The sequence below is a fragment of the Mycobacterium sp. genome (genome assembly GCF_965229265.1).
In the GTDB taxonomy this organism is placed as follows: Bacteria; Actinomycetota; Actinomycetes; order Mycobacteriales; family Mycobacteriaceae; genus Mycobacterium.
The window spans coordinates 111,768-226,749 of record NZ_CBDDIY010000013.1 but is presented as its reverse complement, the minus strand read 5'-3'; the positions used below and the strand labels follow the sequence as shown (position 1 = coordinate 226,749).

The 114,982-nt window shown below is 66.9% G+C and carries 105 protein-coding genes, 2 tRNA genes and 4 pseudogenes (2 of these 111 only partly in view); 58 read left to right on the top strand and 53 right to left on the bottom strand.

Features of this window, described 5'->3' with window-relative positions:
* Positions 1-4, bottom strand: partial view of an MCE family protein gene (locus ADBZ9K_RS23180; protein WP_526624607.1) — the 5' portion only. It extends 1,256 nt beyond the left edge of the window; only the first 4 of its 1,260 coding nucleotides appear in the window; it begins with the start codon at positions 2-4; its stop codon lies beyond the left edge, outside the window.
* On the bottom strand, positions 1-1,281 hold the full coding sequence (locus ADBZ9K_RS23175) for an MCE family protein (protein ID WP_526624606.1): 1,281 nt from the start codon (positions 1,279-1,281) through the stop codon (positions 1-3). The genes ADBZ9K_RS23180 and ADBZ9K_RS23175 overlap by 4 nt, the downstream gene beginning before the upstream one ends.
* Positions 1,278-2,306, bottom strand: coding sequence for an MCE family protein (locus ADBZ9K_RS23170; RefSeq protein WP_526624605.1), 1,029 nt, complete (start codon positions 2,304-2,306; stop codon positions 1,278-1,280). The genes ADBZ9K_RS23175 and ADBZ9K_RS23170 overlap by 4 nt, the downstream gene beginning before the upstream one ends.
* Positions 2,307-2,317: 11 nt before the next feature.
* Positions 2,318-3,769 (bottom strand): MCE family protein, encoded by a 1,452-nt coding sequence (locus ADBZ9K_RS23165; RefSeq protein WP_526624604.1) that lies wholly within the window; start codon positions 3,767-3,769, stop codon positions 2,318-2,320.
* Positions 3,770-3,775: 6 nt separating this feature from the next.
* A complete protein-coding gene (locus ADBZ9K_RS23160) occupies positions 3,776-4,624 on the bottom strand; it encodes an MlaE family ABC transporter permease (protein ID WP_526624603.1) in 849 nt (282 codons plus the stop codon).
* On the bottom strand, positions 4,621-5,427 hold the full coding sequence (locus ADBZ9K_RS23155) for an MlaE family ABC transporter permease (RefSeq protein WP_526624602.1): 807 nt from the start codon (positions 5,425-5,427) through the stop codon (positions 4,621-4,623). The genes ADBZ9K_RS23160 and ADBZ9K_RS23155 overlap by 4 nt, the downstream gene beginning before the upstream one ends.
* A gap of 87 nt (positions 5,428-5,514) precedes the next feature.
* A tRNA-Ala gene (locus tag ADBZ9K_RS23150) sits at positions 5,515-5,587 on the bottom strand.
* A gap of 133 nt (positions 5,588-5,720) precedes the next feature.
* Positions 5,721-5,794, bottom strand: a tRNA-Ile gene (locus ADBZ9K_RS23145).
* A 224-nt stretch (positions 5,795-6,018) separates the two neighbouring features.
* Complete coding sequence (locus tag ADBZ9K_RS23140; RefSeq protein ID WP_526624601.1) at positions 6,019-6,930, bottom strand: DUF3566 domain-containing protein; 912 nt, start codon at positions 6,928-6,930, stop codon at positions 6,019-6,021.
* A 29-nt stretch (positions 6,931-6,959) separates the two neighbouring features.
* Positions 6,960-9,479 carry a DNA gyrase subunit A gene (gene gyrA, locus ADBZ9K_RS23135; protein ID WP_526624600.1) on the bottom strand — a complete coding sequence of 840 codons (2,520 nt, stop codon included), beginning with the start codon at positions 9,477-9,479 and terminating at the stop codon, positions 6,960-6,962.
* Positions 9,480-9,517: 38 nt separating this feature from the next.
* Positions 9,518-11,527 carry a DNA topoisomerase (ATP-hydrolyzing) subunit B gene (gyrB, locus tag ADBZ9K_RS23130; RefSeq protein ID WP_526624599.1) on the bottom strand — a complete coding sequence of 670 codons (2,010 nt, stop codon included), beginning with the start codon at positions 11,525-11,527 and terminating at the stop codon, positions 9,518-9,520.
* A gap of 223 nt (positions 11,528-11,750) precedes the next feature.
* Positions 11,751-12,314: a DUF721 family protein gene (locus ADBZ9K_RS23125; protein WP_526624598.1), complete on the bottom strand. Its 564-nt coding sequence runs from the start codon at positions 12,312-12,314 to the stop codon at positions 11,751-11,753.
* On the bottom strand, positions 12,311-13,459 hold the full coding sequence (gene recF / locus ADBZ9K_RS23120; protein ID WP_526624597.1) for a DNA replication/repair protein RecF: 1,149 nt from the start codon (positions 13,457-13,459) through the stop codon (positions 12,311-12,313). The genes ADBZ9K_RS23125 and recF overlap by 4 nt, the downstream gene beginning before the upstream one ends.
* Positions 13,460-13,468: 9 nt before the next feature.
* Positions 13,469-14,362, bottom strand: a complete 894-nt coding sequence (gene gnd, locus ADBZ9K_RS23115; protein ID WP_526624596.1) for a phosphogluconate dehydrogenase (NAD(+)-dependent, decarboxylating) — start codon at positions 14,360-14,362, stop codon at positions 13,469-13,471.
* A 27-nt stretch (positions 14,363-14,389) separates the two neighbouring features.
* Positions 14,390-15,583 (bottom strand): DNA polymerase III subunit beta, encoded by a 1,194-nt coding sequence (gene dnaN / locus ADBZ9K_RS23110; protein ID WP_526624595.1) that lies wholly within the window; start codon positions 15,581-15,583, stop codon positions 14,390-14,392.
* 519 nt (positions 15,584-16,102) lie between these two features.
* Entirely contained in the window at positions 16,103-17,605 is a 1,503-nt protein-coding gene (gene dnaA, locus ADBZ9K_RS23105) for a chromosomal replication initiator protein DnaA (protein WP_526624594.1), read from the bottom strand.
* Positions 17,606-18,161: 556 nt separating this feature from the next.
* Between dnaA and rpmH the strand changes: the two genes are divergently transcribed.
* The 9 genes from rpmH (at position 18,162) to ADBZ9K_RS23060 (ending at position 24,245) form a co-directional block, all read left to right on the top strand.
* A complete protein-coding gene (rpmH, locus tag ADBZ9K_RS23100; protein WP_005142265.1) occupies positions 18,162-18,305 on the top strand; it encodes a 50S ribosomal protein L34 in 144 nt (47 codons plus the stop codon).
* 18 nt (positions 18,306-18,323) lie between these two features.
* Positions 18,324-18,674 (top strand): ribonuclease P protein component, encoded by a 351-nt coding sequence (gene rnpA, locus ADBZ9K_RS23095; RefSeq protein WP_526624593.1) that lies wholly within the window; start codon positions 18,324-18,326, stop codon positions 18,672-18,674.
* Positions 18,671-18,967 (top strand): membrane protein insertion efficiency factor YidD, encoded by a 297-nt coding sequence (yidD, locus tag ADBZ9K_RS23090; protein ID WP_526624592.1) that lies wholly within the window; start codon positions 18,671-18,673, stop codon positions 18,965-18,967. The genes rnpA and yidD overlap by 4 nt, the downstream gene beginning before the upstream one ends.
* Positions 18,968-19,010: 43 nt before the next feature.
* Entirely contained in the window at positions 19,011-20,030 is a 1,020-nt protein-coding gene (yidC, locus tag ADBZ9K_RS23085) for a membrane protein insertase YidC (protein WP_526625593.1), read from the top strand.
* A gap of 34 nt (positions 20,031-20,064) precedes the next feature.
* Complete coding sequence (locus ADBZ9K_RS23080; protein ID WP_526624591.1) at positions 20,065-20,592, top strand: Jag family protein; 528 nt, start codon at positions 20,065-20,067, stop codon at positions 20,590-20,592.
* Between the two features lie 46 nt (positions 20,593-20,638).
* Entirely contained in the window at positions 20,639-21,343 is a 705-nt protein-coding gene (rsmG, locus tag ADBZ9K_RS23075; RefSeq protein WP_526624590.1) for a 16S rRNA (guanine(527)-N(7))-methyltransferase RsmG, read from the top strand.
* The gene (locus ADBZ9K_RS23070; RefSeq protein ID WP_526624589.1) at positions 21,340-22,317 is read left to right on the top strand and encodes a ParA family protein; all 978 of its coding nucleotides are present in this window, start codon (positions 21,340-21,342) and stop codon (positions 22,315-22,317) included. The genes rsmG and ADBZ9K_RS23070 overlap by 4 nt, the downstream gene beginning before the upstream one ends.
* The gene (locus ADBZ9K_RS23065; protein WP_526624588.1) at positions 22,314-23,285 is read left to right on the top strand and encodes a ParB/RepB/Spo0J family partition protein; all 972 of its coding nucleotides are present in this window, start codon (positions 22,314-22,316) and stop codon (positions 23,283-23,285) included. The genes ADBZ9K_RS23070 and ADBZ9K_RS23065 overlap by 4 nt, the downstream gene beginning before the upstream one ends.
* A 228-nt stretch (positions 23,286-23,513) precedes the next feature.
* Positions 23,514-24,245: an acetyltransferase gene (locus ADBZ9K_RS23060; protein WP_526624587.1), complete on the top strand. Its 732-nt coding sequence runs from the start codon at positions 23,514-23,516 to the stop codon at positions 24,243-24,245.
* A 4-nt stretch (positions 24,246-24,249) separates the two neighbouring features.
* On the opposite strand, the gene ADBZ9K_RS23055 is transcribed toward ADBZ9K_RS23060, so the two are convergent.
* The 4 genes from ADBZ9K_RS23055 to ADBZ9K_RS23040 form a co-directional block, all read right to left on the bottom strand.
* Positions 24,250-25,497 (bottom strand): N-acetylmuramoyl-L-alanine amidase, encoded by a 1,248-nt coding sequence (locus ADBZ9K_RS23055; protein WP_526624586.1) that lies wholly within the window; start codon positions 25,495-25,497, stop codon positions 24,250-24,252.
* Positions 25,498-25,658: 161 nt separating this feature from the next.
* Positions 25,659-25,991, bottom strand: coding sequence for a thioredoxin (gene trxA / locus ADBZ9K_RS23050; protein ID WP_526624585.1), 333 nt, complete (start codon positions 25,989-25,991; stop codon positions 25,659-25,661).
* Positions 25,988-26,965, bottom strand: a complete 978-nt coding sequence (gene trxB / locus ADBZ9K_RS23045; protein ID WP_526624584.1) for a thioredoxin-disulfide reductase — start codon at positions 26,963-26,965, stop codon at positions 25,988-25,990. The genes trxA and trxB overlap by 4 nt, the downstream gene beginning before the upstream one ends.
* A 109-nt stretch (positions 26,966-27,074) precedes the next feature.
* A complete protein-coding gene (locus ADBZ9K_RS23040; protein ID WP_526624583.1) occupies positions 27,075-27,587 on the bottom strand; it encodes an RsmA family anti-sigma factor in 513 nt (170 codons plus the stop codon).
* A gap of 71 nt (positions 27,588-27,658) precedes the next feature.
* On the opposite strand from ADBZ9K_RS23040, the gene ADBZ9K_RS23035 reads away from it, so the two are divergent.
* On the top strand, positions 27,659-28,267 hold the full coding sequence (locus ADBZ9K_RS23035; protein WP_526624582.1) for a TetR/AcrR family transcriptional regulator: 609 nt from the start codon (positions 27,659-27,661) through the stop codon (positions 28,265-28,267).
* Positions 28,268-28,307: 40 nt separating this feature from the next.
* Here the strand turns inward: ADBZ9K_RS23035 and ADBZ9K_RS23030 are convergent, their stop codons facing one another.
* The 5 genes and pseudogenes from ADBZ9K_RS23030 to ADBZ9K_RS23010 form a co-directional block, all read right to left on the bottom strand.
* Positions 28,308-29,045: an SDR family NAD(P)-dependent oxidoreductase gene (locus ADBZ9K_RS23030; RefSeq protein ID WP_526624581.1), complete on the bottom strand. Its 738-nt coding sequence runs from the start codon at positions 29,043-29,045 to the stop codon at positions 28,308-28,310.
* A 92-nt stretch (positions 29,046-29,137) separates the two neighbouring features.
* Positions 29,138-29,656 (bottom strand): annotated as a pseudogene (sigM, locus tag ADBZ9K_RS23025) (RNA polymerase sigma factor SigM); the annotation flags it as partial.
* Between the two features lie 56 nt (positions 29,657-29,712).
* Positions 29,713-33,189, bottom strand: a complete 3,477-nt coding sequence (gene murJ / locus ADBZ9K_RS23020) for a murein biosynthesis integral membrane protein MurJ (protein ID WP_526624580.1) — start codon at positions 33,187-33,189, stop codon at positions 29,713-29,715.
* Positions 33,186-35,528, bottom strand: a complete 2,343-nt coding sequence (locus ADBZ9K_RS23015; RefSeq protein WP_526624579.1) for a hypothetical protein — start codon at positions 35,526-35,528, stop codon at positions 33,186-33,188. The genes murJ and ADBZ9K_RS23015 overlap by 4 nt, the downstream gene beginning before the upstream one ends.
* Positions 35,525-36,328, bottom strand: a complete 804-nt coding sequence (locus ADBZ9K_RS23010; RefSeq protein ID WP_526624578.1) for an NUDIX hydrolase — start codon at positions 36,326-36,328, stop codon at positions 35,525-35,527. The genes ADBZ9K_RS23015 and ADBZ9K_RS23010 overlap by 4 nt, the downstream gene beginning before the upstream one ends.
* 74 nt (positions 36,329-36,402) lie before the next feature.
* Between ADBZ9K_RS23010 and ADBZ9K_RS23005 the strand changes: the two genes are divergently transcribed.
* Positions 36,403-37,854: a CCA tRNA nucleotidyltransferase gene (locus ADBZ9K_RS23005; RefSeq protein WP_526624577.1), complete on the top strand. Its 1,452-nt coding sequence runs from the start codon at positions 36,403-36,405 to the stop codon at positions 37,852-37,854.
* A 6-nt stretch (positions 37,855-37,860) separates the two neighbouring features.
* Positions 37,861-38,376 (top strand): pullulanase, encoded by a 516-nt coding sequence (locus ADBZ9K_RS23000; protein ID WP_526624576.1) that lies wholly within the window; start codon positions 37,861-37,863, stop codon positions 38,374-38,376.
* 12 nt (positions 38,377-38,388) lie between these two features.
* Here ADBZ9K_RS23000 and ADBZ9K_RS22995 read toward each other — a convergent pair whose 3' ends face one another.
* The 3 genes and pseudogenes from ADBZ9K_RS22995 to ADBZ9K_RS22985 all read right to left on the bottom strand — a co-directional run bounded on the left by ADBZ9K_RS22995 (position 38,389) and on the right by ADBZ9K_RS22985 (position 40,456).
* A complete protein-coding gene (locus ADBZ9K_RS22995) occupies positions 38,389-38,598 on the bottom strand; it encodes a hypothetical protein (RefSeq protein WP_526625591.1) in 210 nt (69 codons plus the stop codon).
* Positions 38,599-38,641: 43 nt separating this feature from the next.
* Positions 38,642-39,163, bottom strand: a pseudogene (locus ADBZ9K_RS22990) (maleylpyruvate isomerase family mycothiol-dependent enzyme); the annotation flags it as partial.
* 9 nt (positions 39,164-39,172) lie between these two features.
* Positions 39,173-40,456, bottom strand: a complete 1,284-nt coding sequence (locus ADBZ9K_RS22985; protein ID WP_526624575.1) for an MFS transporter — start codon at positions 40,454-40,456, stop codon at positions 39,173-39,175.
* Between the two features lie 72 nt (positions 40,457-40,528).
* On the opposite strand from ADBZ9K_RS22985, the gene ADBZ9K_RS22980 reads away from it, so the two are divergent.
* The gene (locus tag ADBZ9K_RS22980) at positions 40,529-41,134 is read left to right on the top strand and encodes a YqgE/AlgH family protein (RefSeq protein WP_526624574.1); all 606 of its coding nucleotides are present in this window, start codon (positions 40,529-40,531) and stop codon (positions 41,132-41,134) included.
* On the opposite strand, the gene ADBZ9K_RS22975 is transcribed toward ADBZ9K_RS22980, so the two are convergent.
* The 3 genes from ADBZ9K_RS22975 to ADBZ9K_RS22965 are packed head-to-tail and all read right to left on the bottom strand — an operon-like array spanning position 41,131 to position 43,395.
* Positions 41,131-42,099, bottom strand: a complete 969-nt coding sequence (locus tag ADBZ9K_RS22975; RefSeq protein ID WP_526624573.1) for a bile acid:sodium symporter family protein — start codon at positions 42,097-42,099, stop codon at positions 41,131-41,133. The genes ADBZ9K_RS22980 and ADBZ9K_RS22975 overlap by 4 nt on opposite strands.
* Before the next feature lie 16 nt (positions 42,100-42,115).
* The gene (locus ADBZ9K_RS22970) at positions 42,116-42,454 is read right to left on the bottom strand and encodes a hypothetical protein (protein ID WP_526624572.1); all 339 of its coding nucleotides are present in this window, start codon (positions 42,452-42,454) and stop codon (positions 42,116-42,118) included.
* 23 nt (positions 42,455-42,477) lie between these two features.
* Entirely contained in the window at positions 42,478-43,395 is a 918-nt protein-coding gene (locus ADBZ9K_RS22965) for an LpqN/LpqT family lipoprotein (protein WP_526624571.1), read from the bottom strand.
* Positions 43,396-43,660: 265 nt separating this feature from the next.
* Between ADBZ9K_RS22965 and leuS the strand changes: the two genes are divergently transcribed.
* Positions 43,661-46,534, top strand: coding sequence for a leucine--tRNA ligase (gene leuS / locus ADBZ9K_RS22960; protein ID WP_526624570.1), 2,874 nt, complete (start codon positions 43,661-43,663; stop codon positions 46,532-46,534).
* A 58-nt stretch (positions 46,535-46,592) separates the two neighbouring features.
* Here the strand turns inward: leuS and ADBZ9K_RS22955 are convergent, their stop codons facing one another.
* Positions 46,593-47,258, bottom strand: coding sequence for an SDR family oxidoreductase (locus ADBZ9K_RS22955; protein WP_526625590.1), 666 nt, complete (start codon positions 47,256-47,258; stop codon positions 46,593-46,595).
* 77 nt (positions 47,259-47,335) lie between these two features.
* Here ADBZ9K_RS22955 and ggh point away from each other — a divergent pair, with 77 nt between their 5' ends.
* The gene (ggh, locus tag ADBZ9K_RS22950; protein ID WP_526624569.1) at positions 47,336-48,676 is read left to right on the top strand and encodes a glucosylglycerate hydrolase; all 1,341 of its coding nucleotides are present in this window, start codon (positions 47,336-47,338) and stop codon (positions 48,674-48,676) included.
* On the opposite strand, the gene ADBZ9K_RS22945 is transcribed toward ggh, so the two are convergent.
* The 4 genes from ADBZ9K_RS22945 to ADBZ9K_RS22930 form a co-directional block, all read right to left on the bottom strand.
* Positions 48,677-49,135 (bottom strand): MarR family winged helix-turn-helix transcriptional regulator, encoded by a 459-nt coding sequence (locus ADBZ9K_RS22945; protein ID WP_526624568.1) that lies wholly within the window; start codon positions 49,133-49,135, stop codon positions 48,677-48,679.
* A gap of 68 nt (positions 49,136-49,203) precedes the next feature.
* Complete coding sequence (locus tag ADBZ9K_RS22940; protein ID WP_526624567.1) at positions 49,204-49,950, bottom strand: amino acid ABC transporter ATP-binding protein; 747 nt, start codon at positions 49,948-49,950, stop codon at positions 49,204-49,206.
* A complete protein-coding gene (locus ADBZ9K_RS22935) occupies positions 49,950-51,737 on the bottom strand; it encodes an ABC transporter substrate-binding protein/permease (RefSeq protein ID WP_526624566.1) in 1,788 nt (595 codons plus the stop codon). Before ADBZ9K_RS22935 ends, ADBZ9K_RS22940 begins: the two co-directional genes overlap by 1 nt.
* Positions 51,738-51,779: 42 nt before the next feature.
* Positions 51,780-52,445, bottom strand: coding sequence for a GntR family transcriptional regulator (locus tag ADBZ9K_RS22930; protein ID WP_526624565.1), 666 nt, complete (start codon positions 52,443-52,445; stop codon positions 51,780-51,782).
* A 394-nt stretch (positions 52,446-52,839) separates the two neighbouring features.
* Here ADBZ9K_RS22930 and ADBZ9K_RS22925 point away from each other — a divergent pair, with 394 nt between their 5' ends.
* Both ADBZ9K_RS22925 and ADBZ9K_RS22920 read left to right on the top strand, forming a co-directional pair.
* On the top strand, positions 52,840-53,745 hold the full coding sequence (locus ADBZ9K_RS22925) for a DUF4344 domain-containing metallopeptidase (RefSeq protein ID WP_526624564.1): 906 nt from the start codon (positions 52,840-52,842) through the stop codon (positions 53,743-53,745).
* A gap of 155 nt (positions 53,746-53,900) precedes the next feature.
* A complete protein-coding gene (locus ADBZ9K_RS22920; protein WP_526624563.1) occupies positions 53,901-54,818 on the top strand; it encodes a DUF4344 domain-containing metallopeptidase in 918 nt (305 codons plus the stop codon).
* A gap of 6 nt (positions 54,819-54,824) precedes the next feature.
* On the opposite strand, the gene ADBZ9K_RS22915 is transcribed toward ADBZ9K_RS22920, so the two are convergent.
* The 3 genes from ADBZ9K_RS22915 to ADBZ9K_RS22905 form a co-directional block, all read right to left on the bottom strand.
* Positions 54,825-55,610, bottom strand: coding sequence for an LLM class F420-dependent oxidoreductase (locus ADBZ9K_RS22915; protein WP_526624562.1), 786 nt, complete (start codon positions 55,608-55,610; stop codon positions 54,825-54,827).
* A 138-nt stretch (positions 55,611-55,748) separates the two neighbouring features.
* Complete coding sequence (locus tag ADBZ9K_RS22910; protein WP_526624561.1) at positions 55,749-57,821, bottom strand: PhoX family protein; 2,073 nt, start codon at positions 57,819-57,821, stop codon at positions 55,749-55,751.
* A gap of 76 nt (positions 57,822-57,897) precedes the next feature.
* The gene (locus ADBZ9K_RS22905) at positions 57,898-58,800 is read right to left on the bottom strand and encodes an Rv0045c family esterase (RefSeq protein ID WP_526624560.1); all 903 of its coding nucleotides are present in this window, start codon (positions 58,798-58,800) and stop codon (positions 57,898-57,900) included.
* Positions 58,801-58,934: 134 nt separating this feature from the next.
* Between ADBZ9K_RS22905 and ADBZ9K_RS22900 the strand changes: the two genes are divergently transcribed.
* A complete protein-coding gene (locus tag ADBZ9K_RS22900) occupies positions 58,935-60,128 on the top strand; it encodes an IS481 family transposase (RefSeq protein ID WP_526623202.1) in 1,194 nt (397 codons plus the stop codon).
* A gap of 92 nt (positions 60,129-60,220) precedes the next feature.
* Here the strand turns inward: ADBZ9K_RS22900 and ADBZ9K_RS22895 are convergent, their stop codons facing one another.
* The 3 genes from ADBZ9K_RS22895 to ADBZ9K_RS22885 form a co-directional block, all read right to left on the bottom strand.
* Positions 60,221-61,330: an inositol-3-phosphate synthase gene (locus ADBZ9K_RS22895; protein WP_526624559.1), complete on the bottom strand. Its 1,110-nt coding sequence runs from the start codon at positions 61,328-61,330 to the stop codon at positions 60,221-60,223.
* A 57-nt stretch (positions 61,331-61,387) separates the two neighbouring features.
* Positions 61,388-61,933, bottom strand: coding sequence for a PadR family transcriptional regulator (locus ADBZ9K_RS22890; protein WP_526624558.1), 546 nt, complete (start codon positions 61,931-61,933; stop codon positions 61,388-61,390).
* Positions 61,934-62,084: 151 nt separating this feature from the next.
* On the bottom strand, positions 62,085-62,945 hold the full coding sequence (locus ADBZ9K_RS22885; RefSeq protein ID WP_526625589.1) for a DUF1707 domain-containing protein: 861 nt from the start codon (positions 62,943-62,945) through the stop codon (positions 62,085-62,087).
* Between the two features lie 117 nt (positions 62,946-63,062).
* Here ADBZ9K_RS22885 and ADBZ9K_RS22880 point away from each other — a divergent pair, with 117 nt between their 5' ends.
* The 8 genes from ADBZ9K_RS22880 to dnaB all read left to right on the top strand — a co-directional run bounded on the left by ADBZ9K_RS22880 (position 63,063) and on the right by dnaB (position 71,808).
* Positions 63,063-63,497, top strand: coding sequence for a DUF5318 family protein (locus tag ADBZ9K_RS22880; protein ID WP_526624557.1), 435 nt, complete (start codon positions 63,063-63,065; stop codon positions 63,495-63,497).
* A complete protein-coding gene (locus ADBZ9K_RS22875) occupies positions 63,490-65,988 on the top strand; it encodes a transglycosylase domain-containing protein (RefSeq protein ID WP_526624556.1) in 2,499 nt (832 codons plus the stop codon). Before ADBZ9K_RS22880 ends, ADBZ9K_RS22875 begins: the two co-directional genes overlap by 8 nt.
* Positions 65,989-66,140: 152 nt before the next feature.
* A complete protein-coding gene (locus tag ADBZ9K_RS22870) occupies positions 66,141-67,703 on the top strand; it encodes a glycosyltransferase family 87 protein (protein WP_526625588.1) in 1,563 nt (520 codons plus the stop codon).
* A gap of 130 nt (positions 67,704-67,833) precedes the next feature.
* Complete coding sequence (gene rpsF, locus ADBZ9K_RS22865; RefSeq protein ID WP_135427673.1) at positions 67,834-68,124, top strand: 30S ribosomal protein S6; 291 nt, start codon at positions 67,834-67,836, stop codon at positions 68,122-68,124.
* 85 nt (positions 68,125-68,209) lie between these two features.
* Complete coding sequence (locus ADBZ9K_RS22860) at positions 68,210-68,719, top strand: single-stranded DNA-binding protein (RefSeq protein WP_526624555.1); 510 nt, start codon at positions 68,210-68,212, stop codon at positions 68,717-68,719.
* Between the two features lie 65 nt (positions 68,720-68,784).
* A complete protein-coding gene (rpsR, locus tag ADBZ9K_RS22855; RefSeq protein WP_526624554.1) occupies positions 68,785-69,042 on the top strand; it encodes a 30S ribosomal protein S18 in 258 nt (85 codons plus the stop codon).
* 22 nt (positions 69,043-69,064) lie between these two features.
* Positions 69,065-69,523, top strand: a complete 459-nt coding sequence (gene rplI / locus ADBZ9K_RS22850) for a 50S ribosomal protein L9 (protein ID WP_526624553.1) — start codon at positions 69,065-69,067, stop codon at positions 69,521-69,523.
* A gap of 482 nt (positions 69,524-70,005) precedes the next feature.
* The gene (dnaB, locus tag ADBZ9K_RS22845; RefSeq protein WP_526624552.1) at positions 70,006-71,808 is read left to right on the top strand and encodes a replicative DNA helicase; all 1,803 of its coding nucleotides are present in this window, start codon (positions 70,006-70,008) and stop codon (positions 71,806-71,808) included.
* A gap of 211 nt (positions 71,809-72,019) precedes the next feature.
* Here dnaB and ADBZ9K_RS22840 read toward each other — a convergent pair whose 3' ends face one another.
* Positions 72,020-72,292, bottom strand: a complete 273-nt coding sequence (locus ADBZ9K_RS22840) for a hypothetical protein (RefSeq protein ID WP_526624551.1) — start codon at positions 72,290-72,292, stop codon at positions 72,020-72,022.
* 171 nt (positions 72,293-72,463) lie between these two features.
* Here ADBZ9K_RS22840 and ADBZ9K_RS22835 point away from each other — a divergent pair.
* The 8 genes and pseudogenes from ADBZ9K_RS22835 to ADBZ9K_RS22800 form a co-directional block, all read left to right on the top strand.
* A pseudogene (locus tag ADBZ9K_RS22835) lies at positions 72,464-72,775 on the top strand (GyrI-like domain-containing protein); the annotation flags it as partial.
* A gap of 117 nt (positions 72,776-72,892) precedes the next feature.
* Positions 72,893-73,750, top strand: a complete 858-nt coding sequence (locus ADBZ9K_RS22830) for a helix-turn-helix domain-containing protein (RefSeq protein ID WP_526624550.1) — start codon at positions 72,893-72,895, stop codon at positions 73,748-73,750.
* A 97-nt stretch (positions 73,751-73,847) separates the two neighbouring features.
* On the top strand, positions 73,848-74,234 hold the full coding sequence (locus ADBZ9K_RS22825) for an SDR family oxidoreductase (protein WP_526624549.1): 387 nt from the start codon (positions 73,848-73,850) through the stop codon (positions 74,232-74,234).
* The gene (locus tag ADBZ9K_RS22820; RefSeq protein ID WP_526624548.1) at positions 74,227-74,637 is read left to right on the top strand and encodes a VOC family protein; all 411 of its coding nucleotides are present in this window, start codon (positions 74,227-74,229) and stop codon (positions 74,635-74,637) included. The genes ADBZ9K_RS22825 and ADBZ9K_RS22820 overlap by 8 nt, the downstream gene beginning before the upstream one ends.
* Positions 74,630-74,893 carry a hypothetical protein gene (locus ADBZ9K_RS22815; protein WP_526624547.1) on the top strand — a complete coding sequence of 88 codons (264 nt, stop codon included), beginning with the start codon at positions 74,630-74,632 and terminating at the stop codon, positions 74,891-74,893. Before ADBZ9K_RS22820 ends, ADBZ9K_RS22815 begins: the two co-directional genes overlap by 8 nt.
* Complete coding sequence (locus tag ADBZ9K_RS22810; protein WP_526624546.1) at positions 74,883-75,251, top strand: VOC family protein; 369 nt, start codon at positions 74,883-74,885, stop codon at positions 75,249-75,251. The genes ADBZ9K_RS22815 and ADBZ9K_RS22810 overlap by 11 nt, the downstream gene beginning before the upstream one ends.
* 234 nt (positions 75,252-75,485) lie before the next feature.
* Positions 75,486-76,001 carry a DUF4262 domain-containing protein gene (locus ADBZ9K_RS22805; protein WP_526624545.1) on the top strand — a complete coding sequence of 172 codons (516 nt, stop codon included), beginning with the start codon at positions 75,486-75,488 and terminating at the stop codon, positions 75,999-76,001.
* Between the two features lie 80 nt (positions 76,002-76,081).
* Positions 76,082-77,695 (top strand): arylsulfatase, encoded by a 1,614-nt coding sequence (locus tag ADBZ9K_RS22800; RefSeq protein WP_526624544.1) that lies wholly within the window; start codon positions 76,082-76,084, stop codon positions 77,693-77,695.
* A gap of 415 nt (positions 77,696-78,110) precedes the next feature.
* Here the strand turns inward: ADBZ9K_RS22800 and ADBZ9K_RS22795 are convergent, their stop codons facing one another.
* Positions 78,111-78,683 carry a TetR/AcrR family transcriptional regulator gene (locus ADBZ9K_RS22795; protein ID WP_526624543.1) on the bottom strand — a complete coding sequence of 191 codons (573 nt, stop codon included), beginning with the start codon at positions 78,681-78,683 and terminating at the stop codon, positions 78,111-78,113.
* Positions 78,684-78,789: 106 nt separating this feature from the next.
* Between ADBZ9K_RS22795 and ADBZ9K_RS22790 the strand changes: the two genes are divergently transcribed.
* From ADBZ9K_RS22790 to ADBZ9K_RS22770, 5 genes and pseudogenes are all read left to right on the top strand, one after another.
* Positions 78,790-79,722 carry an MBL fold metallo-hydrolase gene (locus tag ADBZ9K_RS22790; RefSeq protein WP_526624542.1) on the top strand — a complete coding sequence of 311 codons (933 nt, stop codon included), beginning with the start codon at positions 78,790-78,792 and terminating at the stop codon, positions 79,720-79,722.
* A 20-nt stretch (positions 79,723-79,742) separates the two neighbouring features.
* Positions 79,743-80,681: an alpha/beta hydrolase gene (locus ADBZ9K_RS22785; protein ID WP_526624541.1), complete on the top strand. Its 939-nt coding sequence runs from the start codon at positions 79,743-79,745 to the stop codon at positions 80,679-80,681.
* Entirely contained in the window at positions 80,678-81,334 is a 657-nt protein-coding gene (locus ADBZ9K_RS22780) for a DUF3159 domain-containing protein (protein ID WP_526624540.1), read from the top strand. The genes ADBZ9K_RS22785 and ADBZ9K_RS22780 overlap by 4 nt, the downstream gene beginning before the upstream one ends.
* 550 nt (positions 81,335-81,884) lie before the next feature.
* Positions 81,885-83,273 (top strand): oxygenase MpaB family protein, encoded by a 1,389-nt coding sequence (locus ADBZ9K_RS22775; protein ID WP_526624539.1) that lies wholly within the window; start codon positions 81,885-81,887, stop codon positions 83,271-83,273.
* A gap of 34 nt (positions 83,274-83,307) precedes the next feature.
* A pseudogene (locus tag ADBZ9K_RS22770) lies at positions 83,308-83,553 on the top strand (GyrI-like domain-containing protein); the annotation flags it as partial.
* A gap of 85 nt (positions 83,554-83,638) precedes the next feature.
* Here the strand turns inward: ADBZ9K_RS22770 and ADBZ9K_RS22765 are convergent.
* Both ADBZ9K_RS22765 and ADBZ9K_RS22760 read right to left on the bottom strand, forming a co-directional pair.
* Complete coding sequence (locus tag ADBZ9K_RS22765; protein WP_526624538.1) at positions 83,639-83,860, bottom strand: hypothetical protein; 222 nt, start codon at positions 83,858-83,860, stop codon at positions 83,639-83,641.
* A 65-nt stretch (positions 83,861-83,925) separates the two neighbouring features.
* Positions 83,926-84,522, bottom strand: a complete 597-nt coding sequence (locus tag ADBZ9K_RS22760) for a hypothetical protein (protein ID WP_526624537.1) — start codon at positions 84,520-84,522, stop codon at positions 83,926-83,928.
* Between the two features lie 624 nt (positions 84,523-85,146).
* Here ADBZ9K_RS22760 and ADBZ9K_RS22755 point away from each other — a divergent pair.
* The 6 genes from ADBZ9K_RS22755 (at position 85,147) to ADBZ9K_RS22730 (ending at position 91,165) form a co-directional block, all read left to right on the top strand.
* Complete coding sequence (locus tag ADBZ9K_RS22755; protein WP_526624536.1) at positions 85,147-85,476, top strand: WXG100 family type VII secretion target; 330 nt, start codon at positions 85,147-85,149, stop codon at positions 85,474-85,476.
* 4 nt (positions 85,477-85,480) lie between these two features.
* Complete coding sequence (locus ADBZ9K_RS22750; protein ID WP_526624535.1) at positions 85,481-87,334, top strand: alpha/beta hydrolase; 1,854 nt, start codon at positions 85,481-85,483, stop codon at positions 87,332-87,334.
* A gap of 88 nt (positions 87,335-87,422) precedes the next feature.
* Complete coding sequence (locus ADBZ9K_RS22745) at positions 87,423-87,896, top strand: LppA family lipoprotein (RefSeq protein WP_526624534.1); 474 nt, start codon at positions 87,423-87,425, stop codon at positions 87,894-87,896.
* Positions 87,897-87,978: 82 nt separating this feature from the next.
* Positions 87,979-89,172, top strand: a complete 1,194-nt coding sequence (locus ADBZ9K_RS22740) for a lycopene cyclase family protein (protein WP_526624533.1) — start codon at positions 87,979-87,981, stop codon at positions 89,170-89,172.
* Positions 89,173-89,349: 177 nt separating this feature from the next.
* A complete protein-coding gene (locus tag ADBZ9K_RS22735) occupies positions 89,350-90,774 on the top strand; it encodes an aspartate aminotransferase family protein (RefSeq protein ID WP_526624532.1) in 1,425 nt (474 codons plus the stop codon).
* A gap of 55 nt (positions 90,775-90,829) precedes the next feature.
* Entirely contained in the window at positions 90,830-91,165 is a 336-nt protein-coding gene (locus ADBZ9K_RS22730; RefSeq protein ID WP_526624531.1) for a hypothetical protein, read from the top strand.
* Positions 91,166-91,223: 58 nt separating this feature from the next.
* On the opposite strand, the gene mmuM is transcribed toward ADBZ9K_RS22730, so the two are convergent.
* Positions 91,224-92,132, bottom strand: a complete 909-nt coding sequence (mmuM, locus tag ADBZ9K_RS22725; RefSeq protein WP_526624530.1) for a homocysteine S-methyltransferase — start codon at positions 92,130-92,132, stop codon at positions 91,224-91,226.
* Between the two features lie 43 nt (positions 92,133-92,175).
* Here mmuM and ADBZ9K_RS22720 point away from each other — a divergent pair, with 43 nt between their 5' ends.
* From ADBZ9K_RS22720 to ADBZ9K_RS22705, 4 genes are all read left to right on the top strand, one after another.
* Positions 92,176-93,057: a universal stress protein gene (locus ADBZ9K_RS22720; RefSeq protein WP_526624529.1), complete on the top strand. Its 882-nt coding sequence runs from the start codon at positions 92,176-92,178 to the stop codon at positions 93,055-93,057.
* A gap of 168 nt (positions 93,058-93,225) precedes the next feature.
* On the top strand, positions 93,226-94,134 hold the full coding sequence (locus tag ADBZ9K_RS22715) for a coiled-coil domain-containing protein (RefSeq protein WP_526624528.1): 909 nt from the start codon (positions 93,226-93,228) through the stop codon (positions 94,132-94,134).
* Between the two features lie 125 nt (positions 94,135-94,259).
* On the top strand, positions 94,260-94,664 hold the full coding sequence (locus ADBZ9K_RS22710; RefSeq protein WP_526624526.1) for a N,N-dimethylformamidase alpha subunit family protein: 405 nt from the start codon (positions 94,260-94,262) through the stop codon (positions 94,662-94,664).
* Positions 94,658-96,820 (top strand): N,N-dimethylformamidase beta subunit family domain-containing protein, encoded by a 2,163-nt coding sequence (locus tag ADBZ9K_RS22705; protein ID WP_526624525.1) that lies wholly within the window; start codon positions 94,658-94,660, stop codon positions 96,818-96,820. The genes ADBZ9K_RS22710 and ADBZ9K_RS22705 overlap by 7 nt, the downstream gene beginning before the upstream one ends.
* Here the strand turns inward: ADBZ9K_RS22705 and ADBZ9K_RS22700 are convergent.
* Positions 96,771-97,439 carry a TetR/AcrR family transcriptional regulator gene (locus ADBZ9K_RS22700; RefSeq protein ID WP_526624523.1) on the bottom strand — a complete coding sequence of 223 codons (669 nt, stop codon included), beginning with the start codon at positions 97,437-97,439 and terminating at the stop codon, positions 96,771-96,773. The genes ADBZ9K_RS22705 and ADBZ9K_RS22700 overlap by 50 nt on opposite strands.
* 42 nt (positions 97,440-97,481) lie before the next feature.
* Here ADBZ9K_RS22700 and ADBZ9K_RS22695 point away from each other — a divergent pair, with 42 nt between their 5' ends.
* The 3 genes from ADBZ9K_RS22695 to ADBZ9K_RS22685 are packed head-to-tail and all read left to right on the top strand — an operon-like array spanning position 97,482 to position 101,974.
* Entirely contained in the window at positions 97,482-98,609 is a 1,128-nt protein-coding gene (locus tag ADBZ9K_RS22695) for an Rv3169 family protein (RefSeq protein WP_526624521.1), read from the top strand.
* On the top strand, positions 98,606-99,583 hold the full coding sequence (locus tag ADBZ9K_RS22690; protein WP_526624519.1) for a TIGR03617 family F420-dependent LLM class oxidoreductase: 978 nt from the start codon (positions 98,606-98,608) through the stop codon (positions 99,581-99,583). Before ADBZ9K_RS22695 ends, ADBZ9K_RS22690 begins: the two co-directional genes overlap by 4 nt.
* A 3-nt stretch (positions 99,584-99,586) precedes the next feature.
* Positions 99,587-101,974 (top strand): PEP/pyruvate-binding domain-containing protein, encoded by a 2,388-nt coding sequence (locus tag ADBZ9K_RS22685; RefSeq protein ID WP_526624517.1) that lies wholly within the window; start codon positions 99,587-99,589, stop codon positions 101,972-101,974.
* Positions 101,975-102,008: 34 nt separating this feature from the next.
* Here ADBZ9K_RS22685 and ADBZ9K_RS22680 read toward each other — a convergent pair whose 3' ends face one another.
* Entirely contained in the window at positions 102,009-103,382 is a 1,374-nt protein-coding gene (locus ADBZ9K_RS22680) for an amino acid permease (protein WP_526624516.1), read from the bottom strand.
* Between the two features lie 170 nt (positions 103,383-103,552).
* Here ADBZ9K_RS22680 and ADBZ9K_RS22675 point away from each other — a divergent pair, with 170 nt between their 5' ends.
* Positions 103,553-104,428: a universal stress protein gene (locus ADBZ9K_RS22675; protein ID WP_526624514.1), complete on the top strand. Its 876-nt coding sequence runs from the start codon at positions 103,553-103,555 to the stop codon at positions 104,426-104,428.
* A 114-nt stretch (positions 104,429-104,542) separates the two neighbouring features.
* On the opposite strand, the gene ADBZ9K_RS22670 is transcribed toward ADBZ9K_RS22675, so the two are convergent.
* Positions 104,543-106,678, bottom strand: a complete 2,136-nt coding sequence (locus ADBZ9K_RS22670; protein WP_526624512.1) for an EAL domain-containing protein — start codon at positions 106,676-106,678, stop codon at positions 104,543-104,545.
* 72 nt (positions 106,679-106,750) lie between these two features.
* Positions 106,751-107,782 (bottom strand): fused (3R)-hydroxyacyl-ACP dehydratase subunits HadA/HadB, encoded by a 1,032-nt coding sequence (locus tag ADBZ9K_RS22665; RefSeq protein WP_526624510.1) that lies wholly within the window; start codon positions 107,780-107,782, stop codon positions 106,751-106,753.
* 151 nt (positions 107,783-107,933) lie between these two features.
* Between ADBZ9K_RS22665 and ADBZ9K_RS22660 the strand changes: the two genes are divergently transcribed.
* Positions 107,934-108,713, top strand: a complete 780-nt coding sequence (locus ADBZ9K_RS22660) for an ion channel (RefSeq protein ID WP_526624508.1) — start codon at positions 107,934-107,936, stop codon at positions 108,711-108,713.
* Between the two features lie 7 nt (positions 108,714-108,720).
* A complete protein-coding gene (locus ADBZ9K_RS22655; protein WP_526624506.1) occupies positions 108,721-109,638 on the top strand; it encodes a DUF732 domain-containing protein in 918 nt (305 codons plus the stop codon).
* A 17-nt stretch (positions 109,639-109,655) separates the two neighbouring features.
* Here the strand turns inward: ADBZ9K_RS22655 and ADBZ9K_RS22650 are convergent, their stop codons facing one another.
* Positions 109,656-110,390 (bottom strand): DsbA family protein, encoded by a 735-nt coding sequence (locus ADBZ9K_RS22650; RefSeq protein WP_526624505.1) that lies wholly within the window; start codon positions 110,388-110,390, stop codon positions 109,656-109,658.
* A 174-nt stretch (positions 110,391-110,564) separates the two neighbouring features.
* Between ADBZ9K_RS22650 and ADBZ9K_RS22645 the strand changes: the two genes are divergently transcribed.
* From ADBZ9K_RS22645 to ADBZ9K_RS22635, 3 genes are all read left to right on the top strand, one after another.
* The gene (locus ADBZ9K_RS22645; RefSeq protein ID WP_526624504.1) at positions 110,565-111,260 is read left to right on the top strand and encodes an SDR family oxidoreductase; all 696 of its coding nucleotides are present in this window, start codon (positions 110,565-110,567) and stop codon (positions 111,258-111,260) included.
* A gap of 89 nt (positions 111,261-111,349) precedes the next feature.
* Entirely contained in the window at positions 111,350-112,351 is a 1,002-nt protein-coding gene (locus tag ADBZ9K_RS22640) for a glycoside hydrolase family 6 protein (RefSeq protein ID WP_526624502.1), read from the top strand.
* A gap of 123 nt (positions 112,352-112,474) precedes the next feature.
* On the top strand, positions 112,475-114,202 hold the full coding sequence (locus tag ADBZ9K_RS22635; protein WP_526624500.1) for an amidohydrolase: 1,728 nt from the start codon (positions 112,475-112,477) through the stop codon (positions 114,200-114,202).
* A gap of 10 nt (positions 114,203-114,212) precedes the next feature.
* Here ADBZ9K_RS22635 and ADBZ9K_RS22630 read toward each other — a convergent pair whose 3' ends face one another.
* Positions 114,213-114,982 carry the 3' portion of an alpha/beta fold hydrolase gene (locus ADBZ9K_RS22630; protein ID WP_526624498.1) on the bottom strand. The gene runs 55 nt beyond the window's last position, so the window shows 770 of its 825 coding nt (coding positions 56-825); the start codon falls outside the window, past its right edge; it ends in the stop codon at positions 114,213-114,215.

The window sequence follows — 114,982 nt, the reverse complement described above, 5'->3', positions numbered from 1 at the left end:
TCATCGGCCCTCCCCATCGAGTGGCGGTGCCGGCACCAGTACCGGCGTCGGCGTGACGGCGGGTGCGGCATCAGCGGGCGGTCCGGGGGGCGGACCGCCGGGCGGTGGCGCCGGCGCCGGCTCGCGGTAGGGGTAGCGGGGATCACCGGGCGTTCCGGTGATCGCTTCGGGGACAGTCGATCTGGGCTCGCCGCCTTGTCCGGTGCGCGGGAATGGCAGCGGCAGCGGTGGAGTGCCGGGCTGGCCGGTCTGCGGGTCGGTCAACTGGGCGGGCGTCAGGACGCTCGGGTCCAGGCCCAGATCGGAGAACGCGGCGTCGACGAACGGCTGGATGAACTGCCCGGGCAGCAGGTTGGCGATGTAGAACTTGAAGAACGGCCCGGCCGACATCGATTCACCCAGTGACATGGCGTACTGGTTGAAGCCCTTGATCGCCAGCTGGATCCGATCTTTGCGGTCATCGAGGATCGTCAGGATCTGGTTGAGCTTGTCCAGCGCCGGAGTCAGGGTCTGCCGGTTGTCGGTGATCACCTCCTTGATGTGGTGACTCACTGCGGCGATGTTCCCGCAGATGTCGTCCAGGGCGCGGCGTTGGCTCAACAGATCGGACAGCAGGGCGTTGCTGTTTGCGAGCATCGTCACGATCGCGTCGCTGCGCTCAGCCAGTACGGTCGTCACCTTGTTGGCATCGACGAGCAGGGCGCGCAACTGGGTGTCGCGGTCATTCAGGGTCTGCGCGAACCGCGCAATACCCTGTACCGCGACTCGCAGTGCCGTTGGGGTTTCGGAGAGCTCGCCGGCCAGCACCTGCCACGAGTCCGACAGTCGAGCGGTGTCCAGCTGGCTGATCGCGGCGGACAGGTCGCCCAGGGCGTCGGGCAGTTGGTAGGGCGAGGTGGTGCGCTCCAGCGGAATGGGCCCCGATTGCCTGCCGTCACCCCTGGGGGTCAGTTCGAGGATCTTGGCACCGAGGATGCTCTTCGTCTTGATCGCCGCTTCGGTGCGATCGCCGATCCTGATGTTCTTGTCGACTTCGAAGGCGACCAGCACCCGCGGCCCGTCCAGGTCGATGCCGGTGACCTTGCCCGCCTTGAAGCCAGATACCTGCACCGCGGCACCAGTCAGCAACCCACCCGCCTCGGCGAAGTATGCCGAGTAGTGCCGGTTGGTATTGATGAACGGCAGCTTGCCGTAGTTGAGGGCGCCCAGCACCACGGCGAGGGTGACCGCGACGCCAGCCAGGCCGACGGCGATGGGGTTGCGTTCGGCAAAGGTCTTCATCGCGGCGTACACCTTCCCGTGTCCTGGCCGACGACCTTGACGTAAACCGGTTGTCCGCCTTTACCGTTCAGCTTCAAGACGAGATCACACAGATAGAAGCTGAAGAAGTCGCCGTAGAGTCCCTGGCGGTTCAGCATCCGGTAGACGTCGGGCAGGGTGTTGAGCAGATGGTCGAAGTACTCACGGTCGGCCAAGGCAGTGCTCGCGACCCGATCTGTTTCGTGGACAACCTTTTCCAACGGCGTCCTGCCTTGTGCGAGGAGATCCGCGATCGATGCGATCGCCTCGTTGCCGTAGGCCAGTCCGTTGCGCAGGTCCGCTCTCCGGTCGGCCATCGTCGTCAGCGACGCCGAGAGCGCGTCCACGGCAGTAGCGAAGTGTGCGTGGTGGTCGCCCAACGACCCGACTACGGTCTTGAGGTTGGTGATGACCTCGGCGATGAGCCGATCGCGGTCGGCCAGCGTGTTGGTCAGCGTTGCGGCCTGCGTGAGGAAGGCCGCGACTGTGGTGCCTTCGCCCTGCAGGGCCTCGATCAACTGGCCGGACAACGCATTGACCTGATCGGGGTCCAGCGCCCGAAACAGTGGGCGAAAGCCGCCGAGCAGCGCGTCGAGATCCAGCGCGGGGGCGGTGTGCGACAACGGGATCGTGGCGCCGGGCTGCAGGGCGCGGGTACCTCCCACTCCTTCCTCGAGCGCCAGGTATCGCTCACCGATCAGGTTTCGGTACCGGATCACCGCCCTACTGCCCTCGGTCAGGACCACCGAAGGATCGGTCCCGAAGTCGACCAGCGCGGTTCCATCGTCCCGAATCCTGATGTTCTTGACCTTGCCGACCTCGACTCCGGCGATGCGCACGAAGTTGCCGTTCTCCAGACCCGAGACCGTCCGGAACTCCGCGGTGTACGACTTCTCGGACTCGAACCGCAGCTGGGCGAAGATCGCAAGCATGGCCAGCAGGCCCAGAACACACGCCGCCGAGAACACGGCGACGCGCCAGATTGCGCCGCCGACGTCCTGCCGCATGCCGGTCCTCCTCATGGTGAGGGTGCCGCCGTCTCGGGCAGCGGCGGTGTCGGCGTCGGCTGCAGTTGGGCGGGGGCGGGCACGACGAACGGTTCCGCCCCGGGTGGCGGCGGGCCCGGCTCGCGGGCGGCGCCCGGTGGTGGCGCCGGCGGCAGCCCGGGCCACAGCGGCGTTCCGTCGGGGCCATACAGCGGTGCCCCGTACGGTGGGGCGCCCGGGTAGGGGGTGGGCCCCGGCGCGGGGCCGCCCGGGTAGCGGACGCTGGGTGGTTCGGGCACGGCCCGGGTGACGGGGAAGTAGTCGGCAAAGCCGGGGAAGCCGATACCCGGATTCGGCCGGATGTCCAGCCCTGTGCCCCAGCCGGTGTTGGTAATCAGCTGGCGCACCGGCCAATTCGCGGCTACATCTGGCAGCGAGCCGCAGCCCGGCGTTCCGCCGGGTCCGCCCTTGGCCCCGATGATCGGCAGGTTCTGCGGATACCGGTAGGCGTCGGGCCCGAACAACAGCGCGCTGTCGAGGATCAGGGACTTGCGATTGGCGGCGCCGGTCGCGTCCAGGTAGCCGGTGTCCAGCGCTGTCTTGGCGCCGACCAGTGTGCAGGTGAAGGTCGGGTTGTACTTCAGCAACAGGCGCGCGGTGGAGGCGAAGTCGGTCACCGCTTTGGTCAGGTTCGCTCGGCTCGAACCCATCACATCGATCCCGCCGCGGGCCAACCCGACGACGTCGGTGAGCAACGCATCCAACATCTGCGCATGGTCGGTGACGGTGGTGCTGGTGGTCCCGGCGGCGTCGAGTGCGGTCAGGATGTGTTGAGCCGCAAGGCTGTAGGTGTCGCTGATCTGGTGGACGGCCTGTCGGTCGGCCCGAATGGTGTCGGCTCGGGCATTGAGTTCCTTGAGCACCTGGTCGGTGTTGGTGATCGTCTGGCCGATCAGTTCGCCGTGTCCGCGCAGACCGTCGGCAAGCGCGGACAGCACGGCCTGGAGTTTCGCCGGGTCGATGTGGTTGAGGATGTCGGCGACGTCGTGGAACATCGTGTTGATTTCGGTGCTGACGTGGTCGGAGTTGATCACCGCACCGGCGGCCAGCCGCTGCGGGCTGGGGTCATCGGGATAGACGAGTTCGACGAACTTGCCACTGAACATCGTTCCGGAGCGGATGCGTGCTCCGACGTTGGCGGGGATGAATTTCAGTTCACCGGGGTCGATCTCGAGGTCGAGGCGCACCTGGTTCGCACCGCCGGTCACCCGGGCGACCCGACCGATCTGCACGCCGCGCAGCGTGACCTTCGCGCCTCGGTCCATGACCAGGCCGGCCCGATCCGACGACAGCGTCACCGGCACGGATTGGCGCAGCGAGCCGGAGAACAGCACAGTGGTCGCGGTGATCGCCGCGGCGGCGGCGATGACGAAGATGAGGGTCCACCAACCGGGTGCCATCCCTTCAGAGCGCGGGTCGGACATCGTGGGCTATCCGGAGAGGTGGAAGTTGCCGGATTGCCCGTAGATGGACATGGCGACCGCCAGCAGCAGCAGGGTCAGCACGATCAACGAGGTGCGCACCGAATGGCCCACCGCCTCGCCGACTCCGGCAGGCCCGCCGGTGGCGGTATAGCCGTAGTAGGTGTGCACCAGCATGACGGCGATCCCCATGAGCACCACGGTGAAGAAGGACCACAGCAGGTCGGTCGAGTTGAGGAAGGTGTTGAAGTAGTGGTCGTAGACGCCGGTGGACTGGCCGTAGAACCCGGTGGTGCCGAATCGTGCGGCCAGGAACGCGCACACCATGGCCACGCAGTAGAGCGGAATGACCACCACCACGCCGGCGACCACCCGGGTGGATACCAGGTAGGCGACCGAGCGCACGGCCATCACTTCGAGCGCGTCGATCTCGTCGGCGATGCGCATCGCACCCAGCTGCGCGGTGGCGCCGGCTCCGATGGTGGCCGCCAGGCCGATTCCTGCCACGGCGGGAGAGATGATGCGGACGTTGACGTATGCCGAGATGAATCCCGTCATCGCCTCCACACCGATTCCCGAGAGCTCGTTGTAGCCCTGCACGGCGATGACGGCACCGGTGGTCAGCGTCAGGAATCCGACGACGACCACGGTACCCCCGATGAGCGCCAATGCGCCCGTGCCCAGGCTCATTTGAGCGATGAGGCGCAGTATCTCGGTGCGGTAGCGCGCGAGCGCGATCCCAATCTCCCGGATCGACTGGGCGTTGAACTTGATCTGCGTGCCCACCCGGTTCCAGCCGTCCGCCGCCCAGTGCGCGGCGTCGGCGGTCCATCCGGAATGCTCTTGTACGGCGGTCATTTCGCGCTCGTGTAGTAGACGGCGGTCGCCACGATATTGATGACGAACAGCGCGATGAACGAGTACACGACGGTTTCGTTGACGGCGTTACCGACACCCTGCGGTCCTCGGCGCACCGACATGCCCTTGTAGCAGGCGATCAGCGCGGCCGACATGCCGAACAGCGCACCCTTGATCAGGCCGAGAATGATGTCGGGCAGCCCGGTGAACAAGGTCAGGCCGGCCGCGAATGCGCCTGGGGTGACGTGCTGGATGAAGACAGCGAAGCTGAACGAACCGACCAGCCCGACGAAGGTGACCAGCGACACCAGCGAGACGGCGACGATGGTGGCGGCCAGCACCCGGGGGACCACCAGGCGGTGTACCGGGTCGACCCCCATCACCCGCAACGCGTCGAGTTCGTCGCGGATGGTGCGGGCACCGAGGTCGGCGCACATAGCGGTCGCGCCGGTCCCGGCGACGACCAGGACGGTCACGATCGGCCCGATCTCGGTGACCGCGGCGCTGGCGGCACCGGTGCCGGAGAAGTCGGCCGCGCCGAACTCGGTCAGCAGGACGTTGAGGGTGAAGACGACCAGCACGGTGAACGGGATCGCCAGCAGCAAGGTCGGCAGGACGGCCACCCGCGCCACGAACCAGGTCTGCAGGAAGAACTCCCGCCAGGCGAACGGTGGCTTGAACATGGCGACGAGGGCGTCCAGCGCCATCGCGTAGAAGTCCCCGACCGACCGGATGGGCTTCAGGACGTTCTCGGACGACACCACGGCGTGACCCCCTGCCTGGGTGCCGACGTTCTGCGGCATCTCAGGGGTTTCACGCTATGCAGCCACCGGCGGCGCGGAAGGGGTCGAAGGTCACTTCGTCAAAGGCAGAAGGCTATCGATGAGGAGTGGAGCCTAGGAGATTCGAACTCCTGACATCTGCCTTGCAAAGGCAGCGCTCTACCAACTGAGCTAAGGCCCCGTCCGAGTGCCTCGGTCGTCGAGAGTGTGCCACATTTCACCGCGGCGGTTGCGGATCAGCACCGCGGCCACGGCAAGCACCGCCACCAGCAGCGCGATCCTCACGGGCGCCCTTCCCGTCGACCAGGACATCGTGGGCCTAGGAGGACTCGAACCTCCGACCTCTTCGTTATCAGCGAAGCGCTCTAACCGCCTGAGCTATAGGCCCGTAATCGCATTACGACCGAGCGACGAGATTACCCCACCCACGCCACCGAACCCAAACCGCGCCAGCCGCCGCCGGTTATCGGCGGTCAGCGGCGAGCAGACCGATGTCGGGGGTGCCCGGCTCGCAGCGACAACAACGCTCGGCGCCCCGCTGTTGTCGCGCTGAGGCGGGCAACAACCCCCTACCTTCCGGCGGGGACGGACGGGGCGGGGGACCGCCGGACGCTAGTCCCGGTCGGCCAGGGTGACTTCGATGCCGCCGACGATGTCGGTGCTCAGGTTGTAGATGAACGCACCAAGGGTGGCCATCGCGGTCAGCAGCACGATGTTCACCAGACCGATGAGGGCCGCGCCGCCGAAGATCGTGCCGCTGGACACCAGCTCGCCGCCACCGCCGCTGGTGGCGGTCAGCAGATCGCCGACGTTGCTGTTGAGCTTGCTCCACACACCCATGCCGCCGAGCACCAGATAGAGGAACGCCACCGCGATCATCCACACGAAGAACAGCGCCACCGACAGCAGCAGCGACACCTTCAGCGCGCTCCACGGATCGATGTGGCGGATCTGCAGGTTGGCCCGCACCGGTCCGCGGGACCGGCTGGCCGCCACCTGAATGCGGGCCGCGGCTCCGGCCGCCCGGCTGGGCTGTTCGGCGGGCCGCTCGGGTGCCGGTTTGCGCTGGGGTGTGGCCGGCTTAGGCGGCGTCGGTCCCGACAGATCGGGCAGTTCGCTGGAGTAGGCCTCCGGGCGAGCGACCTCGGTGCGCTCTGGCCGGGGCTCCGGACGATTCGTCGGCGCGTCGGGCTCGGGCCGCGGCGGGGGCGGTGGCGGTGGCGGTGGCGGTGGCGGTCCACCCATCCCGGACAGGTCCGGGGCGGCAGAGCCGGTGATGAACCGGTTGACCCGCGCCTCGATGTTGGGCGGGGGCCCCGCCGGCCGAACCGGGGCGTCACCGGCAGGTCGTTGTGGCGCGCCACCCTGCCGGGCTCGCGCGGCACCCCGCTGCCACGGTGGGACGTCACTGGATCCGCCGTTGGCAGCGGGTCCAGGTCGGGCACCGGCCCGCTCGGCCGAGCCATTCCCGTTGCCGGGGCCGTCACCCGGTCCGGGTTGGCCCGGCTCGTTCGGTGCGCTCACCGCCACTCCTAACCTGTCGCCCTGCCGCGCTACGTCGCGTCGGCTTCAGGATCCAGCTCGGCCACGTCGTCCGTGCTGTCCTGTTCCTCGGCATTGCGAGCGATGGCTAACAGTGTGTCGCCCTCACCCAGGTTCATCAAGCGAACGCCCTTGGTCTGGCGCCCGGCCTTGCGGACCTGGCGTGCGGCGGTGCGAATCACACCCCCGCCCGAGGTGATGGCGTACAACTCACTGTCTTCATCGACCACCAATGCGCCCACCAGACTGCCACGCCTGCGGTCGTATTGAATGGTCAGGATGCCTTTTCCGCCGCGGCCCTGAGGCGTGTACTCCTCGATGGCGGTCCGCTTGGCGTAGCCACCGGAGGTCGCCACCAGCAGATACGTTCCCTCGCGGACGACGTTGAGCGACAGCAGCTGGTCATCGGCGTTGAACCGCATGCCCTGCACACCCGAGGTCGCCCGGCCCATCGGACGCAGTGCGTCGTCGGTGGCCGAGAAACGGATCGACTGACCGTTGGCGCTGACCAGCAGCAGGTCGTCCTCCGCGGAACACAGCACCGCACCGACCAGCTCGTCGCCATCGCGCAGGTTCACCGCCACGATGCCGCCGGAACGGTTGGAGTCGAAGTCGGTCAACTTGGACTTCTTCACCAGCCCGTTGCGGGTGGCGAGCACCAGATACGGGGCGTCGTCGTAGCTCTTGATCTGGATGACCTGGGCGATGCGCTCCTCGGGCTGGAACGCCAGCAGGTTGGCCACGTGCTGTCCGCGGGCGGTACGCAATGCCTCGGGCAGCTCGTAGGCCTTGGCCCGATACACGCGGCCCTGGGTGGTGAAGAACAGAATCCAGTCGTGCGTGGAGCACACGAAGAAGTGCCGCACGATGTCGTCCTGCTTGAGACCCGCGCCCTGCACACCCTTGCCGCCACGCTTCTGGCTGCGGTACAGATCGGTCTTGGTGCGCTTGGCGTACCCGGTCTCGGTGATGGTGACCACGACGTCCTCGCGGGCGATCAGGTCCTCGTCGGAGACATCGCCGTCGGCGGCGATGATCCGGGTGCGCCGGTCGTCGCCGTGCTTCTCGGCGATCTCTGCGAGCTCATCGCGCACGATGGCGCGCTGCCGCTCCGGCTTGGCCAGGATGTCTTCCAGGTCGGCGATCTCGGCCTCGATCTTGGCCAGGTCGTCGACGATGCGCTGCCGCTCGAGGGCGGCCAGGCGGCGCAGTTGCATGTCGAGGATGGCCTGGGCCTGGATCTCGTCGACATCGAGCAGTTCCATCAAGCCAACCCGGGCCACGTCGGCGCTCTCGGAGGCCCGGATCAGGGCGATGACCTCATCGAGGGCGTCCAGCGCCTTGACCAGACCGCGCAGGATGTGGGCCCGCTCGTTGGCCTTGCGCAGCCGGTAGGTGGTGCGCCGGATGATCACGTCGAGTTGGTGGGCGACGTAGTACCGGATCATCTGATCGATGCGCAGTGTCCGGGGCACGCCGTCGACGATCGACAGCATGTTGGCCCCGAAGCTGGTCTGCAGCTGGGTGTGCTTGTAGAGGTTGTTGAGCACCACCTTGGCCACGGCGTCGCGCTTGATCTCCACGACGATGCGCAGACCGACCCGGTCACTGGACTGGTCTTCGATATTGGAGATGCCGGCCAGCTTGCCGTCGCGGACCTGCTCGGCGATCGAGGTGATGAAGTTGTCGTGGTTGACCTGATACGGCAACTCGGTGATCACGATCGAGGTGCGGCCGCGCGAGTCTTCCTCGATCTCCACCACGCCGCGCATCCGGATCGAGCCGCGGCCGGTGGTGTAGGCGTCGTGGATGCCCTGCGACCCGACGATCAGGCCGTGGGTGGGGAAGTCCGGTCCCTTGACCCGCTCGCAGACGGCGGCCAGGGTGGCCTCTTCGTCGGCTTCGTGGTTCTCCAGGCACCAGTAGACGGCCTCGGCCAGCTCGCGCAGGTTGTGCGGCGGGATATTGGTGGCCATACCCACCGCGATGCCGCCCGAGCCGTTGGCCAGCAGGTTGGGGAACCGGCTCGGCAGAACCGTCGGCTCCTGCACTCGGCCGTCGTAGTTCGGGATGAAATCGACTGTCTCCTCGTCGATTTCACGCAGCATCTCCATCGCCAGCGGCGTCAGCCGAGCCTCGGTGTAGCGCATCGCGGCGGCCGGGTCATTACCCGGTGACCCGAAGTTGCCCTGGCCGTCGACCAGCGGGTAGCGCAGCGACCACGGCTGGGCCATGCGCACCAGGGTGTCGTAGATCGAGGCGTCGCCGTGGGGGTGGTAATTGCCCATCGTCTCGGCCACCGAGCGCGCGGACTTGGCGTGGCTGCGGTCGGGGCGGAAGCCCGAGTCATACATGGCGTAGAGCACGCGGCGGTGCACCGGCTTGAGGCCGTCGCGCACCTCGGGCAGCGCACGTCCGACGATGACGCTCATCGCATAGTCGATGTAGCTGCGCTGCATCTCCTGCTGGATGTCGACCGGCTCGATGCGGTCTCCGGTGGCGTCGCCCGGCGGCAACGTGGTGTCAGTCATGTGAGTCCTCTTTTGTCCCTATGACGGGGTGAACTTCGCTAAACATCCAGGAAGCGAACGTCTTTGGCGTTGCGGGTGATGAAACTGCGCCGCGCCTCGACGTCCTCGCCCATCAGGATGGAGAACAATTCGTCGGCCGCGGCGGCGTCGTCGAGGGTGACCTGGCGCAGCACCCGGACCGACGGATCCATGGTGGTCTCCCACAGTTCCTTGGCGTCCATCTCGCCCAGACCCTTGTAGCGCTGGATACCGTCGTCGGTGTTGATCCGCTTGCCGGCCGCCTTACCCGCTTCCAGCAGCCCGTCACGTTCACGGTCGGAGTAGGCGAACTCCGGCTCGGAACGCTGCCACTTGAGTTTGTACAGCGGCGGCTGCGCCAGGAAGATGTGCCCGTTCTCCACCAGCGGCTTCATGAACCGGAACAGCAACGTCAGCAGCAACGTCGAAATGTGTTGTCCGTCAACGTCGGCATCGGCCATCAGCACGATCTTGTGGTAGCGCAACTTAGACAGGTCGAACTCGTCGTGGATGCCGGTACCCAGGGCGGTGATGATGGCCTGGACTTCGGTGTTCTTCAGCACCCGGTCGATGCGGGCCTTCTCGACGTTGATGATCTTGCCGCGCAGCGGCAGGATGGCCTGGAACATCGAGTCGCGGCCGCTCTTGGCCGAGCCGCCGGCCGAGTCGCCCTCCACCACATACAGTTCCGACTTGCTCGGGTCGGTGGAGCGGCAGTCGGCCAGCTTGCCGGGCAGGCCGCCGATGTCGGTCGCGCTCTTGCGGCGCACCAACTCCCGCGCCTTACGAGCGGCCATGCGTGCTTGCGCCGACGAGACCGCCTTGTTCACAACGGTTTTAGCCTCGGTCGGGTTGGCCTCGAACCAGTGCGTCAGCTGCTCGTTGCAGATCTTTTGCACAAACGACTTCACCTCGGTATTACCGAGCTTGGTCTTGGTCTGGCCTTCGAACTGCGGCTGCGAAACCTTCACCGAGATCACCGCGGCCAAGCCCTCGCGGATGTCGTCCCCGGTGAGGTTGGGATCCTTGTCCTTGAGCAGCTTCTTGTCCTTGGCGTACTTGTTCACCACGGTGGTCAGCGCAGCACGGAAGCCCTCTTCGTGGGTACCACCTTCGTGGGTGTTGATGGTGTTGGCGAAGGTGTGCACCGACTCCGAATAGCCGGCGTTCCACTGCATCGCGATCTCGACCTCGTGACCCGGGCCCTTGCCGTCGAAGTCGATGATGCTGGGCTGGATCGAGTTCTTGGTGCGGTTGATGTGCTTGACGAAGTCCACCAGGCCACCCGGGTAGTGAAACACCCGGTGCTTGACCTTGTGCTGCGTGGCGGCTTCGGCCTTCTCCTCGGCCGACTTCGGCGCCTCGGCGGTATCGCTGACCACCTCGTCGACAACCTGCTCGGCGGTAACGCGCTCGTCGGTGAGCTCGATGGTCAGGCCCTTGTTCAGGAAGGCCATCTCCTGCAGCCGGCGAGCAATGGTCTCGAAGTCGTAGGTGGTGGTCTCGAAGATGTCCGGATCGGCCCAGAAGCGGATGGTGGTGCCGGTCTTGGTGGTCTTCTCACCCTGGCGCAGGGTGCCGGGCACCGAGTGGTCGTAGGTCTGGAACCACTCACTGCCGCCGGTGCGGACGTCGGCTTCCAATCGGGTGGACAACGCGTTCACCACCGAGACACCCACACCGTGCAGACCGCCCGACACCTGGTAGGCGCCCTCTTCGAACTTGCCGCCGGCGTGCAGCACCGTCATGACGACGTCGATGGTGGGGATACCGGTGGAGTGCATGGCCACCGGGATACCGCGGCCGTCGTCGGTGACCTGGACGCCGCCGTCCTCGAGGAGGCGCACGTCGACCTTGGTCGCAAAGCCGGCCATCGCCTCGTCGACGGCGTTGTCCACAACCTCCCAGACGAGATGGTGCAGCCCTCGCTCACCGGTCGAGCCGATGTACATGCCGGGGCGTTTGCGGACCGCCTCCAAGCCTTCGAGAACTTTGATCGAGTCGGCACCGTACTGTTCTTTGGCAGCCACTAGCGGGACGCTCTCCTTGGGGGTCGCAAGCGCACGATTCACCGACCGCGCGCGGTTCGTGCACCAGTCTAGCGGTTAGCCCGCTTCGGACTGATTCTGTGGCGGCGTTTCTGCATACCTAGTTGAGCCGTGCACGGAATTTCTCGGATCGGCATACGTCTTGAGGCTTGACATCCAAGTCGACGACGTTCTGGTGGCTGTCAGCCGACCGTGGTAGCCGGCTTCAGCCGTAGGTGTCGCGGGGCCCCCGCCCGGAGATGTGCAGCCGGCCCTTGCGCCAGGACGGCGCGACCGGTCCGGTGATCTTCAGCGACGTCACCACACCGTCCCCGACGGCGGCCGCGATCTTGGCGAGCAGCTGCGCTTGGACCATCCTCAGCTGGGTGGCCCACGCCGTTGACTCCGCCGCCACACTGAGCACGCCGTCGCGCAGCGTCGTCGGCTGGGCGTGCTCGGCGATCTGTTCGCCCACCACCGTCGCCCACTGCGCAAATACCGTCCCCTCCGCGACCCGTGGGGTCCAACCTCGGGTTTTCGCCAGCTCGTCGGCGACGGCCCCCAACGGCTGGGGGTCGCGGCGGTCCGGGCCGGGGCCCGACCAAGCCCGCCCTCCTCGGGGTGTAGTGCGTCGCACCCCTGGCGAGCGCCGACCTCGGCCGACCTCTTTGCCCTGGCTACGGGCGGCGCCGCGGGCTTCCTCTAGGGCGCGCCGCACCAAATCCATGCCCGGCACATTGCTGAGGTGCTCGGGCGGAGTGGCGACCGAGTCGTCGTCGGCGTCGGTCACGGCACCACCTCCGACATCCGGCCACGGTCGTCGTCGCGCAACGTAATCCCGATCCGGGTGGCGTCCCAGTCAGTCGGAATGTCCTCACCGACCGCGGCGGTGATCAGTACCTGCTCGGCGGCGGCGGCCACACCGGCCAACGCACGACGGCGGGCATTGTCGAGCTCGGCGAACACGTCATCGAGGATCAGCACCGGCTCGCTGCCCTCGGTGCGCAGCAGCTCGTAGGACGCCAGGCGCAGAGCCAGCGCCATCGACCAGGACTCACCGTGGCTGGCGAAGCCCTTGGCCGGCTGGTCACCGAGGCGCAGTTCCAGATCATCGCGGTGCGGACCGACCAAGCACACCCCGCGCTCGAGCTCGGCGTCGCGTCGCCGGGCTAACCCGGCCAGCAACGCTGCCTCGAGAAATTCAACGTCCTCGCCGCCGTCGGCACCGTCCAGCACGCTGCTGCGATAGCTGATGGCCGCCGGTCGCGACGCCGGCGCCAACAGCTGATAGGCCTTCTCCACTTCCGGAGCCAGGAGGTTGGTCAACGCGATGCGGGCGGCCATCAGCTCGGCGCCGTGCGCAGCCAGGTGACCGTCCCATACCTCGAGAGTGTCCAACACGCTGCGATCGCCCCGAAACCGCGCTCCCGCAGCGGATTTCAACAATGCGGTGCGTTGTTTGAGTACCTTCTCGTAGTCGGCCCGGATAGCGGCGATCCGCGGGCGACGCACGGTGGCCAGTTCGTCGAGGTAACGGCGGCGTTCCCCGGGATCGCCACGGACCAACGCCAGATCCTCGGGCGCGAACAGCACCGCGCGCACCGCCCCGAGCACTTCGCGGGTGCTGCGCACCGGTGACCGATTCAACCGCGCCTTATTCGCGCGACCGGCGGCAATCTCGATATCGACCGCAAGTTCCCGGCCTTCGTTGACCACGATCGTCGAGATCACCGCACGCTCGGCGCCGGCCCGGATCAACGGCGCATCAGTGGCCACTCGATGCGATCCAAGAGTTGCGCAATACCACAGTGCCTCAACAAGATTGGTCTTGCCGAAGCCGTTTGGTCCGACGAACACCGTCCGGCCCGGCGCCAGGTCGAGCTCGACGTGCTCCCAGGATCGGAAGTCACGCAACGCCAGGCTTCGAACGAACATCGGCTGTCGCTATCCCGACAACGGGACTCGCTTGACCGCGTGTCCGCCGAACTGATTGCGCAGGGCCGAAACTGCCTTCATCGACGGTGAATCCTCTTGGCGGGAGGCGAATCGCGCAAACAGCGACGCGGCGATCACCGGCATCGGAACCCGGTGGCGGATGGCCTCTTCCACGGTCCAGCGACCCTCACCGGAATCCTCGGTGTAGCCCGAGATGGCGTCGAATCCGGGATCTTCCTTGAGTGCCTTGGCCAACAACTCCTGCAACCAGGACCGCACGACGGTGCCGTTGGTCCAGGCCTGGATGACCGCCTGGGTGTCTTTGATCAACGGTTCGGCGGCCAGCAGTTCATAACCTTCGGCGTAGGCCATCATCAGCCCGTACTCGATACCGTTGTGCACCATCTTGGCGTAATGGCCGGCACCGACGGGACCGGCGTGGACGAAACCGTCGGCGAGTTCCCCTGGGGGGCGCAGCGTTTCGAAGATCGGCATCACCCGCGCGACATCCTCGTCGCTGCCGCCGACCATCAGGCCGTAGCCCTCTTCCAGACCCCAGATCCCACCGGAAACACCAGCGTCGACGAACGAAATCCCTTTCTTACCAAGCAATTCCGCGTGACGCCCGTCCTCGGTGTACTTGGAGTTGCCACCGTCGACAACCAGATCTCCGGCACTGAGAACGTCGGCGAGCGAACCGATGGTCTGCTCGGTGATGGGGCCCGATGGGACCATCACCCAGACCACACGGGGAGCGCTGAGCGCCTCCGCCAGTGCCGCAAGGGTCGGCACGTCACTGACCTCGGGGCGAGGGTCATAGCCGATGACCTCATGTCCGCCTTCGCGTAACCGCTGGCGCATGTTGAAGCCCATCTTGCCCAGGCCGACCAAACCCAACTGCATGCTTGCCCCTCTCGTCGATGGTCCCGGTCAGCCGGGAAGCCGGACCGGCATCAACAGGTATACGTAGTCCGTCTGAACGGCCGGGAACGGCCCGGTGCCATCTACCTGGTCATCGGTATTGGCCGGGCGCAGCACGGCGGGACGACTCGGCGTGGTGAATCCGAACGTCACCCGGTCCGAGTGCAATGAACCCAAGCCATCGGTGAGGTACGTCGGGTTGAACGCAATGGTTAGCGGCTCTCCGGCGAAGTCGACCGGCAGGTCTTCCTCGGCGCGACCCACATCGTCGGCTCCGGCCGACAGCCGCAGCACACCGTCGCCGAATTCCATTCGGACCTGGGCGCCGCGGTCGGCGACCAGGGCGACACGCTTGATCGCCTCGGTGAGCTCGGCGACGCTGATGGTCGCCACCGCGGTGTGCTCGCTCGGCAGTAGCTGACGGAACTTGGGGAACTCGGCGTCGAGCAGCCGAGTGGTGCTGCGCTTGCCGCCGCTGCGAATACCCAGCAGACCCTCCTTGCCGACCGACGCTCCGGCACCGAGCGCCAGATGGACCTCGGCACCGGAGGTGCCGGCCTTGGCGGCTTCGGCCAGCGTCTTGGCCGGTACCAGGACCGCGGCTTCCAGGTCGGGGGAGGACGTCGACCAGGTCAGTTCGCGAACCGCCAGGCGGAACCGATCGGTGGCCGCCAAAACGACTGCCTCACCGGAGATCTCCACCCGGATACCGGTCAGCATGGGCAACGTGTCGTCGCGGCCGGCGGCCACCGCGACCTGACCGATCGCCTCGGCGAACAGGTCGGCGGAAACCACACCGGTCTCCTCGGGCAGCGCCGGCAGCGCCGGGTAGTCCTCCACGGCCATGGTGGGCAGCGAGAAGCGGGCACTGCCGCAGGTCAGCGACACCCTGGTGCCTTCCACCGTGACGTCGACCGGCTTGGCCGGCAGCGCCCTGGTGATGTCGGACAGCAGCCGCCCTGAGACCAAAACACTTCCGGGAGAAGCGATTTCGGCTGGTACCTGCACCTCGGTCGACACTTCGTAGTCGAAGCCGGAGATGGTCAGGCCGTCCTCGGTGCCGGTGAGCAGCACGCCGGCCAGAACCGGCACGGTCGGCCTCGAGGGCAGATTACGGGCGACCCAGGCCACCGCGTCGGCGAAGTCCTCCCGCACCAGGCGGAACTTCAAGTCGGAGCCAACCGTCGTAGTCGCCACGTCCATAGTGTCCCTTCGTCACTGCACCAACCCCCGACCAGCGTTCAGTCCAGTGCCGCGGCACTGGCGAGCGTGATCTGTGAGCGACAGCCGCAGAACGGCAGTCAGAAGAACAACCGTAGAGCGTCGGGCGCCAACTTGAAAGCTAATCGATCGCGGTGACAAGAGCGCGGTTGAGCGGCGTCGGGGGTGCCTGTGCACGAGCTGTTCCCCAACCCTGTCTTCAAGAAGGAAATCTAAGTGGAGATAACAGCAACAGTAATAGGGCCTGTGCAACCTGTGGAGGAGCGGGTCGATGGCCTGCTCGGAGGTGGTAACTCGATGTGCATGGGCTGTGTATCGATGAATGCCAACGTGGGCGACAGTGTGCACAGGTGGGGGTTGTTGATTGTGATCCCCGTTGCTTCACGGGTGCAGCGGATGTTGTCCACAACGGTGTGCACAGCGATTGAGTGTGGCCGCTGGTGCGAGTGTTACTAAAGTTTTTTGGCCGGATTTCGCCGGATGCCCGGATCGGAGCGAATCTCAGCGCTTGGAGCGCTGCCGGATCCGGGTGGTGAGCTCCTTGACGTGATCGAACACCTCACGCCGGTGGGCCATTTCACCCCGGATCTTCTTCTCGGCATACATGACTGTCGTGTGATCGCGGCCGAAGGCCTGACCGATCTTGGGCAACGACAAGGCGGTGAGTTCGCGGCATAGATACATCGCGATCTGGCGTGATTGGGCCAGGGCGCGGGTCTTGCCGGGGCCGCGTAGCTCCTCGACGCTGGTGTCGAAGTACTCGGCGGTGGCGGCCATGATCGCCGCGGTGCTGATTTGCATGGTGCTGGCATCGGAGATGAGGTCGCGCAACACGATCTCGGCCAGCGCCTTGTCGATAGGGGTCTTGTTCAGTGACGCGAACGCGGTGACGCGGATGAGGGCGCCCTCGAGTTCGCGAATATTGCGTTCGATGCTGCTCGCGATCAGCTCCAGGACGTCGTCGGGGACGTCGAGGCGATCCATCTGGGCCTTCTTCCGCAGGATCGCGATGCGGGTTTCCAGTTCAGGAGGCTGAACGTCGGTAATCAGACCCCACTCGAACCGGGTCCGAAGCCGGTCCTCCAGGGTGGCCAGCTGCTTGGGCGGCCGGTCGGAGGAGATGACGATCTGCTTGTTCGCGTTGTGCAGCGTGTTGAAGGTATGGAAGAACTCTTCCTGAATACCTTCCTTGCCTTCGATGAACTGGATGTCATCGACCAGCAGGACGTCGATTTCCCGGTAGCTGCGCTTGAACGCGACCTTGCGATCGTCACGCAGCGAGTTGATGAAGTCGTTGGTGAACTCTTCGGTGGAGACGTACTTCACTCGCATGCCGGGAAAGAGACGTTGGGCGTAGTTGCCGGCGGCGTGCAGCAGGTGCGTCTTGCCCAGTCCCGACTCACCCCAGATGAACAGGGGGTTGTAGGCACGAGCGGGTGCTTCGGCAATGGCAAGGGCGGCGGCGTGGGCGAATCTGTTCGAGGCACCGATGACAAAGGTGTCGAAGGTGTATCGGCGGTTGAGGCTGGTCCCGGGTGTCTCGGCCGAAGTGCTGCTGCGCGGCCGTTCGATGAAGTAGCTCGGCCAGGTCTCGTGGGCACTGGCCAGCGCCTCGCGATCCTCGTCGACCTCGTCGAGATCGTGCTCGGGGGAGCCCGGATCGGGCGGTGCGGTGTCGGTGTGCTCGTCCGCGGTCGGCGGTGCGATCCGTACGCCGAGTTCAACCCGTTGCCCGAGTCGGCGGCTCAGCGCATCGACGATTTGGGTTCGCAGATGCCGCTCGATCTCGTTCTGCACAAAGCTGCTTGGCACCGACAACAGCGCGAAGCCTTCGGCGATCGTGAGCGGCTGAACGAGCTTCAACCAGGCCCGTTGTTGCGGTGTCAGGGGTGATTCAGCGCCGGACCCGTTGTCGGGCCGGGACTGCGGATCACCATCGCCGTTCAATTCGGCGACGACGGAACTCCACACCGAGGCGAATGCTGAACCGGGATCATCGGTCAACGACAGATCCCCCTGGTCCGCAGGTCGGCAACAAACAAAGAGACGACGACAAAACTGTCCACATAGTTATCCACAGGTGTGGACAGGACAGTCGTCCTCGCCTCGCAGCATATCGGCGCTGGGTGGTGGGCTGGCGTAATCCGGTCAATCGGTGCTGTCTGGATTGTCCCGCCGGCCGATGCCCCCGCTTCTGATTGCACACCGCCTCGGGCTGAAGCGGCTTGGCAGAAGCTAACAGTTTTCCCGGCGGGTGCCAACCGTTCGGCGACATTGGGATTCCGTCGATTTCGGCTTTGTCCTGCGGCGCGTGACGGCTGTGACGGCAGTAAATTGGTGTTCAGATTCGGTGCCTGCCACAAGGCGGTTTGACCAGGCGAAGTGACGTCAGTACCCTCGAACAGTCGCCCGAACGTTGGCGGTACGGCTGCGACCGGGTTTCCGGGCCAGCGCCGGTTTCGAGCAAGACCAGAGCTTACCAACGGCAGTTGCGTTTGTTCGGGTACACCACGCGTGTACACCGGAGCGGGACTGCCAAACGCAACAAGGAGAGACTGCCGTGGCCAAGGGCAAGCGGACCTTCCAGCCGAACAACCGGCGCCGGGCGCGGGTTCATGGTTTCCGGCTGCGTATGCGCACGCGCGCCGGGCGCGCGATCGTGACCGGGCGGCGCCGTAAGGGTCGTCGTTCACTGACTGCCTGATCCACAGGATCACGCAGCGTGCTGCCGGCTCAGTACCGGATGACACGGTCTGCGGAGTTCGGCGCCACGGTCAAGCATGGGGTACGAGCGGCGCAGCCGGATATCGTCGTGCACGCACGACGTGATGTGGACGGCGGACCGCTGATCGGACTCGTCGTAGCCAAGTCGGTGGGTACCGCGGTGCAACGGCACCGGGTGGCCCGGCGGTTGCGGCATGTCGTCCGCACCGTTCTGCCCGACCTGCAGCCAGACGAGCGGATCGTGATCCGTGCGCTCCCGAGCAGTCGGCATGCGATCTCGGCCCGATTGGAGCAGCAGTTGCGTACGGGGCTGCGGCGGACCCATGAGTTGATGGAGAAGAGCCGGTGAGTCGTCCCAGCCCTTGGACGATCCCGGCTCGCGGGCTGATCTTCCTCATCGAGCTATACCGGCACACGGTGTCGCCGCTGCGACTACCCACGTGCCGATTCACCCCCACGTGCAGTCAGTACGCCGTGGACGCGCTCACCGAGTACGGCCTGATGCGGGGGAGTTGGCTCACCCTGATCCGGCTCGGGAAATGCGGACCATGGCATCGGGGAGGATGGGACCCGATACCCGAGCGGTGCCCGCAGGTGCCCGGGGCCAGTGTCGAATACGACGGCAGGAGCACGCGTGTTTAATTGGTTCAGCCTCGACATCATCTATTACCCGGTGTCGGCGATCATGTGGGTTTGGTACAAGCTCTTCGCCGCCATCCTGGGACCCTCGAACTTCTTCGCGTGGGCGCTGTCGGTGATGTTCCTCGTGTTCAGCCTGCGCGCGCTGCTGTACAAGCCGTTCGTCCGGCAGATCCGCACCACCCGGCAGATGCAGGAACTGCAGCCACAGATCAAGGCGCTGCAGAAGAAGTACGGCAAGGATCGCCAGCGGATGGCGCTGGAGATGCAGAAGCTGCAGCGCGAGCACGGCTTCAATCCCATCCTTGGGTGCCTGCCGATGCTGGCGCAGATCCCGGTGTTCCTCGGTCTGTATCACGTGCTGCGCTCGTTCAACCGGACCCAGGGCGGCTTCGGCCAGCCCCAGCTGTCACCGGAACTCAACCGGTCGCTCGGCAACTATGTTTTCAGCGCCACCGACGTCGGCCACTTCCTGGACGCGAATCTGTTCGGTGCGCCGATCGGTGCGTTCATGACCCAGTCGAAGGGTCTGGACGCGTTCACCGAATTCAGCCGGCCCGCCGTCATCGCGGTCTCGCTGCCGCTCATGGTGCTGGCCGGTGTTGCCACCTACTTCAACAGCCGGGCCTCGGTCGCGCGCCAGAGTCCGGAAGCCGCTGCCAACCCGCAGACCGCGATGATGAACAAGCTCGCGCTGTACGTGTTCCCCCTCGGCGTTGTGGTGGGCGGACCCTTCCTGCCAATCGCGATCATCATCTACTGGGTGTCGAACAACATCTGGACCTTCGGTCAGCAGCACTACGTGTTCGGCAGGATCGAAAAGGAAGAAGAAGCCAAGAAGGAAGAGGCGGTCGCCCGCCGGGCGGCGAATGCCCCGGCGCCGGGCGTGAAGCCGACCAAGCCGAAGAAGGGCGCGCCGGCCGGGACGAACGGTGCGACCGCGGCTGAGGACGACGCCGAGGTGACCGCCGCGGAGACGGACGACGGTGCGGCGAAACCAGCCGATGCCGATGCGGCCAACCGCGCACCGCGGCCGGGAGCCCGGCCCAAGAAACGTAAGCGTTGACCGGAGAACGCTCCGGTGGAAGAGGGAGAGACACATGGCTGATACCGACACCACGGACCTGACCGACTCCGACGTCTCGGGCGGTAAGGCAGACGACCTGGAGGACCGCCTGGTTGCCGAGGGCGAGATCGCGGGCGACTACTTGGAGGAGCTGCTCGATCTGCTCGACTTCGATGGCGACATCGATCTCGATGTTGAGGGCAATCGCGCCATCGTGAGTATCGATGGCGGGGACGACCTGGCCAAGCTGGTCGGCCGTAAGGGCGAGGTGCTCGATGCACTGCAGGAGTTGACCCGGTTGGCGGTTCACCAGAAGACAGGCGAGCGCAGCCGGCTGATGCTCGATGTGGCCAACTGGCGTCGTCGTCGCCGCGAGGAGCTCACCGCGTTGGGCGACAAGGTGGCCCGGCGGGTGCTGGATACCGGCGACCGTGAAGAGCTGGCGCCGATGACGCCGTTTGAGCGCAAGATTGTGCACGACGCCGTCGCGGCGGTGGATGGTGTCCACAGCGAGAGCGAGGGCGTCGAGCCGTCGCGTCGCGTTGTGGTGTTGAAGGACTGAAGTTACATCGATGTAGTTCGGTGTCCGTCCCGTGGATGACCGGAGGATGTTTCACGTGAAACATGGCGCCGCACCGCCGCCTCCGGCGGCTGCCGAGGGAGTGTTCGGCGAGCGGCTAGAAGTGGCACACCGCTACGCCGACCTCTTGGCCGGCCCAGGTGTCGAACGCGGCCTGATCGGTCCGCGGGAAGTCGACCGGATCTGGGATCGCCACATCCTCAACAGCGTGGCAGTGGCGGAGTTGATCGATTCCGGCGAGCGCGTGGTGGACATCGGGAGCGGCGCCGGGTTGCCCGGCGTCCCCATCGCTATTGCACGGCCGGACCTACGGGTGGCCCTCGTCGAGCCGATGTTGCGGCGGACCGAGTTCCTTGACGAGATCGTGGGGGAACTCGGCATCCCGCTGGAGGTCGTGCGCGGTCGGGCCGAGGAGTCCAGCGTTCGGGAGCGAGTCGGCAGTGCCGATGTCGTGGTGTCTCGTGCGGTCGCGTCGCTGGACAAGTTGGCCCGATGGAGCCTGCCGCTGCTGCGTCCCGGGGGACGGATGCTGGCGATGAAGGGTGAACGGGCCGAGGACGAGATCGCCGAGGGACGCCGGGGCATGGCGTCGTTAGGCGCAACGGATGTGAGGGTGGTGAGATGTGGCGTGAGCTATTCGAGTCCGCCCGTCACCGTGGTGATCGCGGTTCGGGGGGAGCGAACACCGGGCCGGAAACGCCCCACGCGAACGTCGGAGAGAAGAGGACCATGACCGTCCCACCAAGCTCGGATCCCACCGGGACAGGCCGCGGTCCCGACGCGGTCGCCGCCGATGTTTCACGTGAAACATGGAAGACGCCCGACGAGTTCGACACCCCGATCGGGGCCGCTGCGCAGCGCGCCATGCAGGTGCTGCATACCGTGGCCGGGCAGCTGCCACGGCCGTCGCACCGGCGGATCTTCACCGTCGCGAATCAGAAGGGTGGGGTCGGGAAAACCACCACGGCGGTCAACCTCGCCGCCGCCCTGGCCGTCCAAGGCTTGAAGACACTCGTGATCGACCTCGACCCCCAGGGCAATGCGAGCACGGCCCTGGGCATCGCCGACCGGCACTCCGGCACGCCGTCGTCCTACGAGGTGCTGCTCGGTGAGATCCCGCTCCAGGCCGCGATCCGCCAAAGCCCGCACAGTGAGCGGCTGTTCTGCGTGCCGGCAACCATCGACCTCGCCGGCGCCGAGATCGAACTCGTCAGCATGGTGGCTCGCGAGAACCGGTTGCGTACCGCGCTGGCAGCGCTGGACGACTCGGACTTCGACTACGTCTTCATCGACTGCCCGCCGTCGCTGGGTCTGCTCACCATCAACGCGCTCGTGGCCGCGCCCGAGGTGCTGATTCCGATCCAGTGCGAGTACTACGCCCTCGAGGGTGTCTCGCAGCTGATGAACAATATCGAGATGGTCCGGGCACACCTGAATCCTCAACTGACGGTGTCGACCGTCGTCCTGACGATGTATGACGGCCGCACGAAACTGGCCGACCAGGTCTCAACCGAGGTCCGCCGGTTCTTCGGCGACAAGGTCCTGCGGACCGTCATTCCGCGTAGCGTCAAGGTGTCGGAGGCGCCTGGTTACAGCATGACGATCATCGATTACGACCCCGGCTCGCGCGGGGCACTGAGCTATCTCGACGCCAGCCGAGAACTCGCCCAACGAGCCACCCAGGCATCAGTGGAGGCACAGTCATGACACAGCCATCGCGTCGCGGCAAGGGCGGCCTCGGCCGTGGTCTGGCGTCGCTCATCCCGACCGGACCGGCCGACGGTGGCCCGCGGATGGGTGAGGCCGCGGCCGATGTGGTGATCGGTGGGACGCGGATCGACGCCGACACGGTGGGCGCGGTCTACCGCGAGATCGACCCCTCGATCATCGAGCCCAACCCACGCCAGCCGCGCCAGGTGTTCGACGAAGAGGCGCTGGCGGAGCTGGTGCACTCCATCCGCGAGTTCGGGCTGATGCAGCCGATCGTGGTGCGAGCCGTTCCCGACGCCGAGCGGGGCGCGCCGATCCGCTATCAGCTGGTGATGGGGGAGCGGCGCTGGCGGGCCGCGCAGGAGGCGGGGCTGGCGACCATCCCCGCGATCGTGCGGGAAACCGCCGAGGACAACCTGCTGCGGGACGCGCTCCTGGAGAACATCCACCGCGTTCAGCTGAATCCCCTCGAAGAAGCGGCGGCTTACCAGCAGCTGCTGGAGGAGTTCGAGGTCACCCACGATGAACTGGCCTCGCGCATCGGCCGATCTCGTCCGGTGATCACCAACATGATCCGGTTGCTCCGGCTGCCGATCGCAGTCCAGCGCAGGGTCGCCGCTGGCGTGCTGTCGGCCGGACACGCCCGCGCGTTGCTCGCTCTGGAGGCCGGGCCCGAGGCACAGGAGGAACTGGCGGCACGCATCATCGCCGAGGGCCTGTCGGTGCGGGCCACCGAGGAAGCGGTGACGCTGGCCAATCGGACCGAGACCAAGACCCCCACCCAGCCCCGGCGCAAGCCGATCCAGATGCCCGGGCTGCAGGATGTCGCCGAGCGGTTGTCAGGCACGTTCGATACCCGGGTGACGGTGAGCCTGGGCAAGCGCAAGGGCAAGATCGTGGTCGAGTTCGGCTCGGTCGACGATTTGCAGCGGATCGTGGAGATGATGGACCGGCCGGCGGGCTGAAACCGCGGTTACGACGATACCGGCCAGTTACGTCACAGTGACGCCATCGCACGCAGGCCTTCGCTGTCCAGCCCTTCGAATGAGGAGTTCTCCGGTGCGCCAACACTTCTCACGTCGGGGGAGTGGTCGTAGGAGTTGCCCGACGGGTACTGGCAGGTTGCCGGTCAGCTCTCCTATCCTGGAGGGGCTGTTGTGCATGTCCGCACCGCATGAAAGCCGGGGAGGCTAGTGTCCGTTCGCATCGTGCCGCTGCGACTCGAGGCATTCGAGCAGCTACCCAAGCATGCGCGGCAGTGCGTGTTCTGGGAGGTCGACCCCGCGACGCTCAGTAGCGGTGACTATCTTCCCGACCCGGAATTCGAGAAGGAAGCGTGGCTGTCCATGGTCATGCTGGAGTGGGGATCGTGCGGGCAGATGGCCACCACGGCGCCCGCCGCCGGAGAGGAGTCCGGCGGCGAAGAGCCCTGCCTGGGCTACGTGCTGTATGCGCCGCCGCGCGCGGTCCCGCGTGCCCAGCGATTCCCGACCGGACCGGTCAGCGCCGACGCCGTCCTCCTGACATCCATGGGCACCGAACCGGCGTACGCCGAAGGATTGCCGCAGTCGCTCGTCAGCCACGTGGTCAGTGAGCTCGTCCGCCGCGGCGTGCGCGCACTGGAGGCATTCGGACGGACCGCCGCCGCCAGCGAGCTGCTCGACCCCGACGCCGTCGAGCCCGAGCTCCGTCCCGCTGTCGAGGCGCTCGGCGACTGTTCCTTCGACCAGTGCATGATCGACGCCGACTTCCTGCTCGACGTCGGCTTCACCGTCGTCGCGCCGCACCGGTACTTCCCGCGGCTGCGGCTGGAGCTGGACAAGGGACTGGGCTGGAAAGCGGAAGTGGAGGCGGCACTGGAGCGGCTGCTGGAAAGCGCGCAGCTGCAGCAGCCGGTCGGCGCCGGCGCCGAGGTCCGCAGCTAGATATCTAGAGAGCGGGCCGGGCCTGCTCGACCGACAGCTCGTGGGCGAGCAACTCGGCGAAGGTGAAGGTGCCGGTGGGTCGGTCGTTCTTGCCCAACAGGTAGAGGCGTTTGACCGCGGCCAGGATGCCCTCGGCAATGGCATCCCGGGTGGGGGTGCTCACCAGCATCGCGCGGTCGCGCGGATTGGTGATGTAGCCGACGTCGACCTGGACGGTGGGCATTCTGGTGAGCCGCAACAGATCCCAGGTGCGGCCGTGGGTGCGGCAGTCACGTAAACCGGTGCGCGCCACGACTTCTCGCTGAATGAAGTCTGCGAGATTGCGCCCGATCGTCGAGACGGAGCCGTGTGAACTGCCGAAGTAGAACGAGGCGACGCCGCTGGCGGAGGGACTGGGCTGGGTTTCGCAGCGCAGGCTGATCATCAAGTCTGCTCCGACACTGTTGGCCATGGTGGCCCGTTCAGCATCCGAGGGACTGCGATTGGCCGAGCGGGACAGAAATGTCTCCATGCCGATGGCCGTCATCCGGCCTTCGAGCCGACTGGCCAAGTCCCACAAGATGTCCGCTTCGCTGATCGGTCCTTCCGGACCGTTCGTGATCAGGCCGTGGTCGTTGCCGCCGCGGCCCGGATCGATGATGATCCGCTTACCCGACAGCCGAGGTCCGGAGCGGCGCACCAGCTCTTCTTCCCGGATCGCATGCAACGAGCCGCCGGTGACCCGCGAGCCGAGAAAATACAAGGAGCGCAACGTCTCTGGACCGCAGATGCCGTCGGCGGCCAGACCGTACTCCCGTTGGTAGGACATCAGGCCGTTGTGGGTCTGCAGACCGAAGTAGCCGTCCACCAGAGCGGTGTAGAAGCCGAGTTCCTGAAGCTTGGACTGCAGCGTCGCCACATCGTCGCCGTACATCGGGGCGCCGAACTGGTGCACCAGAATCCGGGCACCCAGACGGTAGGAGGCCTCTTTGAGGGCGCGGTAGGTGGCTTCGCCGACGATGCCGTCGACCAGCAGGCCGCGGCGTTGCTGGAACGCCCGTACCGCGTCGTCAAGGTCGGCATCGAACAGGTCGGCGGCCACATGCTTTCCGGTGGTGAGATCCTCGTCCGGATTGTCCAGCAGCCCCAGCGCGGCCAAGGCTGCCCTGATCTCGACGACGGCGCCGCTGCGGTCACCCCGGCGCAACACGTCACCTCGGCCGTTGCGGTGCCAGGACGCGTCGTCCCCGGCACCGTGGCTGAGATTCGACATACAGGGCCCCTCGATCACCGTGGTCAGCTGGCTCGCTACGCGCTGACGATTGCCACACAGGCTAGGCAGCATTCTCGCAGAACCCAGCCGCATTCCGGAAAACGGCAGGCGAAGCCGCCAGTAACGGAATCGTCTCGGTGCGGTCGCGTCGCCGATCAGGTCTAGACGACGTCACCGATCTCGCGCAGCAGGGCAGCCTTGCCTTTGGCGCCGACGATGCGCTTGACTGGTTGACCGTCCTTGAACAGGATCAGCGTCGGGATCGACACCACCTGGAAGTCGCGGGCGGTCCCCGGATTGGCGTCGACATCGAGCTTGGCCACCGTCAGCGCGCCGGCCTTCTCGGTGGCGATCTCCTCGAGCACTGGGGCAACCATGCGGCATGGCCCGCACCAGGTCGCCCAAAAGTCAACCAGGACAGGGGTATTGCTGGCCAGGACGTCTTCGGCGAAAGAATCGTCGGAAACGGTTACGGTCGCGCCGCCGTCGCTCATTGCTGTGCTCCAATCATCTGGGTGGTTTCGGTCGTCTCGGAGGCCGTGTCGGCCAGCCAGCGTTCGGCATCGATCGCGGCCGAACAGCCCATGCCGGCCGCGGTGATGGCCTGGCGGTAGGTGTGGTCGACCAGGTCACCGGCGGCGAACACTCCGTCCACGGAGGTGGCCGTGGTGCGCCCGCGTACCAGCACGTAGCCCTCGGGGTCGAGGTCCACCGCGTCGCGTACCAGCGCCGATCGCGGATCGTGGCCGATCGCGACGAACACGCCCGTCACCGCCAAGGTGGACTCCTCGCCGGTCAGCTCGTTACGTACCCGCAGGCCGGTGACGGTGGTGTCGCCCTCGACGGCGTTGACCGTGGTGTTGGTCAAGAACCGGATCTTGTCGTTGGCGCGCGCCCGCTCGAGCATGATCTTGGACGCGCGGAACTCGTCGCGGCGGTGCACCAGCGTCACGCTACGGGCGAACCGGGTCAGGAACGTGGCCTCCTCCATCGCCGAGTCGCCGCCGCCGATCACGGCGATGTCCTGCTCCTTGAAGAAGAAGCCGTCACAGGTGGCGCAGGCGCTCACACCGCGGCCGAGCAGCTCCTGCTCGCCGGGCACGCCCAGGTACCGCGCGGCGGCACCCATCGCCAGGATGACCGCCCGGGCCAGGTGTGTCTCGCCGTCGGCGGTCACCACCTTCTTCACCGGGCCGTCCAGGGCGACCTCCTCGACGTCTTCCATGCGCAGGTCGGCGCCGAAGCGCAGCGCCTGCTCACGCATCTCGTCCATCAATTCCGGACCGGTGATACCCGACCGGAAACCGGGGAAGTTCTCCACCTCGGTGGTGGTCATCAGCGCGCCGCCGAAGGAGGTGCCCTCGAAGACCAGGGGCTTCAGCTCTGCGCGTGCGGCGTAGATGGCCGCGGTGTAGCCGGCGGGGCCTGATCCGATGACGATGACGTCATGAACATGGTTGGCGCTCATTCCAGCCTTTCTGCTCCGGACCCGGCGCTGCAGGCGAATGTCCTGCAAGCGGGTCCTGATGGGCACCTGGTCAAACAACAGGGTAGGCCGCGCTGTTCCCCGCCGTGCACTATGGGCGGCGCACGGTGGTGTCCGCGATCAGTCCGGTGTCGACCGAACTGCAATTCGTCGCGACGGCCACCCCGACGAGGACGTCGGGCTGGTCGCCGGGCAGCACCAGCACGATCGCGGGCCGGCCGTCGACCTGCACTTGTTGGGCGCCCAGGACCTGCGTAGATCCCGAATAACCGAGCCCGCTCAGGCATGCCGCCCGTCGCTTCGGGTCGGCCAGCGGGCCGAAATCGGGGCTGCGGGCCACCAGCGCGTTCAGCTCCCGTCCCGACAGCGGCATCGTCGGCGTCACGGTGATCAGGCTCGCGCTGGTCAGCGTGCTGGCCGTGGGGCTCGAGGAGTGCAGCAGCGCTGTCGTACCCACTCCGATACCGGCCAGCACGGCCAGTGCGCCAACGCCCGCGGCCACCAGCCGTCCGGTGCGCGCCGTGGGGCGCCGGGCGTGTGCGGCGCCCCGAGCCGGCCCCGGGGTGACAGTGTGTGAGGCGGTATCGAGGGGGCGGGGATCCACCCGACCAGTGTGCCGGGCCCGCCGGGCGGCACTTCCGTACTCATCGGTGCACAACGGGTAGCGTCGAGACCGTGGCGGGCGCGACGAAGGCGAAGATGGGACGCCCGCGCGAATTCGATGCCGAGACCGCGCTCGATCGCGCGATGAACGTCTTCTGGCAACACGGCTATGAGGGGGCCAGCCTCACCGATCTGACATCGGCGATGGGGATCAGCCGAACCAGCATGTATGCCGCCTTCGGCAACAAGGAGCAGCTGTTCGCCCGGGTGCTGCAGCGCTACACCGACGGCCCCGCCTCATACGCCGCGCGCGCCCTGGCGGAGCCGACCGCGCGGGGGGTCGCCGCCGCCATCCTGGACGGTGCGATCATGGCGACCACCGCTGCTGACGGCCCGACCGGATGCCTGGGTGTGCAGGCCTCCCTGGTCGCCGGACCGCCGGCCCGCGACATTCGCGACATGCTCACCGCGTGGCGAAATTCGGCGATCCCGCAGTTGCGGGACAGGTTTCAGCGCGCGGTCGACGAGGGCGATCTGCCGGCGGGGACCGATTCCGGTGTGCTCGCGCGCTATATCCTCACGGTCTCCAACGGCATCGCCGTTCAGGCCGCCAGCGGCGCGAGTTCCGCTGATCTGCGGCCGGTGGCCGAAGCAGCCCTGCGAAACTGGCCGACCGCCTGAGCCCGGGCGGGCCCGCGTTCGGCCGCCTTGTGCCCGGGCCTTACATTTTCGCGACGGCGCGCGTGATGGCTTTTGGTGAGATCCGCAACATGGTCGGGAGCAGGCGGGTCGGGCCCGGCAACGCCATCGGCCGGCGGTGTGCCAGTGCCTTCAGGGTCGCGGCGGCCACGGCTTCGGGTGGCACCTTCTTACCGGTGGCGTCCGCGTTCATCGGCGTATCCGTTCTCGGCGGAAGGAGTTCGAGGACATGGGTGTTGGTGTGCGCAAGCTGGCGGCGCAGCCCCTCGGCGAAGGCGTGCAGGCCGGCTTTCACCGCACCGTAGGTTGGCGCCCGGGTGGGCGAGACCAGGGCGAAGCCCGACGTGACAAACACGATCGCGGCCATGTCGGGCCATCGGCTCAACACCTGTCCGGTCAGCTCGATCGGCGCGGTCAGATTGAGCGCGACCTCCTGGTCCAGGTCGCGGGTGGGGTCGGGGTCAGCGGCGAAGTCTCGTTCCACGAAGGTGCCGGCATTGTTGACCAGGACGTCGAGCCGCCCGAATCGCTCGCCGACCGCGTCCAGCATGGCCATCCGGGCTTGCGGGTCGGTCACGTCGGCCTGAATCGTCAGCGCCTCGGGATGCGCGCGGGAAAAGCGCTCCAGCGCCGCTGCCGACCGACCGCACACGGCGACGGCGGCGCCTTGGGACAGGAAGGCTTCGGCCAGGCTCTTGCCGATTCCGGACGTGCCTCCGGTGAGCAAGACGACGCGCACCGACTCGGGATGGGTGGTCATCGGGGGATCCCTCCGTCTACATTTCTATACCGTTCGGTACGGATCTCAACCTAACACTTCCGTACTCATCGGTGCATAAGTAGGTCGCGGCGTAACCGGGCCCGAGCCCGCGCGCAGCGGCTCTTCACGGTGCCCTCGGCGACCCCGAGCAGCGCGGCGGCCTCGGCTACCGAATAGCCCTGCATATCCACCGTCAGCACCGCCGCGCGCTGCTCGACCGGAAGCCGCATCAGGGCGCGCCGTACCAGGAGCCCGGTCTCCACCTGGGCGGTCCGATCGCCGATCGTGGCCTCCTCGGTCAGGCCGGGTGCGGGATGGATCCTGGCGCGGCGCAGCCGGTCCAGGCAGGCGTTGACCACAATGCGGTGCAGCCAGCTGCTGACGGCAGCGTCGTTGCGGAAGGTGGCAGCACCCCGGTGAGCCGCCAGCATGGCGTCCTGCATGGCGTCGGCGGCGTCCTCGGGGCTGTGTGTGGTCCGGTACGCCAGTCGATAGAGCCGGCGGTGGTGGCGGTGGTAGAGCTCGCTGAACGCTCGTGGATCGCCGGCGACGTGGGCGGCGAGCAGCTCGGTGTCGCTGCGGAGACCGTCCGGGCCGAGGAAGCTGAGCACGGCCCGGACAGTATTGACGTCCGGGATCGCGGGCACTTCACCCGCGCGGGCACCTGTTAGGAAGCGGCCTGGACGGTCAGTCCGGAGATCTCGGTGCGGTTCTTGCCGTCGGTGGTCCCCATCGTGGAGATCCATACCACCAGGTACTGCGTCGGGGCCGACGCATCGACCTGAATAGTGTTGGCCCCCGGCTTCAGCGTGGTGGGCTGGGTCAGCGCGGTGGTGTCCTCGAGGCTGGCGGGGTTGGCGGTGGTGGCCGACCGGATCTGGACCTGGGTGCCGGTGCTGGGCACGGTCAGCGACACGCTGCCGACAGTGGTCGGCTGCGACAGCTGCAACATCAGGCCGACGCCGTTTTTGAAGTTCGGGAACGGGTCGGGATCGGTGTAGGTGTCGGTCGACCATCCCGTACCGGGGCCCCCGGTCAGTGCCAGGTCGGCCTTGTCGGGATTGTCTGCCCCACCCTCCGGCGAAAACACCGTCGCCTTAACGGGTTTGACGGCAGACCCCGACGGGGCGGCGCCCGTCGGTGATGTTGTCGGGTTCAGGCCGAGTTGGTCACCCTTGAGGCCGCCGCCGACATCGCCGAAAATGCTGCTCAGCACGGAAGCCAGCACCACCAGGGCCACCACGAGGACAGCCCCGCCGACCCCGACGCCGATGAGCAGATTGCGGCGGCGCCGGGCGTGGGCCTCGGGGTCATCGTCGTCGGTCGGCCGGGCTCCGGCCGGGCCGGCGGGCTCGACGGGCTCGATCAGTTCGGTGCGGTCAGCAAGCGCGGTAGCCTGCTGCAGGAGATTCAAAAGCGTTGGCGCAGTACGGATACCGCCACCGGCCTGCACGGAGCGGGCGGCTGCCGCCGAGATCTGGAACGGGATGTCGCGGTCGACGGCGCGCGGCTCGAGGGCTTCGCCGGCCGGATCGGTATCGGCCCGCTCCAGGCCACTGGGCACTCCGGTCTCGGGCAACGGCCAGCGGTCGACCAGCAGGGCATACAGCGTGGCACCGATACCGCGGATGTCGTTCTCCGGGGTGGCGTCGGGCAGCGTGGCGGGGAAGGCCAATGCGACGTCACCTTCGATGCTCACCCGCACCCGGCTGGGATGGTCGATCGACAATGCGACACCCAAGGAGTGGGCGGCATCGGCGGCGGCGGCTAGCGACTGGACGGCGCGGGCCCCCCCGATCGGGGACGGGGAGGTGTCGGCCACCTCCTTCAACGACCCGCCCCGGATCCACTCCGAGACCACCAGGCCGCCGGTGCCGGTGTTGGCGACATCGAGCACCCGTGCCACGCCCGCACGTTCGACACGGCTGAGTTTCATTGTGCGGGAAAGGATTTCCTCAACTTGCGCGTCGGACATGGTCCGGTCGGGGTCGACGAACGTCAGCGCCACCTGGCGGTCCAGCGCGGTGTCGAGCGCCTGCCAGAACTGCAGCCCGGGTGGGCCGCCGTGAAACACCAGCAACCGGTAACGGCCCCCGGCAATGCTGGCGCCGGGGACCAGGTGCGTCGCCTCCCCGTGGCTGGGTGAGGACTCCATCGCCGGTGGCGACACCGTGCCGGCGTGGACGTCGGCCAGGACATCCGGCTGGAAGTCATCGGCGGCCTGACGTGGCATCTTCGTGGTCGCATCGCCGGGAGACTCGGCAGCGGGTTTACCCGAGGGCTGGTCGTTCACCTCCGGTCCTTTCCCCGTCGCTGCTCCGGCTACGGCGGCCGAAGCGTCATCCCGGACGGCCCGCGGGCCTGCTCCGGACAAATTTCTGTGCTCAGGGTACGGGACCGCGACCTGGACCCGGGGCCGGTCGAGCGCGGCAACAGGGCTGATCGCCACCGGCGGGGTCCGGGAGATGCGTCGTTTGATCGCATCCCAGGCGGCGACCGCGTCGGGCACCCGGGCGGCGAGCAGCACCGCGACCAGGATCGGCAGCATGATCACGCCGAGCACCAGCAGTCGCAGCAGCGACCCGGCGCCGCCGGCGTGCTCGGTCAGCGCCTGCAGGCCCAGCAGCCGGTCGGCGACGTAGGCGATGAGGCCGGCCAGCAGCGACGCGGTGGTGGTGACCAGGATCGTGCGGATCACCTCGAGGTCGAGCAGCCGACCCCGCGGCGGCTTCAGCGCCCGGTGCAGCAGCACGTAACCGAGCACCGCTCCGGCCAGGAATCCGATCCCGTTGGCCAGGCCGAGATACCCGGCCACCAGCTCCTTGTCGTCGGTCAGGTGCGGTGCCACCAGCGACGCCGCGATCTTGACGATGGTGATGGCGACGATGATCAGGATCGGCGTCCACGGTTGTTCGCGGGCGTAGAACACCCGAAGCTGCAGCAACACCAGCGCGTAGGGAATCAGGGTGAACGACGACAGGGTGATCGCCATGCCCAGGTAGTTGGCGTCGACCTCCCCGAACTTGCCGTAGGCGAACAGCGCGCTGCCGATAGCCGGGCCGCCGACGGTCATGAACGCGACGATCGGGATCAACGTCACCATGGTCAGCCGGGTCGCCAGTGACAGGTCGGCCAACACCGCGGGGCCGTTGTCGGCGGCGGCGTTGCGGCTCAGCCGTGGCATCACCACCGTCAGCACGGTGACGCCGATGATGCCGAATGGCAGCTGCAGCACCAGCCAGGTGTAGTTGTAGATGGCCGGCCCGGAGGCCGCTGCCGTACTGGCGATCTGGTTGCCCACGACCAGGCCGACCTGGCTGATCAGCACATAGAGCACCATGGCGGCGGCCATCGTGCCGAACCGCTTGAGCCGGTCGTCGATGCCCCACAGCGGGCGCAGGCTGATCCGTTCGGTGCGGATCGCGACCAACAGAACCGCCGTTTGGGCCACCACGCCGAGGGTGGTACCGATGCCAAGAACCAACAGCTTGGCATTGCCCATCTCGACGGGGTCGACCGAGAGCTGGCCCGGCACAATGAGATACAGGCCCAGGGTGGCGATCGCGACGACGTTGTTGATCACCGGAGCCCAGGCTGTCGGGCCGAATACGTTGCGGTTATTCAAGATCGCCATGAACACCGACGACAGCCCGTAGAAGATCACCTGCGGCAGAAGCAGATACGCGAAGGCAGCGGTCAACGGTTCGTTCACCTGCGGGTCGCGCCCCAGCATCAGGCGCACCAGCAACGGGGCCACGGCCACCGACAGAATGGTGGCCACCAGCAGCAGGGATGTGGCCAGGGTGACCAGTCGCCGGACGAACGCCTCGCCGCCGTCGGGGTCGTCGCGCTCGGCCCGGGCCAGCACCGGCACGAAGATCGCGGTGAAGGTGGCCTCCAGCACCAACGCCGCGATCAGGTTCGGCAGCTGGTTGGCGACGGTGAACGCACTGGACAGGGCCGCGCCCAGGATCGCAGCCAACAGCACGATGCGGATGAACCCGGTGATCCGGCTGACCAGCGTGGCCAGCGCCATGCCCCAGGAGCGGGACACCACTGCGGCGTCGGACAGTTCGGCGCGGACCGCGCGGGTGCCAGGACCCGGCTGAATGGCGGCGACCGGTCGGCGCGGCGGGGTTGTCATTCGCGGCCGCCGGGGGTGCTCGCCCGGCGGGGCCGGTCCAGGTCGGCCGGGTCGGGCTGACCCCGAAAGCGGTGGTAGAGCCGGCGGCCGACCAGCAGTGCCAGCACCGTGCCGCCGGCCAGGGTGATGGCGAACAGCACCTTGCCGTAGGCGTTGGAATGCACCGACAGCCGCACCGGCTCGCCCAGTTGCAGGCCGTCGGGCGTGCGCAGGGTGACGTCGACGGCGACCCGCTGGGTGAAGTGCACCTCGATGGGGATCCGCAGCGGCAGGTAGCCCGGCGGGATCTCCTGTTCACCGAGGTCGGTGACCGTCATGCCGGGTGGGGCGTCGACCTGCAGGCGCACCCGGATCGGGACGGCAAGGTCGTTGCGTACCGCCAGGGGCAGCGGGCTGTGCTCGGTGGCCAATGTGTACGAGCCGCCGGGGTTGACGATCGTCACCGCGCCGAACAGGTCGTCAATCGTCGCGCCGACCGCGGCAAGGCGCTGTCTGGCTAGGTCGTTGCGGCTTTCCGGCGGCTCGGTCTGGCTCAGCGCCCGCAGCATGTCCTCGCGCAGCGGGGCGGTGTACTGCAGACCGGTCAGGCCGGTGCGCTGGTCGGTGGTCAGCGCCGCGGTCAGGCCCCACACCCGGCCGACCTGACTGCTGATCGTGGCGACCACGTCGTCGTCGAAGCGGCCCCGGGCCTGCCGCGGCAACTCGGCGCCGGGACTCTGGTCGACGGCCGTGGCCGTCGATTCGTCGACCACCGCTGTCAGTGGTCGCGGCACGGCCAGCCCGGACCGGATGGTGGTGGCTAGGGCCGTGAGCATTGCCGCGGCGTCCTCGGGTTGGGGGCTCCATTTCAGGGGCGGCAGCAGGATCTGGGTGCGGGGCTGCGCATCCGGCTGCAATGCCCGCCACAGCATGGATCCGATGGCGTCCTGGCGGCGGGCGGTCGGGGAGTCGTGGGTGAGCGGCACGCTCAACGTGGGATCGACATAGGTGGGCAGGTCGGGATCGGTGCCAACGGCGGCCAGCGCGGCGCCGACGGCGGGGTCGAACGGCGCGGTCACCACCTGCGGCGACAACCGCTGCGGGGTGAGGTCGGCGATCATCGGCTGCCCGGTCGAGGAGTCCTGCGCGGCACACTCGGCTGCCGTGATGGCCACCGTCGAACCCTGGGCGCCCAGGAGGTCGACCGCATCGGGGGTCAGTGGGCCGTCGCCGAGAATGGTGGCCCCTCGAAGGGATTTGATGCCCAGGATCTGGTCGATGATGTCGCCGGCGGCGGCGGTGGCCGCCGTGCTCAGCCCGGCGTCGCCGACCCGGCGCAGCGCGCCCAGGTCGGCTTGCGCGTACGGGGTCGGGGCGACACACATCCGGCCGGCCAGGGCGCGCAGCCGGTCCAGCCAGGCCACCGCGGCGGCCTGGCCCGTCCCGGGATGCGACGCGGCGCCCAATCCGTTGGCGGCGTCGGCGACCGCGTAGCCGGCGGTCATCGCGTTGACGGTCACCAGCAGGTCCGGGTCGATGGCCAGGCACAGCGAACGGCCCACCTCCCCACCGGGATCCACGGCCGGGCTGGTGGCGAATTCGACCGCCGACAGCAGGGTGTCTAGCCTGCCGCCGGGAGCCAGCGACACCGCCAGGTCATCGTTCATCAACCGGACCGGTGTGGTGCCGCCGGGCACGCCGGGCGCAAGCCGAGGTTTGTCGGCCAGCGGCCACAGCATCGTGACCGCCACGGGTGTGGTGGTGTCGGGCGGCACCACGTCGGTCAAGGCGTCGCCGGAGGCGGTCGACGGATCGGGCGGCACACCCAGGACCGGCAGCAGGAAGCGGGCGTCGTCCAGACGTGCGGCGTCACCGTAATCGGGCGTGCCGTTGACGTTGACCAGCAGCGGGTAGACCCCGGGCCGCTCGATGCCCAGTGACGGCGTCGTGGCCGAGCGGATCGGATAGCTGAAGCTGAACCCGACCGCTTGGCCGCGCTGGATCTCGGCCGCGACATTGGTGAACTCGCCGACCGGCTGGTACTGGTCGTTGGCGCCGTCGAGGTTGGTGCGAAGTCCCGCCGATGAGCTCACGGCGGCGGCGTGTTCGAGTCGAGCGACCACATCGTGCACCGGACGGTCGCCGACGTTGGTGACGGTGCCGGTGACGGTAACGGTCGGTTCGCTGGTGGTGGTCACCACGTCGGGGGTGACGCTGTCGAGCCGGACCCGCAGGAACGCCGTCGAGCCGGGTTCGCCGGCGGCGGCGGGCACGGCCGCGGTGGGTAGCGCGATGAGGGCGAGCAAGCCGAGGATCAGCATGATCCGGGGCAGACCGCCGATCCGTCTCGGCACGGTCACGTTCCCGGTCCGGAGCCGTTCGTCCGCGGACCGGATTGACGCGGCCCGGCCTCGTCGGAGCGACGGTTACGGGTGTGCGAGTGGGTTTGGGGGCGTCGGCGCGGGTTGGTCCGCGGCAGCGGCGGCAGCGCCGCCGGTCCGTCGGACTGCAGCAATTCGATGAGCTCCCCGGCGATTTCGGCGAGCCGGCGCTCGTCGGCGTAGGCCAACCGCTTCGGGAGTTCGTGCACGGGCACCCAGGCGACCTCGGTGACCTCCACGTCTTCGTCGGACAGTTCGCCGCCGGAGAACCGCATGAGGTAGTGGTGCACGGTCTTGTGGACGCGCCGGCCCTCGGTGACAAACCAGTAGTCGATGCTGCCCAGGGCGGCCAGAACGTGTCCCCGGATACCGGTCTCCTCGGCGACCTCGCGGATGGCGGTCTCTTCGGCGGTCTCGCCCTGTTCGATGTGCCCCTTGGGCAGTGACCACAGCATCCGGCCGCGGCGATCGACCCGGCCGATCAGCGCGGCGACCTGCGTTTCCCGGGGACCCTCGAGCCCGTCGATGACGAGCCCGCCCGCCGATGTCTCATGGACGGTGCGCAGTCGCGCCGGGGTTCGGCGCTGGGAGCGTGGCCGATGGGGTTTGGCCGGCCTGGGCGGGCCGTTCTCGGAGCTCGGGGCGGGGGTGGGGCGGTTGGCGTCGGAGGCCTCCGGGGCGCTGGCGTCGGGCGCGACGTGCTGCGGCGGACCTGCCGCGCGACGGCCACGGCGCCGACCCCGGCGCCGTCGTGGTTTGGCCTGTTCGCCGTCCGACACCCAAGCGATAGTAGCTGGCAGCCGATGACGTCCCGCCTGCACTCGCCGGTAGCGGACCACTAGGCTCATGCCACGTGTCCGAACCCACCCAGGACGTCGAACTACTCGCACGCGCCCTCGTCGAACTCAACCGGCAGGGTGACGTGCTTCGTGAGATCGGCGGGTTGTTCGCTGCGGCGGGTCACGACCTCTATCTCGTCGGCGGCAGCGTCCGCGACGCCGTCCTGGGCCGGTTGACCACGGATCTGGATTTCACCACCGATGCCCGCCCCGAGCAGGTGCAGCGAATCGTGCGGTCGTGGGCTGACGCGTTGTGGGATACCGGCATCGACTTCGGCACGGTCGGGGTGGGTAAGGCCGGGCAGCGGCTGGAGATCACCACGTTCCGGGCCGACAGCTATGACCAGGTGTCGCGCAACCCTCAGGTGCGCTACGGCGACCGGCTGGAAGACGACCTGATACGCCGCGATTTCACCGTCAACGCGATGGCGGTGCGGATCACCGCCGACGGGCCCGGCGATTTCATCGATCCGCTCGGCGGGTTGGCGGCGCTGGGTGATCGGGTCCTCGACACCCCGGCCGCGCCGTCGGTGTCCTTCGGCGACGACCCGCTGCGCATGCTGCGCGCGGCGCGCTTCGTCTCCCAGCTGCGGTTCACGGTGTCGGACCGGGTGCGTGCGGCGATCGTCGAGATGGCGCCGCAGCTGGGGCGTATCACCGTCGAGCGGGTGGCCGTCGAGCTGGACAAGATGCTGCTGGGCGCCGACCCGGTCGCCGGGATCGACCTCATGGTGCAGACCGGCATGGGTGATGTGGTGTTGCCCGAGATCGGCGGCATGCAGATGGCCATCGACGAACACCACCAGCACAAGGACGTCTACCAGCATTCGCTGACCGTGTTGCGCCAGGCCATGGCGCTGGAGGAGCCCGACCGGCCCGATCTGGTGCTGCGCTGGGCAGCGCTGTTGCACGACATCGGCAAGCCCGCCACCCGCAAGCACGAATCCGACGGCGGGGTCAGCTTCCACCACCACGAGGTGGTCGGAGCCAAGATGGTGCGCAAACGGATGCGGGAGTTGAAGTACTCCAAGCAGATGGTCGACGACGTCTCCCAGCTGGTGTACCTGCACCTGCGGTTCCACGGATACGGCGACGGCAAGTGGACGGATTCGGCGGTGCGCCGCTATGTCGCCGACGCCGGCCCGCTGTTGCCCAGGCTGCACAAGCTGGTTCGCGCGGACTGCACCACCCGCAACAGGCGGCGGGCGGCGCGGCTGCAGGCCAATTACGACGAGCTCGAGGCGCGCATCGCCGAGCTGGCGGCCCGCGAGGATCTGGCGCGGGTGCGCCCCGACCTGGACGGCAACGAGATCATGCGGTTGCTGGACATTCCGGCGGGTCCACAGGTCGGCCAGGCCTGGAACTTCCTCAAGGAGCTGCGCATGGACCGCGGCCCGCTCAGCCACGATGAGGCCGTCGCCGAATTGTTGGCGTGGTGGAACGCGAAGGACACGCCCGGCGTCTGATCAGGTGTGGACTATTGCCTGGGACCCGGCGACGGGACGGCGGCGATGTTCAGCGGTCGCCCCGAGCTGGATCTCGACGGCGACGGCGAACTCGACGCGGTGCGGCTCGATATCGACGGTGACGGGGTCTTCGACGACTCACTGGCCGATCTGGACGGCGACGGTCTGGCCGATCACGCCGCACTGGACCTCGACGACGATGGCACCGCCGAAAGCGTCTACACCGACGACGGGTCGGGGACCTGGGCTCTGACGGCAGCGGGGCCGGGTGGACCGCTGCGGTGGTTCGGGCTCGACGGGGTCGAGCACTCCACGCCCGGCCCGGCCGACGTCGACGCCGACGGCCGGTCCGACCGGCTGCTGGACATCGACCGCGACGGACTCGCCGACCGTGCGCTGAGCTCCGGGCCGGACGGCGGGTTCGACATCGGCTACGTCGACACCGACGGGGACGGCCGGTGGGATGTGCAGCTGGCCGACGCCGACGGGGACGGCACCGCCGACGAGGTCAGTGCGCCGTAGGCCCCGGGCGGTTCACCGGCCCGGTCCGGGTGGGCCGGCGAAGGCCTGGGCGATCCCCAGCCACCGGTCGGCGTCGGCTCCCTGCGCGTGCACATCGAGTTCGGCGCGCGGCCTGCGCTGGGTGACCAGGTAACAGAAATCCAGCGCGGATCCGGTGACCCGCTGGGTGGCGTCTTCGGGGCCCCATGTCCAGCGGCCGCCGTCGGGGGCATCGAGTTCCACCCGGAACGGCTCGGCCGGCGGGGTCAGGCCGTGGACGGTGAACGCGAAGTCGCGAGTGCGCACCCCCCAGGTGTGCGATGGATTTCAGCCGGGCCGACGGCGTGGCGGCCGCGCCGAGGGCGTCGGCCACGTCCAGGCCGTGCGCCCAGGTCTCCATCAGCCGCGCAGTCGCCATCGACGCCGCGCTCATCGGCGGGCCGAACCACAGCAGCTTGCGGCCGTCGGCGACGGTGCGCAGCGCGGTGTGCAGATCGGTCCGGGTCCGCCGCCACCGGGCCAGCAGCTGGTCGGGTGGGGTGACCGCGAGGTCCTCGGCGGCTTTGTCGACGAAGCCGAATGGGTCGGCCGCCGCGGCGGTGAGCAGTTCGGCGAAGGCCGCCTCGTCGGTGATGGACGTCAACGACACCTGATCGGTCCACAGCAGGTGGGCGATCTGGTGAGCGATGCTCCAGCCGGTGGCCGGGGTGGGCTGGGCCCAGCCCGCCGGGTCCAGCGGCCCGACCAAGGCGTCCAGGGCGTCGCTTTCCGCACTCAGGTCGTCGATGATCGTGTCGGCTGTGGTCATGGGCCAACTCTAGATTTCGATCACCCGCCGCCGGCCCACTATCGCGTGCAGCGCCAACCCGGCCAGGTAGATGGCCGAGCCGGCCAGTGCGAGACCGGGGGCGTGCCCGTTGACCGGCATCACGGCCGCCGCCACGGTGGTCGCGGCGATGAACGACACCCAGAACAGCGAGTCCTGTACCGCGAACACGTGGCCGCGCAACGCGTCGTCGACGTCGATCTGCATGGCGGTGTCGGCGCACAGCTTGACCATCTGGCCGGCCAGACCAAGCAGGAACCCGCAGGCCACCATTACCGCCAATTGCAGGGTGGCACCGGCCAGCTGGACCACCGCGGCGCACACCAGTGCGCCGTTGGCCGTCGCGTAGCGGCCCCACCGCTGGATTGCCCAGGGCGCGAGCAGGGTGGCCAGGAACGCGCCGCTGCCGGTGGCGGCGACGAACACGATGGCGCTGCCCAGCCCGACGACGGCGGCGGTGTCGGTATGCCGCACGATCACCAGCACCAGCAGCGAGTTGATCCCGAACACCATGCGGTGGGCGGCCAGCCCCGACAGTGTGGCCGCCACCGAGGGGGTTCCCGCCACGGTGCGGGCGCCGTAGAGCCAGCCGGTGGCGACGGCGTAGAACGCCGAACCGTGCACGGCCCGGGCGGTGTCGTCGGGGCCCAGCTCGTGTCGGGGAAACCGCAGGGACAACACGAGTGCGGTGCCGACCGGGATGGCCACCAGCAAGATGACGGTGGCCGCGCCGGCGTCACCGGAACCGAACAGCCAGCGCGGCAACAGCATGAAGTTGGCGCCCAGGAAGGTGGCGGTGGCCCCGGTCGCGGTGGCGACCGAGTTCATCGTCACGACCTGCTCGCGCCGCACGACGTGCGGCAGTGCCGCCGACAGCCCGGAGGTCACGAACCGGCTGAATCCGTTGACGATCAGCGCGCCGCAGAGCACGGCCAGATCGCTGGCGCCGACCGCCAGCTGCACCCCGACAGCGATCACCAGCACCAGCCGGGCCAGGTTGGCCCCGACCAGCACCGCGCGGCGATCCCAGCGGTCCAGCAACGCCCCGGCGAACGGACCCACGAGGGAATACGGCAGGAACAGCACAGCGAATGCCCCGGCGATCGCCCACGGGTCGGCGGCCCGTTCCGGGTTGAACAACAGGCCACCGGCCAGTCCGGCCTGGAACAACCCGTCGCCGAACTGGCTGGCCGTCCGAAGCTCCAGCAAGCGCCAGAAGTCGGGCAGGCTGCGCACCGAACGCCATAGCGAACGGGATGCGCGGGCGTCGACCATTCGACCAACAGTACAAATATCCAGACCCGCCCGTTCACCACAGCGACGCCCCGGTGATGCCATGATGGAGAGGTGGCGCAGCCGGAGGATCCCGAAGACTTCGTCGCACCCGCGGCGAACCGGGTGCGGGCGGGGACGCTGTTACTGGCCAACACCGACCTGTTGGAGCCGACGTTTCGGCGCAGCGTGATCTACGTCGTGGAGCACAACGACGGCGGCACGCTGGGAGTGGTCCTCAACCGTCCCAGTGAGACCGCGGTCTACAACGTGTTGCCGCAGTGGGCCAAACTGGCGACCAAGCCGAAGACGATGTTCATCGGTGGACCGGTCAAACGCGACGCCGCGCTGTGCCTGGGCACGCTGCGGGTGGGAACCGATCCGCAGGGCATGCCCGGCCTGCGCCACATCGCGGGCCGCATGGTGATGATCGACCTGGACGCCGATCCCGACGCCATCGCGCCCGCCGTCGAGGGGGTCCGGATCTTCGCCGGCTACTCGGGCTGGACCATCGGACAGCTGGAGGGCGAAATCGAGCGCGACGACTGGATTGTGTTGTCGGCGTTGCCTTCCGACGTTCTGGTGGAGCCCCGGGTGGATCTGTGGGCGCGGGTGCTGCGCCGTCAGCCGCTGCCGCTGTCGTTGCTGGCCACCCACCCGATCGATGTCAGCCGCAACTAGGCGGGTGCGGAGCGCCCCAGCCGGCTGGCGATCACCGCACAGGCGAACAGCTGGATCTGGTGAAACAGCATCAGCGGCAACATGATTAGGCCCGCTGCGGCGTGCGGGAACAACACCACCGCCATTGGTAGCCCGGAGGCGAGGCTCTTCTTCGACCCACAGAACAGCAGCACGATCGCGTCGCCACGGGCCAGGTGGGCCAGCCGGCCGGTGACGGCGGTCATGGCCAGCACGACGGCCAGCAACACGGCGCTGACCGCCGCGACCGCGGCTACCCGCCACGGCTGCACACTGCTCCAGATGTGCGCGGTCATCCCCATCGAGAACGCGGCGTAAACGATCAGCAGGATCGACCCGCGGTCCACGGCCCGGGTCAGCATCACGTGCCGGGCCACCCACGGCCCCAGCCGGGGGCGCAGCACCTGCCCGACGGCGAACGGCACCAGCAACTGCGCCACGATGTCCAGCACCGCCGACCCGTCGACCCGTGGCGCCCCACCGACCGGCATCAGGGCCACCACCAGCAGCGGGGTGATCAGCACTCCGAGAATGTTGGACAGCGACGCACTGACGATCGCCGCCGATACGTGGCCCCGCGCGATCGAGGTGAACGCGATCGAGGATTGCACCGTCGAGGGCACCAGACACAGGAACAACAGGCCGACGTAGAGGTCGGCGGTGAGCACCGAGGGCACCAGCACCCTGGCGGCCAGGCCCAGCAACGGGAACACCACGAACGTGGTGGCAAGCACGAGCAGGTGCAGTTTCCACTGCCGCACGCCGAGCCAGGCCTGCTGCGGCGAGAGCCGGGCGCCGTAGAGGGCGAACAGCAGCGCGATGACGACCTTGGTTGCCACCGCGAGCACGTCGGCGGCAACGCCGCGTGCCGGCAGCAGGCTGGCCAGGACAACGACAGCGACGAGCAGGAGCAGGAAGGTATCGACGGGAAGCCGCGACAGCTTCATCAGGTCGTCGTGCGGCTCACTTGCAGGACAGCGAGCAACTGGCACAGCTGCCCACGCAGCTGGCTTCGGCTTGCCGGCGGGCGGCGTAGCGGGCGGCCTGCCAGGAGCCGGCGGCCACCGTTCCGACGGCGCCGAGCACGCACACCACCAGCACCAACAACCCGATTCGCGGTGGCGCGACCAGGGCGACGAACCCGCCGGCGGCCAGCATCACGGCCGCCGCCAGCTGGGTCGGGGCGACCGCACGCAACACCTGCCCGGTGACATCCGGGCCGGCCGGCCGGGTCAGGGTCCACCCGCCCGAGCCGCCGATCAGTACGGCCAGGCCCAGGCACACCACGCCGGCGATGAACATGGGGCCAGAATACGAGCCCCGGCTCAGCGTTGCGGAGCGGGCTCCGCGGGAACGACGGCCGGAACCGCAGCCGGGGCGGCGCCCGGCAGGGCAGCGGCCGCGTCGGACAGCGGTGCCGCGGCCGCTGGGCTCGGCGCAGGCGCCGTCGGCGACGTGACCCGGAAACCGTTCACGATGGCGTCGGTGGCATCGGCGGTGGCGACGACCTGGTTGGCCGCGGTGGTCACGTATAGCGACACTAGGTAGCGATCGGCTCCGGACTGGGCGATGACATGCCGGCGACTGGTGTTCAGCGTCATGTCGTTCTCGCGGTAGGTGCCTTCGATGATCGACGACGGGAATCCGCCGAAGTCGGCCAGCGAGGCGTCGGTGGACTGCCAGTTGAACAACTGCTGGCTATCGACGTAGCCGTGGGTGACGGCTTCCTTGGGGTCGAACTGGCCGACCAGTTTGAACACCTTGAGCTGGGCGTTGGAGGTGTACAGCCCGTCGCCGCCGAGGCGGTCGGCGATGACCGTGAAGGCGTCGGGGACGTTGGGATCGGGGACCAGGCTCCAGCCGCGCGGCATCGGCAGCACGATGTTGAGTGCGGTGAAGCCGGCCGCCTTCTGCGGCTCCATCGTGACGCCCTTGTCCTTGAAGTACTCGGCGAGGGTGCCGGACTCGGCGGGAACCAGCGTTTCGGGTGTCACCGCCAGCGCAGTCGGGGTGGCCAGCGCGGCGGGCACCTGGCCGGTCGCCGGATCGGCGGTGGCCGGAGCGGCCACCGCGGACGCTGCCTGGGGGGCGACGGTGACGGTCTGGGTGACGGTGGCCGGCGCCGGTGGGACGGGAAGGACCGGCTCAGCGGACGCGCTGGCGCCGGCAAACCCCAGCACAGCCGCCGTACCAGCGGCCACACCACCTATGACTACCCGCCAGTTACGGGCATTCGTGATCATCGCAGTAGTCCTTCTCAACACGGTTGGGCCAGGTGAGACCCCTTGCCAGGGGCCGACTGTAACCGCCCCTCGCGGCCCGCGGGTAGGGCTGGAACAGAGCTGGGACCAACCCCTGACCGCACTGCAACGCAACCGAGATCGAGCCGTGTCTGAGGGCTGCGACGGGGGTCACACCTCGGTCCGCAGGGGCCTGGGCGTCACAGCGCGCGCCGGCTGCGGGCAAACGGGTGGGCGCGGCCGCGAGCGGCCCTTATACCCTGTCTGCGTGACCGAATCGCCGACCGCCGCAGCGCAGGGCAACGCTGAATCCGACGCCGACCTGCCGCGGTCCCGCTACACCGCCGAACTCGCGGGGCGGATCGAGCGGACCTGGCAGGACAACTGGCAGGCGTGGGGGACGTTCAACGTGCCCAACCCGGTCGGTTCGCTGGCGCCGGCCGACGGATCGGCGGTTCCCGAGGACAAGATGTTCGTCCAGGACATGTTCCCGTACCCGTCGGGGGAGGGGTTGCACGTCGGCCATCCGCTCGGTTACATCGCCACCGACGTCTACGCGCGGTACTTCCGGATGACAGGCCGCAATGTTCTGCACGCCTTGGGCTTCGACGCCTTCGGTCTGCCCGCCGAGCAGTATGCGATCCAGACCGGCACTCACCCCCGGGTGCGTACCGAGGCCAATATCGTCAACTTCCGGCGCCAGCTGGGCCGGCTGGGACTGGGCCACGATCAGCGGCGCAGCTTCTCGACCACCGATGTCGACTTCTACAAGTGGACCCAGTGGATCTTCCTGAAGATCTACAACGCGTGGTTCGACACCGCACTGAACAAGGCCCGTCCCATCGCGGAATTGATCGGCGAATTCGACAGTGGTGCAAGGATTCTTGACGACGGCCGGGATTGGTCGCAGCTGTCGGCAGGGGAGCGCTCCGACGTCGTCGACGGCTACCGGCTGGTGTATCTGGCCGATTCGCTGGTGAACTGGTGTCCCGGGCTCGGCACCGTGCTGGCCAACGAGGAGGTCACCGGCGACGGCCGCAGTGAGCGCGGCAATTTCCCGGTATTCCGGAAGCGGTTGCGGCAGTGGATGATGCGGATCACGGCCTACTCGGACCGGCTCCTCGAGGACCTCGACGTGCTGGATTGGCCGGAGAAGGTCAAGGCCATGCAACGCAACTGGATCGGCCGTTCGACGGGGGCCTCGGTCCTGTTCGACGCCGACGGCAGCGACATCGAGGTGTTCACCACCCGGCCGGACACCCTATTCGGAGCCTCCTATCTGGTGCTGGCGCCCGAGCATGAACTCGTCGACACCCTGGTCGCCGGGCAGTGGCCCGACGGTGTGGATCCGCGGTGGACCGGCGGGGCACCGACCCCGGCCGAGGCAGTGGCGGCCTACCGGCGTTCGATCGCCGCGAAATCCGACCTGGAGCGTCAGGAGAACAAGACCAAGACCGGCGTTTTCCTCGGCACCTACGCAACGAATCCGGCCAACGGGCAGCAGGTTCCGATCTTCATCGCCGACTACGTGCTGGTCGGCTACGGCACCGGCGCGATCATGGCCGTCCCCGGTCATGACCAGCGCGACTGGGAGTTCGCTGCCGAGTTCGGTCTGCCGATCACCGAAGTGATCTCCGGCGGGGACGTCTCGGCCGCCGCCTACACCGGGGACGGTGCCCTGGTGAACTCCGACTACCTGGACGGGCTCACGGTCGAGGACGCCAAGACGGCGATCACCGCCCGTCTGGAGGCAGCTGGCCGGGGCCGCACCCGGATCGAATACAAGCTGCGCGACTGGCTTTTCGCGCGCCAGCGGTACTGGGGCGAACCGTTCCCGGTGGTCTACGACGCCGACGGCCGCGCCCACCCGCTGCCCGAATCGGCGCTGCCGGTGGAACTGCCCGACATCGCCGACTACTCGCCGGTGATGTTCGACCCCGACGACGCCGCCAGCGAGCCGTCGCCGCCGCTGAACAAGGTCACCGACTGGGTGCACGTCGAACTGGACCTGGGTGACGGCCTCAAGGCGTACTCCCGCGACACCAACGTGATGCCGCAGTGGGCCGGCAGTTCCTGGTACGAACTGCGCTACGCCGACCCGCACAACTCCGAAGCGTTCTGCGCCAAGGAGAATGAGGCCTACTGGATGGGGCCGCGCCCGGCCGAGCATGGCCCGGCCGACCCCGGCGGGGTGGACCTCTACGTCGGCGGTGTCGAGCACGCGGTGCTGCACCTGCTGTATTCGCGGTTCTGGCACAAGGTGCTCTACGACCTGGGATACGTGACCTCGCGCGAGCCGTACCGCCGGCTGGTGAACCAGGGCTACATCCAGGCGTTCGCCTACACCGACTCGCGCGGCGCGTACGTGCCGGCGGCCGAGGTCATCGAGCGCGACGGCAAGTTCTTCCTGCCCGGTGCCGACGGTGAGATCGAGGTGTTCCAGGAGTTCGGCAAGATCGGGAAGAGTCTGAAGAACTCGATCTCCCCGGACGAGATCTGCGACGGCTACGGTGCCGACACGCTTCGGGTGTACGAGATGTCGATGGGGCCGCTGGAGGCGTCTCGGCCGTGGGCGACCAAGGACGTCGTCGGCGCACATCGGTTCCTGCAGCGCGTGTGGCGTCTGGTCGTCGACGAAAACACGGGCGAGGTAAGGGTTTCCGAGCACGAGGCGCTCGACGAGGAGACCGTGCGGTTGTTGCACCGGACCATCGCCGGGGTGTCCGACGACTATGCGGGTCTGCGCAACAACACCGCGGCCGCCAAGCTGATCGAGTACACCAACCACCTCACCAAAGAGGGCATCGCCGCCCGGGCGGCACTCGAGCCGCTGGTGCTGATGGTGGCTCCGCTGGCCCCGCATCTGGCCGAGGAGCTCTGGCAGCGGCTCGGTCACGCCGAGTCATTGGCGCGCGGGCCGTTCCCGGTGGCCGATGAGCAGTATCTGGTGACCGACACCGTCGAGTACCCGGTGCAGGTCAACGGTAAGGTCCGCGGGCGCATCACCGTGGCCGCCGACGCCGACAAGGCCAGCCTGGAAGCGGCCGCGCTGGCCGAGGAGAAGGTGCAGGCGTTCCTGGCCGGGGCCACCCCGAAGAAGGTCATCGTGGTGCCGGGCCGGCTGGTGAACCTCGTCGTCTAAGGGATTTCGGCGCGCAAACCGTCGCACAGCGACGGAAACCGCGCCGAAACCACGCCCGTCAGCGGGGTCGGACGACAACCTGGTGGGTGTGCGCGTCCGGCGGCGTGGCGATCACGTCGGCGACGATCCGCGCCACGGTCTCGGCGGTGAGGAATTTCGCCGGGTCGTACTCACCGCCCTCGTAGGCGACCAGATCGCGCTGCATCTCGGTGTCGACGCGGCCGGGGTGCACACTGGTCACCCGCAGATCCGGCTCGTCGGCGCGTAGCGAGTCGGCGAATGCCCGCTGGGCGAACTTGCTCGCCGAGTACGCCGCCAGCCCCGGTGAGACGTTCAGGCCGGCGCCGGAGTTGATGAACACGACGTGCCCGCGGGCCGCCCGCAGGGCCGGCAGCAGCGCCAGGGTGAGGGCGACGGCGCCGGTCACATTGACCTCGAAACTGGCCCGCCACTGCTCGGGAATCGACTCGTCGAAACGGCCCGGATAGGCCACTCCGGCGTTGTGGACCAGCACGTCCAGCTCGGCCAGCGGCTCGGCGGCGGCCTCGATGGACTCGGCGTCGGTCAGGTCCAGCGGCCAGGTGGTGGCCCCGAGCCGGGTGGCGACGGCATCGAGCCGTTTCGACGGGCGCCCGGCCAGCAGCAGGGTGTGGGTGGGGGCCAACGCCTCGGCGATCGCCGAGCCGATGCCGCCACCGGCCCCGGTGATCAGTGCGGTCCGCACCCCCGGATCGCTGCGCTCCTGCATGGTGGTCACCCTACCGATCTGCGTTTCGCCCCCGCGCGTCGCAGAATGAACGCGTGGCATTCGACCCGAGCTTCGGACCAACGCAGCTGGCCGCACGCGCGGCCTACCTCCTGCGCGGCAACGACTTGGGTGTGATGACCTCGGCGGCGCCGCTGCTGTACCCGCACATGTGGAGCTGGGATGCCGCGTTCGTGGCGGTCGGCCTGGCCCCGCTGAGCGTCGAACGTGCCGTCGTCGAACTCGACACCCTGCTGTCGGCGCAGTGGAGCAACGGCATGATCCCGCACATTGTGTTCGCCAACGGGGTCGACGGCTACTTCCCAGGACCGGCCCGCTGGGCGACCTCCGCGCTGGCGGCCAACGCCCCGCGCAACCGGCACACCTCGGGAATTACCCAGCCTCCGGTGCACGCGATCGCCGTGCAGCGCATCCTGGACCGGGCCCGTACCAGAGGCCGCTCGACCCGGGCGGTGGCCGAGTCGTTCCTGGATCGGCGCTGGCCGGATCTGGTGCGCTGGCATCGATGGCTGGCCGAGGCCCGGGATCAGAACGAACGCGGCCGCATCACCCTGTATCACGGCTGGGAGTCCGGTATGGACAACTCCCCGCGCTGGGATCCGGCCTACGCCAACGTGATTCCCGGCACTGTGCCCGAGTATCAGCGCGAGGACAACCATATCGTCACCGACGCCAGCCAGCGACCGTCCGACGTCGAGTACGACCGCTACCTGTGGCTGCTGGAGGAGATGAAATCGGTTCGCTACGACGACGACCTGCTGCCGAAGGTGATGAGCTTCGCCGTCGAGGACGTGTTCGTCTCGGCCATTTTCTCGGTGGCCTGCGATGTGCTCGCCAATATCGGTGAGGACTACAAGCGGCCCAACGCCGACGTGCGGGACCTGTACTCGTGGGCCGACCGGTTCCGTGCCGGCGTCGTCGAAACCACCGATGAAAGAACCGGAGCTGCAAGAGATTTCGATGTTCGATCCGGCAAGTGGATTGCCACCGAGACCGCGGCGCAGTTCGCCCCGCTGCTCAGTGGTGGCCTGCCGCACGAGCGCGAGCGCGCGCTGCTGCGGATCCTGGAGGGCCCGCGGTTCTGCGGGCACCCCGACCTGAAGTTCGCCCTCATCCCCTCGACATCACCGGTGTCGCGGGACTTCCGCCCACGCGAGTACTGGCGCGGCCCGGTATGGCCGGTGCTGACCTGGCTGTTCTCCTGGGCGTTCGCTCGGCGAGGATGGTCGGAACGCTCGCTGTTGCTCCGCCGGGAAGGCCTTCGGCAGGCCAGCGATGGCACCTTCGCCGAGTACTACGAACCCTTCACCGGCGAGGCGCTGGGCAGCATGCAACAGTCCTGGACCGCGGCCGCGGTCCTGGACTGGCTTGGCTGACTAACCCTCAGCCTGTTCGACCAGGCGTTCCAGTGGTCCGAGGGCCTTGGCCACGGTCTCGCGCTCCTCATCGGTGAGCTTGGACAGCATGGCGGTCAGATGTGCACGTCGCGCGGCCAGCGCCTCGCGGTGCTGCACCAAGCCCTGCGGAGTGACTTCGACGAGGACGGCGCGCAGATCCGAGGGGTCGCGGGAACGCTTGACCAGGCCGAGCTTCTCCAGCCGACGGATGGCGACGGTGGTGGTCGGGGTCCGCACCCGCTCGCGGGCGGCCAACTCGGTCATCCGGATCGGGCCTTGATCCAGGAGGGTCAACAGAATCGACAGTTGGGCCAGCGTCAGGTCGCCGCCGGGCGTGCCGGGCTTGGTATCGCTGCGGCGCAGGACCGAAAACAACTTGGAGAGGACCCGGTGCAGGTCCCCGGACAGGTCGGTGACCTGCGGTTCGGCCTCAATCATAGTTCGCTAGTCTAACCTGTCCGTGCCTGTCAACCACTACGTTGGGCGGTATTGCTTGGCGCGGCGTATCAGAGGACCTGGGAAAGGAACCGCCGCAGCCGCTCGGTCTCGGCGGCGTCGAAGATCTGGCCCGGCGGCCCGGACTCGATGACCACGCCGTGATCCATGAAGACCACCGAATCCGCGGTGGAGCGGGCGAAGCCCATCTCGTGTGTCACGACGACCATCGTCATCCCGTCCGCCCCCAACTCGGCGATCAGCGCCAGGATGCCCTTGACCAGCTCCGGGTCCAGCGCCGAGGTGGCTTCGTCGAAGAACATCACCTGCGGCGCCATCGCCAGCGCCCGGGCGATCGCGACCCGCTGCTGCTGGCCACCGGATAGGGTGGCCGGCCGCACGTCGGCCTTGTGCCGCAGGCCGACCCGCTCGAGCTGGGCCAACGCCAGCTCGCGGGACTCGTCGGCCGACAACCGCTTGAGCTTGCGCGGGGCCAGGGCGACGTTGTCGAGGACGCTGCGGTGCGGGAACAGGTTGAAGTGCTGGAACACCATGCCGATGCGCTGGCGCAGCTGGTCGGGGTCATCGTGCAGCACCGACCGGCCGTCGAGCAGAATGTCCCCGCGGTCGGGTTCGTAGAGCCGGTTCAGTGTGCGCAGCAGGGTGGACTTGCCCGATCCCGACGGGCCGATGACGACGGCGGTGCTGCCGGCGGGGACGTCGATGTCCACCCCGCGCAGTACCGCGTTGTGGCCGAACGACAGGTGAATACCGTTGGCGGCCAGGGAAACCGGTTCGGGCCGGGAGGCCAGCGTCATCACACCATCTCCTGGCTCGTGGTGCTCGGGTCCAGCGGGTCCTCGTCGGCGGGGGGCCGCCCGCGGCGTAGCCGCGCATCGATGTAGTTCACCAGGTGGGTCAGCGGGACGGTCAGCAGCAGATAGAACAGACCGGCGGCCACCAGCGGGGACAGGTTTCCGGTCTGCGCGTTGAGGTCGCGGCCCACCTGGAAGAGCTCGCGCTGGCTGGCCACCAGGCCCAGGAAGTACACCAGCGACGAGGCTTTCAACAGCGAGATGAACTGATTCACCAGCGCGGGCAGCACACGTCGCACGCCCTGGGGCACGACGACCAGCCGCATCGACGAGGAGTAGCTGAAGCCCAGCGCGCGGGAGGCTTCCAGCTGCCCGGCATCGACGCTCTGGATGCCGGATCGGAAAATCTCACCGATATAGGCCGCCGCCATCAGGCCCAGCGCGGCCACGCCAAGCGGGTACGGGTTGTTTCCGGTGAGTCCACCGACGACCGGACCGACGCCCAAGCCGATCAGCAGGATGATCACCACCTCCGGCAGGCCCCGGAAGATGTCGGTGTAGACCCGGGCCGGCCAGCGCAGCCAGCGTGACCCCGAGATGCCGGCCACCGCCAGGACCATGCCCAGCAGCAGGCCGATGACGCTGGCGCTGAGCGTCAACAACAGTGTGTTGGGCAGCCCGGTGGTGAGCAGGTCGGGGATGGCTTGCTTGTAGAGCTGCCAGTCCAGGAAGGACTCCCGAAGCTGGGTCAGTACCGATTTCGGTGCCTGCGCGGTCTCGGCGGGTGTGGGCTTGGCGGCGGCGATCGCAGTGAAGTCGGGCAGCTGCGGTACCGGGGCAGCCTTGGACCCGGGTTTCCAGCCCGGCGGCAGCGCCCGCGGCACCCAGTCGGAGTACAACCGCGACCACGTGCCGTCGGCGATGACCGCGTCTAGGCCGGCGTTGAGCGCGTCGATGAGCGGCCGGTTCTCCTTGGCTACCGCGTAGGCGACGAAATTGTCCAGACTGAAAGTGTTTTCGATGATCTGCGCCGCATCGCCGGGCCGTACGGTGCCCTGCGCCTGCTGCGACGGTGCCACCCACGCGTCGATCTGGTTGGTTTTGAGGCTGGCGTAGACGGTGTTGTAGTCGGGGAATTTCACCGGTTGTAGGTGCAGAGTGTCGACGACGTAGGCCTCCTGGACGGTGCCCTGCACGACGCCGATGCGCTGTCCGGGACCGAGCTTGTCGAATCCGGTGATCGGCGAGCCGGACGGGACGACCAGTGAGAAGTAGCCGAAGTCATAGCCGTTGGTGAAGCCGACCGTGCGTCGGCGGGCGTCGGTGGTGGTGATCGAGGACGAGCCGACGTCGAACCGCCGCGCGGCGACCTGCGCGAGCAGCCCGGAGAACTCGGTGCCGACGAAAGTGACCTTCAAGCCCAGCTTGTCGGCGATCGCTCGCAGCAGCTCGTTGTCGAATCCGGTGAACTGGCCGGCAGCGTTGATGCAGATGCTCGGCGGCGCATCGGACAGCGTGCCGACGGTCAAGGTTCCGGGGGTGATGAGCCCGAGCGCGTCCCGGTTCACTGCGGTCAACGGTTCGGTGCCAGCGGTGGTGTATTTGTCTTCCCCGGGTCCCTTGGCGGCGGCCGCGAGGTTGGTGGGTAGCGCGCTGGCCGAGTCGACGCCGGGCGGTGCGCACTGGTCGGCGCCGGCGGGTGCGGCCGCCATCAGCCCGGCGACCATCAACAGACTGGCCAGCGCCGCAACCAGGCGTACGGGCGCCCGGCCCGAGTCAGGGGTCACCATTAGCAAGGTACTGGTGATGCGGGTCCTGGCAGCGGCTTCGGGTCAAGACGAGTGCAAAGCGGGGAACACCCCGCAGCGTTGCAGGTCGGTGATCACGACGTCGGCCATCAGGTCAGCCCGGTCGATGCAGACCCGGCGTGCCGCCGCCGGATCGCGCCGCCGGATCGCGGCATTCTCGACTTCGGCGAAGGGCAAGAGCTGGGCCGGTCCGGGGGGATAGCTGGCCCAGAAGGCTTGCGGCATAAGGCTGCGCGACGCCTGGATGCTGGCGGTCAGGCGGGGGCCGGCGTACTCCTTGACCAGGGCGTCCCGGAAACGATCCGCGCCCGCCAGGTATTCACCGGGCGTGGCGGCGCTGCGCATCACCGCCATCCAGCGGTCGAGATCTGCGAGTACTCCGGGTCGGGGATCGGCCGCGGCGCGGGCGGACACTGCGCCGGTCAGCAATCCGTGCACCTCGTGGTGTTCGCGCAGGGCCGCTTCGTCGAATTGCTGAACGAATGCTCCCCGGTGGTAGCGCGTCACCAGAATTCCGTCGTGCTCGAGCTGGCCCAGCGCTTCCTGGATCGGAACACGGCTCAGGCCGAGCGCGGCGGCGATGTCGTTGCGATCCACCCGGTCACCGGATCGCAGCCGCCCGCTCAGAAGCAGCTCGAGAATGTGGGCGACGACGACGTCTTTGTCTTTGACCCCATAGCGTTTGGGCATCGTTCTCGCAGACGCATCCCGGGTGGGCTGTGGGGATGCAGGGCACCATCCTGCCGGTTGTTGGCGGCCGACACCAGTGATTCGCGCAATCACCGTTCGGCGACCCGCCAATCGAACGAGCGCGCCGTGCAGCGCGACGCATCTCAGCAAGCCCGATCGTGAAACGTCCTCTGCCGACGACGATCCGGGCCGTCTGGTGTCCAAGTCCGATCCGTCGCTGCCGACGGCCGACGGCCGTCGGGAGTCGCGGCCAGCGGGAGGCCGGCCCGTTGTTTGCGGATTGCCGTGCATTTGCTGTGCACAACCAACTTCGTCCAGCTAACATATGTTTGCCGGGCGGGGGGAGGGTTGTCTGCTACGGCTCTGTATACCTCTTATGAAGAAGGGTTCAACCGTGGCAGGAAACGTACGCGTGGGGGTTGTCGGGGTGGTTGCTAGCCTGGCCGTTCTGGCGGTCGGGTGTGGACATAAGGACACGTCGGCGAAGCCGTCGAGTCCGACGGCGGCAAGCCCGGCCTCTGAGGTCGTCTTCCCGACGGCGACCCGGACCGACGTCAACGGCAACGGAAAGCCGGACAGCGATGCCGCCGATAAGGATTGGCCCGGCAAGATGACGGTGGTCTACGAGGACGCCAAGACACCCGATGCGATTCGCGGCCGGAAGTTCATGGAGGACACCAACCTGCTGCCCCAGCTGGTCGACGACATCAACGACACGCTCAAGCTGCCCTATGACGTTCCGTTGCGTGGCTCGCAGTGCGACGAACCGAACGACTTCTGGAACCGGGACGACAAGTCGATGATCATGTGTTACGAGGACATCGCCAACAGTCTTGATCTTTACAAGATGGCCGGCGACAAGGACCCGGCCGACGGCACCTTCCACGAAGCGCTGGCGTCTTTCTACCACGAGACTGGGCACATGGTGATCGACCTCTACGACCTGCCGGCCACCGGGCGTGAGGAAGATGTGGCCGATCAGGCTTCGGTGTACCTGTTACTACGCCCGGAGAACGGAAAGATCGACCCGGACAGCATTTCGGCGATCCTTGACTCGGCTCGCTGGTTCGACGCGATGGACGCACTCAGCGGCGGTCAGGTGAACTTCGCCGATCCCCACTCGCCGAGCGAGGCTCGGATGTACAACATGCTCTGCTGGGCCTACGGCGCGCAGCCGGACGCGATGAGCGCCGCTGTTGCCGAGGGCCTGTTGCCTGAAGAGCGCGCCGCCAGTTGCGGTGACGAGTACCAGAAACTCGATCACGCCTGGAGCACACTGCTCGAGCCCTACCTGAAATAGCCAGGGGTTTAGCGGCACCCCCTTGGGGAACATCGCTAGGCCGGTTGCGCGTTCCCCGCGCACAAGCAAATTAGCGCCGCTAGGATGAGTTTGCCCGGCGGGGGGACGATGGTCTGCGCAGGCTTGGGACGCCTGCGGCGAGGAAGGGCTCAGCCATGCCAGGAAATGTAGGTGTTGGTATCGTCGGCGTGGTTGCTGGCCTGGCTGCCCTTGCGGTGGGCTGCGGGCACAAGGACACGGCCGCGACGCAGTCGAGTCCGACGACAGCCGGCTCGGCCTCCGAGATCGTCTTCCCGACGGCGACCCAGACCGATGTCAACGGCAACGGCAGACCCGACTCCGATCCGTCCGACGGTGATTGGCCCGGCAAAATGACCGTGGTCTACGAGGATGCGACGACACCCGAGGCGGTACGGGGCCGAGAGTTCATGCAGCAGACCAATCTGCTGCCGCAGCTGGCCGACGACATCAACGACACCCTCAAACTGCCCTTCGACATTCCGTTGAAAGGCTCGCAGTGCGGCGTAGAGAATGACTGGTGGAGCCCCGAAGACAAGGCGATGACCATGTGCTACGAGGACATTGCGGCAAACTTCGATAGGTTCCAAGCAGCGGGGTTCTCCGATCCCACGTCGGCCACCTTCCACACCGCGGTCGCGGTCAACTACCACGAGACCGGGCACATGGTCATCGACATCTACGATCTACCGGCGACCGGCCGCGAGGAGGACGTCGCCGACCAGGCGTCGGTGTATCTGCTCCTCCGTCCTGACGACGACGGAAAGATCGACCAGGACAGCATCGATGCCATTAAAGACTCGGCAGCCTCCTGGAAACTGCTGAGCGACCAGGACAATGGTGAGGTAACTGCCGACGACCTGGCCGATGTCCATTCGCCGAACCTGGCCCGAATGGACAACATCTTGTGCTGGGCCTACGGAGCCGACCCCGATGCGATGAGCGACGTTGTCACGCAAGGTCTTCTGCCGCAGTCGCGAGCAGACGGATGCGACGACGAGTATCAGAAGCTCGACCACGCCTGGAGTACGCTGCTCAAGCCCTACCTGAAGTAGGACCTGTCAGCGGTTGTCGCGCCAGCGGATCAGCGCCTGCGCCGGGCCCAGGTCGTAGTCGGGTCCGTCGCAACCGACGGTCATCAGCGTGACGCCCAACCCCGCGAGCGCCTCGGCGTTGGCGACCAGGGTGTCGGTGTCGTTGCCCTCCACGCCGGAGGAGCGTTCGATGGTCCCCGGATCTCGGCCCACGTCGGCGCAGTGCCGGTCGAGCACCTCGGCCTTGCCGGGGTAGGTATCGGCGTTGGTGAATCCGTGCCACTGGTCGGCATATTGGGCGACCAGGCGGAGCGTCTTGCGCTCGCCTTGACCCCCGATGAGGATCGGGATCTCGCGGGTCGGCGCCGGGTTCAGTCTGGCCAGCCTCGATTTGATGCGCGGCAGCGCCGCCGCGAGGTCATCGAGGCGGCTGCCGACGGTGCCGAAGTCATAGCCGTACTCGTCGTAATCCTTCTGCTTCCACCCCGAACCGATGCCGAGGATCAGCCGGCCACCGGAGATGTGGTCGACGGTGCGGGCCATGTCCGCGAGCAGCTCGGGATTGCGGTAGGAGTTGCACGTGACCAGGGCGCCGATCTCCACGCGTGAGGTCTGCTCAGCCCAGGCGCCCAACATGGTCCAGCACTCGAAATGCGCGCCGTCCGGATCGCCGTAGAGCGGAAAGAAGTGGTCCCAGTTGAAGACCACGTCGACGCCGATGTCCTCACAACGACTGACCGCGTCGCGCATCTGGTTGTAGTCGGTGGAATGCTGCGGCTGCAGTTGCACGCCGATACGAATGGGGAAGGTCACCACACAACCGTACGTCGCGGCTAGACGTGTTGGCCTTGCTCCTCTTCCGCCTCGTTGCTCGGCGGCATCGTCGTCGCGGCTAGGTTCGATGGCCTTGCTCCTCTTCCGCCTCGTTCCTCGGCGGCATCGTCGTCGCGGCTAGACCCCGATGTTCCCGCCCGGCTTCCACACCGCCACGACCGACGGGCGGGCCGTGCCGTTGCCACCCGCCGGCCAGTTCGACAGGGGATCGTCGATGCTGTTGTCGTCGTGTTCGCCGGGGTGCTGAACGCAGACCGTGACGAGGTCGTCGAGCACGATGGGTCCGCACGTCTCGGCACCGATCGGCACAGTCAGGAACTGGCGCGTCTCGCCGCGGTCGGGTCCGTCCAGGGCGACGGCGAACAACCCGTCGTTGGACCCCAGCGCGTTTCCGTCGGTGCTGATCCACAGGTTTCCGTGCGGGTCGAAGGCGAGGTTGTCCGGGCACGAGATGGGGCTGACCTTCGATTTGTCGAAGCCGCCGTAGTAGGTATCGGCCGCGGCAGGGTCCCCGCACACCAGCAGCAGATCCCAGCTGAACGTCGTGCCGGAGTGGTCGTCGGTGATCTCGAGGATCTGCCCGTTCTTGTTGTCGTTGCGCGGATTGGCGGCGTCGGCGGCGGCTTTGCCGGGTGCGCCGCGCTTGTCGTTGTTGGTCAGCGCGACGTAGAGCTTGCCGGTGCGCGGGTTGGCCTCGAAGTCTTCCGGGCGGTCCATCTTGGTTGCCCCGGCCTTGTCGGCGGCGAACCGGGTGAAGACGGCGACCTCCGGTGCGGTCATGCCGGCGATCAGGGACTCGGCGGCACCGTCGGGGCCGGAGCGCAGCAGCGGCAGCCACGTGCCGGAGCCGCGGAAGGACCCGTCGGACGGCAACGTGCCGGACCCGTCGATCTGACTGGCCGGGATGTCGGTGGAGAGCTTGGCGACGTACAACGTGCCCTCGTCGAGAATCGTCATGTTGTGTGCCATGGCCGCTGCGTCGCGGCCGGGTTGAATCTTCTTGCTGGAGACGAACTTGTACATGTAGTCGAAACGTTCGTCGTCGCCGCTGTAGGAGACGACGGTTCCGTCGGCGGTCACGTAGATGGTGGCGGCCTCGTGCTTGAAGCGGCCCATCCCGGTGTGCTTGACCGGTGCCGACCGTGGATCCCAAGGATTGAGTTCGACGACGTAGCCGAACCGGTTGACTTCGTTGGGAGCCTTGGTCGGGTCGAACCGGGGATCGAAGGTCTCCCAAAGCCGTTCGCTGGGCTCGAGTTTGATGCCGTAGCGTTTCCAGCGGTCGGCGTCGACGGGCGTCGGTGCCTGGGCGCCGTCGGCGGAGCCGAAGTAGGAATTGAAGTTCTCTTCGCCGGACAGGACCGTCCCCCACGGGGTGATACCGCCCGAACAGTTGTTGACGGTCCCGACGACGGTGCGTCCGCCTGCGTCGGCGCCGGTCTTGACGAACTCGCTGCCGGCGGCGGGTCCGGTCAGGGTGAACGGCGAGGCGGCCGTGATGCGACGGTTGTAGGGCCCCATCACCGGCCGGAGTCCCTCATCGCTGCGCTCCACCTCGACGACTGTCAGGCCGTGTGCAGCGACCGCTGTCTCGAATTGTTCACGCGTGGGGTGCTTTTCGTCGTACCCGGGGAACATGAACCGCTCGGTGGTGTACTCGTGGTTCACGACGAGCAGGAAGCGGTTGGGCGCCCCGTCGATCGGCAGCAGCCCGGCGAAGTCGTTGTTGAAACCGAACTGCTGGCGTTGCGTGGCTGCGGTCTGGTTCTTGACGTCGAAGGCGGGTGCGCCGGGCAGGACCGGGTCACCCCAGCTGATCACCACGGCCTGTCGGTAGCCGTCGGGCACCACGACGGCGTCTTCAGTGTTGGGTGCCACCGCGGCGAAGTCCATCCCGGCCGGGGTGGGCCGCGGTGTGGACGGGGATGTGGACTGTGCCGTGGGTGTGGACTGGGTCGAACACGCGGCCAGCGCCGAACCCGCGCCGACGGCGAGCACGGCGATGCCGGCGGCCTTGAGGGCCGATCGCCGCGACATCGCTTCGCGAACCAGATCCCCGAAGTACTCGTTGTCGCTGGTGTTGGGTGCCGGGTGTGCGCACGCGTCACCGCAACGGTAACGACAGGTGACGCGTTGCCGAGCGGACCGCCCGTCATGACTGATGAACACATTCAGCGGGATGAGGGCCATATCCCGAAAACTATGGCAACCCGGGAATCAGCTGGGAATGCGCTGGGAATCAGCTGGTGAACAACGGGGAAATGGCTCAGCTGCCGAGCACGTCGCGCAGGATCTGGATGAGCGCCAGCGGCTGATCGCCCTGCACCGAGTGCCCCGAGTCGGGCACGACGATTACCTGTTGGAAACCCGGTGCGGTGCGGGCGAATTCGGCGGCGTCGTCGTCGTTGACGAAAAACGAGTTGGCTCCGCGTACCAGCGTGGTGGGTGCGGTCAGCCCAGGGACGTCGTCCCACAGGCCTTCGAAGCCCTCGCCCTTGCGGAAGGTGTCGTATCGCCACGTCCAGCTGCCGTCGTCGAGTTGCTTCGAGTTGTGGAACACGCCGCGGCGCAAGGAGTTCCGGTCGCGGTGCGGTGCTGCGGCGACAGTGACGTCGAGCATGTCGGCGAAGTTGGGGAAGGTGCGGTCACCCTTCACCAGGGCGACGGTACCCATCTGGGCCTTGGTCATCTGTTCGTGGCGTTCCGGCGCCGACGGGGTGACGTCGACCATGACGAGGGTGCGGACCAGCTCCGGGGCGGTGACCGCCAGCCGCATCGCCGTCAGTCCACCCAGCGACATGCCGACCACCAGGTCGGCGTCCGGCGCCAGTTCGCGGATCACCGGTTCGACCGTGTCGGCGTTGAGCTTGGGCCCGTAGTCGCCGTCCTCGCGCCAGGCGGAGCGGCCGTGGCCGGGCAGGTCGATGGCCAACGCCGATACACCGAGTCCGAGGATGACGGTGTCCCAGGTGTGCGCGTTCTGGCCGCCACCGTGCAGGAACACCACCCGCACTGGGGCGCTGCCCCAGCGCAGCGCGCTCACCGGACCGCGGTCGATGCGCTCCACCGGGGGGATGCCGACCGCGCCGGCCTGCGCGGCGTTCTCGGGCAGCAGCGCGAACTCGTCGAGTCCGATCAGTTCGTCATCGGAGATGTGCGGGTCAGCCACGATCCTGACCCTACAACGCGATTTGGGCGCGCCTACCGCCGCTCACCGACGTGTTCTGTTCGGGGACATCGCTGACAGTTGGATGTCTCGGGACATTGCTGACACCTGAGTAGGTGCTGGGACCAGCATGGTTCATGGCCCAGAAGGTGACAGCGATGGATATTCGCATGGCTGCAGCATTGGCCGGGCAGATCGAGAACGTGGCACAGTTTTGCCGCGACAGCGGTATCAGTAGGGAGACGTTCTACAAGTACCGCCGACGATTCGGTCAGGACGGCATCGAAGGGCTGCAGGAGCTCTCGCGGCGCCCGCGGACCTCGCCGAGGCAGACCCCGGTCGAGATCGAGGATCTGATCGTGTTGCGGCGCAAGCAGTTGATCGAGCAGGGACGTGATCACGGAGCCCAGTCGATCGTGTGGGCGTTGCAGCGCGAGGGTATCGCGGTGCCCTCGGTATCGACGGTGTGGCACATCCTGACCCGGCGCGGGGCGATCACCCCGCAGCCGCAGAAGCGGCCGAAGTCAGCGACGAAACGGTTCTGCTTTGATCGGCCCAACGAGTGCTGGCAGTCCGATTGGACCGGATGGGCGCTGGCCGACGGCACCCCGGTGGGTATCGCGGGCAGCCTCGATGACCACTCCCGCTACCTGGTGGGGTTGCGTGCCTGTACCGGTGACGCCGACGCCGCGCTCGTCTGGGAGGTGATGCTGGCGGGTATCGACGAATGCGGGATTCCGTCGATGTCGTTGTCGGACAACGGACTGGTCTATACCGGACGGTTCCACGCGTATGAATCGGCGTTCGAGACCAACCTGTGGGCCCTGGGCGTGCGGACCATCAATTCGGCGCCGTTTCACCCCCAGACCTGCGGCAAGATCGAGCGGTTGTGGCAGACGTTGAAAAAGTGGCTCACCGCCCACGAACCCGCCGCCACTATCGACGAGCTCAACGCTCACCTCGAGCAATTCCGCAACTTCTACAACCATCAACGGCCGCATCGCGCTCACCGAGGGGCCACCCCCGCCGAGGTGTTTGACGCCACCGCCAAAGCCCGGCCCGCTGACCGTCCCGTGCCCGCACCAATCGTGATCAGCCATCACAGCGTTGGCGAAACCTCGGGATACATCTTCGTCGCACCCTACAAAGTCAACGTAGGCCTGCGGTGGGCCGGCCACGACTGCGACGTCATCCGCGACGGTGAGCACATCACCATCCTCAGCGGCACCACCCTGGTCCGCTCCTTCACCGCCGACCCCACCCGCAGCTACCAACCCGGCGACAAAACCACCCGGACCTATCGCACCCGCGAACCCAAACCGGCACCATGAGTGTCAGCGATGTCCCGAGACACAAGTGTCAGCGATGTCCCGAGACACCACACGCCGCTCACCGACGGAAAACGCGCCCAAATCGCAAAGGATTACTCGCCGGCGATGAACTCCTCGAGCTGGGTCCGGGCGATGTCGTCGGCCAGCTGCTCGGGCGGGCTCTTCATCAGGTACGCCGAGGCCGGGATGATGGGCCCACCGATGCCGCGGTCCTTGGCGATCTTGGCGGCGCGCACCGCGTCGATGATGATGCCGGCCGAGTTCGGTGAATCCCACACCTCGAGCTTGTACTCCAGGTTCAGCGGCACGTCGCCGAAGGCGCGGCCTTCCAGGCGGACGTAGGCCCACTTGCGGTCGTCGAGCCACGCGACGTGGTCGGACGGGCCGATGTGGACGTTCTTGTCGTCGATCTTGCCGGCCAGCGAGCCGGTCAGGTTGGAGGTGACGGCCTGAGTCTTGGAGACCTTCTTGGATTCCAGGCGCTCGCGCTCGAGCATGTTCTTGAAGTCCATGTTGCCGCCGACGTTGAGCTGGTAGGTGCGGTCCAGGGTCACGCCGCGGTCCTCGAACAGCTTGGCCATCACGCGGTGGGTGATCGTGGCGCCGACCTGGCTCTTGATGTCGTCGCCGACGATCGGCACACCAGCGTCGGCGAACTTCTTGGCCCACACCGGGTCGGAGGCGATGAACACCGGCAGTGCGTTGACGAACGCCACCTTGGCGTCGATGGCGCACTGGGCGTAGAACTTGTCGGCCTCGTCGGAGCCCACCGGCAGGTAGGACACGAGCACGTCGACTTGAGCGTCCTTGAGCACCTTGACCACGTCGACCGGCTGCTCGTCGGAGATCTCGATGGTCTCCGCGTAGTACTTGCCGATACCGTCCAGGGTCGGGCCGCGCTGCACAACGACGTCGGTCGGCGGCACGTCGGCGATCTTGATGGTGTTGTTCTCGGAGGCGAAGATGGCCTCGGAGAGGTCGAAGCCGACCTTCTTGGCGTCGACGTCGAACGCGGCGACGAACTTGACGTCGCGCACGTGGTACTGGCCGAGCTTGACGTGCATCAGGCCGGGCACCGTGACGTTCGGGTCGGCATCCTTGTAGTACTGGACGCCCTGGACCAATGAGGACGCGCAGTTGCCGACGCCGACAATGGCGACGCGCACATCCGTCGACGCTCCCGGCGCGTTGTTCTCAGTCATGGACGTTCTCCTAACTCGTACTTCTGCTGGCTGTTCAGGTTCGGGTTGGTGGTCGTATCAGGTCTGGTCGGGGTGGCCCTGCGCCACCCGTTCCGCGGCGATCAGCTCGTTGAGCCACTTGACTTCCCGCTCGCTGGATTCCAGACCCAGCTGATGCAGTTGTCGGGTGTAGCGGTCCAGCGAGTTGCTCGCTCGCGCGATGGCCTCTCGCAGGCCTTCGCGGCGCTCCTCCACCTGGCGACGGCGACCTTCCAGGATCCGCATCCGGGCCTCGGCCGGGGTGCGGTTGAAGAACGCCAGGTGCACACCGAAGCCGTCGTCGGTGTAGTTCTGCGGGCCGGTGTCGGCCACCAGTTCGGTGAACCGTTGTCGGCCGTCGTCGGTGAGCTGGTAGACCCGCCGAGCACGACGCAACACCGTAGTTCCGGCGGGGGCGGCGTCCTCGGCGATCAAGCCGTCGGCCTGCATCCGGCGCAGCGCCGGGTACAGCGAGCCGTAGGAGAAGGCGCGGAACGCCCCCAACAAGCCCGTGAGTCTCTTGCGCAATTCGTAGCCGTGCATGGGGGACTCCAGGAGAAGACCCAAGATGGCGAGTTCGAGCACCGGGTCACCTCCTTTTGCTCAGCCGTTACGGTGCTTCAACACCTCCGGCGATAGTATCGGAGCGATATATTCGGCGCCAATTGAGCGCCGTCGACCCTGATGGCGGGCACGCCGAAGAAGCCGCCCGCGGCGGCCAGCAGGTCGAGTGGTCCTACGGGTAATTGATGTTCTTGGCAGAACCGTCGGGGTTGAGCTGGATGTACCCGCTGCCGAAGTCGGTGGAGACGTAGATCGAGATCGTGACGGTTCCCGGTGCGGTCGGGTCCCGCGTGGGGTCGATGATCAGGTAGGTGCTCTTGACGTCGGCGGGCTTGATGTCCAGTGTTTCCGGCGCTGCGCGCAGTACCCCGACGATGGCCTTGGTATCGAACTTGCTCAGATCCACCACGCGGGCGTCGCTGCCGGTCGGTGAGGTGCTCGGATCGCCCCACCCGCCGCGGTAGGTGTAGCTCAACTCCCGACGGTCGTCACTGGGGTCGGGGCGGTCCAGGGAGGCGTAGTCGGGGTGGATCACCAGCCGGTAGCCGTTGGTGTCGCCGAACTTCTTCTTCATCTGTTCGAACAGACCGTTGAGGCCGCCCAGCGACTGGAGCTGGCGGGGCGGGGTCAAGACGACCGGTGCGACACCGTCGGGCTTGGCGCCGGGATCAGAGGTGAAGTCCAGCGGCGAGGGGGTGTTGCCGTAGAGGCCCCAGCCGATACCGATGCCGAGAAGGACCAGGACGGCGGCGACGGCGGCACGAAAACCCCAGCCGGCGCGGCCGCCGAGGCGGGCGAGCCGCGGTCGGCTCAGCGTGGGCAGTTGCACCGGGGAGTTACCGGTCTGCAGATCAGACACCAGTGCCCGCAGGTCGCCGAGAGTGGTGGAGTTGGTGGCCGCCTTCACCCGCTGCTGGTGCTCGGTCATCGACAGCTGCCCCTCGGACAGCGCGGTGTCGAGGATCTGGCAGGTGTCGTTGCGGTCGTTGTCCTTGGCTCGCGTGCTGGCCGTCTGCGATGTCGCCACGGCGATGATCGTAAGAGTTCCGATCACATTCGGGGGCGCAAGAGCCCAGACCAGACGGCTAATCCGGCGCACCGCGAGTCGGTTGCGCGTCGGTGCCAAGACCACCGACGTACTCTGGTCATCGTGCGATTGCAGCGACAGGTGGTGGACTACGCCCTACGGCGGCGCTCCCTGCTGGCCGAGGTGTATTCCGGCCGCACGGGTGTCACCGAGGTGTGCGATGCCAATCCCTATCTGCTGCGCGCGGCCAAGTTTCACGGCAAACCCAGTTCGGTGATGTGCCCGATTTGCCGCAAGGAACCGCTCACGTTGGTGTCGTGGGTGTTCGGCGAGCATCTGGGTGCCGTTTCAGGGTCGGCGCGCTCCGCGGAGGAGCTGGTCCTGCTCGCCACCCGGTTCGATGAGTTTGCAGTACATGTAGTGGAGGTATGCCGGACTTGCGAGTGGAATCACCTGGTCAAGTCCTACGTGCTCGGAGCGCCCCGGCCCACCGACGGAACGCGCGGACGCCGAGGCACCCGGACGGCGCGCTCCGGCGCGCGCACGGCCAGTGAATAGCGAAGGGCGTCACGACCGGCCTGCCACTGGTGTCCCCTCGGGATCAGGGGCCGATGGTGCGTCCGGTGAACCGGATTCGCCGACGTCGAGGTTCCCGGTGGCCGACGGCGCGGGGTCAGCCACTCCCCCCCGAAGCACACCTCGTCGGCAGGTGCCGCCCGATGACCGGTTGACGGCGATCATCGAACCGGTCCGTGAGGACACCGTGCCCTTGCTGCGCGACCCGATCGACGTCGTCAAGAGAGCACTGGACGGCACGCCGCCGTCGAAGCTGCCGCCCCCACCACCGCCGCCTCCGACGGGTGGGGGACCTGGTGGTGGTCCGCCGGCCAAGCCGCCGAGTTTCTCCCAGCAGATCAGCTGGAAGTGGGTGCGCCGCTCGCTCTATCTGGCCGCTGTGGTGTTGGTCGTGCTGCCGATCATGACCTTCGGCATGGCGTACCTGATCGTCGACGTGCCCCAGCCCGGCGATATCCGCACCAATCAGGTGTCGACGATCCTGGCCAGTGACGGCTCGGAGCTGGCGAAGATCGTTCCGCCGGAAGGCAACCGGGTCGACGTCAATATCGACCAGGTGCCTGTGCATGTGCGTAATGCGGTGATGGCCGCCGAGGACCGCGACTTCTACACCAATCCGGGCTTTTCGCTGTCGGGGTTCGCGCGTGCGATCAAGAACAACCTGTTCGGCGGTGACCTGCAGGGCGGGTCGACGATCACGCAGCAGTACGTCAAGAACGCACTCGTCGGCGATGCGCGCTCCGGCGTCGGCGGCCTGGTCCGCAAGGCCAAGGAACTCGTCATCTCCACGAAGATGTCGCGCGAGTGGTCCAAAGATCAAGTGCTGCAGGCGTATCTGAACATCATCTATTTCGGCCGCGGCGCGTACGGCATCTCGGCGGCGTCCAAGGCCTACTTCAACAAGCCGGTCGAGCAATTGACGGTCGCCGAGGGCGCGCTGCTGGCAGCGCTGATCCAGCGGCCGTCGACACTGGATCCCGCGATCGACCCCGAGGGTGCGGCCAAGCGCTGGAACTGGGTGCTCGACGGCATGGTATCGATGGGAGCGCTGTCGAAAGACGAGCGCGGCCAACAGATTTTCCCGCCGACGGTGTCCCCGGATCAGGCCAGCTCGGAGAACGTCACCACCGGTCCCAACGGTCTGATTCAGCGCCAGGTCACCAAGGAACTGCTCGACCTGTTCAACATCGACGAGCAGTCGCTGAACACCCAGGGTCTGCAGATCACCACGACCATCGACCCGCAGGCGCAGAAGGCCGCCGAGGACGCGGTGTCGAAATACCTCGACGGTCAGATGCCGGACATGCGAGCGGCGGTGGTGTCCATCGACCCGAAAACCGGGGGGGTCAAGGCCTACTACGGGGGGTCGGACGCCCAGGGCTACGACTTCGCCCAGGCCGGGCTGCCGACGGGTTCCTCGTTCAAGGTGTTCGCCCTGGTGGCCGCCCTCGAACAGGGCATGGGGCTGGGCTATCAGATCGACAGCTCCCCGGTGAATCTCAACGGCGTCACCATCACCAACGTCGAAGGTGAGGGCTGCGGCGTCTGCAACATCGCCGAGGCACTCAAGCGGTCGCTGAACACCAGCTACTACCGGTTGATGCTGAAGCTGAAGAACGGTCCGGCCGACGTCGCCGACGCCGCGCACCGGGCCGGCGTGGCCGAGAGTTTCCCGGGCGTTGACCACACGCTGTCCGAGGACGGGAAGGGCGGCCCGCCCAACAACGGCGTCGTGCTCGGTCAGTACCAGACCCGGGTCATCGACATGGCCTCGGCGTACGCGACGCTGGCCGACTCCGGCGTGTACCACAAGCCGCACTTCGTCCAGAAGGTCGTCAACGCCCGCGGCGAGGTGCTCTTCGACGCCAGCACCACCGACAACAGCGGCGAGCAGCGCATCGAGAAGGCCGTCGCCGACAATGTGACGGCGGCCATGCAGCCGATCGCGGGCTGGTCCAACGGGCACAACCTGGCCGGCGGGCGCGCTTCGGCGGCCAAGACCGGGACCAACCAGCTCGGCGACACCGGTGCCAACCGCGATGCGTGGATGGTCGGCTACACCCCGTCGCTGTCGACGGCGGTGTGGGTGGGCACCACCGATGGCACTCAACCCCTGGTGAATCAGTGGGGCGGCCCGGTGTACGGCTCGGGCATCCCGTCAGACATCTGGAAGGCGACGATGGACGGGGCTCTCAAGGGCACCGACAACGAGTCCTTCCCCAAGCCTGCCGAGGTGGGCGGCTATGCCGGTGTGCCGGCGGCGCCGCCTCCGCCGCCTCCGCCGCCACCGACTCCGACCGAGACGGTCATCCAGCCGAGCATCGAAGTCGCGCCGGGCATCACGATTCCGCTCGGGCCGCCGACCACCATCACCGTGCCGCCGCCCGGCCCGCCCGCCCCGGGTGCTCCCGAGGCGCCGCCGCCGGTTCCCGGCGGTGACCCCAACGCTGCCGTTCCACCACCGCCGCCGTGATCGACAGCGGTGTAGGTGGGGGTCCACCGCAGGATTCTTCGGCCGACCGGCCGGCCAGCGAGCCGGCCGGCGGTGTCGTTGTGGGCACCGGCCGCGACACGGTCTCGCCGCAACCGCTGGCCGACGACCTGCGCAGCGTCGACGATCGCGATATGCCCAGCCGCACCGACACTTTGGGCGCGGCGCTTTCAGAGGTTGTCGGCGGGCCGGTGGGTCGGCATGCGTTGATCGGCCGGACCAGGGTGTTCACCCCGCTGCGGGTCATGTTCCTGATGGCGCTGGCGGTTCTGGCGTTGGGCTGGTCGACGAAGGCGCCGTGTCTGCAGACCATCGGTACCGGACCGCCCGACCAGCGCGTGGCGAACTGGCAGAACCAGCGCGCCTACTTCGAGTTGTGCTACTCCGACACCGTGCCGCTCTACGGCGCGGAGTTGTTGAGCCAGGGGCGGTTCCCGTACAAGTCGAGCTGGATCGAAACCGACTCCAGCGGTCGGCCGCAGACCCGCTACGACGGCCGTCCGGCGATCCGCTACATGGAGTATCCGGTGCTGACCGGGGTGTACCAGTACGTGTCGATGGCGCTGGCCAAGACCTACACCGCGGTGGCCAAGATGATGTCGCTGCCGGTGATCGCCGAGGTGGTGATGTTCTTCAACTTCGCCGCGGTCGGTCTGGCACTGGCGTGGTTGACGACGGTGTGGGCGTCGTCGTGGCTGGCCGGCCGCCGGATCTGGGACGCCGCCCTGGTGGCCGCGTCGCCGGTGCTGGTGTTTCAGATTTTCACCAACTTCGATGCGCTGGCCACGGCGTTAGCGGTCGGTGGTCTGCTGGCGTGGGCGCGTCGCAGGCCGGTGCTTGCCGGGATCCTGATCGGGCTCGGGGTGTCGGCCAAGCTGTATCCGGCGCTCCTGCTGCTGCCGTTGGTGGTGCTGGCCATCCGCAGCGACCGGATGGCCGACGCCGCCCGAACCGTTGTCGCCGCGGTCGGCGCCTGGTTCGTGGTGAATCTGCCCGTGATGGTGCTGTTCCCGCGCGGGTGGTCGGAGTTCTTCCGGCTCAACTCCCGCCGCGGGGACGACATGGACTCGCTGTACAACGTGGTGAAGTCGTTCACCGGGTGGGACGGCTTCGACCCGGGTCTGGGGTTCTGGGAACCGCCGGTGGTGCTCAACACCGTGGTCACGGTGTTGTTCGTGCTGTGTTGCGCGGCGATCGCCTATATCGGACTGACCGCGCCGCAACGGCCCCGGGTGGCGCAGCTGGCGTTCCTGACGGTGGCGGCCTTCTTATTGGTCAACAAGGTGTGGAGCCCGCAGTTCTCGCTGTGGCTGGTGCCGCTGGCAGTGCTTGCCCTGCCGCATCGCCGAATCTTGTTGGCGTGGATGACAATTGACATGCTGGTGTGGGTACCGCGGATGTACTACCTGTACGGCGAGGCCAACAAGGGCCTGCCCGAGCAGTGGTTCACCGCGACGGTGCTGCTGCGCGACATCGCGGTGATCGCACTGATGGTGCTGGTCGTACGTCAGATCTATCGGCCCGAATTGGACCTGGTGCGCTGGGACGGCCGGGTGGACGACCCGGCCGGAGGGGTGTTCGACGGCGCCGAAGACGCCTTCCCGGCACGGTTCCCGCGCTGGCTGCGGCCACGTGTCACGACCGGTGCCGGACCCGAATCCGAAGCGGCCCGCGAGGACACCCCGGTTCCGGCCTGAGCCGAGGGTGCGGAGCTGATTTCGCTGATCAGCCGCTCTTCCGGTAGCCTGGGCGGGTTGCCGACGCAGGCGACTCTCCTGCCACGGAATTACCGTGGCCGCTACGACCACAGGAGGTGATGAGGTTCCCATGCGTCCATACGAAATCATGGTCATCCTTGACCCCACTCTTGACGAGCGCACCGTTGCTCCGTCTCTGGACACGTTCTTGAACGTCGTCCGCACCGACGGAGGCACCGTCGACAAGGTCGACATCTGGGGCCGTCGTCGGCTGGCGTACGAAATCGCCAAGCACGGTGAAGGCATCTACGCCGTCGTCGACGTGAAAGCCGAACCGGCCACCGTTTCCGAGCTCGACCGTCAGCTCAACCTGAACGAGTCGGTGCTGCGGACCAAGGTGATGCGGACCGACAAGCACTGAGTCACTCAGTGGAGAACGTCACGCGAGCGTCGTACTAGTTACGTAGGCTCGCGGTGAATCCACCCGCCTATGCCAGGAGGACCTTGTGGCCGGTGACACGACCATCACCGTCGTCGGAAACCTGACCGCCGACCCCGAACTGCGCTTCACCCCGTCCGGTGCGGCCGTCGCCAACTTCACGGTGGCGTCCACCCCGCGGATCTTCGACCGCCAGAGTTCGGAGTGGAAGGACGGCGAAGCGCTGTTCCTGCGCTGCAACATCTGGCGTGAGGCGGCCGAGAACGTGGCCGAGAGCCTCACCCGGGGTTCGCGGGTCATCGTGACCGGCCGGCTCAAGCAACGGTCCTTCGAGACCCGCGAGGGTGAGAAGCGCACGGTCTTCGAAGTCGAGGTCGACGAGATCGGCCCGTCGCTGCGGTATGCCACGGCCAAGGTCAACAAGGCCTCGCGCAGTGGGGGCGGTGGCGGCGGCTTCGGCGGCGGTGGTGGCGGCGGCGGTTCCCGTCCGGCGGCAAGCGAGCCCGCCGACGACCCATGGGGCAGCGCCCCGGCGTCGGGCTCGTTCGGCGGCAGCGACGACGAACCGCCCTTCTGATCCAGAACGACATCCTTATTTGCGCGCCACGCGCGCGCCTATGACAGAACGAAAGAGATTGACCCATGGCCAAGTCCTCTACTAAGCGGCGCCCGGCTCCTGAGAAGCCGGTCAAGACCCGCAAGTGTGTGTTCTGCTCCAAGAAGGGGCAGACCATCGACTACAAGGACACCGCGCTCCTGCGCACCTACATCAGTGAGCGCGGCAAGATCCGTGCTCGTCGGGTGACCGGTAACTGTGTTCAGCATCAGCGTGACATCGCGATCGCCGTCAAGAACGCGCGCGAGGTTGCCCTGCTGCCGTTCACCTCGTCGGCCCGGTAGAGAAGAACGGAAGTAAACGAGAATGAAGCTGATCCTGACCGCTGAGGTCGACCACCTCGGCGTTGCCGGTGATTCCGTCGAGGTGAAGGACGGATACGGACGTAACTACCTGCTGCCACGCGGCCTGGCCATCGTGGCCTCCCGCGGTGCGCAGAAGCAGGCCGACGAGATTCGCCGCGCCCGCGAGATCAAGACCGTGCGTGACCGTGAGCATGCCGACGAGCTCAAGGCCGCTCTGGCGGCGCTGGGCCCGATCACGTTGCCGGTGAAGTCCGCCGCCGACTCGGGCAAGCTGTTCGGTTCGGTGACCGCCAGCGACATCGTCGCCGCGATCAAGAAAGCCGGCGGCCCCAGCCTGGACAAGCGCACCGTGAGCCTGCCCAAGGCCCACATCAAGGCGACCGGTACCCACACCGTGGGCGTGCACCTGCACCCCGAGGTCACCGTCGACGTCGCGGTGGACGTCGTCGCACAGGGTTAGCCGTTAACGTCGCATTCCCCGGGTGGTGACCACTGGTGGCCATCACCCGGGGAATTGCTGTATTTCTGGCGAACTCTTCTCGGCGGTGTCGCCACAGCTAATCTAACCGGCCGTTAACCTGCTGCATAAGCTCCGGCAACACAACACGCCCGGGACCGCAACCCGGCCCGACACGCCGGTGAACTTGCCATCCACAGCACACAATGGGGGCTACTGTCCCCTCAGCTGGGCAGATACCGCGTAAATGCACAGTGATCCACAGGTTCTCCCCAACGACTCAACACCACTGTCCCCGGCTATGCACAAGCCATCAACAGGTTGATCAACAGGCGCGGTTTGCGGTGGGCCCAGCAACGTCTAGCGTGAGCCGTCTGCGGTGCAGGCCTACCTCTCGGCGATCCCGGTTGTCGGTGCCATGAGATATACGTCTGGACAGCAGATCGAACGCGCGTTCGACACTCAAGGGAGGTGGGGGTTACCCAATGGCGGTCGTCGACGATCTCGGTCAGTCCGGGCGGGGTGGGCCTCCTCCTGCCGAGGACTTCGGTCGCCAGCCACCCCAGGATCTCGCCGCCGAACAGTCCGTGCTGGGCGGGATGCTGCTGTCCAAGGACGCCATCGCCGACGTGCTCGAGCGGCTGCGGCCTGGCGACTTCTACCGGCCTGCCCACCAGAACGTCTACGACGCGATCCTGGACCTCTACGGCCGCGGTGAGCCCGCCGACGCCGTCACCGTCGCCGCCGAGCTGGACCGCCGGGGGCTGTTGCGCCGCATCGGCGGGGCGCCATATCTGCACACCCTGATCTCCACGGTGCCGACCGCGGCCAATGCCGGGTACTACGCGGGCATCGTCGCCGAGAAGGCGCTGCTGCGGCGGCTGGTGGAGGCCGGGACGAGGGTGGTGCAGTACGGCTATGCCGGAGCCGAGGGCGCTGACGTCAACGAGATCGTCGACCGCGCCCAAGCCGAGATCTACGACGTCACCGAGCGCCGGACCGCCGAGGACTTCCTACCGCTGGAAGACCTGCTGCAGCCCACGATGGACGAGATCGACGCGATCGCCTCCAGCGGCGGCATCTCCAAGGGCGTTCCGACGGGGTTCACCGAACTCGACGAGCTGACCAACGGATTGCACCCCGGTCAGATGATCGTCGTCGCGGCTCGACCTGGTATGGGCAAGGCCCTGGGGCTCGACACCCCGCTGCCGACGCCGGGTGGCTGGACCACCATGGGCGAGGTGGCCGTCGGCGACTACCTGATCGGTGCCGACGGACGTCCCACCCGGGTGGTCGCCGCAACCGAAGTGATGCTGGGCCGGCCCTGCTACGAGGTCGAATTCTCCGACGGGACGGTGATCGTTGCCGATGCCGAGCACCAGTGGCCGACGGAGCGGGGCATCCAGACCACCATGACATTGCGCGCGGGCGCCGACGTAGTGACGGCGGCTGCAGCGCGGCAGCTTGTCGGAGTTGGCGCGCCGGTTCCTGCCGCGTTCGCGGTAGTCGATGTCAGGCCGATCGCGAGCGTTCCGGTTCGGTGCGTCGAAGTCGACAACGATGACCATCTCTACCTGGCCGGGCGCGCGATGATCCCGACCCACAACTCGACGCTGGGGCTGGACTTCCTGCGGTCCTGCTCGATCAAGCATCGGCTACCCAGCATTGTGTTCTCGCTGGAAATGAGCAAGTCCGAGATCGTTATGCGCCTGCTGTCGGCCGAGGCCAAGATCAAACTGGCCGACATGCGGTCGGGCCGGATGACCGACGATGACTGGACGCGCCTGGCGCGCCGGATGAGCGAGATCAGTGAGGCGCCGCTCTACATCGACGACTCGCCCAACCTGACGATGATGGAGATCCGCGCGAAAGCCCGTCGGCTGCACCAGAAGGCGGGGCTGCGGCTCATCGTGCTCGACTACCTGCAGCTGATGACCTCGGGCAAGAAGGTTGAATCACGACAGCAGGAAGTCTCCGAGTTCTCAAGGCAGATCAAGCTTTTGGCGAAAGAGCTAGAGGTTCCGGTGGTCGCCATGAGCCAGCTGAACCGCGGGCCTGAGCAGCGGACCGACAAGAAGCCGATGCTGGCCGACCTTCGCGAGTCGGGGTCGATCGAGCAGGACGCCGACATGGTGATCTTGCTGCACCGCCCCGACGCCTTCGAGAGCGACGACCCACGCGGCGGCGAAGCCGACTTGATCATCGCCAAACATCGTGCGGGACCGACGAGAACGGTAACCGTCGCACATCAGCTGCATCTGTCGCGGTTTACCAACATGGCGCGCTAGTGCAGACAGCTGCTGCTGTGCAGTAGCTGTGAGACACGCCGGGGACGGATGCGCAGGAGTTTAGTGGCGACGACCCTTGCGGTGAGATTGGGAAGTGCAGGTCGTCGTGGGCACCTGATGGGGAGCATTTGAGCGCCAGGGCTATTCGGAGGTAGCCGGACATCTTCGGAGCAATGAGCAGGTCCAGGCGGCGCACCCGAGGCGGGCGCAACTACGCCTCACCCAAACTCGGCCGGTAATCGGCCACCTCGGCCTCGGCAGCAAGCAATGCGCCCAGCTCACCCTCCTGCTGGGCAACAAACACACCCATCACCTGCCGGCATACCTCCGGCACGCTCACCCCACGCATATCCGCAATACGCTTCAGCCCGAGCAGCATTGACGTGGACACGTGAAACTGCACCGCGAACTGACCGCACGAACCATCCTCAGGCGGGAACCCCGGACCCACCACCACAGGTTCATCCACCCCGTACTCGCCCACCTCAGCACCGCGAGCTCGCTCAACAACCCCACCACTAGCGCCGCCGTCAACGGCGTCGGCCGGGTCCCGTAACCCCTCATGACTGAACAAACCCATTCCGCCCACGCTAGACCTCGCAGCAGTCCCAGGCGAGATCCAGACGTCTTGTCTGCACCGGCGACCTGGACGACGCGCGCTCTCTTTCTCGAATCACGGGGCGAGGCAACCCTCTTCGTGCCGGCGCCGCCTTCCGCACCCCCCCGCAGCGGGTACGTGCCGAGATCCTGCCTCCGGCCGAGTTCGCGGTACTCACCCACCCCCGGTGGACACGACAGCATCGACCGCAGCTACGGGGCACTGGGACGCTATGTGAACGAGCATCTGATCAGCCACCAGGGCCCGATCCGCGAGCACTACATCCGTGCCGCGCCCTGCGCCCCAACCACGTTCACCGCCACAGAAATCTGCTGGCCGATCTTCAGCACCACCGCTCCCCCAGAATGACTGCAGTCCTCGAAGGGGCTGGGGTCCAGGCCCATCCGTCCCGGCCGCACACCATTCCGACGACCGGATGCCCTCATTACGCCCGGCCCCGCGACCGGGGGTAGTACCGTCCGGATCATGGAGTCAGCCGGTGATTCGTCGAGTGACCTTGGTGCGTTTCTACGGGCACAGCGTGCTCGGGTGTCTCCACAGGATGCGGGGCTACCCGCGGCACCGGGACGGCGCGTAGCCGGTCTGCGCCGTGAAGAGGTGGCGGTGCTGTCCGGGGTGAGCGCGGACTACTACACGCGACTGGAGCAGGGGCGGGAGCGCAGTCCCTCGGCGTCGGTGCTGGACTCGATCTGTGAGGCGTTACGGATGTCGGCCGATGCCCGCGATCACGCCTTCCGGCTGGCGCGGCTGGCGCCGAGGGTGGGCCGTGACAACGAGATGATCAGCCCTGAGCTGCTGCAGACGATGGACGCATTTCCTCAGGCAGCGGCCTATGTCACGAATGCTGCCTTCCGGGTCCTGACAGCCAATCCCATTGCGGCAGCGCTCATTGCGCCGCTACAGCGACGCAACAGCAGTGTGCTCGCGGCGATCTTCGTAGACCCGGTTGCCCGCGAGTACTACGTGAACTGGGACGAGGTGGCCCGCGCCGCGGTCAGCGCGCTGCGTCTGGCAGAGAGTTTCGTTCCACCGGTGCCCGAGGTGCAGGCGCTGGTAGAGCGGCTCTATCAGCGCAGCGAAGCCTTCCGCGGGATGTGGGACGACCAGCGGGTGGCCGGGTTGTCGGCGACCCGCAAGACGATCCGCCACCCTGAGGTGGGGGTGGTTGAGTTGAGCTTCCAGACCTTCGATGTCAACAGTGCTCCGGGTCAGCAATTGACAGTGGCCACCGCGGCCCCGGGATCGGCCAGTGCGGATGCGTTGGCGCTGCTGGGAACGCTGGGTGCCACCCGCCTTCGGGAGCAAGTGCAGCCGGAGCCCTGATCCTGGGTGCCGTGCACCCAGGAAGTTCCGCCCTTCTTCGGCGCGCGCCGGCGGCGTTGACTCACTTGTCAGCCACAGACGGAAGGACGCAAGAATCGTGACGATCATCGTCATCACCGGCGCAAGTCGCGGGTTGCGTGCCGCTGCGGCGCGGGCCTGCGCTCAGCGGGGCATGGGTGTGGTGCCGACCTACCAAGCCAGCCCGTTCTTCCTGACCCACTATCAGGCCATGGAGTTTGGTGACCGCGGAATCCGGGCCAATGCCATCGCCCCCGGACCGATCCGCATCGAGCTCGGTGGCGGCCTGACCGACGAGTTCGAGGCTGCGCTGGCCGCGCAGTCCGCCCTGGCCCGCGTCAGAGAACCCAAAGGAGGTCGGCACCATGATCGCCAGCCTGCTTTCAGAGGACAACCAGTGGATCAACGCGCACACCATCGAAGTCGCCGGCGGCTACGCCATCTAACAGGGGAGTGTCATGCTTGACCACATCTTTCTCACAGTGTCCGACCCCGAGGCGTCGATCGCGTTCTACACCGCCGCGCTTGCTCCCTTGGGCATCACCGCCCGGCTGGACTACGACGGTAAGGACGGACCACCCGGACACCCCGACCTCTACGGACTCGGAGACGCCGCCACCGGGCGGATGATCTTCTGGCTGCGCCGCGGTGTAGCTGATGGCAACGCTGCCCACGTCGGGTTCGTCGCCGACAGCAAGGCCGAGGTCGACGCCGCTTATGCCGCCGCGATCAGCGCGGGCGCGACCGACAACGGAGCGCCAGGTGTGCGGCCGCATTACGACTCGCGCTACTACGCCGCTAACGTCCTCGACCCCGACGGCTACAGCCTGGAGTTCGTTTACAAGAGCTGGCAGCACGAGGGTGGGTGAGCTATTGAGCTACGGCGCAACGGGTTACACCGGGGAGATGGCCGCCGAGGCCGCCGAGGACATCGAGTCGGCGCTGGCAAGGACGACGCAGGACTTCGCCTTGGCGGGCACCTACGACCGAGAGCAGTTCCCGGTGACGCTGGGTCGCAGGTCGAGGCCACCCACGCCGCCGATGGTTTCACCGCGTAGTTTGGCAGCGGAAAGCGCTGTCCTGCAGCAGTATTTCTCGCATAGGAGATCCGCTGATGAACAATGACAGTGCGCCGACACTGGAGGTGTCGATGGTGACGTTCGACTGCACCGATCCGGAAACGCTGGCGGCGTGGTGGGCCGGCGCACTCGGCGGCCAGGTGAGCGTCGCGGCGGCGGGTGAATTCGTGGTGGTCACGGTGGCAACGGGGCTGCGGCTGGGCTTTCAGAAGGTGCCGGATCCCACTCCGGGGAAGAACCGAGTGCACCTGGATCTGCACTCTCAGGACAAGGACCGAGACGCGGTTCGCCTGATCGCAGCGGGCGCCGCAGAACTGGGCCGGCACACCGCCGGCCCGGATTTCGGGTGGGTGGTGCTGGCTGATCCGGACGGCAACGTGTTCTGCGTGGCCGGCGCGCCATAACGGCATCGCCCTAGTGGCGCCAAAGAGGTTGCAGAGCCAAGAGTCGCCCCGGGTCGGATCCCTCGAGCCGACAACGATTCTGCGACCCCGACGCATAGCGGGGTGTCTATTCCACGCCGGCCGGGCTCGAGGTGACGGGATACGGTCACTTCGACCACGTACACATCACCACGACACCGCGCGGCTGATCGATGGTCGGACCGAGCCCTCGCAAACATGTCGGACGGTGCGCGCATGCTGGCGGCATCCACAACGAAAGGGGCCGTGATGTGCTGGAAATGCGACAACCCGGACGGCACCACAGAGGAGTACCTGGACCATCTGCGTGCGACAATTCAGGACCACGGGTGGGCTGTTCAATACGTCGAGAGTGACGAGCGACCGTTGGCGTATACGGTCGGCCTGCATAGCCGCGGCCTTCCAGAACTGTTGATGACCGGGCTGTCCGCCAACGTCTCCTGTCGAGTGCTCAACTCGATCGCACACATGATCGTCGACGACGGCGTCGAGCTTGCGCCGGCAATGCACATCGACTTCCAAGATCGCTTTCTCATCGAGGTGGCTCAGGTGGAGCACCCGGATGTCCACATGAGATTCGCCGTCGAGCTCTTCGGCCGCAATTTCCCTGCATTGCAATTGGTGTGGGCTGACGAACGGGGACGCTTCCCGTGGGCCCCGGGGTGGGGCCATGGACGTCGTAGGCAACCCGTCCTAGGACGACGTGCCGAGTGGCCGAACTCAGCCGCGTGAACCACTGGCTCACGACCACGAATGCGGGCCAGGGCTGAATAGGGGCGGGACTGTGGCCGGCCGTGACAGGATGCTTCACCGTGACGCGTCCCAACTTTCTGGTCATCGTGGCCGACGACCTCGGGTTCTCCGACATCGGTGCCTTCGGCGGGGAGATCAACACCCCCAACCTGGATCGCCTGGCCCATGCGGGCATCAGGCTGACCGACTTCCATTCCGCCCCAGCTTGTTCGCCGACACGGGCGATGCTGCTGACCGGAACCGACCACCACGTCGCCGGAATCGGCACCATGCTCGAGATGGCCGCCCCGGAATTCCAGGGTGCACCCGGCTACGAGGGCTATCTGAACGACCGGGTGGTGGCGCTGCCGGAACTGCTGCGCGACGCCGACTACCAGACACTCATGGCCGGCAAGTGGCACCTGGGCGACACCATCGACAGGTCTCCGTGGGCGCGGGGATTCGACCGCTCCTTCGCGCTGTTGCCGGCCGGCGCCAGCCACTACGGCACCCGTGGAGGTGGCGGGTTCTCTCCCGTCCCGACGATGTTCACCGAAGACGACCAGTTCGTCACGGTGGGAGAGGACTTCTACTCGTCGGACACCTACACCGACACGCTGCTGCGGTATCTCGAGGAACGTCCCAAGAACGCCGGGGACCAACCCTTTTTCGCCTACCTGCCCTTCCAGGCGCCCCACTGGCCGCTGCACGCGCCCCGGGAAACCATCGCCACCTACCACGGCCGCTACGACGCCGGACCGGACGCACTGCGCGAGGAACGGCTGGCGGCGCTCACGCGACTGGGCCTGTGCGCACCTGATGTCGAGCCGCACCCGGTGGTCGCCGACGGCGCCCCGGAATGGTCGGACATGACCGATGAGGAGCGAGCCGTCTCCGCCCGCAACATGGAGGTGTACGCCGCCATGGTGGACAGGATGGATTGGAACATCGGCCGGGTGATCGATTATCTCGAGGGCACCGGCGAGCTCGACAACACGGTCGTGATCTTCTTGTCGGACAACGGCGCGGAGGGCACGATCGTCGAGGCCATGCCGCTGCGCGGCCCCGAAATCCAAGCGTTCGTCGCCAAGCATTGCGACAACAGCGTGGACAACCTCGGCGCTCCGACCTCCTGGGCCTGGTATGGCCCGCGTTGGGCGCAGGCCGCCACCGCGCCGTCGCGGCTGCACAAGGCCTTCACCACCGAGGGCGGAATCCGGGTGGTGGGATTCGTCAGCTGGGCGGGCTTTGCCCGCCAGGGCGAGATCGGCACGGCGTTCACCACCGTCATGGACATCGCCCCGACGGTGTTGGAGCTCGCCGGCGCCGCGCATCCCGGCACCGAGTACCGGGGCAGGGAGGTCGAGCCGATGCGCGGCCGGTCGATGGTGCCCTATCTGTCCGGACAGGCGGACGCGGTCCATGACACCGACACCGGCACCGGGTGGGAGTTGTTCGGCCGCCGCGCAATTCGGCAGGGCGACTGGAAGGCGCTTCATCTACCCCCGCCCTACGGCCCGGGAACCTGGCAGTTGTATGACCTCTCCCGCGATCCCGGTGAGGTCCACGACCTGGCCGCTGCCCGGCCCGACAAACTGGCCGACTTGCTCGAGCTGTGGGACCGCTACGTCGAGGAGAACGGCGTGATCATCGGGCCCGTGTCGCTCTTCGAGATCGACCTTGAGGCGCATTGACCGAGCAGGTGCGGATCGGCGATGATTCCACGCGCCGCGCGCAGGATGGAATATACGTTGCAGCGGGACCTGTTTCGACACCCGGCGACGAATAACCCGGTGGCTTCCTGGGTGAGCTAGTGGTCCGTGTCAGTATTGAGTGGCTACTTGTTCGAGTTTGGCGCATGCACGGCGGATTCTTGTCAGGATTGATTCGGCAGTGGCCGTCCAGCCGTAGGGTTTGCCGCTTCATCCAATTCGTGACCTTGAGGAGTCTGTGGGTGAGCGAACGCGCGGATGAGGTTCAGCGGCGATCGAATCGGCAACTGCGGAGCTTACGCAGGCGACAATAAACCGGGAAAGCGGAAAGGAAATCCGATACCAGGCCGATCCCGAAATAGACGATGATCTGGCGGACACGCTGCACACCAGAAAGTCACTGCACGGCGGCGACCCGGCGAAATGCTCGTTCCAGCACCGCCCTGAGTAGGTCCTCCGGATGATCGCCGAGTGCCCAGAGCGCCGGCCCGACCGATGTCGCCGAGTACACCGCGAAGCGCTGGTCCAGATTGGGACGGGGACCGTAGATGACCTCGATGAGGGTATCGAGCACCTGGGCTCCACCGACTGCGGTGCGCATGGCATCGCGGAATGCGGCTTGCTGAGACATGATGCGTGCGAATTGGCGGCGCGAGAGGAATAAATCGGCCAAACCGGTCACCAGGATGTCCGTGCGTTGAGGTCCGAGGGGTTCGGCGCGGGCGCGATCCAAGAGCGCGGACAGCGCCGTCCGGACCGGCTCGGCGAGATCATGCAGGATCTCCTGCTTCCCCCGGTAGTGGTAATACACCGCCGGCTTGGTCATCCCAATCTCGTCGGCGATATCTTGTAACGACGTTGTCTCATAGCCATTTTCGGCGAACAAGGTCAGTGCCACGCTGACGATGCGAGCGCGTGTCTGGCGCACGCGTTCGGCGCGAGTCTGGGGCTCAGGGTCGCGCGGGGTCACGGGTTCACTTTACGACTGTTAGACGGATCACATATCCAGGGCGCGCTGGACATTTCATTTAACGACCGTAAAGTGAAGCTGGAGATCACCCGACCGGGAGGACCCGATGCTCGATGAAGTCGGTGGCGTCAGCGCCACCCCAACAACACCCGGCCAGCGGAATCCGCTCATCTGGATCACGTTGGGCACCATGAGTGGTCCGATCCCGAGCGCCGTGCGGCACCAGCCCGCCAATGTGCTGTACGACGGCGTGGAGGCGATCGTGGTCGATTGCGGGGACGGTGCCGTGGATCAGCTGTGCAAGGCGGGAATTCCCCTGCTGGCGGTGAACGCCGTGATCCTCAGTCACCTGCACGTCGACCACACCGCAGGCCTGTACGGGCTGGTGGGCCGCAGACTGCAGGCGCGTATCCCAGGCGCGATCACCATCTACGGTCCACCTGGCACGCTGCGCGTCGTCAACGCGATCCGGTCTTCATTCGACTTCGCCCCGGGGCTGATGTCACAGGTGCCGGGCTTTGCAGGTCACCTCGATCCGGAGATCACCGTCGTCGAGATCACCGATGGCTCACAGATCACGCTGAACAGCCTGCACGTGACCGCTGCAACGAACACGCACTACAGCTACCCGGAAGGAAGTCCGGAAGCGACACGCTACCAGTCACTTTCGTTACGGTTCGATACACCGACCCGCAGTATCGTCTACACCGGCGACACCGGGCCCAGCGAGAAAGTCGAGCGATTGGCCCGCGGAGCGGACGTGCTGGTGAGCGAGATCACCGACCCGCGATATGTCACCGCGCGGCTATCGCGCACGCTGCCCATCCCGCGCGCGGCACTTGCGGCGATCGAGCTGCGTTTCGAACGCGAACATCTGACCGCCGACGAGGTGGGACGATTGGCGAGCCAAGCTCAGGTGAAATCACTTGTCATCACGCACAATCCCCTCACTGAAGAGAACATGAGCAATGCCCGTGACGCCATCGAGTCGCACTTCGCCGGCCCGATCGTGTTCGCCAACGACCTGGATGCCTACTGATTCAGAGGAGTATTCGCACCATGACGTCGAAGTACCTCGAGTGGCAGGACCACCCGGACATCTTTGTGCCGCATCACTACTCAGAACAGATCGTTGACCTCGGCGAGATCAGAATGAACTACGCCACGGCGGGCGACGGGAACAACCCCGCAATCCTGCTGATTCCAGGTCAGACCGAATCCTGGTGGGGCTACGAGACTGCTATGCGACTACTCTCGCGGCGGTACCACGTCTACGCCGTCGACTTGCGCGGACAAGGGCGGTCGACCTGGACGCCCGGCCGATACAGCCTCGACCTTTTCGGTTCCGACCTCGTTCGCTTCATCGACCGAGTGATCGCGCGCCCAGTGGTGGTCAGCGGACTGTCCTCGGGCGGAGTGATCGCTGCATGGCTATCTGCCTACGCCGCGCCAGACCAGATCCGCGCGGCCGTATTCGAAGACGCGCCGCTCTTCGCCTCTGAGTTCAATCCAGCAGTGGGGCAGTCTATTCGCCAGTCGGCCGGGCCACTGTTCGAGCTGTTCTACAAGTGGCTGGGGGCGCAATGGAGTATCGCCGATGTCGACGGCATGCGAAAAGGGCGGGGTGCCGAACTACCCGCATGGATGCCGGCCGCTGACAACGGGGTCCCGCAGAATCTGCGCGAGTACGACCCGGAGTGGGGACACGCATTCGCGACCGGGGCGGTGGCCCAGAACTGCGACCACGAAACCATGCTGGCCCACGTGAAGGTGCCTGTTCTGTTGACCCACCACTTCCGTATGCATGATCCGGTGACCGGGAATCTGATCGGCGCAATTTCCGAGCAGCAGGTCCACCATGTGCAGCGCCTTGTCGAGCTGACTGGAAATTCCTTCACCTACCGCAGCTTTTCGCAGATGCCGCATTCGATGCACGATCACCAACCGCAGACCTATGTCGATACGGTCACCGCCTGGCTGGACACCTTGTCATCGTGAGGAGAGCCTCGAACGTTCGCGACCACCTTCACCACGCCCGAACCCAGTTCGCCGCGGTCGTCACATCGCCGCGGTCGTCGCTGATCGACTTGGTTGGTGGTTGGCATGGCCTCGCGGATGCACTGGGCCCGCACGCCCTCTTTCTTCTCGTCTATGTGGCCACCGAGCAGATCGGTCAGTCGGCGGGTTCCGCACTTGCTATGGCGTTGGCCCTGAGCGTGATTCGACTGGTCAAGCGCGAGCCGTTGTATGCCGCAATGGCTGGCGCGGTGCTGGTCGGATTGTCCGCGCTGGCGGCCGTCAGCACGGGCGATGGCACGGATTTCTACCTCTTGGAGATCGTGCGCACGTCGGTGCTGAGCGTCGTCCTCGTCACGTCGCTTCTGGTACGCCGCCCGCTTCTCGGGGTCCTCGTCGGGCGGTTGATTGCCGGCCCGGGCTGGTACTGCGATCGCGTCCAACTGCGGGCCTATGACCTGTGCACCGTGATCTGGGCCGCCGCCGTCATCCTGCGCAGCGCCGTCAAGATCCCTTTCTATGTCGATGACAATGTGGTGGGGCTGGGTATCGCCAGCATGGTGATGGGTGTGCCCTTGCTGGTGCTGACCACCTATGTGCAACTGCGGATCCTGCGAGGCGCGTACTCGCGGTAGCCAAGCGCCGGCCACGCGCGTACCAGTCGGCAACCGAGATTTCCGCCGCCCCTGATGCAGGCATACGTCGCGCGGCGACCGTGTCTGCCGGATTGGCCGATCCGCGCTGACCCGTCATCAGGCCCGATTGATCACATGGGTCGTGGTGGTCGGGGCGGGAACTGCCGCCATGGCGTTGGCGGCGGCCGACGGGATCCGGCACTCGCGGCGGCGCAGCAGACGGTCTGGTCACCGGCCGCCAAGATGATCCACCGTGTGCGGCGGATCGGGCTGGAAGCCCTGTTGCGCATGCCGGCCGCGGAGGTCCCCGGCTTCTTCGAGCAGTTCTTCGCATTGCCGGAGACTCACCGCTGGGCGTACTTCACCGCCCGCGACGACGTCGGTGGCACCCTGGCGGCGATGGCCGGCCTGTTCCGCGAGTCGGATTGGCACCTACGCCGCCGGCTGGCCCTGCCGGCGCTCATGCGCCCGCTGCGCACCAACGGCGACCGCTACCGCCAACCTGACAACGGGCGTTGCCAGATGGCCGAGCCCGCGATAGCGTCGATCAATGACGGTGACTGGCCAGCGTCGAGAGATCCTCCTCGAGGACGTCGACTTCAATCGGCGCGATCATCCCGACCGCCCGCTGCGGCCCATTCCGCCCGGCCGGGACTATTTCGCCGACCAGTGGCGCCGGATGCGCGAGTTCATGTTCGGCGAGTGGATCGACATCGACAAGGAGGTCGAGCCCAGCGAGCTCACGCGCCTGCGTGACGACTACTTCTGGCAGCGCGACGAACTCATGATCGGCGTGGTGGAGGCATTCGAGCGTCTCGGTCATGAACAGGGCCGGGCACTGTTCGAGCAAGCTCTCACCCAAGGCATCGACACCCTGGCGGATCCCCCGCAAGAGTTCGTCGACCTGTTCGAGCACCTGGATCAGCTCCCTACGCAGTTCGACCTGGTCGCCGCCGAACGCGGCCGGATGCTGGCGATGTCAGCCACGTGGGCCGCCACCACGATCATTCGCTCGTGGGCGTTCTACGAGACCGCGATGACCGGCGACATCTCCGCAGCCACCGGCGCCACGGGCCGTTTCGCCGACGACGGCCCACGCCGCTTCATCGAAACCGCCAGGGTATTCGCCGAATTCACGCTGCCCGACATCTTCGACCGGCACTCCGACGCCTTCCAGGATGTCGTGCGGGTGCGGTTGATGCACGCGTTGGCCAGTCGTGGGCTGCGGCGCAAGTGGGGTGACGACGTCTACCTCAAGTTCGGCGAACCCATTCCCGTGACGTCGCTGCTCGGTTTCGGCAGCGGCATGCTGCTCGGCCGTCTCGTCGACCATGCTTTCGGCCGCAAGCTGACTCACCAGGAACTCGAGGATCTCGCCGAGTATTCGTCGTTCTCGGGCCGGCTGTGGGGAGCACCCGAACTGCTCTACTCGCCGACCGGTATTGAGCTGATCAAGTCGTTGAACTACGTTCTGGCCAGGGGCGGCAATCCTTCTCCCTGGCGGGCCCAACTGGTCGACGCCATTGCCGGCCCCGGTCACCTGACCACCCTGACCGACGCGCTTCCCGGCTGGGTCCGGAAACTGGTGGCCCGGCACGTCAACCAGCTCACCGCCAGCATCGCCCTCGCCCCGGCCGGTGTGGTCTTCGGGTACCAGCAGATCGAGGCTATGGTGGCGGGCACGCTCTTTGAGGCGCTGGGCTACAACTTCGAGCGCCGGGCGCGCTACTTCGCGCACCTCACCCGGCTCAACGTGGGCATCGCCATGGTGGCCGACAGCCTGCCGTGGTCCAACCCGATCCGTGAGAGTAGGAAGAAGAGCGGTGCGGCCGCCCGTGAGCGAGTTGCCATGCTGGACAAGATCGCCCGCGGCAAACACATCCCGACCACCTACACCCACCACGACCGCTCGACGGCGGGGGAGGGCTTCACCGGCTAGCCCGAGGTTGCAGGCCAGTGCGGCCCGCCGTGGACCCCCGGAGGGCGTCCGTGCCGAGGTCCTGCATCCGGCCGAGTTCGCAGTGCTCACCCCCTCCGGTGGACATGAAGGCATCGACCGTAGCTACGGGGCTCTGGGACGATAGGTGAACGAACGTCTGATCAGCCACCAGGGCCCGATCCGCGAACACTACATCGGTGCCGCACCCGCAGCTCCGACAACGTTCACCGCCACGGAGATTTGTTGGCCGATCTTCAGCACCGCCGCGCCGCCAGATTGACGGCAGTCCTCGGCCAGCTCATTCCTCGGAACCGGGGCATGGCTGAATCCCGGGCTGCGTGAACCTGCCGGCGCGAGCGATCGAATCAAGTTTTCCCGCCCTGATTGAATCGTCGAAATGCGCCGAACCCCATGGGCTTTCCCCTGGTCATGGTGAGCCAGTCCATCGCATCCAACTCGGGTTCGGCTCTGCCCCAACTGCGGAACACCCAGCAGGTCAGACGCCAGCCGGTTGCACCGCGTTTGAAGGTGGATTCGTCGATGTCGGCAGGATTGCCGGTGCGGGTCAGGTTGGTCAGGTAGTCCAACGCGAACCGGGCTTCAACCGGATTATCGCTCTCGAATAGGTCTTGGAGTTGACGGGGACGCGGCATCAGCGGCTGTCCTTCGTCTCGCCGGTCCTGGCAGGCTTCTTCCGGTGCTTGCCCGTCAAGCGTGTCAGCTTGGCGGCCAGGGCCAGGCCTTTAGCGGCCCGCTCCTCCGACATGGTGCTGTTTGTCACGAAGACGCCCGCGACTACTGCTCCGATGATCGCTGGAGCGACGAAATAGCCGAAAATCCCCAGCAGGTACTCGCCGACGCCGAAACCGCGGCGCTGTGGGTCGGTAGGTGAGATGTGTTGAGTGATCACGTCGTACGCGATCGCGGCGTCCTGATGTACCGTCACCCACACGAATAGGCCAGCACCTACGGCCACAAAAAGGCCCACCCAGGCAGTAAGAATCATTGTGGCCCAGGTGAAATGGGTCAGTAGTCGGATGAGGGCGCCACCCTCGATGCGCTCACCCGTCTGCGGTGCCCAGCCAGCGGCTGCCCGCACCTCGGCCGCCGTCGGTGAGGCGGCTCCAGCTGGAGCCGGCTTCTCTTCGTGTTCAACACCGTTTGAGGTGGCGGCAGTTCCGCCGTGAACGTCATCCGACGGGTCGCCCTCAGCGGTGAAGGCCTCGCCGTTCATCACCGCCGGGCCCACGCAACAACCCCAGTGGATTCAGCCCGCGCAGCTTTTCAGTAAGACCGCGATGCGATCGGTCCGACTCTTGGTCATACCCAGCCGGCGGCCGTCCGACCAGCGTCGCCAGCTCCGCGGCGATAGCCTGGGCCCGCTCGTAACGCTCCAGCGTGTACGTCGGCTGGCCGTCATATCTATCCAATTGGCCTGAGACCAGCTCAGTGGCGGCGTCCAGCGCTTCATCGGGCGCCCACGGATAGATCCGCCCAAGCTCCCGCCGCATAACCTGCAGGTCCGTGTCCGGTAAGCCAGACATAACCCCAGCCTACCTGCAACAGTTTCGGATGCGTACACCAAGTTGAGCCCGAGTCCAAGTGAGCTGCCGCCCGGCGGTACGTCCTGGTCCGGTGACGGCAACTAACAGCCACCACGAACGCACGTTCAGGGACTCCCATCCGTGCGACCCGGCCCCGAGGGATCCCCTGGGCGTCCGTATCCCATCCGCACTCTGGGTGTCGCCACATGTCACAGGACAGCCGCGCTGGCCCACCCTGCTGAATCCCTCGCCCACGCCAGTGCAGGGTTGCTGGCGCTGTCCTGGCCTTTGCTGGTATTCCTGACTAAGCAGGTCTGGAGGGGGATGGGATGTCGCTTCGGGTCAATGTTGAGGATCTGGCCGCGGCCGGCGTCGCGGTCAGCGGCCACGGCGAGCACATGGCGATCGAGCACGCTGCGGCCGCGAGCCGGATCGACGCGGCGCAGGTGGGCTGGCAGGGGCTCTCGGCAGCGGCGATGACGGTCCTGTCCGAGCGGTGGCTGGCCACCACCAATGCCCAGCTCGAGCGGTTGCGTGATCATGCCCAGGGTCTGCACGCCAGCGCCCAAGGGTTCGCGGAGATGGAGCAACGCAACAGCCACGAGCTCGAGGAACCGGCACGGGCCGCGAACACGATCGCGGCCCACACCGCCATGTGACACCGTGGTCCTCACCGTCCTCGATATCGAGCGTTGGAACCCCGGTGACGTCCGGGAGGTTTTCCACGCCGCGACCAGTCGTGCACAGGCGAACTTCGACGCCGCCGACGGATTGGCGACGTTGCCGGGCTTCGAGACGTGGGGTGGTCAGGCGGCCGCAGCGGCGGAGGAGGCGATCGGGCAGACCCGCAAGGATCTCGACGCCCACGGTAACGAGGCGCTCGCTGTGGCCAATGCGGCCCGCAGCGCCGCGGACAACATCGAACGGATCAGAAGCGAATTGGCCACCCTGAAGGCTGACGCTGAATCGTTGGGTATGGAGATCGATCCGGTGACCAATACCGTGCTGCCCGGTCCTAAGGTCCGCAACCCGATGGAGGCCGAACTCAAACAAGCCCAGTTGCAGCCACGCCTGGACAAGATCGTCGCCGAAGCCAACCTCGTCGACATGGCGCTGGCCAACGCGATCAACATGGCCAGCGGCAAGACCGCCATCCCCCCGTCGGGTCCCCATCCCGAGATTCCCGATCGGCCGCCACCGGATGACCCCAAGCAGTTCACCGACTACTGGCGAAGCCTGTCCAGGGAACAGAAGGACTACCTCTACAGCCGCGACCACAACATCGGAAATCACCCGGGCATGCCGGCGGGCGATCCCGATCATCCCGGCGCCGACCACTACAACCAGCTCAACCTGGCGGATCAGCTGACCAACGCTCAGGCCGCGCAGGCTCAGGTCGACGCGCTCAAGGCACAACACCCCGATTGGGCCAGCGGGCAGAACGTTCCTGAGCCCAACAAGCCGGGTGCCATCTTCGATGACCGGCTCAAATACGAACAGTGGCAACGCCAGTACGACACCGCGCTGAGCGGTGCCAGGTACCTGCCGGATCTGACCGAGGTCAAGAAGGCCGTCTCGGCGGGCTCGGACCGCAAGTTGATGCTCCTTGACACCCAGAGCGGCAGCCAGGCTCGGGCTGCCATCGCGGTGGGCGACCCGGACTCGGCCACGCACGTCTCAGTGACAGCCCCGGGGTTGAATACCACCGTTCACGGTGCCATCGGGGGAATGACCTCTGAAGCGACGGATCTGCAGCGGCAAGCTCTCAAACAGCTGAGTCAGATTCCAGGACATGAACACGACACCGTGAGCGCTATCGCCTGGATCGGATATGACCCGCCGCAGATTCCCGGCGGTGGCGACATCGGCGCATCGCTGGCCGGGGGCTACGACGTCAGCCACGACACCGTCGCCCGCGCCGGCGCCCACGACCTGTCACGCTTCTACGACGGCATCACCGCCGCCCATCACGGCCCACTCGACTTGACCGCGATCGGGCACTCCTATGGCTCGTTGACGACCGGCCTGGCGCTGCAAGAACCGGGCGATCATGGTGTGGACAACGCGATCTTCTACGGCTCTCCCGGCATCGAAGCGACCACGCCGCAACAGCTGGGGCTCCAGCCTGGGCAGGTATTCACCATGGAAACCCCCGACGATCCCATCCAATGGGTCTACGACGGCCCCAAGATCGCTCACTCGGCGGCACCGCTGCTACCACCCCCGTTCAATACCCTGGCCGAATCCGGCCTCGGTGCCGCCGATCTGACCGGTGCGGGGGATTTCGGTCCTAACCCAGCAACAAATCCGAACTTCACCCATATGGAAACCGGGGCGGCGAGCATCCCCGACGGATACGGAGGAACCGTGAATCTCGATGCTGCCCATGGCCATAGCGACTATCCTCGGGCCGGCACCACGGTGGGGCCCGACGGTCGCACGGTCCCGCGGACGACGGTCTACAACATCGCGGCTGTGATAGCGGGCCTTGACCAGAACGTCATACGACAGAAGTGAACCCCCTATGACCAAGCGATATCGTCGATCCCGGCTCGCAGTGGCTGCGTCGGTAACGGCGTTCGCCCTGACGGCGACAGGATGTCACGTGGCAAAGCCCTACGAACCAACCCCAACCACCGATGCCGCGAAGGCTGCCGCTGATTTGACGGCCTTGCCGTCGCTGGAGGATACCCAGGCCCAGGTGCAGGCGGCAGTCAGCGAGATCTCCTCCGCGGTAACGGCTCTCATCCCGACAGCTCGCTTCGAAGACCTGCACGGCGGGGCATCCGATCAATGCCAGCAGCCATACGAGCAGAGCGGTGGCAAACGTTACTACCTGCCCGATCGGGTTGCTGCGAATATCGCTGTGTCAGAGGGCGACTGGGCCAAGATTCTGGAAGTGGCCAAAGCCGCCACCGCCAAGATCAACGCTACCGACATGCAGACGATGCAGGACCAGCCCGGCCGCCACGATGTCGGCTTCTACGGCCCGGCCGGGCTCTCCGTGACAGTCGGTTATCAGGGCAATCTCGCGATCTCTGGCTATACGGGTTGCCGCTTGCCTCGCGCTGGCGGCTGACTCAGCCGGCCGCGGCGCCCCGACCGCGCATGTTCCGGTTATGTCATCAACATGCCGTGCATCAACTGCCACGATGGAGCGTATGGACGTCTTGGTGGTCGGGGCCGGGCCTGCCGGCATGGCGCTGGCCGCGGCGTGCAGCCAGCGCGGCCTGAAGGTCGGCCTGCTGGACCCGAACCCGGACCGGCCGTGGGTGGCGACCTACGGGATGTGGAGCGCCGAACTGCCTGCCGATCTGCCGGCCTCGGTCGTCGCGGCCAGGGCGGCCGGCCGGGCGATCGCACTGACCGAACATCGTCTGGGCTGGGACTACGTCGTCCTCGACATCGACGCGCTGCGCGGCCACCTCGCCGAGCAGTTCACCGGGGTGACCGTGCACGCGGGTCGTGCCGTCGGGTCGCCGGAGCCGGGCGTGGTGGCGATGGCCGACGGGTCGACACTGCGGGCCTCGGTCGTCGTCGACGCCGCGGGCCGGTGGCGCCCCCTGGATCCGGCCCCGGCGCGCGCAGTGCCCGCCGAACAAACCGCCTACGGTGTGATCCTCGACGAGCACGCCGTGACGCCGCTCGTCGCGCCCGGTGAGGCACTGTTCATGGACTGGCGCGCCGACCACGGCGAGCCCGGCTGGCCAACGTTCCTCTACGTCGTCCCCCTTGGTGAGGGCCGGGTGCTCGTGGAAGAGACCTCACTGGCGCGCCGGCCCGGGCTGCCGCTGGCCACCCTGCGCCGGCGGCTCCACGCGCGGCTAGACCACCACGACATCGCCCCTCCGAAAGATGCCCTCACGGAAAAGGTTTCGTTCCGCGTCGACCATCCGCGACACTCGGGAAGCGACGTGCTCGGGTTTGGCGCCGCCGCACCGCTGATCCACCCGGCCACGGGATTCAGTGTCGCCGCCTCGCTCCAACTCGCCCCTCGGGTGGCCGACGCGATTGCCGCACACCTGCCCGCCGGCCCGGACCGTGCGCTCGCCGCCGGCCAGGCCACCGTCTGGTCACCTGCGGCGAAAGCGATCCACCGCATCCGCCGGATCGGGCTGGAGGCGTTACTGCGCATGCCCGAGGACGAGGTCCCCGGCTTCTTCGAACAGTTCTTCTCGTTGCCCGACGCCCATCGCTGGGCCTACCTCACCGGCCGCGACGACGCTGGCGGCACCGTCGCGGCGATGGCCAGGCTCTTCCGGGAGTCGGACTGGCGCATGCGGCGACACCTGGTCCTGCCCGCCCTGATGCGACCGCTGCGCGCCAATGATGACGGCGCCCCGCCTGCGAATTGAGCGCCGTCGTTGATGAGCTTGTGCTGCATCCCGACTCGGCTCGTTACCGAGTGAGTCGGGTCGTCGAACGCCAGTCGAGCTCGCCTCGTGGGCGCGCTCCTGATTCGGGAGGGCAACCGCGAGCGGGCAGGTTAGGCTGCCCCAGAGTTCCGTAACGATTAGCTGAGGGTGATCTCGATGAGTCAAACGACAGACGCAGCTACTGCGTTTCCTGCCCACGATCCCGCCGGCTGGCGGCAGCTGCCCTCATCCTTCACCCCGCTGGATCCGGCACGGGTCTCGGCGCTCATGGCCAAGGAATGGGAACGCTACAGCGCCACGACCACCGGCTCCGCCGACCACGCGGCGCGGTCCAGCAAGACCTTGCCGTTGGGGGTGACCAGCAGTTTCCAGTACTGGGATCCGTATCCGATGAGCATCAAGTCCGCCCGCGGCGCCTACGTCACCGACTGTGACGACCGCCAGGTGCTGGACCTGTCGATGGGCTTCGGGGCGATGCTCGTCGGCCATCTGAACCCGACGGTGGTCGCTAAGGTCAAGCAAAGTCTGGACGACATCGGCACGTTGTTCGTGACCCCGTCACCGGTCTCGACCGACGTCGCCGAGAAGTTCAAGCAGCGCTTCGGTCTGGACATGTTGAGGTTCACCAACTCTGGCACCGAGTCGACCATGTACGCGGTGCGCACGGCACGGGCCTATACCGGACGCAAGGCCATCATCAAGATCGAGGGCGGCTACCACGGCGGCTACGACGGGCTCTCGGTGTCGGTCAAGCCGGACCTCGCCGACGTCGGCCCCGCGGACAACCCGATCCCGCAGGTGCCCTTCGATGTCGAGCCCGGTGTGGTGCACACGGTGGCCTACAACGATCTCGGCCAGATGGAACGGATGCTGGCCACCCATGGCAAGGATGTCGCCTGTGTGGTCATGGAGCCGGTCATCGAGAACCTCGGCATCGTGTTGCCCGACGCCGGCTACATCGCCGGCGTTCGTGCACTGTGCGACGCCCACCACGTGCTCCTGATCTTCGATGAGGTCAAGACCGGCCTGACCGCCGGCGCCCACGGCGCCGCCGCGCGCCTTGGCGTCAAACCGGACCTCATCACGTTGGCCAAGTCCATCGGCGGCGGTCTGCCGCTGGCGGCATTCGGCGGCACGGCCGAAGTCATGCAGGTCGTCGTCGACAATCGGATGGCCCACTTCGGCACCTACAACGGCAACCCGCTATGTATGGCCGCGGCCGCCGCCGTCGATGAGATCGCCACCCCGCAGGCGTTGGCTGCGGCCGAGCAGATCAACGACAACGCCATGGAGGCCATGGACGCCATCATTCGTGAGTACGAGCTGCCTGCTCACACCGTCGGCTTCGGCGTCAAGGGCGCCATCACCTGGTCACCGACCCCCATCCGCAACTACCGCGACTACAAACTGAGCACCGACTTCGAGGTCGCTGAGTTGGGCTGGCTGTGGGGCATCAACCGTGGCGTGTTGACCCCGCCGGGCATGGACGATCAGTGGCTGGTGTCGCTGGCTCACACCGATGCCGACATGGGCAAGTGGGTCGGCGCCTTCGGGGAACTGGCCAAGGCGTTGCGCGCATGATCCTCCAGCGTCGGGCGGCTGTAACGCGCATCACCTTCCCGGCGATATTGACGGCATGAACAAAATGACTGCAGCGATCCTGCTGAGCGCGGCCGCCCTGTCGGCGCTTCCCGCGGCGATCGCCCCGGTAGCCCAGGCCGAAATCTGTGGCGACGTCGGCGGCCGGCACGTGACCGTCGGGGGTTGCACCCCGGGTTTCGCCGGTGACGCCGTCGACGCGGCGGTGGGAGTCGGAGTGGCTGACGCAGTGGCAGGTGACTGGGTTCGCTACGGGTTCCCCGAGAGCTACGCGTACTCGCTGGTCCCGTCGTTCCCCGGCGAGGCGCCCTGCATCTCCCCGACCGGCCTGCCGTACTACACGCCCGGCGCGGAGCCCTGCTACCTGCCGTAGCCCCTGGCGCGAGCTGACGGCTCGTTGACGACGGGCTTGTCGGCGGCGCCGGCCGCAATCACGATGGGGGAGAGTCACCGATCGCCGCCGCCATCGCGGCGATGTCGTCGGGGCGGACCCGGCAGCAGCCGCCGACGATCCGGGCGCCGGCCTCGACCCACGCGCTGGCCAGGTCGGTATCCAAGCCCGGCGAACCGATCCACGCGCGGTTCGCCCCGTCCCACACCTCGCCGCTGTTGGGGTAGACGATCACCGGCTTTCCGGTCACCCGGCGCGCGGTGGCCACGGCTTCCAGGACGTCACCAGGTGCGCTGCAGTTGACGCCGACAGCGACGATCTCGGGCACGTCGGTGGCGACGGCGAACGCCTCCTCGAGCGGCTGCCCGGCCCGGGTCCGGTCACCGGCGATGGTGTAGCTCAGCCAGGCCGGAACCTGGAGTTCGTGGACCAACCCCACGAGTGCTTCGGCTTCGTCGCTGTCGGGAACCGTCTCCAGCGCCAGGACGTCCGGATCGCCGCTGATGAGCACCTCCAGTCGGGGCCGGTGCCACGCGGTCAGCTCGGCGATGCTGAGCCCGTAGCGGCCGACGTATTCCTCACCGTTGGCGAGCATCGCACCGTAGGGCCCGACCGAGGCCGCGACCCATCCGGAAGGAGCCGACGAGTCGCGTGCTGTCCGGGCCAGTTCGATGCTGAGACGCAGCAGTCGTTCGGCGGCGGCACGGTCGATGCCGCGATGGGCGAAGCCTTCGAAGGAAGCCTGGTAGCTGGCCGTCGTCGCGAACTGCGCCCCGGCGCGGAAAAACGACTCGTGCACCGCGACGATCTCAGCAGGAGCTTCGGCGAGCAACCGCGCTGACCACAGGTCGTCGGACAGGTCGTGACCGCGGGCGTCGAGTTCGGTGGCCAGGCCGCCGTCGCTGATCAACACACCGTCAGCGGGCACGGTGAAACCCGAAGTTGCCATAGGCACACCGTAGGGGAGCCGGCGACCCCAATAGGCTCACGCAATGAGCACCGCACCGAACAATCAACCCGTCGTCGTGGGTATCGACGGATCGGACACCGCGCTCGGCAGCGCCCGGTGGGCGGCAGAGTTCGCCACCAAGCAGGGTCTCGAGCTGACGCTGCTGCATGCGGTCCCACAGCTGGACTGGCATTTCGCCCGGGTCGAGGTGCCCGCCGAACTTGAGCGCGGCGCCAGCGCGGATGCGGTGCTCGCCGCGGCGGAGAAGGCGGTGGCCTCCACACATCCGGATCTCGTGGTCCGCACAGCCACCGTGAAGGGTGCGGTCGCGACCGCCTTGGCGGAGGCCTCGGAATCCGCCCGGCTTCTGGTGGTGGGCACGGGCGCGGCCGACCATCGCGCGCTGGGCGGACACGTCGTGAGAATTGCGCACCGGGCCCACTGCCCGGTCGTGGTCTGGCGTCCACCGGTTGCCAAGCGGACCGGCAAGCCACTGCCCGTCGTCGTCGGCGTCGACGAATCCGAGGAGTCGTCGCGTGCGCTCGCGCAGGCATTCGACATCGCCCGCACGCTGCATGCACCACTGACCGTGGTGCACATGTGGGAGATCGACGCGGCGGTCGGCATGGGTGATCTCGGCGGCCAGGGCTACATGGATTGGCCGTTGCTCGAGGTGCTGCAGACCCAGCAGCGCCAACGGATGGACGAGCTTGTCGAACCGCTGGCGAAGAAGTACCCGAACGCCCACGCTACCGAGGTCTTTCAGGACGTCAGCCCCGCGAAGGGGCTGACCGATCTGTCGCGGGAGGCCCAGCTGGTGGTCGTCGGCAGTCATGGCCGCGGCCGCCTGGCCACCTCGCTGCTCGGCTCGGTCAGCCAGAACCTCATCCACCACGCCGAATGCCCGGTGTTGGTGGTCCGGTAGCCCATTGGCCGGCGTCATCAGCCCTCGGTTGGACAACCCCGACGCCGCTTCCGTAACCTTTCCGAGACCTAAGGCATACGGGCCGGCAGTTCGGCGAAGAAGACGTCGACGGCAGTCAAAGGATGCGCAGTCGTGAAGTTCCTACCGCTTTGTGCGGCGAGATCGGGCGTGAGCAGGACGTCGGTCGCCGTGATCGCGATCCTGACGGCCCTGATGATGGTGTGGAGCGGTACCGCCTTCGCCGACCCCGCGCAGGACGAACTGGCGAAGCTCGACGCGCTGACCAAGCAGGCGCAGCAGCTGATGGAAAGCGTCCAGGCCGCCGAACTCGATTTCGAGAAGAAGCTGCAGCTGCAAAGCGACGCCGAGAGCAGGCACGCCGAGGATCTGGCCAATCTCGATGCCACCAAGGTGCAGCTGGCCGCCTACCAAGGCCGGGTCGACACGGCGGCGGCTGCGGTCTATGTGGCCGGGCGCACCGACAGCATCGGCGCGTTCCTGGCCGCCGCGTCGCCGAAGAGCCTGATCGACGAACTCGCCTTTCAACGAGCGATCGCCGACGAGATGGCCGGGCAGCTGCGCGTCTTCCGCGAGACCAAGCGGCAGGCCGAGACCGTCGAGGCGGCGTCGGCCGAATCCGCGGTGGCCGCCCAAGCGGCCGCCGACGCGGCTGCCGCGCTGCGAACGAACCTGCAGAAGGTGCAATCGCAGCTGGAGACCCAGGTCAGATTGGTCAAGGCGGCCTACTCCACGCTGCCCGCCGCCCAACAGGCTTTGTTGGGCCCCGGCGGGGCGGTCCCCACGGTCGGGATGGGTGGTCTGGTTCCCAACGCGCGAACCCTCGCCGCCTACATCATCGCCACCTATCCCGGCGTCCAGACCATCGGCGGGGTGCGCCCGGATCCCCTTCCCGACCATCCCAGCGGTCATGCCATCGACATCATGATCGGCTCGGACATGACCCTTGGCGACACCATCAACGCCGACGTTCAAAGCCAGGCGGAACGCTTCGGTGTTCGCTACACGATGTGGCGGGTGGCCAACCACTTCAACCACGTTCACGTCACGGTGTCCTAGGCGACCCGCCCCCGTCCCGGGTGTGCCGACGCTGACTCACCCCCATGACACCTCGCTGATCGCTACGGCTAATGTGTCTGTGCCGGTGAAGAATTGGCGACGCGGTCACGGTTGCCGCGCGGGCCGTGTACAGCGCCGCGCTGCCGGTAGCCGGCGCCTTCGGAGTGCGAGGGCGTTGGGTCGGTCTTATCATCGCTGCAATGACGCAGTCGAAGTACCGCATCGATCCGGTCACCGATCTGCCCTTCGCGCGGGAGTTCATGGCAAGACCGGTCGGTCTGCACAGTCCGGGCCTGCAACGCGTGCTCAATGTTCTGCGGGGTGAACCGCTGGCCGGCAAGTACGTGCTGATCGAGGTGATCCCACACCGGAAATGGCAATTGGCGCGCCTGACCGGGGTGCGCGGTCAAGCAGTGTGCCTGCTGGACCGAACCTTCACCGATCTTCTGACCGCGGAGCGAGCCGTATTCGGACTGCGCTGGAAAGAACATGTCGGCGAAGACCTCGTCCTCGACGACACCCCATGCTGACGCTCACCGGCTACAGCGACCTGCTGTACTGCCGGCCCGGCGACACCATCGGCTTCAAGGTCAACTGCGCCGCCGCGCCACAGTACCTCGCCGAGATTGTCCGAATCGTCTGCGGCGACACCAATCCCGACGGACCCGGGGTCAAGGAGACGGTCGTCGACACCCCGGCCAACGGCGTCTACCCGGGCCGGCCACAGGACATCAAAGCCGGCTCGTACGTGGCAGTCCCCGACGCCCCGGCCTTGCAGCTGAGCAGCTTCGCGCTGGCGGCGTATCTCTGGCCTACCACGCCCGACAAGGGTGAACAGGGGCTGATCACCAAGTGGTCGGATTCGGCAGGCTTCGCGTTGCTCATCGACCCATCGGGCTGCGTCGCAGTGAAAGTCGCTGACGGTGAACGGGTTTGCGTCCTGACTACCGCTGTGCCACTGCAGGCTAGGCGCTGGTATCGGATCGGGGCCAGCTTCGACGCCGCCAGCGGTACGGCGACGGTGTTCCAGGTTCCCCTCGAGCCGGTGCCGGGGATCGACGACGCCGCAACTGCCGAAGGCCGACTGGAATGCCAGCCGGGATCGACCACGGCGCCACTGATGTTCGCAGCATTCCCTGGCCCGACGTCGGTCTTCAACGGCAAGATCGACAGCCCGCAACTGTGGTGTGACGTCGGTGGCGATGAGCTGGTGGGCGCGTGGGATTTCAGTGCTGACATGTCGTCGCAGACGGCGGTCGACACGTCAGCCAACCAGCTGCACGGCAGGATCGTGAACTTCCCGGCCCGGGCGATGACCGGATGGAACTGGACCGGCGAGCAGATGGACTTCAAGCAGGATCCCTCGCAGTGGGGGGCGCTGCACTTCCACGACGACGACATCTACGACGCCGGCTGGGACACCGACTTCTCCCTGACCATCCCGTCGACGATGCCCAGCGGTCTCTACGCTGCGCGACTACGTACCGATGACGCTGAGGAATACATCCCGTTCACCGTCGGTCCTGCCCCCGGCAACGAGCAGCGTATCGCCCTGATCCTGCCGACGGCCAGCTACATGGCTTACGGCAACGATCATCTCGGCACCGACGGCGGAAACGGTGAACTGCTCAACAACATCCTCAATGTCTTGACACCGCCGGACCTGTTCCTCAACGAACACTGGGAGTATGGCGGATCGCTCTACGACGAGCACTCCGACGGCAGCGGGATCTGCTACTCGTCGCGGCTGCGTCCGCTGCTGCAGATGCGGCCCAAGGTGCAGTGCCTGCTCGGCGGGTTCGGCGGTTCGAAGCTGTGGCAGTTCAATGCCGACACCCACATCGTGGACTGGTTAGACGCCAGGGGGTTTGGCGTCGACATCTACACCGACGAAGAGCTGCACCGGGTCGGCTCTGCGTTGTTGGAGCCCTATGCCGTGGTGCTGACCGGGTCCCATCCCGAATACACCTCCACCGAGATGTGGGATGCCGTCCAGACGTACATCAATCGCGGCGGGCGGTTGATGTACCTTGGCGGGGACGGGTTCTACTGGCGCATCGCCTTTCACCCGGAGCATCCCGGCATCATCGAGCTACGCAGGGCCGAAACCGGCGTGCGGGCCTGGGCGGCCAATCCCGGCGAGTACTACCAGGATTTCGACGGTCGCTATGGCGGACTGTGGCTGCGGCAGGGTCGCGCGCCGCAGAAGCTGGTCGGCGTCGGATTCTCCTGCCAGGGTTTCGATGTGTCGTCGTACTACCGACGGCAACCGGACAGCTTCGCGCCGGAGGTGGCGTTCGTCTTCGACGGGGTGGGTGCTGAGGAGTTGATCGGCGATTTCGGGTTGATCGGCGGCGGTGCGGCGGGCCTCGAACTCGACCGTGCGGCAGCGGAACTCGGGACGCCGCCGAACGCGTACGTTCTGGCCTCCTCCGAACGCCACACCAACGCCTACTACCTGGTTCCGGAGGAGTTCCTGGAGACCGGACCGGCCCTTGGTGCTGACGAAAATCCCAATGCACGAGCCGATCTGGTGTTCTTCGAGACTCCAGAGGCGGGCGCGGTATTCTCCGTGGGTTCCATCGCGTGGGCAGGAAGCCTGTCGGACAACGACTACGACAACAACGTCTCGCGCATCACCGAGAACGTGCTTCGCCGGTTTCTTGACCCGCGCCCATTCCGCTGACCGAACCGGGTGACACCGAGGGCCATCCCGAGCTGATCAACGTGGTGAGGTTGTTCGCCCAGGCTTCGTCCAGCGGGGCGTCGTGCCGAATGATGATGCGGAAGATTGCGCTGCCGACGACGACTTCGGCGAGCAGGGGTAGGTCGCCATCGTCCCCACCGGCGTGGGGCTGTTGGTCCAGACGGGTCCGGAAGGTGTCCAGACTGCCGGCGAATCGCGAGATCATTCTGCTGTGGACATCTGGATCGGCCACGGTGTCGGCGATCAATGCCGGCAGGGCGAGCCGGACCTCGGGGCGATCGAACATGGCGCGCGTCGCCTCTACCAGGGCGCGGATGTCCTCAGCGATGTCACCAGAAGCGCTGGGCATGGCCATGACTTCGGCCGGCAGTATCGCTTCGTGAACGAGCTGCGCCTTGCCCGACCAACGCCGGTAGATCGCAGCGGTGGTGGTTCCGGCGCGCGCCGCGATGGCCGACAACGACAGCGCCGAGTAACCCGTCTCGAGCAGTAGATCGCGGGTGGCTTGGATGATCGCGGCATCGATCTTTCCGTCGCGAGGTCGACCCGCAGGGGACCGGGCAGGTCCCTTGTCATCTTCGGGCCGATCTGTTCTCATGATTCCAATATAACTCGCATCGTATCGTTATTGGAGAGCCCGTTGATCCTGAGTCCGCTCGACGAGTACCCGATCCACCAGGCGCCCGTGCCGATCAGCGCTCCGGCCACCTCGGATCGCAACTTTTACGACCGCTCGTACTTCAACGTGCTTGATCGCGACGGACGTTTCATGGCGCTGACCGGGATCGGCTATTACCCACGGCTGGGGGTCAAGGACGCCTACCTGCTGATCCGCCGCGGAGACACTCAGACCGCCGTTCGATTCAGTGACGCGATCGACGGGGACCGACTCCATCAGAACGTCAACGGGTACCGTCTCGATGTCGTTGAGCCCCTGCAGGAACTGCACCTGACCGTCGCCGAGACCGAGGGCATCTCGGTCGATCTGCGGTGGCGCGGCTTGTTCCCCGCAGCCCTGGAGCATCCGCATCAGATGAACTCGGAGCGCCGAGTCACGTTGCAGGCGTGCCGGTTTGCCCAGCTGGGCACCTGGGAGGGTTGGATCGACGTCGACGGCGACCGCCTGGATGTCGACACCACCACCTCAGTGGGTAGCCGCGACCGATCCTGGGGCATCCGGCCCATCGGCGAACCCGAGCCGGCCGGGCGCCCGGACACCGCATTCGGCGGCATGTGGTGGCTGTACCTGCCGCTGGCGTTCGCCGACTACCAGATCTTCCTGATCATCCAGGAGGACCCGGACGGCCATCGCAGCCTCTACGACTGCACCCGCCGTTGGCCCGACGGCAGGGTCGAACAGCTCGACGGCGTGCGCGCCACGATCCACTACACGCCCGGCACCCGCATTCCCTACGGTGCGCATATCGAGATGCTGACCCGGTCCGGAAGTCGATTGCAGCTCGACGTCGAGTCGAAGCTGTTTGCGCCCATCGCCTTTGGCTCCGGTTACGGTGGCGACTCCACGTGGGCGCACGGCACGTGGAAGGGTGGACCGTCGGCCGAACGCGTCTCCTACGATCTGACCGACCCCGATGTTCTGGCCCGAGCCCCCTTCAGCCTGATCGACCATGTCGGCCGGGCGGTCTGCACCGAGCCCGACGGCAGCACGCAGGAGGGCGCGGGGCTGTTCGAGCACGCCATCATCGGCCCGCATCACCCGTCGGGGTTCTCCGACTGGACCAACGTCCAGGAGACGGCGACGCCATGAAGGTCATGACAGCTCTGTTCGGCCCGACCGATGCGGTGGAGCGCGCCGCCGTGCTGCGCGAAGCCGGAGCGTCGGGGGTTTTCACCTTCGAGGGTCCGCGGGAAGTGTTCACTCCGCTGGTCTTGGCATCGACGGTCAAGGGCCTGGACCTGATGACCAACGTCGCGATTGCATTCCCCCGCAATCCGATCCAGCTGGCCCACGAAGCAAATGATCTCCAGGAGATCTCGCAGGGTCGGTTCATCCTCGGGCTGGGCACCCAGATCCGCGCGCAGATCGAGAAACGCTACGGCGCCGAGTTCGACCGCCCGGTGGCGCGGATCAAGGAGATGGTCGGCGCACTGCGGGCGATCTTCGCCGCGTGGAACACCGGCGAGCGCCTCGACTTCCGCGGCGAGTTCTACCGGCACACCTTGATGACGCCGACGTTCAACCCAGGCCCGAACCCGTTCGGCCCGCCGCCGATCTATCTCGGGGCCCTCGGCCCCCAGATGACCCGCGCGACAGCCGAAGTGGCCGACGGGCTGCTGGTGATGCCGTTCGGGTCGAAGCGGTTCCTGCACGAGAAGACGATGCCCAACGTTCGCGCCGGCTTGGCGGCCGCCGGCCGTGACGCCGCCGACTTCGCGGTGGTACCCGAGATAATCGTCTCGGTAGGTGAGGATCACACCTCGACTCGGATGCTGTTGTCGTTCTACGGCTCTACACCCGCCTACCGTCCGGTGCTGGACGCACACGGCTGGGGAGAGCTGCAGCCAGAACTCAACGCCATGTCCAAACAAGGCCGATGGCAGGAGATGGCCACCCTGATCGACGACGAGATGCTGCACACGATCGCCGCGTGTGGCACCCCCGCCGAGGTGGCCGCGCATATCCGGGATCGCGTGGATGGTGTTTCGGACCGGATCTGTCTCTATCAACCGGGGCCCATCGACGCCGAGGCCCTGGCCGAAATCATCGACGCGCTGGGCTGACGCATGCAGATAGCAATCGAATTCGCCGACATCGTCGACGACCGGTTCGGCGGCAAAGCGCTGGGCCTGGCCGAGCTGACCCGGCTCGGTCTCTCCGTCCCAACGGGTTTCGTCATCGCAGAGGCTTCCGAGCACCCCCTGCCAGGCACAGTGCTGGACCGGTTCGCCCGGATGCAGGCAGCAGGGGTCGCTGCGGTTGCCGTCAGGTCCTCGGCCACCGGAGAGGACGGGACCGAGCAGTCGTTCGCCGGACAGTACGACACCGTCCTCGGAGTGGATTCGCTCGACGGGTTCGCCGCCGCCGTGCGCAAGTGCGCTGCCTCCGTCACGTCGGAACGCGCCTACTCCTACGGCAGCCACGAGGCGGGAACCGGTGCAATCACCATGCACGTGGTCGTCCAGGAGATGGTCGACGCGCGCGCGGCCGGAGTCGTCTTCACCGCAGACCCGGCCACCGGCCGCAGGGATCTCATGATCATCGATGCGATCGCCGGGCTGGGTGAAGCGCTGGTCGATGGATCGGGCATCTCCGACCATCTCGTAGTGACCCCGGATGGCACCCAGGCGGTGCGGGAGGTCGGCGAGGTCCCCGTCCTTTCCGACGAGGAGGTCGCACAGATCCGCGCCGGCGCGCTGCGCGCGGCGGGGCACTGGGGCAGGCCGATGGATCTGGAATGGGCGATCGACAAAGCCGGGCAGCTGCGGTGGCTTCAGGCCCGGCCGATCACCACGCTGCCCGGTGACCTTAACGACATGGACACCCCGGTGGCCGGCCCGTCCCATGTGTACACCCGATGCAACATCGGCGAGATGATGCCGGGGGCATTCTGTCCGCTGACTGCCTCGGTGTCGGGTTACGCGATCGACTACGCCATGCAGACCACTCAGGTGGTGGCGCGGGCGCAGGACCGCTACGACAAGCCGTGGCTGCAGGTCGGGTACTTCTACGGGCACATGTTCTTGAACTTGACCGAAGGCACGGCGCTGAGTTCGGGCATTCTCGGCAACTCGCTGGAACAGTTCTCGATGTCGATCTGCGGGCGGGTGGTCGAGGAACTCGAGCCGAAGCCGGCGAAGCCGTTCATCCCCAAACTGATCAACACGATTCGGCTCACGTCACACGCGTTGTCCGCCGGCCCGGCCATCCGCCGCCTCGGCGACCAGATCGCGGCGTTCCCCATCCCTACCAGTCGCGACGCGAAGCGCGTTCTCCAACAGCTGGAAGCCGGCGTCGAGCTGTACTGCCACGTGACGCTGGTCCACGTGCGCTCGTCGTCGCGGGCCGCGGTGGGCGCGAATGTGCTGGAGAGCTACCTGGTGCGCACTGCCGTCAAGAACGGCCTCGACGAGAACGAGGGCCAAGCCGAGGCGGCCCGCCTGATGGCCGGGGCCGCCGACGTGGAGAGCGCCATGATGGTCGAGGAACTGCATGCGGTGGTGCGCGAGATCGCCGCCGACGATGACACCGCCGAGCGGTTCCTTGCCGCGGCCCCGCCGGACGCTCTGACCGACTTGCGCAATGGTGATACGCGTGGCGGTGTCGCGCTGCGGCAGTTCCTGATTCGGCACGGCCACCGTGGCTACCGCGAATTGTGCATGCGCGATCCCGCATGGGCGCAGGACGCTGACGGGCTCGGTTCGATGATGCAGGTCATGGTGCAGTCTGCCCGCGGTTCGGCCGTCGAGGAGCCGGCGCGCAAGGACATCGACGCGCCCCAGTCGCGGACGGTCCGGCTGCTGGCCCGCCTGGCCCAGGGTGGAGCTCGCGGGCGGGAGGAGACCAAGTCGAAGATGGCGCTGATGGCGCACCGCCTCAAGCTCGGCTACCACCATCTGGGTGAGGTGCTGGCCGACTCCGGGCGCCTTCCGGACGCCGATCTGGTCTTCTTCTTCGATCGCGCCGAGCTGCCCCAGGTGGTGGGCGACGGCGATATCGCCGATCTGGTGCACCGGGCGCTGCAGCGCCGCGCTGCCCTGCCGTTCCAACAGTCACTGGAGTTCGAGGACGTCTCCGTGGGCCGGCCCGCACCCATCCTTGCGCGCGCTCAGGGCGCTCTCACCGACGACCAGCTTCTGGGGCGCCCGGCAAGCCGGGGGATCGCCGAAGGCATTGTGCGCGTGGCTAAGTCGATCCATGATGCGCGTGACGTGCAGCGCGGGGAGATCCTCGTCGCACCCGTCACCGATATCGGCTGGACACCGTACTTCACCGTGATCGCGGCCCTGGTCACCGACATCGGCAGCTCGGTGTCACACGGCGCGGTCGTAGCGCGCGAGTACGGACTTCCCTGCGTGGTGAACACCCTGGTCGGCACTCAGGTGTTCAAGACCGGTGATCGTGTCAGGGTGGACGGCGACAAGGGGCTGGTCACGCGGATAGCGCAGAGCTGAGCGCCTGGGTGGTCAGCTCGAAAACATCTGCGCCTCACTCCTCGGCGTCACCCATGTTCACCGACAATGGCCGCCGGAAGAATCGTGTCAGCCACACCAGCACGACAATGCCGATGACGAACCAGATGATGCCGTAGCGGGTCGAATCGGCCGACAGATACACCCACAGCAAGACGGTGGACGCGACCCCCAGCGCCGGCAGGACGATGTTGCGCAGGATCTGGCGCGCCCCGTTGACCTCGCGCCGCCGGTAGGCGAAGTACACGATCACGGTCAGGTTGACGAAGGTGAAGGCGATCAGGGCGCCGAAGTTGATCAGCGAGGCCACGAAATCCAGGTTGAACGAAATTGCCAACAGAGACACCGCGCCAACGAAAAGAATTGCGTAGGAGGGGGTCTGGAAGCTCGGATGTAGGTGGCCGAAAAAGCGCCCGACCGGGCCCCGACCGTTGCGCCCCATGACGTAGAGCAGGCGCGAGACCGACGCGTGCGAGGCCAGGCTGGAGGCCACCACGGCCGCGAACGCCGCCGAGGTGAGCAGGATCTTGAACAGGTGCCCACCGACATTGAAGGCAATCTCGGGCAGCGCGCTGTTCTCCAGGGACTCCTGGCTGAAACCGGACACATCCGGGAACAGCGACTGGGTGAACAAGGCCGAGACGAAGAAGATGGCGCCGCCGATCAGCAGTGCGTACACGATCGCTTTGGGCACCAACGACGCGTCCTTGGCCTCCTCGGTGTACATGGTGATCGCGTCGAAGCCGATGAACGAGAACGCCACGATCGTGGCGCCGGTGATGACCAGGTTGAGGTGCACGCCCTCGTGCCACAGCGGCTCCGTCGAGAAAATGGTTCCGTTGCCCATGCCGTCCATCAGGGACTTGGTGGCAAGAACGAGGAACACCCCGATCAGTACCACCTCGAACACCACCAGCAGCATGTTCACCCGCGAGGTGTTGGTCATGCTGAACAGGCACATCCCGGTGATCGCGGCGACGTAGACGACGACCCAGATCCACGCCGGTGCCGACGGGAAGAACGAGTACAGGTAGCTGCGGATGATGAGCGCATTGACCAGAGGAAGCAGCAGATAGTCGAGCAGCGCCGCCCAGCCGATCAGGAATCCGACGTTGGGGCTGATGGTCGAGGAGGTGTAGGTGTAGGCCGAACCGGCCGACGGGAAGACCTGCGTCATCCGGCCGTAACTGATCGCGGTGAACGTCATGACCACCAACGCGAAGATGTAGGCGGTCGGGACGACGTTGCCGGTTTCGACCGAGACGATGCCGAAGGTGTCGAAGACGACGGTCGGCGTCATGTAGCCCAGGCCGAGTCCAACGATCGCCCACAGACCAAGCGTCCGGGCCAACTTGGTGGTGCCCGGTGCCCCGGAGGCAGCCTGAGTCATTTTGCTCCCGCCATCTTCACATCGTCCCGAACAGTTCCCTGTGGCTTACCACAATGACTGATAGCTGCGCGCGGCGTTGGGTGGACACACCCGGTGCGCGGCTCGTCGTGTCAGGCAAACCTGCCCGCAGAGGCCCATCAGCACGGATCACCGTGTTAGCGTCACCAACCATGCGTTATGTCGTCGGTTACGGGCCTCGCCAGCGCGGTCTCGACGGGGTCAACCTCGCGGCAACTCTGGCCCGGTCCTCGGGTGCGACCCTGGATCTGATCACGGTATTGCCCAGCGACGCCCCGACCTTCCAGATGTATTCACCCGACCACGCATTCAACGCCGAAGTTGAAGAGCAGGGCCGGGAATGGCTCGACGACGGCCTGGCGCGGGTACCCGACGGTGTGCGCGCGGAAGGCCACCTCTACCGGGCAGACTCGATCACCGAAGGCTTGCTCGACGCGGCGACCGACGCCGACCGCGGTGAGGCGGCTCTGATCGTCGTCGGCACCTACCATCGGGTTCGGACCGGGCGGTTCGGGGTGGGAAGCCTGGCCGATGCCTTGCTGCACGCATCGACGGTGCCGGTCGCCCTGGCCCCGGCGGACTATGAAAGCCACCCCCGGGTCACCCGGATCACCTGCGCGATCGGGATGCGACCGGGTAACGAGAGCCTGCTCGACAATGCGATCCGCCTGGCGGCCGAATGGCAGGTGCCGTTGCGGCTGATGTCGTTGGTGGCCGTCGGCGAGGGCGGCAGCGAGGATCGGCGGCGGGAGTGGACCGCGCTGGCCGAGGAGCATGCGGCGAGGTTGGTGGGCAAAGCGAATGCGGCGCTTCCGGCCGGCTCCTCAGTGACCAGTGTCGTCGGCCACGGTGACTCGCTGGAGGATGCCGTGCGCGGATTGGACTTCGCCGACAGCGAGGTTGTCATGATCGGCTCCAGCCGCCTGGCCCAACCGAAGCGGCTTTTCCTGGGTCACTCGGCCAGCAAGATCATGCGGGAGCTGCCGGCGCCCATGATCGTGTGGCCGCGGGGCGACGAAACGGCCTGATCCGCTTCGCGTGGCGCGCGGCATCGTGAAACTGGCGACGTCTCCTCGGCAGCGCCGAAGCGCCGCACGGGTATCGATGCGAGTGATCTACGAAAAGCCTTGCTGTTGAGGACTTTAGAGGTTCATTGTCCGGCCATCAGTGCCGCTCTTCCGACGCCGCCTGGCCTCATACATCGCTTGGTCTGCACGGTCGAGGACGATGTCGATGGAACGCCCGTCGCCCGGGCGATGGGCCGAGAATCCGATTGTGAGCCCCACCGAAATGTGCACACCGTCGCTGAGGACGACCGGTTTGCCATCGAACTGATCGCCGATCCGATCCTTCAAGCGGGCAAGGTCCGAGTCGTCGACCGCGTCGGTGATCACCAGGAATTCGTCGCCGCCCCAACGGGCGACGAGATCCTGGTCGCTGGCGGCCGCGCGCAAGCGGTCGGCGACCTCCACCAGCAGTTGGTCACCGGCGAGGTGACCGCGTTGGTCGTTGACAGCCTTGAATCGTTCGATGTCGCAGAACAGGACGCCGTAGCCGGCTCCGCTCGATTCGAGTCGCTCCAAGCGATTCCAGCCGGCTGACCGGTTGGCGAGCGCTGTGAGCGGATCGGTGGCAGCTTGACGGGCCAGAGCGGCCTCACGAACCCGGTCGGCGGTCACGTCGACGATTTGTGAGACGAAGTAGCGGGGGCCCTCGCTCGGGGTATGCACACTCACGACGGTCAGGGCGCCCCACACGACGTGCCCGTCGGCGGCTATGTAGCGCTTATCGATGCGGTAAGAGCGCCGCCTGCCCTCCAGGCATTCGGTGAGCATTGCCACGTCAGCTTCCAGGTCGTCGGGGTGGGTGATCTCCTGGAAGGTGAGCTCGGCCAGTTCTCGCTTGCTGTATCCGAGCATGGACCGCAGGGCCCGGTTGGTGCGCATGAATGTCCCGTCCAGACCGACGACGGCCATGCCGATCGGCGAATGGGCAAGCGCCAGTTCGAATCGGCGGTCTGCCAAGACGTCGACGCCGGTGGGAAGTCGATCGGCAGGCTGGGCGGTGACAGCGGCTCGCGGAAACCCCTGTGCCAGCGGCCCCGGGCGGCTGAGGAAGTACCCCTGGGCAGATCCGATGCCCACCGCGCCGACGGCATCCAGTTCACCTTGGTTCTCGACGCCTTCGGCGATCACGGTCGCGCCCATCTGTGCCGCAAGCTCGGCGATGGCGTGCGCGAGTCGCCGCCGCGCGTCGTCTACGTCGATGCGGCGGGTGATCGACTGGTCGATCTTGACGAATTCGGGGCCCAGTTCGAGTACATGGGAGAAGGAGGAGAACCCGGCACCGACGTCGTCGACGGCAACCCGAACACCCCGCGCGCGGCACGGTGTCAGAGCGTCGTCGAGGGCGCCGTAATCCAGCACGGCGTCGTGTTCGGTGAGCTCCAGCACGAGACGGGACGCATCGACACCGTCGAGCAGCTGCGTCCAGGGCGCAACCAGCACCGCTGCCGGTGAGATGTTCACCGCCACGAAAAGGTCATCGGGGAGCTGAGCCATCATGCCGATGACGCGCATCAGGATCGCCGTCTCCAGCTCGATCCCCAGACCCATCAGCGCCGCCTGCGCAAGGAAGGCATCCGGCCGAAACGGTGCGCGCGGAAAGCGCGCCAGCGCTTCCACGCCGATCGCCGCGCCGGATGTCACATCATGAATCGACTGGAAGACGACCTCGAAGTCATTGTGGGACACCACGTTGCGAATCGCTGCGCGTTGGGTCGCGATGGTATCCGGCGCGGTTTCAGGTAATTCGATCAGCGTCCCGATGAGTTCGGCGACCTGCCTGACGATGCGCAGGTCGACCTCGCCGAGCTGCGGTCTGGGCTCCCGGCTGGCGCCACAGACCATCCCGATCGTGGCACCGTCGCGGTTGAGCACCGGCACAGCGACATAGGCGCCGATGCCCAGGTCGCGGGCCAACGGAAGGCCGCCCGTTCGGGCGGCCTGCGTGTCGGGGACGAACGTGGGCAGATTTCCGTCGATGACGCGCACACAGTACGAATCGGACAGCCGGGAGCGGTCGCTCGGGGCGAGGCCGATCCCGTCGGCGTCGCCGTCGAGCACCTCGAAGACCGGCGCCCCGTCGCGCATGGACGACAGCCAGGCGGTGTCCAGACCGAGCCGGCCTCGGATGAGGCCAAGTAAGGTGCGAACCGACTCGACGGGGATCTCGGGCGCACCCTCGGCGGGGTGTTCGCCGACGCCCTCGAAGCGCATGTCTTTCAGTAGAGCGCAGACGGCCCCAGCGCGGAGAAAATTGACGGCAAAGTCATATTTTGTGGCGCCGGGTCAGTGGAAACGGATGTTCATCGTGGCCAGGCCGAAGATCTTTCGGCCGTCCGACTTCGCGCCCACGATCACGACCCCGGTACGGCTGGCTGGGTCCAGCGACTTGACCCGGCCGGTGAACTCGATGTCGGCGCCCTCCTTGGCCGAGACGATCGCCGGCTGGGACAGCCGCACCGAGTAGCGGGTCACCGCGCCGGGGTCACCCGACCAGGACGAGACGAATCCGGCACCCAGGCCCATGGTGAGCATGCCGTGGGCGATCACGTCGGGCAGTCCGGCCAGCTTGGCGATGTCCTCGTCCCAGTGGATCGGATTGGCGTCGCCGGCCACCCCGGCGTAGTTCACCAGGTCGCCGCGGGACAGCCTGGTGTGGTGCACCGGCAGCTCCGCGCCCACTTGCACATCTTCGAACGATGGCGTCGCCGTGGTACGGGTCAGCCCACCCTTCGAGATCCGGATCTCGCCCGCGGGCCGCAGCTGCTTCGTGTACTCGCCATCCGATCCCGGAAGGTCGAGGATGTTCATGTCGTGCATCATCGCCTTTTGCACCGCAGCCTTGACCCCGGCGTCGATGTCCTCGCCGGTGATGCCGACGACGGTCGTGTGCAGGGTGTGCACCCGCTCGCCGACGGCGTCGGTGAAGGTGTTCGTGACGGTGATGAAGTCTCGGCCTGCGGTCCGGCGGACCGATGTCAGCGCGACGTCGATGAGCAGTTCGTCTCCGGCCACGATCGGGCGGTGCTGCTCGAAAACCTCTTCGGTCTGCAGGTAGGTGTCGTAACCGACGACGATCTCTTCGAACATGCGCCGGTTGCATTGCATGCCCGGCGCCGAGGTGAACGTGATGGGCGCGATGACGTCCGCGTAGCCCAGCTTTGCTGCGGCGGCGACGTCCCAGTGCGCGGGGTGGTAGTCCTGCACGGCGCGGGCGTATTCACGCAGCTTCTCCCGGCCGACCAGGTACGTGCCGTCCATCTGGTAGTAGTGGCCAACCCGCGCTTCGAGCGGGGACGTGTCTGCTGCTGCGGTCATGAATGTGCTCAACTTTTCTATCGCCCGGTTCGATGAGGTCGATAAATGCACCCTAACCTGCGGACACCGGCGCACCCCACACGCTTGACCGGTTTCTGTTCCGGCGACCGGTCGATGCGCGGCCGGGTGTGCATGCCTCAGACTGTCCGCTATGAGTGCACCTGCCCGGCTTCATCACTGGGAACATCGGGCCGAATGGCCCCTGGCAGGGATCGCTCTGGTCTTCTTGGCCGCCTACACCATCCAAGTCCTCGTCCAGCCTCACGGGCAGGGCGAGCTGTGGGTCGATATCGTCACCAAGGCGTGCTGGGCGGCGTTCGCCATCGACTACTTCACCCGGTTGTGGCTGGCCGACGACAGACGCACCTGGTTCTGGCGGCACCTGCTGGATCTGGCCGTCGTCGCGCTGCCGATGCTGCGGCCACTGCGGTTGGTGCGGTTGGTCATCCTGGTCACCGCTCTGCAGAAGGCGCTCGGTAACGCCATCCGCGGTCGGGTGGTCGTCTACGCGGCGGCGGGAGCGGTGCTCCTGGTCTACGTCGCTTCCCTGGCCGTACTGCAGGCCGAGCGGGACGAACCCACCGCCAAGATCACCAGCTTCGGCCAAGCGCTGTGGTGGTCGATCGCCACCATCACCACTGTCGGCTATGGCGACGAATACCCGGTCACCGCGACCGGCCGGGTCGTCGCGACCCTGCTGATGATCGGTGGTATCAGCCTGCTGGGCACCATTACCGCCACTATCGCGTCCTGGATCGTCCAGCGGGTCGCCGAGGAAGACTCCACCACCGAGGCGGCCACGGCAGCACACGTCGCCGAGCTGCACAACGAAATCACCGCTCTGCGTGAACAACTCGGCGATTTCCAGCGATCGCTCGAAGAATCCGGCTCGCGAGGCGCCACGGACCGCCGCGTTTCGGAGTCGAGGTAGTCCGGCGATGAGCCGGTGGCGCCGTCGACAGTCGGCCGGCCAGGCGCCGGCGGTTTGTCCGTATTGCGGCGCCGGCCTCGACGCGAGTGGTGTGTGTGCACGCTGCGGCGGTGTGCGAACACCGATCACGCCCACCGGGTGGCGTCCGGATCCCACGGCGCGGTACGAGGGTCGCTATTACGTCACCGGCCGGCCGACCAACCGAGTGCGCAACGGCAGGGTGCAGGCAAGCGATCCGGTGGGTGGTCAGATGTTGCCGGACTACGTCGAGTTGTCCTCCGCGCGATCGAGCATCCGCTCGACCTGGCTGGCGACCGGGGCCGCCACCGCGATCATCGTGATGGTGGCGGCGGTGGTGTGGGGATTGAACTGGTCCGGGCACCGGCCGGTCCCGCCACCCGAAGTCGGCTACCTGCAAGCCCTGCAGATCGCGGGACTGAGTCATCAGTTCAACTCCGACGCCAACGCCGTCGCCCATGGGCACGACGTCTGCCGTCAGTTGGAAGGCGGGGGCCCCCAACAAGGGCTTCCTGCCGACAAGATCGCCGTCGACGCGTTTTGCCCGCAGTTCAACGAGGGATTTCGCGTCCTCGAATCCGCAACGGTATCCGGGGTTTTCGTGCTCACCGACGGCTTGGGTATGGGCGCGATCGCCGTCGACGGAAGTTCATGCAGAGGAACCGACGGGTACGCCGATGTGGGTTCGTCGACCCCGGTGAGCGTCAAGAACGGCAAGGGAGAGATCCTCGCCACCACCGCGCTCGGTCCCGGGACCGGAAATGCAGCCAGCTGCACGTTCTCGTTCACCTTTCCCATCACCGAAGGCCAGGATCGCTACGTCGTATCCGTGGGGCACCGCGGGGATTTCAGCTACAGCTTCGAACAGCTGCGTTCGCACGGAGTTCAGGTTCACCTCGGTCACTGACCCGCCGCCGTGGGTGGTCAACGCCCGGCCAGCTCGGTGACCTTCCTGGCCAACGCCTCTGGCGTACTCAGCTCGTAGTCGCGCCCATTGATGCGCACCGTCGGGGTGGCGTGGATGCCGGTCGTGGCCGCCAGGTCCTGCGCCATCGCCAGATACCGCTTGCCGCTGATGCAATCGCCGACATCGGCGCCCGCCTGTCGGGCCGTCTCAGTCAACTGCGCGTCGGTGGGGAACGTCGTCGACGTCTCATCGGGTTGGTTGGCGAAGAGCGCCGTGTGGAAGCGCAGGAATGCATCGGTGGACTGGTCGGCGACGCAGTACGCCGCGCTGGCGGCCCGCGACGAGTAGTTCTGGTTGAACGGGAAGTCGAGGATCGCGACCATGTAGTAGTCGGCGGCCACCGCGCCCGACGCGATGAGGTCACCGATGGTCGATCCGAATTTCCGTTCGAAGCGGGCGCAGTGTGGGCACAGGAAGTCCTCGTACAACGACAACACGACCTTGGGCTGGGTGCTGCCCTCCTTGGTGATCAGCCTGCTCGACGTCACCCGCACCGACTTCGCCTGGTCCGACGCAGTCTCACCGGCGACCGCGTGACCGGTCACCGGCTGGTCGCCGGATGTCATGACGTAGAGCACCGTGATGACCGCGGCTACCACCACGCACGCGGTCAACGCGATCTGGAGCAGCAACCGGCGACTGCCGTCGGTGGCCGGGAGCTCATCGCCGCGGAACCCGTTCGGACCGTTCATGCACCCAGCCTAGGGGGCAGCCGGGGACACGGTGAACGTGATGCGGCTCCACCAGAGGTTGCCGCACAACCCACCTACCGGTTCCACGTGCAAGGACGGGCCTCCTGGGTCTAGCGGAATGAACCCAGCCTCGTTAGGGTTGGTGCCATCAAGACCCGGGAAAGGAACCATCCGATGACGCAGAACATCACGGCGCTGGTAACCGGCGCCAATCGTGGGCTCGGACGACAACTGGCCGCCGAACTGATCTCGCGCGGCGCGAAGGTCTATGCCGCGGCCCGACGGCCCGAGACCGTCGACCTGCCGGGGGTGATACCCGTTCAACTCGACATCACCGATCCGGAATCGGTGCGTCGCGCCGCCGTCGTGGCCGGCGACGTGACGATGCTGGTGAACAACGCCGGAGTCTCGACGCGGGCCGGCCTGCTCACCGGCCCGATCGACGACATCCGCCTGGAGATGGAGACGCACTACTTCGGCACGTTGAACGTGAGCCGCGAGTTCGTGCCGATCATCGAGCGCAACGGCGGTGGTGCGATTCTCAACGTGCTGTCGGTGCTGGCCTGGTATCACGCCCCCGATTCGGGGGCCTACTCTGCGGCGAAGGCGGCCGCCTGGGCACTGACCGATGCGCTACGCACCGAGCTAGCGCCCCGCGGAATCCACGTCGCGGCCCTGCACGTCGGCTACATGGACACCGATATGGTCAGCTACATCCCCGCGGAGCTGAAGAGCGATCCCGCGACGGTGGCGGCGCAGGCCATCGCCGGCCTGCTCAACGGTGACGCCGAAATTCTGGGCGACGACTTGACCCGCACGGTGAAGGCGGGGCTGTCCACCGCGAACATCGGCGTGCCGACCGGGCGGTGACGTGGCAGCATCGGTGACGCGGCGACTATCCGCCGGTTGCCGACGGTAATTGGCACTTATTGACTCACCACACTATTTTTCTTTCGGTGATGTCCTCAGCTGCTGGTGCAGTCGCGCGTTGGATCGCCCCCTTCCTCACCGTCGCCGCCGTCGCCGGCGCGGTGGTGGCCACCGAGCCGGCGCCGATCGTCCCGCCGCCGGCGGTGCGCCTGGCCGGAGACGCCAATCCGCTGGCGGGCATGCCGCTCTATGTGAACCCCAACTCGGCGGCCATGCGCGCCGCACACGGCGCTAACCCGCCGAGCCCCGAGTTGGACTACATCGCCAACACACCGCAGGCGTACTGGATGGACCAGCTGTCGACGCCGTCGGTGGATGCGAAGTACATCGCCGCGGCGCAGGCCGCCGGGACCATCCCGCTGCTGGCGCTCTACGGCATCCCGCATCGTGACTGCGGCAACTTCGCTGCGGGTGGATTCGGCTCGGCCGACTCCTACCGAGGATGGATCGACAGTGTTGCCGGTGCCATCGGAGCCGGGCCGGCGGCCATCATCCTCGAACCCGACGCGCTGGCCATGGCCGACTGCCTGTCGGGAGGCCAGCGCCAGGAACGCTTCGACCTGATCCGGTATGCCGTCGATACGCTGACCGCCAACCCGGCCACCGCGGTCTACGTCGATGCCGGCCACTCGCGCTGGGTGAATGCCGACGAGATGTCGGCGCGGCTCAACCAGGTCGACGTGGGCAAGGCGCGGGGCTTCAGCCTGAACACCGCCAACTTCTTCACCACCGATGAGGAAATCGGATACGGCGAAGCCATTTCGGGACAGACCAACGGCGCCCACTACGTCATCGACACCTCACGCAACGGTGCCGGGCCGGTGGAAGGTGACCCGATGTACTGGTGCAATCCGACTGGGCGGGCGCTTGGCGTCGCACCGACCACCGACACCGGCAACGGGCACATCGACGCCTTCCTATGGGTCAAGCGTCCCGGTGAATCCGACGGATCGTGCGGCCAAGGTGACCCCGGGGCCGGCCGCTTCGTGAACCAGTACGCCATCGATCTGGCGCGCAACGCCGGCCACTAGCAGCCGCACGCCAGCGGGGCGCAGCACCTGACGAACGCGTGAAGCCGACCTCGCCGCACATCCCGCGGAGTCGTCCGGTGAGCTCGGGGACGATACCGTTGCCGGAAACGTAGAGGAGGTGCGGTGGGCTCGCTATCGATTCTGACGGCGTCATCGGTGATCACCATGAATCCCGTCCAGCCGCGGGCCGATGCCGTCGCCGTGGAGCACGACTCGGGGCGAATCGTCGCTGTGGGTTCTCTCGCGGACTGCCGGGCTGCGGCACCGGATGCCCCGGTCGAGGAACTCGGTTCAGCCGTGCTGATGCCCGGGTTCATCCAAACCCATGACCACCCCGTTCCGGCCGCCGTCCTCTGTGAACAACCGGCGCATTGGATAGCCCCGTTCGTGGGGTTTCCGACCTGGCAGGACGTCGAGACCCTTTTCGTGCAACTCCGCAGGCAGACGCCGGCCGGCCAGCCGCTGCTGTTCTCGGGTTTGGACCGGCTGCTGTTGTCCATCCCGATGCCGGACCGCGCGAGCCTGGACAAGTATTTCCCCGATCACCCGGTGCTGATCCTCGACATCACCGGCCATGCCCTGTACTTCAACTCCCGGGCGATGCCGGTGTTCGGCTGGAAGGGTGCGACTCCGCCGGCGGATACCCCCGATGCGCGGTGGACCCGGCGAGCCGATGGATCGGCAGGCGGAGTCGGATTCGAGACCCAGGCGTTCATGCTGGCGCTCGCCGCCTTCCTGCCCGGTGTGGTGCCGTCGCCGTTGGCGAATCTCGGTGCGTGGTATTCGACGTTGGCGCGCAACGGTTTTACTGCCGCTTGCGACATGGCGTTCGTCAACAGGCTGCGCGCACCGCTGGAGGCATTGGCCGGCATACCTGGATGTCCAGTTCGGTATTCGCTGTACCAGACGACCTACGACACCGGTGCGCACTCCGAGCTGGACTTCGGGGAGCTGGCGCCGATGATCCGGCGGGCCGGCTACAAAATCTGGATGGACGGCAGTCCGTCGATCGGTACGGCGTCGATCAGCGTTCCCTATCTGGATTCCGATCGCGCCCGCATCGCCGGCATTCCCGTGGGCACTGCCCCCGGGCTATCGGTGTTGAACTATACGCTCGACCAATTCCTCTCCCTAACAGGAGAATTCATCGGTAAAGACGTTCAGATCGCCACCCACATCAATGGTGACGCGGGCATCGACGTCGTGTTGGACGGATATGAGCGGGCCCTGAATGCCCATGGACTGACCGGTTCGGATCATCGCTGGCGGGTTGAGCACTTCTCCACGCCCACCAAAGACCAGTGTGCCCGCGCCGGCAACCTAGGGGTCACGGCCTCCATGTCGCCCTTCCAGGCGCTGTATTGGGGTGACCTCTACGACGGGGTCATGTTCGAACCGTCCTACGGAGCCCGGTGGCAACCGTACCGAGACGCTTACGACGGCGGTATGCGGCCAACTTTCCACAATGACGGCTTCGTGTCACCGCCGTTGCCCTGGTTCAACATCCAGAACGCCGTCACCCGGCGGAGTGCGTCCGGGACGGTGCACGCACCTGAGCAGAGCCTCACCCTCGACGAGGCACTCGAGGCCCACACGATCACCGCCGCCTGGCAGCAGAAGCGTGAGCATGAGATCGGCTCCATCGAAACCGGTAAGCTCGCGGACTTCGTGCTGCTCAACACCGACCCCTACACCGTCGACCCGTCACGCCTGCAGGACACCATGCAGGTCCTGGGGACCTGGATCTCGGGCCGGCGCGTCGACCTGGATGGCTTCATGGCATCGGTCAAAGAGGTGGCCCACCGCTACGACCAGGCCTTGCTGGGTAGCGTTACCCCGCCGCACTGCTGAACGGTCGCGTTCAACCCTGGATGAAGGCGAGTAGGTCGGCGTTGATCACATCAGCGTGCGTAGTGGGCATACCGTGCGGGAACCCTTGGTAGGTAATGAGTGTGCTGTTGGTCAGCAGCTCGGCCGACCGGGGACCGGCCGCCACGTAGGGCACGATCTGGTCGTCCTCGCTGTGCATGACCAGCACCGGGATGGTGATTTTCTTCAGATCCTCGGTGAAGTCGGTTTGGGAGAACGCGACGATGCCGTCGTAGTGCGACAGGGCGTCGCCCATCATCCCCTGCCGCCACCAGTTCGAGATGATGCCCTCCGAGGGTTCGGCCCCCGGCCGGTTGAAGCCGTAGAACGGACCCGAGGGCAACGCGCGGTAGAACTCCGAGCGGTTGGCGGCGAGCTGGGCTTGCAGGTCGTCGAACACACTCTTGGGCAAGCCCTTCGGGTTGGCGTCGGTCTGCACCATCAACGGTGGCACCGCGCTGATGAGAGCGGCCTTGGCCGCGCGGTCCTGGCCGTGGCGGGCCAGGTAGCGCACCACCTCACCGCCGCCGGTGGAATGCCCGACATGGATCGCGTTGCGCAGGTCCAGGTGCTCGACAACCGCGGCCAGGTCGTCGGCGTAGTGGTCGGCGTCGTGCCCGTCGGGTGTCTGGGTCGAGCGGCCGTGCCCACGCCGGTCGGCGGCGATCACGCGGTAACCGTGAGCCAGGAAGAACAGCATCTGGTTGTCCCAGTCGTCGGATGACAGCGGCCAGCCGTGGCTGAACACGATGGGTTGGCCCT

Coding starts and splice junctions, on each gene's coding strand:
- ADBZ9K_RS23175 (WP_526624606.1), bottom strand. CDS start 1,281: ATGAAGACCTTTGCCGAACGCAACCCCATCGCCGTCGGCCTGGCTGGC.
- ADBZ9K_RS23170 (WP_526624605.1), bottom strand. CDS start 2,306: ATGCGGCAGGACGTCGGCGGCGCAATCTGGCGCGTCGCCGTGTTCTCG.
- ADBZ9K_RS23165 (WP_526624604.1), bottom strand. CDS start 3,769: ATGTCCGACCCGCGCTCTGAAGGGATGGCACCCGGTTGGTGGACCCTC.
- ADBZ9K_RS23160 (WP_526624603.1), bottom strand. CDS start 4,624: ATGACCGCCGTACAAGAGCATTCCGGATGGACCGCCGACGCCGCGCAC.
- ADBZ9K_RS23155 (WP_526624602.1), bottom strand. CDS start 5,427: ATGCCGCAGAACGTCGGCACCCAGGCAGGGGGTCACGCCGTGGTGTCG.
- gyrA (WP_526624600.1), bottom strand. CDS start 9,479: ATGACTGACACCACGTTGCCGCCGGGCGACGCCACCGGAGACCGCATC.
- recF (WP_526624597.1), bottom strand. CDS start 13,459: ATGTTCGTTCGAAGCCTGGCGTTGCGTGACTTCCGATCCTGGGAGCAC.
- gnd (WP_526624596.1), bottom strand. CDS start 14,362: ATGCAGTTGGGTTTGGTCGGCCTGGGCAAGATGGGCTTCAACATGCGC.
- dnaN (WP_526624595.1), bottom strand. CDS start 15,583: ATGGACGTGGCGACTACGACGGTTGGCTCCGACTTGAAGTTCCGCCTG.
- yidC (WP_526625593.1), top strand. CDS start 19,011: ATGTGGGTTTGGTACAAGCTCTTCGCCGCCATCCTGGGACCCTCGAAC.
- ADBZ9K_RS23080 (WP_526624591.1), top strand. CDS start 20,065: ATGGCTGATACCGACACCACGGACCTGACCGACTCCGACGTCTCGGGC.
- rsmG (WP_526624590.1), top strand. CDS start 20,639: ATGTTTCACGTGAAACATGGCGCCGCACCGCCGCCTCCGGCGGCTGCC.
- ADBZ9K_RS23070 (WP_526624589.1), top strand. CDS start 21,340: ATGACCGTCCCACCAAGCTCGGATCCCACCGGGACAGGCCGCGGTCCC.
- ADBZ9K_RS23065 (WP_526624588.1), top strand. CDS start 22,314: ATGACACAGCCATCGCGTCGCGGCAAGGGCGGCCTCGGCCGTGGTCTG.
- ADBZ9K_RS23055 (WP_526624586.1), bottom strand. CDS start 25,497: ATGTCGAATCTCAGCCACGGTGCCGGGGACGACGCGTCCTGGCACCGC.
- trxA (WP_526624585.1), bottom strand. CDS start 25,991: ATGAGCGACGGCGGCGCGACCGTAACCGTTTCCGACGATTCTTTCGCC.
- trxB (WP_526624584.1), bottom strand. CDS start 26,965: ATGAGCGCCAACCATGTTCATGACGTCATCGTCATCGGATCAGGCCCC.
- ADBZ9K_RS23030 (WP_526624581.1), bottom strand. CDS start 29,045: ATGACCACCCATCCCGAGTCGGTGCGCGTCGTCTTGCTCACCGGAGGC.
- murJ (WP_526624580.1), bottom strand. CDS start 33,189: ATGACAACCCCGCCGCGCCGACCGGTCGCCGCCATTCAGCCGGGTCCT.
- ADBZ9K_RS22985 (WP_526624575.1), bottom strand. CDS start 40,456: ATGGTCGACGCCCGCGCATCCCGTTCGCTATGGCGTTCGGTGCGCAGC.
- ADBZ9K_RS22975 (WP_526624573.1), bottom strand. CDS start 42,099: ATGAAGCTGTCGCGGCTTCCCGTCGATACCTTCCTGCTCCTGCTCGTC.
- ADBZ9K_RS22970 (WP_526624572.1), bottom strand. CDS start 42,454: ATGTTCATCGCCGGCGTGGTGTGCCTGGGCCTGGCCGTACTGATCGGC.
- ADBZ9K_RS22965 (WP_526624571.1), bottom strand. CDS start 43,395: ATGATCACGAATGCCCGTAACTGGCGGGTAGTCATAGGTGGTGTGGCC.
- ADBZ9K_RS22945 (WP_526624568.1), bottom strand. CDS start 49,135: ATGATTGAGGCCGAACCGCAGGTCACCGACCTGTCCGGGGACCTGCAC.
- ADBZ9K_RS22940 (WP_526624567.1), bottom strand. CDS start 49,950: ATGACGCTGGCCTCCCGGCCCGAACCGGTTTCCCTGGCCGCCAACGGT.
- ADBZ9K_RS22935 (WP_526624566.1), bottom strand. CDS start 51,737: ATGGTGACCCCTGACTCGGGCCGGGCGCCCGTACGCCTGGTTGCGGCG.
- ADBZ9K_RS22930 (WP_526624565.1), bottom strand. CDS start 52,445: ATGCCCAAACGCTATGGGGTCAAAGACAAAGACGTCGTCGTCGCCCAC.
- ADBZ9K_RS22920 (WP_526624563.1), top strand. CDS start 53,901: ATGCCAGGAAATGTAGGTGTTGGTATCGTCGGCGTGGTTGCTGGCCTG.
- ADBZ9K_RS22910 (WP_526624561.1), bottom strand. CDS start 57,821: ATGGCCCTCATCCCGCTGAATGTGTTCATCAGTCATGACGGGCGGTCC.
- ADBZ9K_RS22900 (WP_526623202.1), top strand. CDS start 58,935: ATGGCCCAGAAGGTGACAGCGATGGATATTCGCATGGCTGCAGCATTG.
- ADBZ9K_RS22895 (WP_526624559.1), bottom strand. CDS start 61,330: ATGACTGAGAACAACGCGCCGGGAGCGTCGACGGATGTGCGCGTCGCC.
- ADBZ9K_RS22870 (WP_526625588.1), top strand. CDS start 66,141: ATGCCCAGCCGCACCGACACTTTGGGCGCGGCGCTTTCAGAGGTTGTC.
- rpsF (WP_135427673.1), top strand. CDS start 67,834: ATGCGTCCATACGAAATCATGGTCATCCTTGACCCCACTCTTGACGAG.
- rpsR (WP_526624554.1), top strand. CDS start 68,785: ATGGCCAAGTCCTCTACTAAGCGGCGCCCGGCTCCTGAGAAGCCGGTC.
- rplI (WP_526624553.1), top strand. CDS start 69,065: ATGAAGCTGATCCTGACCGCTGAGGTCGACCACCTCGGCGTTGCCGGT.
- dnaB (WP_526624552.1), top strand. CDS start 70,006: ATGGCGGTCGTCGACGATCTCGGTCAGTCCGGGCGGGGTGGGCCTCCT.
- ADBZ9K_RS22830 (WP_526624550.1), top strand. CDS start 72,893: ATGGAGTCAGCCGGTGATTCGTCGAGTGACCTTGGTGCGTTTCTACGG.
- ADBZ9K_RS22820 (WP_526624548.1), top strand. CDS start 74,227: ATGCTTGACCACATCTTTCTCACAGTGTCCGACCCCGAGGCGTCGATC.
- ADBZ9K_RS22810 (WP_526624546.1), top strand. CDS start 74,883: ATGAACAATGACAGTGCGCCGACACTGGAGGTGTCGATGGTGACGTTC.
- ADBZ9K_RS22805 (WP_526624545.1), top strand. CDS start 75,486: ATGCTGGCGGCATCCACAACGAAAGGGGCCGTGATGTGCTGGAAATGC.
- ADBZ9K_RS22790 (WP_526624542.1), top strand. CDS start 78,790: ATGCTCGATGAAGTCGGTGGCGTCAGCGCCACCCCAACAACACCCGGC.
- ADBZ9K_RS22785 (WP_526624541.1), top strand. CDS start 79,743: ATGACGTCGAAGTACCTCGAGTGGCAGGACCACCCGGACATCTTTGTG.
- ADBZ9K_RS22775 (WP_526624539.1), top strand. CDS start 81,885: ATGACGGTGACTGGCCAGCGTCGAGAGATCCTCCTCGAGGACGTCGAC.
- ADBZ9K_RS22755 (WP_526624536.1), top strand. CDS start 85,147: ATGTCGCTTCGGGTCAATGTTGAGGATCTGGCCGCGGCCGGCGTCGCG.
- ADBZ9K_RS22740 (WP_526624533.1), top strand. CDS start 87,979: ATGGACGTCTTGGTGGTCGGGGCCGGGCCTGCCGGCATGGCGCTGGCC.
- ADBZ9K_RS22735 (WP_526624532.1), top strand. CDS start 89,350: ATGAGTCAAACGACAGACGCAGCTACTGCGTTTCCTGCCCACGATCCC.
- ADBZ9K_RS22730 (WP_526624531.1), top strand. CDS start 90,830: ATGAACAAAATGACTGCAGCGATCCTGCTGAGCGCGGCCGCCCTGTCG.
- mmuM (WP_526624530.1), bottom strand. CDS start 92,132: ATGGCAACTTCGGGTTTCACCGTGCCCGCTGACGGTGTGTTGATCAGC.
- ADBZ9K_RS22720 (WP_526624529.1), top strand. CDS start 92,176: ATGAGCACCGCACCGAACAATCAACCCGTCGTCGTGGGTATCGACGGA.
- ADBZ9K_RS22705 (WP_526624525.1), top strand. CDS start 94,658: ATGCTGACGCTCACCGGCTACAGCGACCTGCTGTACTGCCGGCCCGGC.
- ADBZ9K_RS22700 (WP_526624523.1), bottom strand. CDS start 97,439: ATGAGAACAGATCGGCCCGAAGATGACAAGGGACCTGCCCGGTCCCCT.
- ADBZ9K_RS22690 (WP_526624519.1), top strand. CDS start 98,606: ATGAAGGTCATGACAGCTCTGTTCGGCCCGACCGATGCGGTGGAGCGC.
- ADBZ9K_RS22685 (WP_526624517.1), top strand. CDS start 99,587: ATGCAGATAGCAATCGAATTCGCCGACATCGTCGACGACCGGTTCGGC.
- ADBZ9K_RS22680 (WP_526624516.1), bottom strand. CDS start 103,382: ATGACTCAGGCTGCCTCCGGGGCACCGGGCACCACCAAGTTGGCCCGG.
- ADBZ9K_RS22675 (WP_526624514.1), top strand. CDS start 103,553: ATGCGTTATGTCGTCGGTTACGGGCCTCGCCAGCGCGGTCTCGACGGG.
- ADBZ9K_RS22670 (WP_526624512.1), bottom strand. CDS start 106,678: ATGCGCTTCGAGGGCGTCGGCGAACACCCCGCCGAGGGTGCGCCCGAG.
- ADBZ9K_RS22665 (WP_526624510.1), bottom strand. CDS start 107,782: ATGACCGCAGCAGCAGACACGTCCCCGCTCGAAGCGCGGGTTGGCCAC.
- ADBZ9K_RS22660 (WP_526624508.1), top strand. CDS start 107,934: ATGAGTGCACCTGCCCGGCTTCATCACTGGGAACATCGGGCCGAATGG.
- ADBZ9K_RS22655 (WP_526624506.1), top strand. CDS start 108,721: ATGAGCCGGTGGCGCCGTCGACAGTCGGCCGGCCAGGCGCCGGCGGTT.
- ADBZ9K_RS22650 (WP_526624505.1), bottom strand. CDS start 110,390: ATGAACGGTCCGAACGGGTTCCGCGGCGATGAGCTCCCGGCCACCGAC.
- ADBZ9K_RS22645 (WP_526624504.1), top strand. CDS start 110,565: ATGACGCAGAACATCACGGCGCTGGTAACCGGCGCCAATCGTGGGCTC.
- ADBZ9K_RS22640 (WP_526624502.1), top strand. CDS start 111,350: ATGTCCTCAGCTGCTGGTGCAGTCGCGCGTTGGATCGCCCCCTTCCTC.